The sequence below is a fragment of the Aestuariicoccus sp. MJ-SS9 genome (genome assembly GCF_032586235.1).
In the GTDB taxonomy this organism is placed as follows: Bacteria; Pseudomonadota; Alphaproteobacteria; order Rhodobacterales; family Rhodobacteraceae; genus Aestuariicoccus.
Genome location: NZ_JAWHTD010000006.1, coordinates 1 through 111,659 on the forward strand (window position 1 = coordinate 1; position 111,659 = coordinate 111,659).

Annotated in this window: 112 protein-coding genes (1 of these 112 running past the window's edge); 48 read left to right on the forward strand and 64 right to left on the reverse strand. The window is 65.0% G+C overall.

Annotation, left to right across the window (positions count from 1 at the left end; translation table 11 throughout):
- The first annotated feature begins 214 nt into the window (after positions 1-214).
- From RXV88_RS06040 to RXV88_RS06065, 6 genes are read left to right on the forward strand one after another with little or no spacing between them, the layout of a single operon-like run.
- The gene (locus RXV88_RS06040) at positions 215-1,174 is read left to right on the forward strand and encodes a phosphotransacetylase (RefSeq protein ID WP_316291209.1); all 960 of its coding nucleotides are present in this window, start codon (positions 215-217) and stop codon (positions 1,172-1,174) included.
- A gap of 47 nt (positions 1,175-1,221) precedes the next feature.
- Positions 1,222-4,050, forward strand: a complete 2,829-nt coding sequence (locus RXV88_RS06045) for a molybdopterin oxidoreductase family protein (RefSeq protein ID WP_316291210.1) — start codon at positions 1,222-1,224, stop codon at positions 4,048-4,050.
- On the forward strand, positions 4,047-4,262 hold the full coding sequence (locus RXV88_RS06050; RefSeq protein ID WP_316291211.1) for a hypothetical protein: 216 nt from the start codon (positions 4,047-4,049) through the stop codon (positions 4,260-4,262). The genes RXV88_RS06045 and RXV88_RS06050 overlap by 4 nt, the downstream gene beginning before the upstream one ends.
- Positions 4,259-5,008, forward strand: a complete 750-nt coding sequence (locus tag RXV88_RS06055) for a 4Fe-4S dicluster domain-containing protein (RefSeq protein ID WP_316291212.1) — start codon at positions 4,259-4,261, stop codon at positions 5,006-5,008. The genes RXV88_RS06050 and RXV88_RS06055 overlap by 4 nt, the downstream gene beginning before the upstream one ends.
- Positions 5,008-5,880, forward strand: coding sequence for a dimethyl sulfoxide reductase anchor subunit family protein (locus RXV88_RS06060; protein WP_316291213.1), 873 nt, complete (start codon positions 5,008-5,010; stop codon positions 5,878-5,880). Before RXV88_RS06055 ends, RXV88_RS06060 begins: the two co-directional genes overlap by 1 nt.
- A gap of 8 nt (positions 5,881-5,888) precedes the next feature.
- Positions 5,889-6,863, forward strand: coding sequence for an ester cyclase (locus tag RXV88_RS06065; RefSeq protein ID WP_316291450.1), 975 nt, complete (start codon positions 5,889-5,891; stop codon positions 6,861-6,863).
- A gap of 22 nt (positions 6,864-6,885) precedes the next feature.
- Here RXV88_RS06065 and RXV88_RS06070 read toward each other — a convergent pair whose 3' ends face one another.
- From RXV88_RS06070 to RXV88_RS06100, 7 genes are all read right to left on the reverse strand, one after another.
- A complete protein-coding gene (locus RXV88_RS06070) occupies positions 6,886-7,896 on the reverse strand; it encodes a LacI family DNA-binding transcriptional regulator (protein ID WP_316291214.1) in 1,011 nt (336 codons plus the stop codon).
- Positions 7,893-8,417: an ester cyclase gene (locus RXV88_RS06075; RefSeq protein ID WP_316291215.1), complete on the reverse strand. Its 525-nt coding sequence runs from the start codon at positions 8,415-8,417 to the stop codon at positions 7,893-7,895. The genes RXV88_RS06070 and RXV88_RS06075 overlap by 4 nt, the downstream gene beginning before the upstream one ends.
- A gap of 72 nt (positions 8,418-8,489) precedes the next feature.
- Positions 8,490-9,647 carry a carbohydrate ABC transporter permease gene (locus tag RXV88_RS06080; RefSeq protein WP_316291216.1) on the reverse strand — a complete coding sequence of 386 codons (1,158 nt, stop codon included), beginning with the start codon at positions 9,645-9,647 and terminating at the stop codon, positions 8,490-8,492.
- A gap of 4 nt (positions 9,648-9,651) precedes the next feature.
- Positions 9,652-10,671: a sugar ABC transporter permease gene (locus tag RXV88_RS06085; protein WP_316291217.1), complete on the reverse strand. Its 1,020-nt coding sequence runs from the start codon at positions 10,669-10,671 to the stop codon at positions 9,652-9,654.
- Positions 10,668-11,882, reverse strand: coding sequence for a GMC family oxidoreductase (locus RXV88_RS06090; protein WP_316291218.1), 1,215 nt, complete (start codon positions 11,880-11,882; stop codon positions 10,668-10,670). The genes RXV88_RS06085 and RXV88_RS06090 overlap by 4 nt, the downstream gene beginning before the upstream one ends.
- A gap of 42 nt (positions 11,883-11,924) precedes the next feature.
- The gene (locus RXV88_RS06095) at positions 11,925-13,145 is read right to left on the reverse strand and encodes an ABC transporter substrate-binding protein (RefSeq protein ID WP_316291219.1); all 1,221 of its coding nucleotides are present in this window, start codon (positions 13,143-13,145) and stop codon (positions 11,925-11,927) included.
- 47 nt (positions 13,146-13,192) lie between these two features.
- Positions 13,193-14,242, reverse strand: a complete 1,050-nt coding sequence (locus RXV88_RS06100) for an ABC transporter ATP-binding protein (protein WP_316291220.1) — start codon at positions 14,240-14,242, stop codon at positions 13,193-13,195.
- Between the two features lie 113 nt (positions 14,243-14,355).
- On the opposite strand from RXV88_RS06100, the gene RXV88_RS06105 reads away from it, so the two are divergent.
- Positions 14,356-15,300, forward strand: coding sequence for an ester cyclase (locus tag RXV88_RS06105; protein ID WP_316291221.1), 945 nt, complete (start codon positions 14,356-14,358; stop codon positions 15,298-15,300).
- Positions 15,301-15,522: 222 nt separating this feature from the next.
- Here RXV88_RS06105 and RXV88_RS06110 read toward each other — a convergent pair whose 3' ends face one another.
- The 10 genes from RXV88_RS06110 to RXV88_RS06155 all read right to left on the reverse strand — a co-directional run bounded on the left by RXV88_RS06110 (position 15,523) and on the right by RXV88_RS06155 (position 23,351).
- Positions 15,523-16,149, reverse strand: coding sequence for a DUF1523 family protein (locus RXV88_RS06110; RefSeq protein ID WP_316291222.1), 627 nt, complete (start codon positions 16,147-16,149; stop codon positions 15,523-15,525).
- 43 nt (positions 16,150-16,192) lie between these two features.
- Entirely contained in the window at positions 16,193-16,459 is a 267-nt protein-coding gene (locus tag RXV88_RS06115; RefSeq protein ID WP_316291223.1) for a hypothetical protein, read from the reverse strand.
- Between the two features lie 3 nt (positions 16,460-16,462).
- Positions 16,463-17,800 carry a DUF6638 family protein gene (locus tag RXV88_RS06120; protein ID WP_316291224.1) on the reverse strand — a complete coding sequence of 446 codons (1,338 nt, stop codon included), beginning with the start codon at positions 17,798-17,800 and terminating at the stop codon, positions 16,463-16,465.
- A complete protein-coding gene (locus tag RXV88_RS06125; protein WP_316291225.1) occupies positions 17,797-17,934 on the reverse strand; it encodes a hypothetical protein in 138 nt (45 codons plus the stop codon). Before RXV88_RS06125 ends, RXV88_RS06120 begins: the two co-directional genes overlap by 4 nt.
- The gene (locus RXV88_RS06130) at positions 17,931-18,338 is read right to left on the reverse strand and encodes a hypothetical protein (RefSeq protein WP_316291226.1); all 408 of its coding nucleotides are present in this window, start codon (positions 18,336-18,338) and stop codon (positions 17,931-17,933) included. The genes RXV88_RS06125 and RXV88_RS06130 overlap by 4 nt, the downstream gene beginning before the upstream one ends.
- Positions 18,338-20,275, reverse strand: coding sequence for an ATP-binding protein (locus RXV88_RS06135; RefSeq protein ID WP_316291227.1), 1,938 nt, complete (start codon positions 20,273-20,275; stop codon positions 18,338-18,340). The genes RXV88_RS06130 and RXV88_RS06135 overlap by 1 nt, the downstream gene beginning before the upstream one ends.
- Before the next feature lie 65 nt (positions 20,276-20,340).
- Positions 20,341-21,459, reverse strand: a complete 1,119-nt coding sequence (locus RXV88_RS06140) for a hypothetical protein (protein WP_316291228.1) — start codon at positions 21,457-21,459, stop codon at positions 20,341-20,343.
- Entirely contained in the window at positions 21,452-21,706 is a 255-nt protein-coding gene (locus RXV88_RS06145; RefSeq protein WP_316291229.1) for a hypothetical protein, read from the reverse strand. The genes RXV88_RS06140 and RXV88_RS06145 overlap by 8 nt, the downstream gene beginning before the upstream one ends.
- A 5-nt stretch (positions 21,707-21,711) precedes the next feature.
- Complete coding sequence (locus RXV88_RS06150; RefSeq protein WP_316291230.1) at positions 21,712-22,788, reverse strand: hypothetical protein; 1,077 nt, start codon at positions 22,786-22,788, stop codon at positions 21,712-21,714.
- A gap of 119 nt (positions 22,789-22,907) precedes the next feature.
- A complete protein-coding gene (locus RXV88_RS06155) occupies positions 22,908-23,351 on the reverse strand; it encodes a MarR family winged helix-turn-helix transcriptional regulator (RefSeq protein ID WP_316291231.1) in 444 nt (147 codons plus the stop codon).
- 106 nt (positions 23,352-23,457) lie between these two features.
- On the opposite strand from RXV88_RS06155, the gene RXV88_RS06160 reads away from it, so the two are divergent.
- Positions 23,458-23,886, forward strand: a complete 429-nt coding sequence (locus RXV88_RS06160) for an organic hydroperoxide resistance protein (protein ID WP_316291232.1) — start codon at positions 23,458-23,460, stop codon at positions 23,884-23,886.
- 111 nt (positions 23,887-23,997) lie between these two features.
- Positions 23,998-24,810: a cyclase family protein gene (locus RXV88_RS06165; RefSeq protein ID WP_316291233.1), complete on the forward strand. Its 813-nt coding sequence runs from the start codon at positions 23,998-24,000 to the stop codon at positions 24,808-24,810.
- An 85-nt stretch (positions 24,811-24,895) separates the two neighbouring features.
- Here RXV88_RS06165 and RXV88_RS06170 read toward each other — a convergent pair whose 3' ends face one another.
- Together RXV88_RS06170 and RXV88_RS06175 are read right to left on the reverse strand one after the other, a co-directional pair.
- Positions 24,896-25,450, reverse strand: coding sequence for an ActR/PrrA/RegA family redox response regulator transcription factor (locus tag RXV88_RS06170; RefSeq protein ID WP_316291234.1), 555 nt, complete (start codon positions 25,448-25,450; stop codon positions 24,896-24,898).
- Between the two features lie 84 nt (positions 25,451-25,534).
- Complete coding sequence (locus tag RXV88_RS06175; RefSeq protein ID WP_316291235.1) at positions 25,535-26,155, reverse strand: SCO family protein; 621 nt, start codon at positions 26,153-26,155, stop codon at positions 25,535-25,537.
- A gap of 88 nt (positions 26,156-26,243) precedes the next feature.
- Between RXV88_RS06175 and regB the strand changes: the two genes are divergently transcribed.
- The 8 genes from regB to trxA all read left to right on the forward strand — a co-directional run bounded on the left by regB (position 26,244) and on the right by trxA (position 38,099).
- Complete coding sequence (regB, locus tag RXV88_RS06180) at positions 26,244-27,641, forward strand: sensor histidine kinase RegB (RefSeq protein WP_316291236.1); 1,398 nt, start codon at positions 26,244-26,246, stop codon at positions 27,639-27,641.
- Positions 27,642-27,741: 100 nt separating this feature from the next.
- Positions 27,742-29,253, forward strand: a complete 1,512-nt coding sequence (locus tag RXV88_RS06185) for a PAS-domain containing protein (protein ID WP_316291237.1) — start codon at positions 27,742-27,744, stop codon at positions 29,251-29,253.
- Between the two features lie 40 nt (positions 29,254-29,293).
- Entirely contained in the window at positions 29,294-29,767 is a 474-nt protein-coding gene (tsaE, locus tag RXV88_RS06190; protein WP_316291238.1) for a tRNA (adenosine(37)-N6)-threonylcarbamoyltransferase complex ATPase subunit type 1 TsaE, read from the forward strand.
- Entirely contained in the window at positions 29,764-30,726 is a 963-nt protein-coding gene (locus RXV88_RS06195) for an aminoglycoside phosphotransferase family protein (RefSeq protein ID WP_316291239.1), read from the forward strand. Before tsaE ends, RXV88_RS06195 begins: the two co-directional genes overlap by 4 nt.
- Positions 30,723-31,400, forward strand: a complete 678-nt coding sequence (locus RXV88_RS06200; protein WP_316291240.1) for a nucleotidyltransferase family protein — start codon at positions 30,723-30,725, stop codon at positions 31,398-31,400. Before RXV88_RS06195 ends, RXV88_RS06200 begins: the two co-directional genes overlap by 4 nt.
- On the forward strand, positions 31,393-34,326 hold the full coding sequence (gene addB, locus RXV88_RS06205) for a double-strand break repair protein AddB (protein WP_316291241.1): 2,934 nt from the start codon (positions 31,393-31,395) through the stop codon (positions 34,324-34,326). The genes RXV88_RS06200 and addB overlap by 8 nt, the downstream gene beginning before the upstream one ends.
- Positions 34,323-37,709 carry a double-strand break repair helicase AddA gene (gene addA / locus RXV88_RS06210; RefSeq protein ID WP_316291242.1) on the forward strand — a complete coding sequence of 1,129 codons (3,387 nt, stop codon included), beginning with the start codon at positions 34,323-34,325 and terminating at the stop codon, positions 37,707-37,709. Before addB ends, addA begins: the two co-directional genes overlap by 4 nt.
- A gap of 69 nt (positions 37,710-37,778) precedes the next feature.
- Positions 37,779-38,099, forward strand: coding sequence for a thioredoxin (gene trxA / locus RXV88_RS06215; RefSeq protein WP_316291243.1), 321 nt, complete (start codon positions 37,779-37,781; stop codon positions 38,097-38,099).
- Positions 38,100-38,149: 50 nt separating this feature from the next.
- Here the strand turns inward: trxA and RXV88_RS06220 are convergent, their stop codons facing one another.
- Positions 38,150-39,127: a phosphotransferase family protein gene (locus tag RXV88_RS06220; RefSeq protein ID WP_316291244.1), complete on the reverse strand. Its 978-nt coding sequence runs from the start codon at positions 39,125-39,127 to the stop codon at positions 38,150-38,152.
- Positions 39,128-39,223: 96 nt separating this feature from the next.
- Here RXV88_RS06220 and hslV point away from each other — a divergent pair, with 96 nt between their 5' ends.
- Together hslV and hslU are read left to right on the forward strand one after the other, a co-directional pair.
- Positions 39,224-39,781, forward strand: coding sequence for an ATP-dependent protease subunit HslV (gene hslV / locus RXV88_RS06225; protein WP_316291245.1), 558 nt, complete (start codon positions 39,224-39,226; stop codon positions 39,779-39,781).
- A 61-nt stretch (positions 39,782-39,842) separates the two neighbouring features.
- Positions 39,843-41,147 carry an ATP-dependent protease ATPase subunit HslU gene (gene hslU, locus RXV88_RS06230; RefSeq protein WP_316291246.1) on the forward strand — a complete coding sequence of 435 codons (1,305 nt, stop codon included), beginning with the start codon at positions 39,843-39,845 and terminating at the stop codon, positions 41,145-41,147.
- A gap of 244 nt (positions 41,148-41,391) precedes the next feature.
- Here the strand turns inward: hslU and RXV88_RS06235 are convergent, their stop codons facing one another.
- The 5 genes from RXV88_RS06235 to pip all read right to left on the reverse strand — a co-directional run bounded on the left by RXV88_RS06235 (position 41,392) and on the right by pip (position 47,896).
- On the reverse strand, positions 41,392-42,945 hold the full coding sequence (locus tag RXV88_RS06235) for an ABC transporter substrate-binding protein (protein ID WP_316291247.1): 1,554 nt from the start codon (positions 42,943-42,945) through the stop codon (positions 41,392-41,394).
- Between the two features lie 73 nt (positions 42,946-43,018).
- A complete protein-coding gene (locus RXV88_RS06240; protein WP_316291248.1) occupies positions 43,019-44,665 on the reverse strand; it encodes an ABC transporter ATP-binding protein in 1,647 nt (548 codons plus the stop codon).
- On the reverse strand, positions 44,662-45,867 hold the full coding sequence (locus tag RXV88_RS06245) for an ABC transporter permease (protein ID WP_316291249.1): 1,206 nt from the start codon (positions 45,865-45,867) through the stop codon (positions 44,662-44,664). Before RXV88_RS06245 ends, RXV88_RS06240 begins: the two co-directional genes overlap by 4 nt.
- Positions 45,864-46,859: an ABC transporter permease gene (locus RXV88_RS06250; RefSeq protein WP_316291250.1), complete on the reverse strand. Its 996-nt coding sequence runs from the start codon at positions 46,857-46,859 to the stop codon at positions 45,864-45,866. Before RXV88_RS06250 ends, RXV88_RS06245 begins: the two co-directional genes overlap by 4 nt.
- A gap of 65 nt (positions 46,860-46,924) precedes the next feature.
- Positions 46,925-47,896 carry a prolyl aminopeptidase gene (pip, locus tag RXV88_RS06255; protein WP_316291251.1) on the reverse strand — a complete coding sequence of 324 codons (972 nt, stop codon included), beginning with the start codon at positions 47,894-47,896 and terminating at the stop codon, positions 46,925-46,927.
- Between the two features lie 50 nt (positions 47,897-47,946).
- On the opposite strand from pip, the gene ubiG reads away from it, so the two are divergent.
- On the forward strand, positions 47,947-48,684 hold the full coding sequence (gene ubiG / locus RXV88_RS06260) for a bifunctional 2-polyprenyl-6-hydroxyphenol methylase/3-demethylubiquinol 3-O-methyltransferase UbiG (RefSeq protein ID WP_316291252.1): 738 nt from the start codon (positions 47,947-47,949) through the stop codon (positions 48,682-48,684).
- 3 nt (positions 48,685-48,687) lie between these two features.
- Here ubiG and RXV88_RS06265 read toward each other — a convergent pair whose 3' ends face one another.
- Genes RXV88_RS06265 through RXV88_RS06280 form a run of 4 tightly spaced genes read right to left on the reverse strand, consistent with a single transcriptional unit; the run spans position 48,688 to position 50,965 of the window.
- On the reverse strand, positions 48,688-49,125 hold the full coding sequence (locus RXV88_RS06265) for a MarR family winged helix-turn-helix transcriptional regulator (RefSeq protein WP_316291253.1): 438 nt from the start codon (positions 49,123-49,125) through the stop codon (positions 48,688-48,690).
- Positions 49,122-49,955: a carbon-nitrogen hydrolase family protein gene (locus RXV88_RS06270; RefSeq protein ID WP_316291254.1), complete on the reverse strand. Its 834-nt coding sequence runs from the start codon at positions 49,953-49,955 to the stop codon at positions 49,122-49,124. Before RXV88_RS06270 ends, RXV88_RS06265 begins: the two co-directional genes overlap by 4 nt.
- Entirely contained in the window at positions 49,955-50,212 is a 258-nt protein-coding gene (grxC, locus tag RXV88_RS06275) for a glutaredoxin 3 (protein WP_316291255.1), read from the reverse strand. The genes RXV88_RS06270 and grxC overlap by 1 nt, the downstream gene beginning before the upstream one ends.
- 39 nt (positions 50,213-50,251) lie before the next feature.
- Positions 50,252-50,965 carry a double zinc ribbon domain-containing protein gene (locus RXV88_RS06280; protein WP_316291256.1) on the reverse strand — a complete coding sequence of 238 codons (714 nt, stop codon included), beginning with the start codon at positions 50,963-50,965 and terminating at the stop codon, positions 50,252-50,254.
- 29 nt (positions 50,966-50,994) lie between these two features.
- Between RXV88_RS06280 and RXV88_RS06285 the strand changes: the two genes are divergently transcribed.
- Both RXV88_RS06285 and hemH read left to right on the forward strand, forming a co-directional pair.
- Complete coding sequence (locus tag RXV88_RS06285; RefSeq protein WP_316291257.1) at positions 50,995-51,813, forward strand: SAM-dependent methyltransferase; 819 nt, start codon at positions 50,995-50,997, stop codon at positions 51,811-51,813.
- A gap of 54 nt (positions 51,814-51,867) precedes the next feature.
- The gene (hemH, locus tag RXV88_RS06290) at positions 51,868-52,932 is read left to right on the forward strand and encodes a ferrochelatase (RefSeq protein WP_316291258.1); all 1,065 of its coding nucleotides are present in this window, start codon (positions 51,868-51,870) and stop codon (positions 52,930-52,932) included.
- Positions 52,933-53,004: 72 nt separating this feature from the next.
- Here hemH and RXV88_RS06295 read toward each other — a convergent pair whose 3' ends face one another.
- Positions 53,005-53,604 (reverse strand): L,D-transpeptidase, encoded by a 600-nt coding sequence (locus RXV88_RS06295; protein WP_316291259.1) that lies wholly within the window; start codon positions 53,602-53,604, stop codon positions 53,005-53,007.
- 165 nt (positions 53,605-53,769) lie between these two features.
- Here RXV88_RS06295 and RXV88_RS06300 point away from each other — a divergent pair, with 165 nt between their 5' ends.
- Positions 53,770-54,342: a CAP domain-containing protein gene (locus tag RXV88_RS06300; protein WP_410468803.1), complete on the forward strand. Its 573-nt coding sequence runs from the start codon at positions 53,770-53,772 to the stop codon at positions 54,340-54,342.
- A 12-nt stretch (positions 54,343-54,354) separates the two neighbouring features.
- On the opposite strand, the gene RXV88_RS06305 is transcribed toward RXV88_RS06300, so the two are convergent.
- The 9 genes from RXV88_RS06305 to RXV88_RS06345 form a co-directional block, all read right to left on the reverse strand.
- Positions 54,355-54,873, reverse strand: a complete 519-nt coding sequence (locus tag RXV88_RS06305; RefSeq protein ID WP_316291260.1) for a murein L,D-transpeptidase family protein — start codon at positions 54,871-54,873, stop codon at positions 54,355-54,357.
- 79 nt (positions 54,874-54,952) lie between these two features.
- Positions 54,953-55,735 (reverse strand): ion transporter, encoded by a 783-nt coding sequence (locus RXV88_RS06310; protein ID WP_316291261.1) that lies wholly within the window; start codon positions 55,733-55,735, stop codon positions 54,953-54,955.
- A 3-nt stretch (positions 55,736-55,738) separates the two neighbouring features.
- Complete coding sequence (locus tag RXV88_RS06315) at positions 55,739-56,956, reverse strand: class I SAM-dependent RNA methyltransferase (RefSeq protein ID WP_316291262.1); 1,218 nt, start codon at positions 56,954-56,956, stop codon at positions 55,739-55,741.
- Between the two features lie 46 nt (positions 56,957-57,002).
- The gene (locus RXV88_RS06320; protein ID WP_316291263.1) at positions 57,003-58,835 is read right to left on the reverse strand and encodes an ABC transporter ATP-binding protein; all 1,833 of its coding nucleotides are present in this window, start codon (positions 58,833-58,835) and stop codon (positions 57,003-57,005) included.
- Positions 58,832-60,676: an ABC transporter ATP-binding protein gene (locus RXV88_RS06325; protein WP_316291264.1), complete on the reverse strand. Its 1,845-nt coding sequence runs from the start codon at positions 60,674-60,676 to the stop codon at positions 58,832-58,834. The genes RXV88_RS06320 and RXV88_RS06325 overlap by 4 nt, the downstream gene beginning before the upstream one ends.
- Before the next feature lie 42 nt (positions 60,677-60,718).
- A complete protein-coding gene (locus tag RXV88_RS06330) occupies positions 60,719-61,300 on the reverse strand; it encodes a LysE family translocator (protein ID WP_316291265.1) in 582 nt (193 codons plus the stop codon).
- A complete protein-coding gene (locus tag RXV88_RS06335; protein ID WP_316291266.1) occupies positions 61,290-62,453 on the reverse strand; it encodes a CCA tRNA nucleotidyltransferase in 1,164 nt (387 codons plus the stop codon). Before RXV88_RS06335 ends, RXV88_RS06330 begins: the two co-directional genes overlap by 11 nt.
- Positions 62,450-63,055, reverse strand: a complete 606-nt coding sequence (locus RXV88_RS06340) for a CoA pyrophosphatase (RefSeq protein WP_316291267.1) — start codon at positions 63,053-63,055, stop codon at positions 62,450-62,452. Before RXV88_RS06340 ends, RXV88_RS06335 begins: the two co-directional genes overlap by 4 nt.
- Positions 63,039-64,025, reverse strand: coding sequence for an Hsp33 family molecular chaperone HslO (locus RXV88_RS06345; protein WP_316291268.1), 987 nt, complete (start codon positions 64,023-64,025; stop codon positions 63,039-63,041). The genes RXV88_RS06340 and RXV88_RS06345 overlap by 17 nt, the downstream gene beginning before the upstream one ends.
- A gap of 167 nt (positions 64,026-64,192) precedes the next feature.
- Here RXV88_RS06345 and RXV88_RS06350 point away from each other — a divergent pair, with 167 nt between their 5' ends.
- Positions 64,193-64,540 (forward strand): NUDIX hydrolase, encoded by a 348-nt coding sequence (locus RXV88_RS06350; RefSeq protein ID WP_316291269.1) that lies wholly within the window; start codon positions 64,193-64,195, stop codon positions 64,538-64,540.
- Here RXV88_RS06350 and RXV88_RS06355 read toward each other — a convergent pair.
- Complete coding sequence (locus tag RXV88_RS06355) at positions 64,528-65,817, reverse strand: fused response regulator/phosphatase (RefSeq protein WP_316291270.1); 1,290 nt, start codon at positions 65,815-65,817, stop codon at positions 64,528-64,530. The two genes, RXV88_RS06350 and RXV88_RS06355, sit on opposite strands and share 13 nt — an antisense overlap.
- 150 nt (positions 65,818-65,967) lie before the next feature.
- Here RXV88_RS06355 and RXV88_RS06360 point away from each other — a divergent pair, with 150 nt between their 5' ends.
- On the forward strand, positions 65,968-66,300 hold the full coding sequence (locus RXV88_RS06360; RefSeq protein ID WP_316291271.1) for an Hpt domain-containing protein: 333 nt from the start codon (positions 65,968-65,970) through the stop codon (positions 66,298-66,300).
- On the opposite strand, the gene RXV88_RS06365 is transcribed toward RXV88_RS06360, so the two are convergent.
- Genes RXV88_RS06365 through RXV88_RS06375 form a run of 3 tightly spaced genes read right to left on the reverse strand, consistent with a single transcriptional unit; the run spans position 66,297 to position 69,132 of the window.
- A complete protein-coding gene (locus RXV88_RS06365) occupies positions 66,297-67,112 on the reverse strand; it encodes an SDR family oxidoreductase (RefSeq protein ID WP_316291272.1) in 816 nt (271 codons plus the stop codon). The two genes, RXV88_RS06360 and RXV88_RS06365, sit on opposite strands and share 4 nt — an antisense overlap.
- A complete protein-coding gene (gene ilvA / locus RXV88_RS06370; protein WP_316291273.1) occupies positions 67,112-68,338 on the reverse strand; it encodes a threonine ammonia-lyase IlvA in 1,227 nt (408 codons plus the stop codon). The genes RXV88_RS06365 and ilvA overlap by 1 nt, the downstream gene beginning before the upstream one ends.
- Before the next feature lie 38 nt (positions 68,339-68,376).
- Positions 68,377-69,132, reverse strand: coding sequence for a hypothetical protein (locus RXV88_RS06375; RefSeq protein WP_316291274.1), 756 nt, complete (start codon positions 69,130-69,132; stop codon positions 68,377-68,379).
- Between the two features lie 134 nt (positions 69,133-69,266).
- On the opposite strand from RXV88_RS06375, the gene RXV88_RS06380 reads away from it, so the two are divergent.
- From RXV88_RS06380 to RXV88_RS06390, 3 genes are read left to right on the forward strand one after another with little or no spacing between them, the layout of a single operon-like run.
- Positions 69,267-70,493 (forward strand): argininosuccinate synthase, encoded by a 1,227-nt coding sequence (locus RXV88_RS06380; RefSeq protein WP_316291275.1) that lies wholly within the window; start codon positions 69,267-69,269, stop codon positions 70,491-70,493.
- A 4-nt stretch (positions 70,494-70,497) separates the two neighbouring features.
- Positions 70,498-70,953 (forward strand): hypothetical protein, encoded by a 456-nt coding sequence (locus RXV88_RS06385; RefSeq protein WP_316291276.1) that lies wholly within the window; start codon positions 70,498-70,500, stop codon positions 70,951-70,953.
- A gap of 26 nt (positions 70,954-70,979) precedes the next feature.
- Positions 70,980-71,393 carry a DUF1810 domain-containing protein gene (locus tag RXV88_RS06390; RefSeq protein WP_316291277.1) on the forward strand — a complete coding sequence of 138 codons (414 nt, stop codon included), beginning with the start codon at positions 70,980-70,982 and terminating at the stop codon, positions 71,391-71,393.
- Here the strand turns inward: RXV88_RS06390 and RXV88_RS06395 are convergent.
- Positions 71,390-72,106, reverse strand: a complete 717-nt coding sequence (locus RXV88_RS06395; protein WP_316291278.1) for an HAD family hydrolase — start codon at positions 72,104-72,106, stop codon at positions 71,390-71,392. The two genes, RXV88_RS06390 and RXV88_RS06395, sit on opposite strands and share 4 nt — an antisense overlap.
- Positions 72,106-73,002 carry a D-amino acid aminotransferase gene (locus RXV88_RS06400; RefSeq protein WP_316291279.1) on the reverse strand — a complete coding sequence of 299 codons (897 nt, stop codon included), beginning with the start codon at positions 73,000-73,002 and terminating at the stop codon, positions 72,106-72,108. The genes RXV88_RS06395 and RXV88_RS06400 overlap by 1 nt, the downstream gene beginning before the upstream one ends.
- A gap of 116 nt (positions 73,003-73,118) precedes the next feature.
- Between RXV88_RS06400 and msrA the strand changes: the two genes are divergently transcribed.
- Positions 73,119-73,781 (forward strand): peptide-methionine (S)-S-oxide reductase MsrA, encoded by a 663-nt coding sequence (msrA, locus tag RXV88_RS06405; protein WP_316291280.1) that lies wholly within the window; start codon positions 73,119-73,121, stop codon positions 73,779-73,781.
- Here the strand turns inward: msrA and RXV88_RS06410 are convergent.
- Positions 73,778-74,650, reverse strand: a complete 873-nt coding sequence (locus tag RXV88_RS06410; protein WP_316291281.1) for a ribokinase — start codon at positions 74,648-74,650, stop codon at positions 73,778-73,780. The genes msrA and RXV88_RS06410 overlap by 4 nt on opposite strands.
- Before the next feature lie 2 nt (positions 74,651-74,652).
- Positions 74,653-76,908 carry an NADP-dependent malic enzyme gene (locus RXV88_RS06415; RefSeq protein WP_316291283.1) on the reverse strand — a complete coding sequence of 752 codons (2,256 nt, stop codon included), beginning with the start codon at positions 76,906-76,908 and terminating at the stop codon, positions 74,653-74,655.
- Between the two features lie 118 nt (positions 76,909-77,026).
- Here RXV88_RS06415 and mutS point away from each other — a divergent pair, with 118 nt between their 5' ends.
- The gene (gene mutS / locus RXV88_RS06420; RefSeq protein WP_316291453.1) at positions 77,027-79,645 is read left to right on the forward strand and encodes a DNA mismatch repair protein MutS; all 2,619 of its coding nucleotides are present in this window, start codon (positions 77,027-77,029) and stop codon (positions 79,643-79,645) included.
- Between the two features lie 12 nt (positions 79,646-79,657).
- On the opposite strand, the gene RXV88_RS06425 is transcribed toward mutS, so the two are convergent.
- Both RXV88_RS06425 and hrcA read right to left on the reverse strand, forming a co-directional pair.
- A complete protein-coding gene (locus RXV88_RS06425) occupies positions 79,658-80,224 on the reverse strand; it encodes a nucleotide exchange factor GrpE (RefSeq protein ID WP_316291284.1) in 567 nt (188 codons plus the stop codon).
- 8 nt (positions 80,225-80,232) lie between these two features.
- Positions 80,233-81,297, reverse strand: coding sequence for a heat-inducible transcriptional repressor HrcA (gene hrcA, locus RXV88_RS06430; RefSeq protein ID WP_316291454.1), 1,065 nt, complete (start codon positions 81,295-81,297; stop codon positions 80,233-80,235).
- Positions 81,298-81,408: 111 nt separating this feature from the next.
- Between hrcA and rph the strand changes: the two genes are divergently transcribed.
- From rph to hemW, 3 genes are read left to right on the forward strand one after another with little or no spacing between them, the layout of a single operon-like run.
- Positions 81,409-82,122 carry a ribonuclease PH gene (gene rph / locus RXV88_RS06435; RefSeq protein WP_316291286.1) on the forward strand — a complete coding sequence of 238 codons (714 nt, stop codon included), beginning with the start codon at positions 81,409-81,411 and terminating at the stop codon, positions 82,120-82,122.
- A complete protein-coding gene (gene rdgB, locus RXV88_RS06440; protein ID WP_316291288.1) occupies positions 82,119-82,730 on the forward strand; it encodes an RdgB/HAM1 family non-canonical purine NTP pyrophosphatase in 612 nt (203 codons plus the stop codon). The genes rph and rdgB overlap by 4 nt, the downstream gene beginning before the upstream one ends.
- Complete coding sequence (gene hemW / locus RXV88_RS06445) at positions 82,723-83,880, forward strand: radical SAM family heme chaperone HemW (protein WP_316291291.1); 1,158 nt, start codon at positions 82,723-82,725, stop codon at positions 83,878-83,880. The genes rdgB and hemW overlap by 8 nt, the downstream gene beginning before the upstream one ends.
- Here hemW and RXV88_RS06450 read toward each other — a convergent pair.
- Genes RXV88_RS06450 through rho form a run of 6 tightly spaced genes read right to left on the reverse strand, consistent with a single transcriptional unit; the run spans position 83,877 to position 90,687 of the window.
- A complete protein-coding gene (locus RXV88_RS06450) occupies positions 83,877-84,788 on the reverse strand; it encodes a ParB/RepB/Spo0J family partition protein (RefSeq protein ID WP_316291293.1) in 912 nt (303 codons plus the stop codon). The two genes, hemW and RXV88_RS06450, sit on opposite strands and share 4 nt — an antisense overlap.
- 24 nt (positions 84,789-84,812) lie before the next feature.
- Positions 84,813-85,622 (reverse strand): ParA family protein, encoded by an 810-nt coding sequence (locus RXV88_RS06455; RefSeq protein ID WP_316291294.1) that lies wholly within the window; start codon positions 85,620-85,622, stop codon positions 84,813-84,815.
- Entirely contained in the window at positions 85,615-86,238 is a 624-nt protein-coding gene (gene rsmG / locus RXV88_RS06460; protein WP_316291295.1) for a 16S rRNA (guanine(527)-N(7))-methyltransferase RsmG, read from the reverse strand. Before rsmG ends, RXV88_RS06455 begins: the two co-directional genes overlap by 8 nt.
- The gene (mnmG, locus tag RXV88_RS06465) at positions 86,235-88,103 is read right to left on the reverse strand and encodes a tRNA uridine-5-carboxymethylaminomethyl(34) synthesis enzyme MnmG (RefSeq protein WP_316291296.1); all 1,869 of its coding nucleotides are present in this window, start codon (positions 88,101-88,103) and stop codon (positions 86,235-86,237) included. Before mnmG ends, rsmG begins: the two co-directional genes overlap by 4 nt.
- A 12-nt stretch (positions 88,104-88,115) precedes the next feature.
- Complete coding sequence (mnmE, locus tag RXV88_RS06470) at positions 88,116-89,399, reverse strand: tRNA uridine-5-carboxymethylaminomethyl(34) synthesis GTPase MnmE (RefSeq protein ID WP_316291298.1); 1,284 nt, start codon at positions 89,397-89,399, stop codon at positions 88,116-88,118.
- A gap of 16 nt (positions 89,400-89,415) precedes the next feature.
- Entirely contained in the window at positions 89,416-90,687 is a 1,272-nt protein-coding gene (gene rho / locus RXV88_RS06475; RefSeq protein WP_316291299.1) for a transcription termination factor Rho, read from the reverse strand.
- 45 nt (positions 90,688-90,732) lie between these two features.
- Here rho and RXV88_RS06480 point away from each other — a divergent pair, with 45 nt between their 5' ends.
- From RXV88_RS06480 to dnaQ, 5 genes are all read left to right on the forward strand, one after another.
- Complete coding sequence (locus tag RXV88_RS06480) at positions 90,733-91,029, forward strand: hypothetical protein (RefSeq protein ID WP_316291301.1); 297 nt, start codon at positions 90,733-90,735, stop codon at positions 91,027-91,029.
- A 173-nt stretch (positions 91,030-91,202) separates the two neighbouring features.
- Positions 91,203-91,802 carry a nucleoside triphosphate pyrophosphatase gene (locus RXV88_RS06485; protein ID WP_316291303.1) on the forward strand — a complete coding sequence of 200 codons (600 nt, stop codon included), beginning with the start codon at positions 91,203-91,205 and terminating at the stop codon, positions 91,800-91,802.
- Positions 91,799-92,632: a shikimate dehydrogenase gene (locus RXV88_RS06490; protein ID WP_316291305.1), complete on the forward strand. Its 834-nt coding sequence runs from the start codon at positions 91,799-91,801 to the stop codon at positions 92,630-92,632. The genes RXV88_RS06485 and RXV88_RS06490 overlap by 4 nt, the downstream gene beginning before the upstream one ends.
- Entirely contained in the window at positions 92,629-93,222 is a 594-nt protein-coding gene (gene coaE, locus RXV88_RS06495; protein ID WP_316291306.1) for a dephospho-CoA kinase, read from the forward strand. The genes RXV88_RS06490 and coaE overlap by 4 nt, the downstream gene beginning before the upstream one ends.
- Positions 93,215-93,901, forward strand: a complete 687-nt coding sequence (gene dnaQ, locus RXV88_RS06500) for a DNA polymerase III subunit epsilon (RefSeq protein ID WP_316291307.1) — start codon at positions 93,215-93,217, stop codon at positions 93,899-93,901. The genes coaE and dnaQ overlap by 8 nt, the downstream gene beginning before the upstream one ends.
- A gap of 4 nt (positions 93,902-93,905) precedes the next feature.
- Here dnaQ and secB read toward each other — a convergent pair whose 3' ends face one another.
- Positions 93,906-94,415: a protein-export chaperone SecB gene (gene secB, locus RXV88_RS06505; RefSeq protein ID WP_316291308.1), complete on the reverse strand. Its 510-nt coding sequence runs from the start codon at positions 94,413-94,415 to the stop codon at positions 93,906-93,908.
- 57 nt (positions 94,416-94,472) lie between these two features.
- The gene (locus RXV88_RS06510) at positions 94,473-94,964 is read right to left on the reverse strand and encodes an FxsA family protein (RefSeq protein ID WP_316291309.1); all 492 of its coding nucleotides are present in this window, start codon (positions 94,962-94,964) and stop codon (positions 94,473-94,475) included.
- Positions 94,965-95,067: 103 nt separating this feature from the next.
- On the opposite strand from RXV88_RS06510, the gene RXV88_RS06515 reads away from it, so the two are divergent.
- The 3 genes from RXV88_RS06515 to RXV88_RS06525 are packed head-to-tail and all read left to right on the forward strand — an operon-like array spanning position 95,068 to position 97,366.
- Complete coding sequence (locus RXV88_RS06515; protein WP_316291310.1) at positions 95,068-95,727, forward strand: Tim44/TimA family putative adaptor protein; 660 nt, start codon at positions 95,068-95,070, stop codon at positions 95,725-95,727.
- A complete protein-coding gene (locus RXV88_RS06520; RefSeq protein ID WP_316291311.1) occupies positions 95,724-96,770 on the forward strand; it encodes a murein transglycosylase A in 1,047 nt (348 codons plus the stop codon). Before RXV88_RS06515 ends, RXV88_RS06520 begins: the two co-directional genes overlap by 4 nt.
- Positions 96,767-97,366, forward strand: a complete 600-nt coding sequence (locus RXV88_RS06525) for a Smr/MutS family protein (protein WP_316291313.1) — start codon at positions 96,767-96,769, stop codon at positions 97,364-97,366. Before RXV88_RS06520 ends, RXV88_RS06525 begins: the two co-directional genes overlap by 4 nt.
- Here the strand turns inward: RXV88_RS06525 and RXV88_RS06530 are convergent.
- Positions 97,363-98,577, reverse strand: coding sequence for an MFS transporter (locus RXV88_RS06530; protein WP_316291314.1), 1,215 nt, complete (start codon positions 98,575-98,577; stop codon positions 97,363-97,365). The two genes, RXV88_RS06525 and RXV88_RS06530, sit on opposite strands and share 4 nt — an antisense overlap.
- Positions 98,578-98,927: 350 nt before the next feature.
- Here RXV88_RS06530 and RXV88_RS06535 point away from each other — a divergent pair, with 350 nt between their 5' ends.
- Together RXV88_RS06535 and RXV88_RS06540 are read left to right on the forward strand one after the other, a co-directional pair.
- Positions 98,928-99,386: a hypothetical protein gene (locus RXV88_RS06535; protein ID WP_316291316.1), complete on the forward strand. Its 459-nt coding sequence runs from the start codon at positions 98,928-98,930 to the stop codon at positions 99,384-99,386.
- A 189-nt stretch (positions 99,387-99,575) separates the two neighbouring features.
- Complete coding sequence (locus RXV88_RS06540; RefSeq protein ID WP_316291317.1) at positions 99,576-99,977, forward strand: cytochrome c family protein; 402 nt, start codon at positions 99,576-99,578, stop codon at positions 99,975-99,977.
- Between the two features lie 198 nt (positions 99,978-100,175).
- Here the strand turns inward: RXV88_RS06540 and bchO are convergent, their stop codons facing one another.
- From bchO to crtA, 4 genes are read right to left on the reverse strand one after another with little or no spacing between them, the layout of a single operon-like run.
- The gene (bchO, locus tag RXV88_RS06545; protein WP_316291320.1) at positions 100,176-101,033 is read right to left on the reverse strand and encodes an alpha/beta fold hydrolase BchO; all 858 of its coding nucleotides are present in this window, start codon (positions 101,031-101,033) and stop codon (positions 100,176-100,178) included.
- 3 nt (positions 101,034-101,036) lie between these two features.
- Complete coding sequence (locus tag RXV88_RS06550) at positions 101,037-102,716, reverse strand: magnesium chelatase subunit D (protein WP_316291321.1); 1,680 nt, start codon at positions 102,714-102,716, stop codon at positions 101,037-101,039.
- Positions 102,713-103,717, reverse strand: a complete 1,005-nt coding sequence (gene bchI, locus RXV88_RS06555) for a magnesium chelatase ATPase subunit I (RefSeq protein ID WP_316291323.1) — start codon at positions 103,715-103,717, stop codon at positions 102,713-102,715. Before bchI ends, RXV88_RS06550 begins: the two co-directional genes overlap by 4 nt.
- Positions 103,714-104,439: a spheroidene monooxygenase gene (gene crtA, locus RXV88_RS06560; RefSeq protein ID WP_316291325.1), complete on the reverse strand. Its 726-nt coding sequence runs from the start codon at positions 104,437-104,439 to the stop codon at positions 103,714-103,716. Before crtA ends, bchI begins: the two co-directional genes overlap by 4 nt.
- 123 nt (positions 104,440-104,562) lie before the next feature.
- Here crtA and RXV88_RS06565 point away from each other — a divergent pair, with 123 nt between their 5' ends.
- From RXV88_RS06565 to tspO, 3 genes are read left to right on the forward strand one after another with little or no spacing between them, the layout of a single operon-like run.
- Positions 104,563-106,128: a phytoene desaturase gene (locus RXV88_RS06565; RefSeq protein ID WP_316291327.1), complete on the forward strand. Its 1,566-nt coding sequence runs from the start codon at positions 104,563-104,565 to the stop codon at positions 106,126-106,128.
- On the forward strand, positions 106,125-107,165 hold the full coding sequence (gene crtB / locus RXV88_RS06570; RefSeq protein WP_316291329.1) for a 15-cis-phytoene synthase: 1,041 nt from the start codon (positions 106,125-106,127) through the stop codon (positions 107,163-107,165). The genes RXV88_RS06565 and crtB overlap by 4 nt, the downstream gene beginning before the upstream one ends.
- A gap of 5 nt (positions 107,166-107,170) precedes the next feature.
- A complete protein-coding gene (gene tspO, locus RXV88_RS06575; RefSeq protein WP_316291332.1) occupies positions 107,171-107,632 on the forward strand; it encodes a tryptophan-rich sensory protein TspO in 462 nt (153 codons plus the stop codon).
- A 3-nt stretch (positions 107,633-107,635) separates the two neighbouring features.
- Here tspO and crtC read toward each other — a convergent pair whose 3' ends face one another.
- Both crtC and crtD read right to left on the reverse strand, forming a co-directional pair.
- Positions 107,636-108,511 (reverse strand): carotenoid 1,2-hydratase, encoded by an 876-nt coding sequence (gene crtC, locus RXV88_RS06580; RefSeq protein ID WP_316291456.1) that lies wholly within the window; start codon positions 108,509-108,511, stop codon positions 107,636-107,638.
- Positions 108,466-110,064 (reverse strand): 1-hydroxycarotenoid 3,4-desaturase CrtD, encoded by a 1,599-nt coding sequence (gene crtD, locus RXV88_RS06585; protein WP_316291334.1) that lies wholly within the window; start codon positions 110,062-110,064, stop codon positions 108,466-108,468. The genes crtC and crtD overlap by 46 nt, the downstream gene beginning before the upstream one ends.
- Before the next feature lie 92 nt (positions 110,065-110,156).
- Between crtD and RXV88_RS06590 the strand changes: the two genes are divergently transcribed.
- Both RXV88_RS06590 and RXV88_RS06595 read left to right on the forward strand, forming a co-directional pair.
- The gene (locus RXV88_RS06590; RefSeq protein ID WP_316291335.1) at positions 110,157-111,029 is read left to right on the forward strand and encodes a polyprenyl synthetase family protein; all 873 of its coding nucleotides are present in this window, start codon (positions 110,157-110,159) and stop codon (positions 111,027-111,029) included.
- Positions 111,030-111,039: 10 nt separating this feature from the next.
- Positions 111,040-111,659, forward strand: partial view of a methyltransferase gene (locus RXV88_RS06595; RefSeq protein WP_316291457.1) — the 5' portion only. It continues 508 nt past the right edge of the window; only the first 620 of its 1,128 coding nucleotides appear in the window; the start codon lies at positions 111,040-111,042; its stop codon lies beyond the right edge, outside the window.

Consider the following 111,659-nt stretch of genomic DNA (forward strand, 5'->3'; position numbering starts at 1 on the left):
ACTCGGCGAACCCTTCCGCCGCGACGCCATGAAAAAACCCGTCCACGTCGCAGGCATCGACGCCGCCGACATGGCGGCCGAATAGGGCGGTGGCGGTCGCGGATCGCAATCGCTGGCGGCACGTGCCCGACACAGAATGCGCGAAGGCGGGCATGGCCCGCCTTCGGCGCTTGTCCGGCGTGACCCGCGTTGGAATAGCTTGGAGGGTGCCGGCATGAGTGCGTTCCGCGACGATCTGCGGGCGCGGGCGCGCGCGGCGCAACACCACATCGTCTTGCCCGAGGGCGACGACCCCCGTGTGCAGGAGGCAGCGGCCCGCGCAACTGCCGAGGGGCTTGCCCGGATCACCCTGATCGCCAGCGGCCCGGTCCCCGAGGGCATCGCACGCTTCGACCCCGACGCGGCCCAGCGCGAGACGCTGATCGAGGCCTTCCTTAAGGCGCGCCGCAAGAAGAACCCGACCCGCGCCGATGCCGAGGCTGCGCTGAGCGATCCGCTGGTCGCCGCCGCGCTGATGGTGCGCGCCGGGCTGGCCGATGGTACGCTCGGCGGCGCGGTCGCCACCACGGCGACCACCGTGCGAGTCGCCCTGCAGATGATTGGCACCGCGCCGGACGCACCGCTGGTCAGCAGCTTTTTCCTGATGATCCTGCCCGATCACCACCCCACCCGCCCCGGCGCGCCGCTGATCTTTTCCGATTGCGGTCTGGTCGTCGATCCCGACGCCACGCAGCTGGCGGCAATCGCGCAGCAGGCGGCGGCATCCTTTGAGCAATTCGTCAAGCGCGAGGCGGCGGTGGCGATGCTGTCCTTCTCGACCCGTGGCAGCGCCGCGCATCCCTTCGTCGACAAGGTGACCGAAGCGGCCGAGCAGGCGCGGGCCAAGGGCCTGAACGTGGACGGCGAGCTGCAGTTCGACGCGGCCTTCGTCCCCGAGATCGGCGCCAGCAAGGCCCCCGGCAGCAAAGTCGCCGGGCATGCGGACGTGTTCATCTTCCCCGACCTCGACGCGGGCAACATCGGCTACAAGATCGCCCAGCGGATCGGCGGGGCCACAGCGCTTGGCCCGATCCTGCAGGGGCTGGCAAAACCGGCCAATGATCTCAGCCGGGGTTGTACTTCGGATGACATTCTCGACATGATCGCGGTAACCTCGGCGCAGGTCAGACCTTGACCCGCCCCGCGACGGCGCATGAAGCAGCGAAAGTGTAAGGCCCGACAATGCCCAAGGACCAGCCAGACCTGAACCTCAGCCCGCGCGTCAGCGACGAGATCCGCAAGACCACATGTTACATGTGCGCCTGCCGCTGCGGGATCAACGTACACCTCAAGGACGGCAAGGTCGCCTATATCGAGGGCAACCGCGATCACCCGGTGAACAAGGGCGTGCTCTGCGCCAAGGGCAGCGCGGGGATCATGCAGCACAACGCGCCCTCGCGTCTGCGCGCGCCGATGCGCCGCGTCGGGCCGCGCGGATCGGGCGAGTTCGAGGAAATCAGCTGGGACGAGGCGCTGGAAACCGCGGTGTCCTGGATGAAGCCGCTGCGCGACACCGCGCCGGAAAAGCTGGCCTTCTTCACCGGGCGCGACCAGTCGCAAAGCTTTACCGGCCTCTGGGCGCAGCACTTCGGCACCCCGAACTTTGCCGCCCACGGCGGGTTCTGCAGCGTCAACATGGCGACCGCCGGCATCTACACGATGGGCGGGGCGTTCTGGGAATTCGGGTCACCCGACTGGGAGCAGACCAAGCTCTTCATGATCTTCGGCGTGGCCGAGGATCACGACAGCAACCCCATCAAGATGGGCATCGGCCGTATCAAGGAACGCGGGGCCAAGGTGATCGGGGTGAACCCGATCCGTTCGGGCTATAACGCGGTGGCCGATGAATGGGTCGGGATCACGCCGGGCACCGACGGGCTCTTCATCCTGGCGCTGGTGCACGAACTGCTCAAGGCCGGGCGCATCGACCTCGATTACCTCGCGCGGTTCACCAATGCGCCGGTGCTGGTGAACGGCGATCCGAAATCGCCCGAGCACGGGCTTTTCCTGCGCGACGACGACGGCAAGCCGCTGGTCATGGATCGCGCCACCGGCAAGCTGACGCCCTTCGACCGGCCCGGCGTCAAGCCCGACCTCGCGGCCAGCCACCGCAAGGCAGGGATCACGCACCGCACGGTCATGCAGCTTATGGTCGAACGCTACCTTCAGCCGGAATACGCCCCCGAGGCTGTGGCCGAGCGCTGCGGAATCGAGGCCCACAGGATCAAGCGCCTCGCGGCCGAACTGGCCCGCGTCGCATTCGACGAGGCGATCGAGCTGGACCACAGCTGGACCGACTTCCGCGGCGACACCCACGACAAGATGATCGGCCGCCCGGTCAGTTTTCACGCTATGCGCGGCATCAGCGCCCATTCCAACGGGTTCCAGACCTGCCGGGCGCTGCACATGCTACAAATCCTGCTCGGCGCGGTCGAGACACCAGGCGGCATGCGCTTCAAACCGCCCTACCCCAAACCGTCCCAGGCCCATCCCAAGCCCCACGGCAAGGTCACGCCGGGCGCGCCGCTCGACGGCCCGCATTTGGGCTTCGTGCATGGCCCCGACGACCTGATGCTGAAAGAGGACGGCAGCCCGATCCGCATCGACAAGGCCTTCACCTGGGAAAACCCGATGTCGGCCCACGGGCTGATGCATATGGTGATCTCGAACGCCCATGCCGGCGATCCCTACCGGATCGACACGCTGTTCCTCTACATGGCGAACATGTCATGGAATTCGTCGATGAACACGCGCGGCGTGATGGAGATGCTGACCGACAAGACCCCGGACGGCGACTACGTCATTCCACGCATCATCTATTCGGATGCCTATTCATCCGAGATGGTCGCCTATGCCGACCTGATCCTGCCCGACACGACCTATCTGGAACGGCACGATTGTATCTCGCTGCTGGACCGCCCGATCTGCGAACCCGACGCCGCCGCCGACGCGATCCGCTGGCCGGTCGTGGAACCCGACCGCGACGTACGCGGCTTCCAGTCGGTGCTCTGCGATCTCGGCGCGCGGCTGGGCCTGCCCGCCTTCGTCAACGAGGACGGCAGCGCGAAATACAAGGATTACGCCGACTACATCACCAACCACCAGCGCAAGCCCGGCATCGGGCCGCTGGCCGGATGGCGCATGGGCGAGAACGGCCTGACTCACGGGCGCGGCGGCCCCAACGAAGGCCAGATCGACAGCTACATCGCCAACGGTGGCTTCTTCGTCGCCCATGTCCCGGACGAGGCCGCCTATTACAAACCCTGGAACAGCGCCTATCAGGACTGGGCGGTCGAGATGGGCTTTTACGACACGCCGCAGCCCTACCTCTTCCAGCTCTACGTCGAACCCCTGCGCAAGTTCCAACTCGCCGCCGAGGGCCACGGCGACCGCCAGCCGCCCGACCATCTGCGCGAACGCATCAAGGCCACGCTCGACCCTCTGCCGATCTGGTATGCGCCGCTGTCGGACGGCCGCGAGGACCCGGTCGAATTCCCGGTCCACGCCCTGACCCAGCGCCCGATGGCAATGTATCACAGCTGGGGCAGCCAGAACGCCTGGCTGCGCCAGATCCACGGGCGCAACCCGCTCTACCTGCCGACCTACTGGATGGAAAAGCTCGGCTTGCGCGACGGCGACTGGGTCCGCGTCATCTCGAGCCACGGCGAGATCACCGTGCCCTGCGCGCATATGGCCGCGCTCAACAAGGACACGATCTGGACCTGGAACGCCATCGGCAAACGCAAGGGCGCCTGGGCCCTCGACAAACACGCGCCCGAGGCGACCAAAGGCTTCCTGCTCAACCACCTGATCCACGAACTTCTGCCACCCAAGGGCGACGGTCTCCGCTGGGCCAATTCCGACCCGGTCACCGGGCAGGCGGCGTGGTTCGACCTGCGCGTCCGGCTGGAAAAATCCGCCGCCCCCGAGGAAAGCCAGCCCGCCTTCGCACCACAGAAATCGCCCGTCGGCAAGGGCCCGCGTGAACTGCGCTGGAAGAGCAAGTCATGACCCGCGCCGTCCGCATCACCCTGCTGACCATCGCCGCGGCGCTGGCCTTCATGGTCGGCACCTTCGTGTGGTTCGTCGTCACCTGGGACGCCGAGGCCGAGAAAAGCCTGACCCAAAACGACGCGCCCCTGCTTCTTCTTGGCGAAAATACTCCGGGGTCCGGGGCAGCGCCCCGGTCCGCCGCCGGACCAATGACGGAAGGCCAGACATGACGCAGCTCCCCGAAACCACCGACCGCAAGCTCGGCCTTGTGATCGACCTCGACACCTGTGTGGGCTGCCACGCCTGCGTGGTCAGCTGCAAAGGCTGGAACACCGAAAACTACGGCGCCCCGCTCAGCGATCAGGACCCCTACGGCGCCGATCCGTCGGGCACCTTCCTCAACCGCGTGCACAGCTACGAGGTCCAGCCCGAAGCGGGGCCTGCGCAGCTGATCCACTTCCCGAAATCCTGCCTGCATTGCGAGGACGCGCCCTGCGTCACCGTCTGCCCCACCGGCGCCAGCTACAAGCGCACCGAAGACGGGATCGTTCTGGTGAACGAGACCGACTGCATCGGCTGCGGGCTCTGCGCCTGGGCCTGCCCCTACGGCGCGCGCGAGCTCGATCAGGCCGAGGGTGTGATGAAGAAATGCACGCTCTGCGTCGACCGCATCTACAACGAGAACCTCCCCGAAGAGGACCGCGTGCCCGCCTGCGTGCGCACCTGCCCCTCCGGCGCCCGGCATTTTGGCGATCTGGGCGATCCCGACAGCGAGGTCAGCCAGCTGGTGGCCGAGCGTGGCGGCAAGGATTTGATGCCGGAGCAGGGCACCAAGCCGGTCAACAAGTACCTGCCGCCCCGGCCCAAGGACGCGTGGGTCGGCGAAACCGATGTGCTGGCCCCCTTCCTCGAACCCGTCGCCGAAGAACCGCGCGGGTTCCTCGGCTGGCTCGACAAGACGCTGGAGAAACTCTGATGCATCCGGCCCCGTCCATCATCGCCTTCACCACCTTTTCGGGCCTTGGCCTCGGGCTGTTGTTCTGGCTGGGCGTCGACCCGACCCCGCCCACCGGCTGGATCGGCTTTGCCTTCTTCGCCATCGCCTTTGCGCTTGCCGTCGGCGGGCTGGCGGCCTCGACCTTTCACCTGGGCCGGCCGGAACGCGCCGCCAAGGCGTTTACGCAATGGCGGACCAGCTGGCTCAGCCGCGAGGCATGGGCCGCCACGGCGACGCTGCTGGTGATGGGGCTGCACGGGTTCCTGCTGGTCTTTTTCGGCAAGGCGATCCTGCCGCTGGGCTGGCTGGGCGCGATCCTGGCGCTGACCACGGTCTACACCACGTCGATGATCTATGCCCAGCTGCGCACGGTCCCGCGCTGGCACCACTGGAGCACTTCGCTGCTTTTTCTGGCGCTGGCGCTGGCGGGCGGCGCGCTGCTGTCGGGGCGCATCACCGTGGCGCTGATCCTGATCCTGGCCGCGGGCGGGGTGCAATCCTGGTGGTGGCGCACCGGTGATACGCGCCTGGCCGCCAGCGGCAGCGACATGGCCAGCGCCACGGGGCTGGGCAACATCGGCAAGGTCACCGCGTTCGAGCCGCCGCATACCGGCAGCAATTATCTGCTGCGCGAAATGGTCCATGTGGTGGGGCGCAAGCACGCAGCCAAGCTGCGGCTCGCGGCGCTGGGGCTGATGATGGTTGTGCCCATCGTGCTGTTGCTGCTGCCCTTTGGGCATTTTCTGGCGCTGCTGGCGGTGGTCAGCCATGTGGCGGGCGTGCTGGTCGCGCGGTGGCTCTTCTTCGCCGAAGCCGAGCATGTGGTGGGGCTCTATTACGGCAAGCGCTGATGGCGTTTCTGCCTGGGTTCGACGACCGCTGGCGCGACGCGCCGGATTATGTCCTGGGGATCACCCGCGACATCTGGGAGGACCGGCGGATCGACAGCCTGCTGGGTTATTATGGCCCGGATCTGGTGGTGCGCTCGCCTGCGTCTGTGGTGGTGGGCAACGCCGGGATCATCGCCGCGACTGAGGCCACGCTGGCCGAATTTCCAGACCGCGAGTTGCTGGGCGAAGATGTGATCTGGTGCCCGACCGGGGACGATTCCTTTCTGTCGTCGCACCGGCTGATCTGCACCGCCACGCACAGCGGGCCAGGCATGTACGGCGCGCCCACCGGGCGGCGGCTGAGATACCGGATCCTCGCGGATTGCTGGTGCCGCGCCAATGCCGTGCAGGACGAATGGCTGGTTCGCGATCAGGGCGCCATCGTGCGGCAGATGGGGCAGGACCTCGTCGAATGGACCCGCGATCTGATCGCGCGCGAAGGCGGACCCGAGGCCTGCGTCAAACCGCTGACACCCGCGACGGATGTGGCGGGGCCCTATGACGGAAGGGGCAACGACAGCGAGTACGGGCAGGCGCTCGCCGATCTGTTGCAGCGCATCATGTCGGGCGCGTTTTCCGCCATCGCCGCTGGCTACGACCGCGCCGCCGAGTTGGCCTATCCCGGCCACGTCACCGGCGCGGGACATGCAGATGCGGACCGGTTCTGGCTGTCGCTGAGATCGGCCTTCCCCTCGGCCCTTTTCGCGGTCGATCATGTCATCGGAATGACCGATCCTCTGTCGCCGCCGCGCGCGGCGGTGCGCTGGTCGCTGACCGGGCGGCACGACGGCTGGGGCGCGTTCGGGGCACCGACCGGGGCGGAGGTCTATGTGATGGGTATCACCCATGCGGAATTCGGGCCACGCGGGCTGCGCCGCGAATGGACGCTGATCGACGAGACCGCCATCTGGAAACAGATATTGCTGGCCACCGGGGCGGCGTGAGCGCTCGTCATGCCCTTGCGGGCTATCCTCGCGGCGGACGCGTCGAGCGGCGGACGATCAGGTCGACCGGCAGCGGGGCGGAGGGCGGTTCGGCGGCGCCCGAGATGCCGTCCATCAGCGCGGTCACGGTGGCCGCGACCATCGCCGCGCTGTCCTGCCGGATCGTGGTCAGGGAATAGGCGTCAAAGCTGGCGGTCGGCACGTCGTCGAACCCGACGACGGCCACATCGCCGGGGATGTCGAGCCCCAGCTCGGTGCGCAGCACGTCCATCACCATGAAGGCCATGTAGTCGTTTGCCACAAAGACCGCATCCGGCGGATCGGGGCGGGCGAACATGCGGCGGGCGGCGGCGCGGGCCTCTTCGGGGTCGAAATTACCGACCTCGCGGGCATGGAGCCGCATGCCGTGCCGGGCCAGTTCGTCCATCATCCCGGCCTCGCGGTCGACCTGGGTGCTGGCACCCTCAAAGCCCGCGATATGGCCGATCTTGCGCGCGCCGCCTTCGATCAGATGGCGGGTGGCAAGACGGCCGCCTCGGGCATTGTCGGACACCACGGCGATTTCCGACGCCTCGCCCTGCCGCCGATTGAAGAGCACCACCGGCACGCCCAGCGCGCGGCAGCGGTCGGCCAGGTCCGAGCTGAGCGCGACGGAGGCGAGGATCAGACCGTCAACCTGGTAGTCGAGGATTTCCTGCACGGTGTCGTCGACCCCGTCCGCGGACGGCTGGGCCATGAAGACCAGCACGTTATAGCCCTCGCGTTCCAGCGCGGCGGAGAGCTGTTCGAGCACGGTGGGGTAGAAATGGTTGTCGAGATAGGCAACCACCAGCCCGATGATATGGCTGCGCCCGGTCAGCATGGCGCGGGCCAGCACGTTGGGCCGGTAGCCGAGCTTTTCGGCCGCTTCGCGGACCTTTGCGGCGGTGGCCGGGCTGACGCTGGCGCCGGGGGTGAACACCCGGCTGACCGCCGAGCGGGACACCCCCGCCAGCGCCGCCACGTCGAGCGATGTGACCCGTCCTGTCGTCATGGGGCCGGCGGCGTTCTGGCGCCGGTGTCGAACGCCTCCCACCCCTGGCCGTCGAAGACATCGCGGCCGAGCTGGGCGAGCACATGGGGGAAATCGACCATGACCCAATTGTCGACGATCTTGCCGCCCTCCACCTTCCAGAAATCCATGTAGCGGATCTCGACCCGCTTTCCGGTCGGCGCGATGCCCATGAAGGTGCCGGCATGTGTCGCCTCTTGCCGTCCGAAGGCGGCGGCCCATTCGCCCATGTAGAGCCGCGCCTCGTCGATGCAGACCTTGTCGGAGAACGCGGCCTGGAAAGGCTTTTGCCAATTGTCCTGGAATTCGCGCAGGCCGGTTTTGGTGCCGCAGCCCCGGTTGCCCCTCCAGCTGAAGGTTTCGGAGAAGAATTCTCCGATGTCGGCGATGCGGTGATCGTTAAGTCCATCCACCATGGTCTCGATCACCGCGCGGGTTTCATCGGTTTTCGACATATCCGTATCGCGGGACAGGACGGCCTGTTCGGGGCGGGTGCCTTTCATGTCATGCCTTTGCGCCTGGGCCGGCGGAGGAGCCTCCGGCGGGAGTATTTGTGCCAAGAAGAAGCAGGGGTGTCATCCCTTGACCGCGCCGGCGGTGAGGCCCGAGACGATCTGTCTCTGGAATACCATGACCAGCAGGAAGAGCGGCGCGGTGATGGAGACGGCGGCGGCGACGGCCTCGACCTGATCCGTTGTCGTGGTTTCACGGTTGAAATAGCCCGCGATGGCGGGGACCATGGTCTGGTTCTGGGCGTCAAGCAAAAGGCTGGTGACCAGGAAGTCGTTATAGGCCAGCAGGAAGGAAAAGAGCCCGGTGGTGATGACGCCGGGCCACATGACCGGCATGATCACCCAGCGGAAGGCCTGGAAATGGGTGCAGCCGTCGACGCGGGCGGCCTCGTCGAGATCGGTGGGGATGTTCTGGAAGAAGCTCCGCAGCATCCAGATCGTGAACGGCTGGTTGATGCTGACCAGCACGGCGATCACCGCCCAGGGCTGGCCGTAGAGCGTGGGCGCCGAGGCGCCGAAGATCGGCTCGAGGATCTCGGCGGAATTGATGAACCACGGCAGGTAGCCCGCCACCAGCACCGAATGCGGCAGGGCGCGGAAGATCAGCGCCAGGATCAGCAGCCAGAACGCCAGGTTCGAGCCGGACCGCGCCAGGCCGTAGCCCGCGAGCGTGCCGACCGTCAGCGATATGGTGACGACCCCGAAGGTGACGATCATCGAGTTGACGAAGTTCTGCCAGAAGGCGTTTTCGACCCAGACGGCCTGGTAATGCTCGGCCGTGAGGCCGAGGATCGGCGTGCCCAGCGGGCCGAGTATGCCGTTCAGCGGGCCCAGGATCATCGGCAGGAGGCCGAAGAACAGCGTCACGAAGGCCAGACCATAGGCCAGCGCCGCGGCGATCCATGCCGGTACGATCCAGGCCGGGCTGGCCAGAGCGTTCACCCAGCGGGGCAGGCGTGTCAGGGCGGTCTGGATGGCGATCCAGAGCACCGCGATCCCCGCCGCAATGTCGAGCAGCGACAGACCCTTGCCGCGGGCCAAAGTCTCGGGGCCGGTGATGACATCCCAGGCTGAGGGGGCGAAGGCGTCGACCGGCGACTTGAAGCTCATGACCGCGATCCAGACGATCGGGAAGGCGGCCAGCAGGCACCAGAAGGTCAGGAAAGCGGCCGATCCGGCGCGCAGGGCCAGCGGCTGTCGGAGGGCGCGGGGGGTGCTCATGTACTCACGTTCCCTTGTGGTCGCGCCAGGTGCGGCGCAGCGGCAGGATCAGCAGGATCACGATCCCGATCATGGTCAGCATGGCGCTGGCCGAGGCCCGGCTGATCGCGCGATTGCCCGCGTCGTCGGGCTGCAGCAGATCGTAGGTCAGCCATTGCAGCGACTGCACATGGGCCTGCGCACGGAAGCCGACGATCTCTTCGAAGACGCGGTAGCTGTCCATCAGGTGAATGATGGTGACGAAGATAATGAGCGGCATGATATGCGGCACGATCACGTAACGCAGCCTCTCGAACCGGCTGGCCCCGTCGATGATCGCGGATTCCAGCGTGTCCTGGTTCACGGTCTGCAGCCCGGCATAGAAGATCACGAAGGCGAAGGGCGCCACGTGCCAGACGCGGTAGAAATACATCAGGATCTCGATCGTCCAGCCTTGTGCGAAAAGCGCGAGGTCGCGGTCGAGCCAGGCTTCGAGCCAGCTGGTCACGATCCCGTCGCCGACAAAGAGCCAGTAGATCGACAGCGACCCGATCACCGGGGTGATGATGAAGGGCAGCAGCGACACGAAGATGATCGGCCCCTTGAGCGCCTTGGCCGCGTTGTTGACCGCCAGCGCGATGGCCAGACCGGTGCCCAGCACCAAGGGCAGCGTAACGATGGTGAACATCAGCGTGAACCGCAGCGCCGCCCAGAAGTCGATCTGCAGGATGTCGCCCAGCCGCCCCTCGGACCAGGCGGCGCGCATGGCGTCCAGCCCCAGCACGTTGGCATAGCTGTTCCAGCCGACCCAGCGGGTTTCGGTCAGGATCCGGCCCGCGTCGTCCAGCTGGGGGACGGTCTTGATTTCGGTCGTGCAGGTCTGGGTCAGGAAACCGGGGGTGCAGGTCTCGACCTCTTGGGTGATGACGATGGGCTGGGTGACCTGAAAGCTCTGGATCAGCACGCTGATCAAGGGCGCCGCGATGAAGAGCAGCATCAGAAAGACCGAAGGCCCGACGAACATGGCGAAAGTGCGGAACTTCATGCGGCGTGCTCCTGCGTTGCGGCGCGGGCGATCATGGCGCCTGCGCGCCAACCGATCATCATCGAGGGCGCGTTGGTGTTGGCGCTGGTGAGCGCGGGCATGACGCTGGCGTCGGCGACCCAAAGGTTGGCCATGCCGCGCAGTGCCAGATCGGGCGTCACCGGGGCGTCGGGCGCGGTGCCCATGCGCAGGGTGCCGACCGGGTGATAGGCGGTGCCCATGCGGTGGCGGATGTCGTCAATTAGCGCGTCGCCGGTCACGTGCCGCCCGGGGTGGCGTTCCTCGGCGCGGGCCGCGCCGAAGGGGGCGTCGTCCAGCAATTGGCGCAGCCGCGTTACCGCTCTAGCCAGCAGCGTCACATCGTCTGGATCGGCGCCGAGGCCCAGGTCGATCTCGGGCCGGTGATCCGCCTTCAAGCTCAGCCGCCCGCGAGATTTGGGGCGGCAGAGGCAGACATCGGCGTAATAGCCCGATCCCCAGGTGATCGCCCGCCCTTTCCAGCCCATGTGGAACGGGATGAAATGGACCTGCGCCTCGGGCGGGCCGTCGCCGTCGCTGACTCGTAAAAAGGCCCCCACCTCGACCGTGTTCGAGGCCAGGCGGCCCTTGCCCTGCATGAGGTAGCGCAGCGGGGCCAGTGCCCATCCGGGCAGTTGCCTCGCCGTCAGACCGTAACCCGAGCGCGGCCCGGCGTGGTGAAGGCCGACGGCGGGGTGATCCTGAAGGTTCTCGCCGATCCCGGGCATGTCGCGCTGAACGGCGATACCCCGGTCACGCAGATGCGCCGCCGGGCCGAGGCCCGAGCGCATCAAGAGCGCCGGGCTCTCGATCGCCCCGGCCGACAGCGTCACGCCATCGCGTGCGACGATGCGCTGCCCGTCGTCGAGTTCGATCCCGGTGGCGACCGCGCCGTCGATCAGGACGCGGCGCACCTCGGCCCCGGTCAAAAGCTGCACCCGCCCACTGGCCAATGCGGGCCGGAGGCAGGCGTCGGCAGCGGACCAGCGGCGCGCGCCGCGCATGTTCACCTGAAAGACCCCGGCGCTTTCGCGTTCCGGCGTGGGCGGCGCTTCGCCATTCGACCGATGCCGGTCGGACGGTCCCGCCTCGACCACGGCGATCCGCCAATCGGTCAGCGCCGCCAGCCGCCCGGCCAGCGCGCAGCCAGCGGACCCGGCCCCGACGACGATATGATCGAAAGCGTGCTCCATCCCGGCAGGCCAGCCGCGCGGGGCGGCTGGCCCTTGTCCGCGTTACTTCAGCAGGCCGGCTTCTTTGGCCGCCGTGGTATAGGCCGCCTCGATCGCCGCCAGCGTCGCCGCCGCGTCCCGCTCGCCGGTGAAGAACGACGGCAGTTCGTTGCCCAGCGCGGTGTGCATCAGGCCCATCTGGCTGGTCGAGGGATAGGGCGCAGGCGCGGGCGACGCGGTCGCCGTGGCAATCGCGCCCTGCGCCATCTTGCCGGGCTGATAGCCCGACACCAGCCAGATCGCGTCGTCGTTATGCGCGGTGACCATTTCCTCATCCAGCCCTTCCATCATCAGGCGGAAGGCGGCGTCGGCCTCTTCGTCGGTGATGTTGGCGGCGACAACCATGCCGTCCCACCAGAGCGTCGTGGCGGGCGCACCGCCCTCCATCGCCAACGGCGCCGCCGCCGTGGCGACCTTGCCGACCACCTGGCTTTCCTCTTCGTTGTCCATCGCGCCGGCGCGGCTGGCCCAGAGGTTCGCCATGGCGATCTTGCCCTGCTGGAACTGCTGCTGGACGTAGGTGGAATCGCTGACCAGGTATTCCGGATCGAGATAGGCGCTTAGCGCCTTCATCGTCTCGAGCGCCTTCATCCCGGCCTCGGAATCGACGGCGGGCGTGCTGTCGGCGTTCACGAAGCTGCCGCCGTAGCCGTTGAACATGTTGACGAAATCCTGCGCCAGGTTCCATCCGGACTTCATCGTCGCGCCAAGCGGGTAGTCGACCACGCCCGCCTCGGCGATCTTGGCCGAGGCGTCCAGCACGCCGTCCCAGTCGGTGGGAACGTCGAGGCCCAGATCGGCAAAGATGTCTTCACGGTACATCAGGTGCTGGGTGTTCACCATCATGGCGATGGCCATGACCTTGCCGTCGATCCGGATCAGCTGGTTCGGCGTCAGGTTCTGGCCGTACTTTTCGACCAGATCGTCGAGCGGGCGAATGGTGCCTTCGTTCAGCAGCGGCGTGACCGTGCCATTCGACACCCCGCCGATGTGATAGAGCGAAAGTTTCGCCGCAAAGGCGGCGGGCTGCTTGGTGCGGAATTCCTGGTCGAGCTCGGCCTCGAAATTCCCGCATTCGGCCATGGCGTCAGTGACGGATTTCCAGGCCTCGAACCCGGCCGAGAGCGACTTGATCGGCACCGTGTTCTCATAAGAACACGCCGCGCTGGCCGTGGTGCCCATCAGCGCGACAGCGCCGGCCATCAGAAGGTGTTTCATCATCATTTTGCGGTCTCCCTGTGTGTTTGTCGCGGCATGGGTGCCGCTTTCGTTCAATCGACGCGCGCCCCGGAGGTCGCGTCGAAAAAGTGGCAGATGGCGGTGGGCACGGCGATGGCGACGGGATCGCCGATCTCGGCCCGGTATTCCTTGCCTGCCTTGACCGACACCAGCGCACCGCCGATGCGCACGGTGATCATGGTCGCGTCGCCCAAGAGCTCGATGGTATAGACCTTGGCCTCGATCTGCGCGTCGCCGCCCTCGGCCAGATGCGCGTCCTCGGCGCGGAAGCCCAGCGTCACCGGCCCGTCCAGGGCCGGGGTGCCGCTGACGCTTATTCCTTCGGCGCTGAAGGTGCCGCCCTGGGCTGTGCCCTCGATCAGGTTCATTGCCGGAGAGCCGATGAACCCCGCGACAAAGGTGTTGGCGGGCTTGTCGTAGATATCCGTCGGCGTGCCGACCTGCTGCACGACGCCCTGCTTCATCACCACGACGCGGTCGGCCAGGGTCATCGCCTCGATCTGGTCGTGGGTGACGTAGATCGTCGTGACCTTGAGCTCGTGGCTGAGGTTCTTGATCTGCGCCCGGGTGCTGACCCGCAGCTTGGCGTCGAGGTTCGACAGCGGCTCGTCCATCAGAAAGACGTTCGGTTCCCGCACGATGGCGCGGGCCAGCGCCACGCGCTGGCGCTGGCCGCCCGACAGTTCGGCCGGCTTGCGGTGCAGGAACGGTTCCAGCTCGACCATCCGGGCGGCGCGCATCACGCGGTCGTCATGGCTGGCCGGATCGACCCGTCGCACCTTCAAAGGAAAGCGAATATTGTCGTAGACGTTCATGTTCGGATAGAGCCCGTAGGACTGGAACACCATGCTGATGTCGCGGTCCTTTGGGTCGAGGTCGTTGACCCGCTTGCCGTCGATCAGGATGTCGCCGCCGGTCGCCTCTTCCAACCCTGCGATCATCCGCATGGTGGTCGTCTTTCCGCAGCCCGACGGCCCGAGGAGAACCAGGAACTCCTGGTCGGCGATCGTAAGGTCGAAATTATCGACGCCGACGAAGCTTCCCCACCGTTTCGAGACATTGCGCAACTGGATTTCGGCCATCCGCCGCTTCCTTTTCTGTGGTCGCAGGATTTTTGCACACGTTTGCAAAAAGGCTAGACGCAATGCCTGCAATTTGCCAAGACTTTTTCACACCCCTTCAAAGGAAGAGAAAAATGACGGATTTTCGGGCAGAAACGCGGGTTGGTCTGGCCAGGCTCTGGTCCGACGGGGACCGGGCGATTCTTCATCCCGAGGCTTTGGCCGATCTGGCCTGGCCGCTGAATCGGCTGACCGGCACGTCCGAGATCATCGAGCGGTTCATCGCCCCGCTGCGCGCCGCGATCACCGGGTTGCACCGCCGGGACCTGCTGTTCATCGGCGGCCAGAACGTGCGCGAGGCGGGCGGCACATGGTGCGCCTGCGTCACCCATTACGTCGGCACATTCAACGCGCCGCTTTGGGGAATCGCCCCGTCACGGCATCTGGTGTTCCTGCGCGCGGGCGAGTTCTTTCGCATCGAGAACGGACAGATCACCGAGATGAAGATGATCTTCGATCTGCCCGATTTGCTGCGCCAGTGCGGGCGGATGCCCTTCCCCGAGCTGGGAACCGAGATCACCTTTCCCGCCCCGGCGACCCAGGATGGGCTGATCCCCCGGACCGGCGATGGGACCGCGACTCTGGACCGGGTGCAGGCGATGCTGGCCGATCTGCATGTCTTCGACCCCGAGACGGGCACCTCGAAGGGTCAGACCGGCGAGGATGGATACTGGCACCGCGACATGTTCTGGTACGGCCCCGCCGGGATCGGGTCGAACTTCCGCTGGGACGGCTTCGTGCAGGACCACCGCGCGTCGTTCCTACATGCGTTCCCCGACCGCAAGGGCGGCAACCATTACTGCCGCATCGGCGACGGGCAATACGCGGCGGTGTCGGGCTGGCCGTCGATGACGATGACCTGGCAGGGCGATTACCTGGGCCTGAAGGCGGACGGCCGCGCGCTGACCCTGCGGGTGATGGATTTCTATCGGCTGTCAGGCAACCAGATCATGGAGAACTGGGTGACCCTCGATTACGGCGATCTCTATGCGCAGATGGGCGGCACGCTGATCGGGTGAGCGCGGTCGTGATGCGCCTGAGGACTGGGAAGGAAGCGACCAGCGCCTGTCCGTGGGATGTCGTTGCTGCGTTTCGTCTACGCGCTTTATCCCCGCCAAGTCATTGCTACGAATGATCGGTGCGCCTACGTCGACAAAGCGCCAGCCCGCCGGGACGGGCAGGCGCTGGTCGCGGCGGGCTTCGCCCCTGATTCCGCGACTTTTCGGTAAGCTGAAGTCGACTCAGCCCTTGCCGCCGAAAAGCCGCCGCAACCGGCTGCCGCCCGCATCGAGGCTGTCACCCACATCCTCGAGCATCGGGTCGATGCGGTTCATGCGGAACCGCCGCCAGCGGACCCAGATCGCCCAGATCAGCCCCGCCAGGGTCACCAGGATCACCACGTTCACCCAGTTCACGCCCTTCTGGTAATCCGGCCCCGGAACGGCCCGCACCGAAATGGCGTTGGGATAGATCGACAGGAATTCATTGCGCCAGCCGTAATGGGTGATCAGCGCCCATTGCGCCGCGCCGCCGGTGGACTTGGATTCCAGATCCGACGCCTCGGCCTGCAGGTTCGACGTGTCGAACTTGAAGTACGGCGGCCAGCCCCAGCCGGTGTCCTCGTTGCGGTAGATCATCGGCCGGTTGTCGGTCCGGAACGCCTGGATGAAAAAGACATCCCGGTTCACCGGGTTCGGATTGTCGCCCGTCGCCGGATGCGCCCAGAAGATCGAGTTCTCGCCGAAGTCGATCCGCTCGACATAGGTGTCGGTGATCCGCGCGATATCCCTTTGCGGCAGCGTATAATGCAGCACCATCGCCACCAGCGCCCAGAAGATCAGGATGAAAGTCCATTTGACGTAGACCATCGCGGGCCCCCTCAGGTTTTGTCGATCCGCCGCACGGGCGGCCTTAGTAAAAGTTCGTCAGGTATATGACGAGTGTGATCAAACACAAGGGTATCACATAGACCCCAAGGATCAGCTTGCGGCGCAGTGACCCGTCATAATCCTCCAGCCCTTCGCGCACAAAGGCATCCTTGTCGCCGGTCATGCCTTCCTCGTCCCATTGCGCCTCGAGCTTGCCGCGCCGGACCGACCGCGAATAAAGCGACAGGACCACGTAGACGATCGTCAGAACGATGAAGCCGACGATGAAAAGCCGCGCCAGTGCGAACATCCGCTACCTCCTTACCGCGCCCCAGGGACCGACCCGCGCCACCAGATCCTCGGTGACGGCCGGTTCCTCCATCGGGGCGTCATGGCCAAAGAGTGCCGCCCGCGCCCCCGCCTTGTCCACCTGATATTCGCGTTTCAGGAAATCCACGACATAGGTCTTCTTGGTGTGGGGCCAGCCTTTGTAGAGCTTGTAGAAAAGCTGCTTGTGACAGATGAAGAGCTGGCGGATGTCCATCGGGCAAAGCTCTGCCAGCAGCATGTTGACCAGATCGCGGTCGGCGTGGTTGGCGCTGCGCAGGGTGTAGAAATAGGCCGGATGGTTCGACGACAGATGCGGCCAGGGCCCCGCGCCCTCGGCCCATTGCACCAGCTGGTTCAGCCCGTGCCAGGCCTCGGGCAGCCTGTCCCCGTGCCGCCGCGCCAGGTTGCGGATGTCGCGCCGGGTCGCCCCGGTCAGGTCGAGCCCCGCATCCTGCGCCGCGTCCACGACGATGAAATCCATCTTCTGCCGCAGGATCGCCGCCGAATCCACGCCCCGCGCCTTGACGATGGGCTCAACCAGCCCGTTGACCTCGAAGAAGATGGCGATGCGGTTCCGGTCGGTCGTGTTGATCACGTATTCGATGGGCAGCTTGCCCGGCGCGGCCCAGTCGCCGCCCATGATCACCGCCGGTTCATCCGCCTCGCGAAAGATGTACATGCCGCCGAAATGGCTGGTCCAGAAGTTCTTCTGCTCGAACTCCATCTGTTTCAGCCTGACCGGGTTGCGCACCACATCGCCGGTTTTCTTCGCCAGCCCGATCATGTCGCCGATCAGCACGTCGTCATACCAGGCGTCGTCCTCGGCCATGAAACGGTCGATCATCTGGCCCAGCTTTTCGGCGTCGCGCACCGTGCCGCCGGTCGTATCCGCCTCGACCTTGATCTTGTGAATGTCGAAGAGCCGCACAGGGTCGCTGACGTCATAGACCGAATTCACCAGCTCGCCGGCCACCGCATCCCGGGCCGTCAGCGCGAAAAGCTGCGCCTCGTTGGCCTCGATAAACTGCCTCAGGATCCCGCGGCTGGTAGAGAATTTCGCATTGAGCAGCGGCGCGGTCTTCTGCTGGATGGTCAGCAGAATGAACTGCCGGTTCACGCCGTTCTGGTTAAGGTACAGATGATCCTTCAGCTCATGCCCGACCTCGGGGGAATAGCCCGAGATATCGACATAGAAATCGGTGAGTTGGGTGGTCTTTCCGGTGAGATGCTTGAGCGCCCGGTTGTACCGCTCGACCAGCGCGGGGCTGTCGATATGGACCAGGTTGCCGAACATGAGACCGGATTGGATGAGGCGTTTCACGCTGAAGCAATCCTATCCAAAATACCATTTTCTAGTCGTGTTAAAATACGACGACTGACCGCAATGAATCTTTCATTTGGATTACCTTGATCTTGAGCCGTTTTACCCGAGAACATGGAAAGCTCTCGTTTCATTGCAGTGCCAGCTTTGAAAATTCAGGGTCATCAGACGGCACACGAAGCTCGATCTGCACCATGAACTCAATTATCTCTCGGGTGACTTTGGCAACTTCCTCACGGGGAAGGTGGTTCTTTATGCCAGAAGATAAGCCACTTTTGATATCAAACTGAGCCGCAAAATTTGTGATTTCAAATTTTGCCATGATTTCTCTGAGCTCTCGCAAATTTTCCTTTTCAGAGTTCGCGATCCATAATTTTCTTTGCTGCTCTCGGTCCAGCCTTTGAGCCTTCAAATTCCATATGGTGGTTATCAGCGAGACTATGCCAGCTGCGATAGCAGTAAGTATTGGAATACCCACTGCTACTGTAAGGGCCTGATTATCTGATAAAAAACTATTCCACTGTTCCCACCACGTCATCACCCCTTACCCTCCAAATACCTCTTCTTCGCCTCTTCCTGACGGCCGAAGTCGCGGACCATGGCCTCGATCGCCGCTTCGTCCGACTTGTCGGCGTAACGGAATTCGCTGTCAGCGTAGCGGTTGATTTCCTGGATCACCATCTCGACCGTGATGGGGCGGCGCAGGTCCTCGATCATCGCGGATTTCTCTTCATAGGGTTTGAACAGAAACAGCTCCGGGTTTTCCATCCATTCGTCGGGCAGCTCAAAGTCCATCGCGCGAACCTTGACCGCGTCGGTGATGTTCTTGATCGCGCGGCCGGTAAACCTGTCGTCTGCCTCCTGGATGGCCTTGAGGTACGTGCCCAGCTTGGCGATGGTGTCGAGCGCGCCGATCCGGTCGTGAACGCGGTCGAAGACCTTCAGCAGCCCCTCTTCATGCGGGCGGTTGTGGCTTTCGAAGGACGCGGCGACCGCCTTCTGGATCGCCTGCGCCTCGTATAGGTCGTGATCGCCCAGCGGGATGTCGTGCTTCTTGCCCATCAACAGCGCCAGAATGTCGATGTAATCCTCGCGCGTCTGTGGCCCGTCCACCAGGAACCGCGCGCCCGCCCGCTGGCGCAGGGCGTCGTCGACGTTTTCGGGATAGTTGGAGAACATGCCAAAGGTGCAGTTGCCGCGCACGACGGTGTTGGCGCCCGCAAAGCTCTCCATCAGCACGGCGGTGATCTCGAGCTGGCCCGCGCTGGATTGCCGGTCGCCGCGCTTGCCCGCCAGCTGGTCGATGTCGTCGATGGTGCCGAAGCCGATCGCATGCGGGTCGATGATGTTGTTGATGAAAGCCTTGGCGTTCTGGCCCGACTTGCCCTGGTAGCTGTCGATATTCTCGGTGCTGAGGTTCTGATAGCGGAAGGGATAGCCCGCCACCTGGCAATATTCGTGAATCAGCCCCGCCATCATCTGGATCAGCGTCGTCTTGCCGGTGCCGGGCTTGCCGTCACCCATGAAGGTGAAGATGAAGCCCCCCAGTTCGGCAAAGGGGTTGAGCTTGCGCTCGAAATCATAGGCCATCAGCATCTTGGCGAGCCGCATGGCCTGGTACTTGGCGATGTGGTTGCCGACCACCTGATGCGGTTTCTTGAATTGCATGGTGATCGTGGTGCCGCGGGCGCGGGTGGCGGGGGTGAAGCCGTCGATGGTCAGATCGTCGGCCTCGACATGCCAGCTGGCGCCCGTGAAGGCCGCGAGATGCGGCGCGCTCTGGGCACGAAGGGCCACCTTGTCCATCAGCTGCTCGGCAAAGGCGGTAAGGGTAGCGATCAGGTGGGTGTCATCGGGGGCGAAGGTTTCGATCTTCTTGTCGAGCTCCCACAAGAGGCCGTGTAGGGCGAGGCTGGCGTTTTCCGTCAGCAGTTCCTCGACCTCGCCCACCTCGACCTGGGTCTCGCCCAGATGCGGGGCCAGCAGATAGGCCAGCGCGTTGCCGAAGACATGCGCGACCGCCAATGCCTCGGCCGCCAGAAGGGATGAAAATTCGCTCTCGCGCGCCTCGGGCAGGGCACCCGACAGGTTGGCGCGCTTCAGATCGGCCAGCGGGGTCGCGTCGGAATATGTCTCACCAATCGCCAGCGCGATGGCAAGCGCGCGGCGCAGGGCATTTGTCGCGGTGGCCTGCAAGGGCGAGGTCAGCGGGTCGTCGTCGTCCGCCGCCGCGATCCGCGCGATCAGCTGAACGCCCTCGGTGCGCAGCGTCCGCCGCGCCGCCAGCCCCGGCGTCGTGCTGCGGAACCGCCGCCCCGTCGGGATGCCGGGCGACCGCTCCTCCGCCCGATTGGGCGTCTTCGCTGTGGCGATGCGCGGCGCGTGATCGAACCCCTCCAGCAAGGCGACGGCGGCGAGGTAATGCTTGCGAATATCCTCTTCGCGCAATTCCATCTGGTCCGACGTCTGGCTCATCGCGCAATCCCCTGCTTCTTCTTGGCAAAAATACTCAAATCCAACCTTTCCACCCGCGCCACACATCAGTACCGCAAGACGCGGCCCCCCGGGCTGACCACGAATTTCCGCACACCGGCGAACCCCGGCGGGTTCTTTTCGCTCAGCACCTGGAACGGGCGCTCGGGCAGGATGATCATCCGTTCCATCCGGGTCGCCCCGGTCTCGACCCCGCGCCCCGAGAACGGATCGAGCGCGAAGACCTCGCGTTCGACGGTGCCGAACCAGCCAGTCCGCTCGGTCTCGACCCGTTCGCTTTCCAGGTCCTCGAAGGTGGCGGCGAGCGTCCAGTCCTGACCCGGCGGGGCCTTCGCCTCGGCCAGAACCTCGCGGAGCGGGCCGGATTGCCGCGTATAGCTGTGCGAATACATCGGGCCGAGATGGATGCGGCGCAGGCGTTTGGGGTGCAGATCGTCAAAGCTTTGGTCAAAGCCCCTGGCAATGGTTAGCAGCTTCAGCCCGCCGAGCGATTGCCCCATCAGATGCGCCTGCACCTCGGGCCAGCGGCGGGTGTCCTTGGGCAGTGCTGTGGCGCCGGTGTCCTCCAGCTCCATCAGATAGATCGTGGGCAGGTTGACCTGGCTGTCGTAGACCGCCCAGTGCAGCCGGAACGTGGTGCGGGGAAAGGCCCCGCCCTGCCATTCGGCCACCGGATCGTTGCGCACCCAAAAGAGGTTGCCGCGCTGCAATTCCTCGTAATAAAGCCGCTGGCTCAGTGCGAATTGCAGGCGGGTCGGCACCTCTTGCGCGCCGACGATCTGTTCGATCATCTGCCGCTTGAGATCGGCCACCGAGGGCATTCCCTCCAGATGACGTTCGGCCTGCTGGGCGTCGTTGGCCATGACCATCAGCTCGGAGGCCGCCGGAAACCCGCTTTCGTGGTTGTCCATGGTCAGCGAGCCGAAGAACTGCCCGGTATCCCGTCCGGCCAGCAGGTACTTCATCGACAAAGCGCGAAAGGTGAACGCCAGGCTCAGCACATACCGCGCGAGGATCCGGACCTCGTTCGAATTGAGCGCGCCTTCGGTTTCCAAGACCGCCGCGACGCGGCCCAGATGCCGGGTGATCGCCTCGAATTTCTGGAAATAGCGGCGGCTGGCGAAGGTGTCGGACAGCCCGACGTGGTCGTGGTTCGGGTCAGTCACCGCCGCCGTCTCCGCCGCCATCGTTTTTCGAGGTCCAGCCGAAATAGGGCGTGTCGCCTGTGCTGCGGCCGACCGGGCCGGATCGGTTGCCCGACGTCGCCCGGATCAGCAAAAGCCCTGCGGCAACGAGCGTCAGGACACCCGCCAGGATCAACCACTGTATCCCAAAGCGCGCCCCGAAGATCGTGACCGCCCCGCCGATGAAAGCAAGGAACACGCCGGGCACCGGATTTTTCCGCCCGCTCATCGCGCTCAGCCGCCGTAGAGGTTCTTGTCGTGCTTTTCGACGATCTGGGCAAAGCGGCGGGCAAAGCGTTCGTCGGCCTTGGCCTTGGCTTCCAGCACGTCGCGGGCAAAGACCATGTGTTCCTCATGCGCCTCCAGCATGTCAGCCATCCGCTGGTTCGTTGCCGTGCCGATCGAGGCCATGGCGGTCTGCGCCTCCTGGTCGGTCTGCACGCCGATCTCGTTGATGCGGTGGGCGACGTCCTGCTGCTGCGCGGTCTTCAGCGATTTGGTGAGCGCATCGTAGAGAACCACGCGCTGCTTGGTGTCCGTCTGCAGCTTGTTGATCAGCACCATCTGCGTCGCCGCCTGGTTCTGCAACGAGTCGATCCAGGTCTTGCCCTTTTCGATATACCGTTCGAGTGTCTGCGATTTCGCCAGCTTGACCTGCTCGTCCTGCACCAGCGCGTTGTAGCGGGTGTTAAGATCGGCAAGCTCGGTTTCCAGTTTGGTCCGCGCAGCGGCGTCCTGTTCCATGCTGATGCGGTTTTCCAACTCGATGATCCTGGGATCCATCGCCACGATCTCGGCCTTCACCGATTCCAGCTCGCCCACGGTCAGCTCGCGGTCGTCCAGCGTGTCGGTCAGGTTCGCCTCGACCTTTTCGCGCTGCTCGTTCAGCAGGTTCAGCTGGCCTTGCAGCAACTTCACGATGATGTCGGATTTCGAGATCAGATCCTGCAGCTTGTCGTCGATGCTTGCGGTCTTGATCCGCTCTTGCCGCATCTGGTCGGCGCGGTTCTGCGAAAAGATGCCGACAAAGCTTTCCCACCCGGTTTTCGAACGCATCTCGTCGAAATCCTTGGAGAACGCCGCCGTCACGTCATCGAGCCCCATGATCAGCTCGGCGATATTGGCGTTCATGACATCCGTATGGGCGTGGACATCCTCAAGAGTGGCGTTCTCGATGTCGATACTGATGTCGTCACCCGCCTTCATCTTGCTGCGGGCGGTTTCGATGCGGCCGGTCAATTCGGCGATCTTGGCCTGGGCCTCGGCCACCTGGTTCTGGGACTCGCGCACCTGCGTTTCGAAATCGGCCATAAAATCGCTCCCTTATGTCAACGGCTTGTGGTCTATATGGGTAATGTTACGACGATTTACATCGGCGCATCATCCGTTTTTCAAAAGAGTGTGGCAAAAGCCGTGTCCAAAAGAAAGCCTTAGCCGCCGTTCAAGGCAGAGGTCAGACGGCGCAAACGATCCTGCAGATCCTGAAGCTCCCTTGTGTCCAGCCCCGTCGCCCGCCCGACGCAGGCCGGAACATGCGCGGCGCGCGCCTGCATATCGCGCCCTGCATCGGTGAGGGTGACAACGACCCGCCGCTCGTCGTCGCGCGCCCGCCGACGCTGGATCAGCCCCGCTTGTTCCATCCGTTTCAGCAGCGGCGTCAGGGTGTTCGTTTCCAGCCCGACCCGCCGGCCGATCTGCCCCACGCTCAGCGGGGACTGCGCCCAGAGCGTCGTCATCACCAGATATTGCGGATAGGTCAGCCCCAAGGGATCGAGCAGCGGCTTGTAGACCCGCCCGAACGCCTGATGCGCGGCATAGAGGTCGAAGCACAGGAACCGCTCGAGGCTCGTTGCGTTGTCATTGTCAAGGGTCATGCCAACGAGATATATCGCACACGATCTTATCGCAAGACTTGACACTTCCAACGGATGGCTTTTATATCGCACACGATTAAAGCGAACACGATGTAATGGAGGTACCATGCCCACCAAGATCGCCTATTCCACCAGCGCAACCGCCACCGGCGGCGGCCGCAACGGCACATCCTCGGTCGACGACGGCAGCTTTACCGCCGCTCTTGTCCCCCCGAAAGAACTGGGCGGGCCGGAAGGCGACGCGCTCAATCCCGAAAAGCTGTTCGCGACCGGCTATGCCGGCTGTTTCCTGGGCGCGATGCGCTTCTACGCGCAGCAGAACGGCCTGACCGTGCCTGACGACGCCACGGTAACCGTAGAGGTCGGCATCGGCCCTCGCGAGGACCTGGGCTTTGGCCTGGACGTCAAGATCAAGGCCAGCCTGCCGGGCGTCGACGACGAGACCGCCAAGCAGATCATCGCGGGCGGGCACGGGGTCTGCCCCTATTCCAACGCGGTGACCAAGGGCCTGACGGTGACGCCGGAACTGGCCTGACACACCCGTCACCCTGCCTGACAGAAAAGAAAACGCGCGCCTCTGCCGGGGGCGCGCGTTTTTCGTGCTACGCTGGCCCACGTTTTCAAGCACGACTCAGGGAGATTCATTATGTGTGACGCATGTGTTATGAACGCGGTGAAGGACCGAATGCTGTCCCGCCGCAACTTCTTCAAGACAAGCGCCGCTGCCGGGGCAGCGACCGCTCTGGCCGCCACCGGCCAGCCGGTTCTGGCGGCGGCCCATGGCGGGGTCGAGGATCTGACCCACGAGCTTTATCCCGAATTCCCCACCTTCTTCGGCGAGCCGGGCTTTGCCATGGACCAGCTGTTTGAATTCAGCCAGCACGGGTTCAACCTGATGAACCTGACGATCAACGAACACACCGGCACCCATATCGACGCACCGCTGCACTTTTCGGGCGACGGCGCGGCGGTGAACGAAATCCCCGTAAGCCAGCTGGTCGCCCCGCTCTGCGTGGTCGACATCGCGGCCAAGGCGGCCGACGATCCCGATGCCCAGGTTACGCCGGACGACCTCAAGGCCTGGATCGCCGCCAATGGCGACATTCCCGACAACGCCTGCGTCGCGATGCATTCCGGATGGGCCGGCAAGGTCGACACCGAGGGTTTCCGCAATTTCGACGGCACCGTGATGCATTTCCCCGGCTTCCACGTCGAGGCCGCCATGATGCTGATGGAGGAAACCGGCGCGCAATCCATGGCCGTGGACACGCTGTCGCTCGATCACGGGCCATCGGCGGATTTCGCCACCCATTACGTCTGGCTGCCCACCGGCCGTTTCGGGATCGAGAATATCGCCGGGCTCGACCGCGTCCCGGCGGCCGGTGCGACCATCGTCGTGGGCGCGCCCAAGCATCGCGGGGGCAGCGGCGGCCCGTGCCGCATCTTCGCAATGGTCTGAAAAGCGTATTGCGCCAGCCACCACAGACCAGAAACCAGCCACGCGCCCCATGGGGCGCGTGTCCTTTTGACAGGAACTCCTGGTCTCAGCGGGGTGAGCGTTTGGCCAGGATGCGCTGCAAGGTCCGGCGATGCATGTTCAGCCGGCGCGCGGTCTCGGACACGTTGCGGTCGCACAATTCATAGACCCGCTGGATATGCTCCCACCGCACACGGTCGGCGCTCATCGGGTTTTCCGGCGGCGGCGGCAGATCGTCGGTCTTGGCCAGCAGCGCGTTGGTGATGTCGGTGGCGTCGGCGGGTTTCGACAGATAATCCGTCGCGCCGATCTTCACCGCGGCGACGGCTGTCGCGATCGCGCCGTAGCCCGTCAGCACCACCACCCGGCAATCCGGCCGCTTTTCCCGCAGCACCTCGACCACGTCGAGCCCGTTGCCGTCCTCCAGCCGCAGATCGACCACCGAATAGGCCGGCGGACGGGCCGTGGCGATGGCCGATCCGGCGGCGACCGACCCCGCGGTCTCCACCTCGAAACCGCGCTTTTCCATGGCCTTGGCCAAGCGCCTCAGAAACGGTTCGTCATCATCAACCAGCAAGAGCGTCCGATCGGGACCCAACTCTTCGATACTGCGTTCGGCCACCGGCGTTCCTCCCCAAACTGCATTGCAGGCGAAACTAGCCCGCGCCAGCGGTACGGTCAAACGATGGTATGCAATTGTATGGAATCAGACCTTGTCCAGAAAACAGGCCATCCGATCCGCCAGTTCCTCGGCCGGCAATTCTCGGCGGAAGTATTCCACGAACCCATGTTCGGGCAGCACGAAATAAGTGAAGGTCGAATGATCGACGAGGTAGAACTCATCCTCTGCGGGCTGGGCGCGGTAATAGGTGCGGTAGGCCTGGCTGGCCGCCTTGACCTGCGCGTCGTTACCGGTCAGCCCGATCATGCGCGGATGCATGTTGGCGGCGTAATCGGCCATTACATCGGGCGTGTCCCGCGCCGGGTCGATCGAGATGAAGACCGGCGTCACCATGTACCCCCGATCCTCCAGCAGATCGACCGCATCGGCATTGCGCACATTGTCCAGCGGACAGATATCCGGACAGAACGTGTAGCCGAAATAGATCAGCGTCGGGCCGGTGATCACATCCGCATCTGTCACGGTTTCGCCCTGCCCGTTCACCAGCTCGAACGGCCCGCCGATGGCCGCATCGCCTCCGGCCACGCGGGTGGTGCGGCAGTCGGCAAACACATCGCCGCCGCCGCGCGGCGCGGTCACGTACCAGATGCCGCCCACCAAGGCGGCAATCGCCACCGTCGCCGAAACCGCGGCAAGCTTGTTCATGACGTATATCCTTTGCGACACCGTTGATTACTGACCGCGTCAGACCTAAGACTTGGCGATCCGATCACAAGAGGACGAAAGCGCGCGGATGGCCGATATCGATCTTGGGCTGATCACCGAACATCAGCGCAGCAGCTGGATCCGCCTGCGGACGATGATCCTTCTGCGCTGGTTCGCGATCATCGGCCAGTTGACGGCGCTGACCGTGGCCCAGCAGCTCTACGATCTGCAGCTGGAACTGGGGCTGTGTTATCTGGCCGTCGGCGTGTCGGTGATCGGCAACCTGGTCGCCATCTTCGTCTTCCCGGAAAACAAGCGGCTGTCCGAGACGGAAAACCTCATGATGGTCATGTTCGACATGCTCCAGCTGGGGTTTCTGCTGTATCTCACCGGCGGGCTGCACAACCCGTTTTCTCTGCTGGTACTGGGGCCGGTCACGGTGTCGGCGGCGGTGCTGACCCTGCGGTCGACCATCCTGTTAGGGGTCACCGCCTTTCTGATGGTGTCCGCGCTGGTGTTCTACCACCTGCCCCTGCGCACCGAACAAGGGTTCATCCTGCGCATCGCGGATATCTTCGTTTACGGCCAATGGGCCGCGATCACCATCGCGCTGATCTTCATTTCCATCTATGCCCGCCGGATCACCCGCGAAATGCATTCGATGAGCGACGCGCTGGCGGCCACGCAGATGGCGCTGGCCCGGGCGCAAAAGCTGAACGATCTGGGCGGCGTCGTGGCTGCCGCGGCGCATGAGCTCGGCACGCCGCTGGCGACGATCAAGCTGACCTCGTCCGAACTGGCCGAAGAACTGGAAGACAATCCCGAGCTACAGGAAGACGCGCGTCTGATCCGCGATCAGGCCGACCGCTGCCGCGATATCCTGCGGTCGATGGGGCGCGCGGGCAAGGACGACCTGCACATGCGTAACGCCCCGCTGGTCGAGGTGATCCGCGAGGCCGCCGAGCCGCATGAAGGCCGCGGCAAGGACATCATCATCGAGGACGGCCCGGGCCCGGGGGGCGACTTTGCCCAGCCGCAGATCCTGCGTCGCCCCGAGGTGATCCACGGTCTGCGCAACCTCGTGCAGAACGCCGTCGACTTCGCCCGTTCCAAGATCTGGATCGAGGCGATGTGGACCGACGATGTCGTCTCGATCCGCATTCTCGACGACGGGCAGGGCTTCCCGCCGCATCTGATCGGGCGGATCGGCGACCCCTTCGTGCGCAAACGCCGAAGCGAGACCGACCGCAAGGTGCGGCCCGAATACGAAGGCATGGGGCTGGGGCTTTTCATCGCCAAGACCCTGTTGGAACGCTCGGGCGCCGAGCTCAGCTTTGCCAACGGGTCCGATCCGTTCCATCGTCTGAGCGGGACCAACGAACGCCGGGGCGCCATCGTCGAGGTCATCTGGCCCCGCGCCAAGATCGTGCCCGAGCCGCTCCCGCCCGGAACGCTGATCGGGGAAAACCAGCCTTTCGAGACGTGAACCCCCGGATTTTGCCGCAACATCCGGAGACCTTAATGCAGTGTTAACCTTCCCGGGCGACGCTGGGGGCTTGGATCCGGCCGCAAGAAGGAGACGCCCGTTGGAACATCTTTTGGCGCTTGGCATCGGGTCCGGCGCCGGACTTGCGGCGGTTGCGGCGCTGGTCCTTTTCAGCGGACAGCTTCGCCTTGGCCGCGCCACGCCGCTCCGGTCGCCCGATCGGATCGAATTCTTCTTGCAGGACGGCGTCGTCGTGGATCTGACGCCAGACGCCCGGCAATTGTCCGAGACCGCCCGCCAAACCGTCGAGACGTGGGACGACCTCTGCGCGCTCTTCGCGCAACGCTTTCCCGACATGCCCGCGGCGCCGCCCGACACCCAGATACTGTGCCGGGCGCTTGACGATCCCGGCACGTTCCTGCGGATCGCGCCCGCGCGCGGCATGACCCGGGTGGCGCTGGAATGCACCCCGCCCAAGGCCGGCGATCTGCACATCCGGTCCTTGCGCAGCACCGAACTGCAATTGCTGCGCTCGGCCATGGTCGCCGCGCCCAGCCCGATCTGGCAATCGGATCGCGCGGGCACGGTCTTTTGGCACAACGCGGCCTACCGCACACTTTGCGCCCGGCTGCACCGCGATCCGGACGACAGTTCGCCGTTCGACGTAACGCTTCCTGAAAACGGCGAAACCCATACCATGCGTATCAGCGTCGAGGACGACGCCGGCAACAAGCTCTGGTTCGAGGTCACGACCAAGCGGAACAAAGATCGCTGGCTGCATTTCGCCGTCGACATCGACGCCATCGTCACCGCTGAAATCGCGCAACGCAACTTTCTGCAGACCCTGACCAAGACCTTTGCGCATCTGCCCACCGGCCTTGCGGTATTCGACCGCGACCGACGGCTGGTGCTGTTCAACCCGGCTCTGATCGACCTGACCGCGCTGCCCGCCGATTTCCTCAGCAACCGCCCCAACCTGGCCAGCTTTTTCGACCACATGCGCGAAAACCGGATGATGCCCGAGCCGAAGGATTACAAATCCTGGCGCGAACATATGGCCGACCTGACCGACGCCGCCCGGCACGACCGCTACAGCGAAACCTGGAACCTGCCCTCGGGCCTGACCTACAAGATCACCGGCCGTCCGCATCCCGACGGTGCGGTCGCCTTCCTGCTCGAGGACATCAGCGCCGAGATTTCGCTGACACGCCGCTTCCGGTCGGAACTGGAACTAAGCCAATCCGTGCTCGACGCCTTCGACGACGCGGTCGCGGTCTTTTCGCAGCTTGGCGTGCTGACCTTTTGCAACGCCGCCTATCGCGATCTGTGGGGATGCGACCCCGACAGCGCCTTTGCCGAGATGAGCATTCTGGACACCACCCGGCAATGGCAGCAACGCTGCGAACCCAGCCCGGTCTGGCCCGACCTGCGCGAATTCGTGCTGAACATTCGCGACCGCGCCGGGTGGGAGGCGGAATTGCAGATGCGGGACGGCACCGACCTGACCTGCTTTGTGGAACCGGTCATCGCCGGGGCCACGATGGTCCGCTTTCAGCACAACGCGCGCAGTACGCGCCCGGCGCAATTGATGATCGCCGACGCGGGCGAATGATCGCGCTTGCGGCCGCCGTTCGGGGCAGTATCCTTGCCGAATGTCGTCCTCCTCGCATGTGCTTCTTTCCCGGTCACCCGATGACACCGCGCGGCACGCGCGCCGGATCGGGGCAGCGCTGCGTGCGGGCGATGTGATCCTGCTGACCGGCAGCATCGGCGCTGGCAAGACCCATTTCGCCCGCGCCCTGATCCAGTCGCTGCTGGACCCGCCCGAGGACGTTCCCTCGCCGACCTTCACGCTCGTCCAGACCTACGACACGCCGAAGGGCGAGCTTTGGCATGCCGACCTCTACCGCCTGGGCGATCCGGATCAATGCGTGGAGCTTGGGCTGACGGAGGCGTTCGAAACCGCCATCTGCCTTGTGGAATGGCCCGAAATCCTCGGCGACATGGTGCCCGCCCGCGCCCTGCGGATCGGCTTTGACACCGGACCCGACGAAGACACCCGCCGCCTGACCTTCACCTGGACCGATCCGCGCTGGGACGGCGTTCTGGCCGGGCTTGCCGCATGAACGACTTTCTGCAGAGCATCGGTTGGGCCAAGGCCAGGCGCGCGCCGCTCGCCGGGGACGCCTCTTCAAGGCGCTACTGGCGACTGTCGCAGGAGGGGCAGAGCGCCATTCTGATGGCCGATCCCGACGGCGACATCCCCCGGTTTGCCCACCTCGCCAGACACCTGCGCGACCTCGGGCTCAGCGCGCCCGACATCCTGGCCGAGGCGCCGGGATATCTGCTGCTCGAGGATCTGGGCGACGAACTTTTCGCGGCGCTCTGCGACACCGACCCGACGCTGGAACGCAGCCTCTACATCGCCGCGACGGACGTGCTGATCGCTCTGCACCGTCACCCGGCCCCCGAAGGTCTGTCTGTCGCCGACCCGCCGCAATTGGCCCGGATGACCGACCTTGCCTTCGACTGGTATCTGACCGGCGCAACCGGCCAAGCCGACGACCGCGCCAAGCACGCCGCCATCTCGATATTCGACACTGTTCTGGCCCAGCACACGCCAATTGCCGATGTCATGATCCTGCGCGACTACCACGCCGAGAACCTGATCTGGCTACCGAACCGGCCCGCTCCGGCGAACGTGGGGCTGCTGGATTTTCAGGATGCGATGCGCGGTCACCGGGCCTATGACCTCGTCTCGCTTCTGCGCGACGCGCGGCGCGACGTGACCGACGACACCGCGTCGGCGGTCGTCGCGCATTACCTCCGCGCCACTGGAGCTGACGAAATGGCGTTCGGCGCGGCCTTCGCCGCGCTTGGGGTGCAGCGCAACCTGCGGATCCTCGGTGTCTTTGCACGGCTCTCCCGGCAAAGCGGCAAGCCCCGGTATATCGACCTGATCCCGCGCGTCTGGGGGCATCTGCAGCGCGACCTTGCGCATCCGGCGCTGTCCCCTTTACAGGATATTCTGGCTGTCCTCCCGGCCCCGACCGCGGACATCCTGAACCGGCTGAGGGCGGCATGACCCGCGCCGTAATGCTCTTTGGCGCGGGGTTCGGCACGCGCATGGGGACCCTGACCAAGGACCGGCCCAAACCACTGATCGAGGTCGCCGGCAAGCCGCTGCTCGACCACGCGCTCGACCTTGCCGCGCACATTCCCCGCCGCGTCGTGAACGCGCATTACCACGCCGACCAGATCGTCGCGCATCTGGCGGGCACCTCCACCCGCGTCTCGGTCGAGACGCCCGACATCCTCGACACCGGCGGCGGGCTGCGGGCTGCGCTGCCGCTTCTGGACACCGATCCGGTAATGACCCTGAACACGGACGCGATCTGGCGCGGGCCGAACGCCCTGCGCCTGCTCGAAAGCCTTTGGGAGCCCGATCGGATGGACGCGCTGCTGCTCTGCGTGCCGCTTGGCCGGGCGCGGGGGCGCACGGGCGGTGGGGACTTTGCGCTGAAGGCTGACGGCCAGCTGAAGCGCGGCGGCGATCTGGTCTATACCGGCGCGCAGATCCTCAAGACCGACCGTGTCGCGCGCATCCAAGACCGTGTTTTCAGCCTGAATAGGGTCTGGAATGACATAGCCGCCGACAACCGTCTCTTCGGCGCGATTTACCCGGGCCATTGGTGCGACGTCGGGCATCCGGGCGGCATTGCCGAGGCCGAAAGCCTGCTGGGGGACCGCGATGTTTGAACCGTCGGACAAGGCCCGCGTCTTTGCCCTCCCGCCCGGGGTCGATTTCCCTCAGGCGCTGGTCGACGGCCTGCGCGCCCGCCTCGCCGGCGCACCGCACGAGGCGATGGCCCGGGTCGAGCTGATCGTGAACACCCGCCGCATGGCGCGGCGCATCGAGGATATCTTTCACGCCGGCCCGCCGACCCTTCTGCCACGTATCCGGCTGGTCACCGACCTTGCCGACCCGGCGGATCCCGAAACGCCGCCCCCGCCCGTATCCGATCTGCGGCGGCGGCTGGAGCTGACGGATCTCGTTGCCAAGCTGATCGAGGCACAGCCGGACCTTGCGCCCAGCGCCGCGCTCTTCGATCTGTCCGACAGTCTGGCGACACTGATGGACGAAATGCAGATCGAGGGCGTGCTGCCCGAGGCGATCCGCACCCTCGACGTCAGCGACGAGTCCGGCCATTGGCTGCGCGCGCTCGAATTCGTCAAGATCGCGCAAAGCTATTTCGACGGCAGCACGACCCACCCAGACAGCGCCACGGTCCAGCGTCTGGCAACCGAACGGCGGTTGGCGCTGTGGGCCAAGGCCCCGCCCGCGCACCCCGTCATCCTCGCCGGGTCGACCGGGTCGCGCGGCACCACGCTGGCGCTGATGCAGGCCGCCGCGCGGCTGCCGCAGGGGGCGCTGGTGCTGCCGGGGTTCGACTTTGACATGCCCGCAAGGATCTGGACCTCGCTGACCGAGGCCCTGACGGGCGAGGATCACCCGCAGTTCCGCTTTGCCCGGCTGATGCGGGACCTGTCTCTGGACCCCGGCGATATCGGACGGTGGTCCGGCGCCGAGGCACCCAGCCCGGCGCGCAACCGGCTGCTGTCGCTCGCGCTGCGGCCCGCGCCGGTGACGCATCAATGGCTCGACGAAGGGCCCGGTCTGGGCCCGCTTTCCGCCGGAACAGAGACTGTTTCGCTGATCGAGGCCCCCTCGCCGCGTGACGAGGCGCTGGCCATAGCGCTGCGGCTGCGGCAAGCGGCCGAGGACGGCCAGCGCGCGGCGCTGATCACCCCGGACCGGATGCTGACGCGTCAGGTCAGCGCCGCGCTCGACCGATGGAACATTCTGCCCGACGACAGCGCCGGCATTCCCGCGCAGCTGACCCCGCCCGGGCGGTTTCTGCGCCATGTCGCGGCGCTTTTCGGTCAGGAGCTGACGGCAGAGGCGCTTTTGACCCTACTGAAACACCCTCTGACCCATCGCGGCGCGGACCGTGGCCAGCACCTGCTGAACACCCGCGATCTGGAGCTGCACATCAGGCGCAAGGCCTGGCCTTATCCCAAACCCGACGCGATCGCCGATTGGGCCACCGCGCGCGATCAGGCCGCCTGGGGCCAGTGGATCGCCGACAGCTTTTGCCAGCCGCCCGTCACCGGCAAACGTCCGCTGGCCGATTGGGTCGCGCAGCACATCGCGCGTGCCGAAGGCATCGTCGCCGGTTCCGGGTCTGCCGATGCGTCGGAACTCTGGGCGGAGAATGCCGGTCGCGAAGTGCAGAAAATCGTCACCGAACTGACCCAAGAGGCCGGTTTCGGCACCGATCTGGATGCCCGCGACTACGACGCGCTCTTTGCCGCGATCCTGTCGCGCGGTGAGGTGCGCAACCCCGATACGCCGCATCCCGATATCCTGATCTGGGGCACGCTCGAGGCGCGGGTGATGGGCGCCGATCTGCTGATCCTCGGTGGGCTCAACGAAGGCAGCTGGCCCGAGGCCCCCGCCGCCGACCCCTGGCTGAACCGCCGGATGCGCGATCAGGCGGGTCTTTTGCTGCCCGAACGGCGGATCGGCCTGTCGGCGCACGATTTCCAGCAGGCCGCCTCTGCGCCCGAGGTCTGGCTGACCCGCGCGGTGAAATCCGACGATGCCGAGACCGTGCCCTCGCGCTGGCTAAACCGGCTGATGAACCTGATGCGCGGCCTGCCCGATCAGGGCGGGGCCGAAGCGCTGGAAGCGATGCGCGCACGAGGCGACCTCTGGCTGCGCCTTGCACAAGAGCTGGAGCGCCCCGAACCCGCGCTGGCGGCCACCCGTCCTTCGCCCGCGCCCCCGGCCGAGGCGCGCCCGCGCCGGATGTCGGTGACCGAGGTCAAGCGGCTGGTGCGCGATCCCTTTGCGATCTACGCCAAACACGTTCTGCGGCTGCGCCCGCTGGACCCTTTGCAACGCCCGCCCGACGCCCTATTGCGGGGCATTCTGGTGCACCGGATCCTCGACAGCTTTGTGCGCGAAACAGTCTCTGATCCGGCGCAACTGCGCCCTGATGCCTTGCTGACAGAGGCACGCAACGTTCTGGGCGATCCCGACACCGTCCCTTTCCCGACCATCCGGCATCTCTGGCTGGCCCGGCTCGCGCGGGCGGCCGAATGGTTCGTGGATACCGAAAGGACCCGGCAAGCGCTGGCCACACCCGCGCATTTCGAAACATCCGGCAAGGCGGTCCTGCCCGCATCGGGCTTTACCCTGACCGGCACCGCCGACCGGATCGACATTGACGACCGCGGCGGCGCCTATGTCTACGATTACAAAACCGGCCCGGCGCCGTCCGAGGCGCAGCAAAGGAATTTCGACAAGCAATTGCTGCTCGAGGCGGCGATGATCGAACAGGGCGCGTTCGAAAACCTGCGCCCGTCGCATGTGGAACGGGCCGTGTTCGTGTCGGTCGGCGCATCGCGGGCCGAGGTTGCGGCACCGCTGGACGAGTCCCCGCCCCAGCAGACCTGGCAGGAATTCGAGGCGCTGGTCACCGCCTATCTCGACCCCGATCAGGGCTTCACCGCCCGGCGGGCGATGTTCAAGGACGAGGACGTTTCCGACTATGACCATCTGGCGCGGTTCGGCGAATGGGACGGGGCGGACAAGGCCAGGAAGGTGCGCCTGAAATGATCCCGAACGACGCCACCCTGCGGCAGATCCAGGCCGCGCGGCCCGATGCTTCGACCTGGCTGTCGGCCAATGCCGGGTCGGGCAAGACGCGGGTGCTGACCGACCGTGTCGCGCGGCTCTTGCTGGAGGGCGTGCGGCCCGAGCATATCCTCTGCCTGACCTACACCAAGGCCGCCGCCTCCGAGATGCAGAACCGGTTGTTCAAGCGGCTCGGCAGCTGGGCGATGCTGGGTGAAGAGGCTCTGCGCAAGGAGCTGGACGATCTTGGCGTCGGCGGCGCCGACCTGGGCCCCGACGCTTTGCGCGCCGCGCGCACGCTCTTTGCCCGCGCGATCGAGGCGCCGGGGGGGCTGCGGATCCAGACGATCCATTCGTTCTGCGCGGCCCTGCTGCGGCGCTTCCCGCTCGAGGCGCAGGTCAGCCCGCAGTTCCAGGAGATGGAGGACCGCGCCGCCGAACTCTTGCGCGCCGATATCCTCGACCGGATGGCCGAGGGGCCGCTGGCGCATCTGGTCGAGGGGATCGCCGAGCATCTGACCAACGACACGCCCGACCGGTTCCTCGCCGACATCACCCGGCTGCGCGACGCCTTCGGCGCGATGGACGAGGGGTCGATCCGCAGCGGTTATGGGCTCCAACCCGGGGAGGACGCCGACAGTCTTCTGGCGTGCGTGTTCCTCGGGGGTGAGCTGGACATGCTTGCCGGCATGGTGCCCGATCTGCGCGCATCAGGTGCCAATGACAACAAGCTGGCCGATGCGATCCAGGCGCTGAAAGGCCCCGATCTGGCCGCGTTAGAGACGCTTGAGGGCGTGTTCCTGACCGGAAAGAGCGCCAAGGAGCCGTTCACCGCCAAGCTCGGGTCGGTGCCGACGAAGGGCCTGCAAAACGGCGCGCTGGCCGCCGTCATGCCGCGCTTTGAGGACCTGATGCGCCGCGTCGAGGCCGCCCGCGACACCCGGCTGGCCCTGGCCGCCGCCGAGCGCGACATCGCGCTCTGGCGGTTCGCCCATACCTTCCTGCCGCTCTATGAGGCCGAGAAACTGGGGCGCGGCTGGCTCGACTTCGACGACCTGATCGCCAAGGCGCGCGACCTGCTCAGCGACAGCGCGGTGGCGGAATGGGTGCTTTACCGGCTGGACGGCGGCATCGACCATATTCTCGTGGACGAGGCGCAGGACACCAGCCCCGTGCAATGGCAGGTGATCGAACGGCTGGCGCATGAATTCACCAGCGGCAGCGGCGCGCGGTCGGACGTGAGGCGGACGATCTTTGTCGTGGGCGACAAGAAACAGTCGATCTATTCCTTCCAAGGCGCCGATCCCACCGAATTCGACCGCATGTGCGCCGATTTCCGCGACCGACTGAAAGACACCGACGCGCCGCTGTCGCAGCTGACGCTGGAATACAGCTTTCGCTCGGCCGAGCCGATCCTGCGGGCGGTCGACAACACCTTCGAGGGGCGGGTCGAGGCCGGTTTTGCGCAGGATCAGAAACATTATGCCTTTCAGGCCGAGATGCCCGGCCGCGTCGATCTCTGGCCCGTGGTCGAGACCGTCAGGGACGACGCGGACGGGCCCTGGTACGAACCGGTGGACCGCGTCGGCGCGCAGCATCATACCGTCACGCTGGCCAACCGCATCGCGCAATTCATCCGCGACACCATCGGCACGCCCCTGCCCGGCGAGCGGGCCGAGACCGGAGGCTATGCCGCGCGGCCCGTCCATGCGGGCGATTTCCTGATCCTCGTGCGGACGCGCTCGCGGCTTTTCCAGGAGATCATCCGCGCCTGCAAGCAGCACGAATTGCCCATCGCCGGGGCGGACCGGCTGCGCGTCATGGCCGAACTGGCGGTGCGCGACATCGGCGCGCTGCTGGCATTCCTCGCCACGCCCGAGGACGACCTGTCGCTGGCCACCGCGCTGCGCTCGCCGCTCTTCGGGCTGGACGAACAGACGCTCTTCGATCTGGCGCACCGCCGGCCCGAGAAACGCTTTCTCTGGGAAGAGTTGCGCCTGCGTAGAGACGAATTTCCCGCCGTTCTGGCCGTGCTCGACGATCTGCGCGACCAGACCGATTTCCTGCGCCCCTACGACCTGATCGAACGCATCCTGACGCGCCATCGCGGACGGCGGCTGTTGCTCGGGCGGCTCGGGGACGAGGCGGAGGACGGGATCAACGCCCTGCTCGCCCAGGCCCTGGCCTATGAACAGACCGAGGTGCCGTCGCTGACCGGCTTCCTGCACTGGATGCAGACCGACGATCTGCAGATCAAGCGCGCACCGGATGCCGCCGGGCACCGGGTTCGGGTGATGACCGTTCACGGCGCCAAGGGGCTCGAAGCGCCCATCGTAATCCTGCCCGATTGCGCCAAGCGCAACGACACCGTCCGGGGCGACCTTCTGACAGATCGCGATGGCGTGCTCTGGCGGCAAAGGACCGAGGATCAGCCCGCCCGCCAGCGTCAGGCCATCGCCGACGCCCGCACAAAGCGTCAGCAAGAGGACGACCGTCTGCTCTACGTGGCGATGACGCGGGCCGAAAAATGGCTGATTGTCGCCGCGGCGGGCAATCTGGACACCAGGAATGGCGAGGATTGGTACAGCCGCGTTGCGGACGGCGTGCTGACCTCGGGCGGCCAGCCGCATCCTTTCGATTTCGCCGATCTGGGGCGGGGCGAGGGGCTGCGGCTGTCCTCTGGCTGGCCCGCGCAGGTCGATGCCGCGGCCCCGCCCTTTTCCCCCGACGCCGTCACCCTGCCCGCGCAGTTCCTTGAGCCCGTCACACCTCCTGTAGAGGCCCCGCCGGTCCTGACGCCCTCGGACCTCGGCGGCGCAAAGGCGCTGCCTGGCCCCGATAACGAGGACACGCCCGAGGCGATGCGGCGCGGCACGCTGATCCACCACTTGCTGGAACACCTGCCCCGCCTGCCCTTCGGCGACCGGGTCGCCCGCGCCCCCGCCATTCTGGCCGCCGCAGAGCCTGATGCCACGGACGCCCCCGCCCTGATCGCCGAGGCGCTGGCCGTGCTCGATGCCGCCCCCTGCGCGCGGTTCTTTCAGCCCGGCACGCTGGCCGAGGTGCCGCTTAGCGCCGCCATCGGGGCGGATGGCCAGCGCGTTTATGGAATTGTCGACCGCCTGATCGTGACGCCCGACAAGATCACCGCGGTCGATTTCAAGACCAACCGGACAATTCCCGAAACCGCCGCGCAGGTGCCGGAGGGCTTTCTGCGCCAGATGGGCGCCTATGCGCTTGCCCTGTCGCAGATCTATCCCGGGCGCGAGATCGAAACCGGCATTCTCTGGACCCGATCCGCCAGCTACATGCCGTTACCTCAGGATCTTGTGACAGCGGCCCTTGGTCGGCGGGCCACATCTTGACGCTGGCCGCCCCGGTCCATACCTTCCCTGCTAAGACCGAGTCCCATTCTCATTCCAGGAGACCGAAATATGGCCACCGTTGCCGCCACCGATGCCACCTTTGACGCCGAAGTCAAAAACGCCGACGTTCCCGTCGTCGTCGATTTCTGGGCTGAATGGTGTGGCCCCTGTAAACAGATCGGCCCCGCGCTCGAAGAGCTGTCGAACGAATACGACGGCAAGATCAAGGTCGTGAAGGTCGATGTCGACCAGAACCCCAACACCGCCGCCGCCCTGGGCGTGCGCGGCATTCCCGCGCTCTTCATGTTCAAGGACGGCGAGGTGATCTCGAACCGCACCGGCGCGGCCCCCAAGGCGGCGCTGCAAAGCTGGATCAACGACGCGATCTGAGCCCGGCTCTTTTGCCTTTCAGGACGCCGCCTCGACCGGGGCGGCGTTTTTCATTGCGCCGCCAGGGGGTCGGCGAAGACACGGGCCACGAGCGATTTCAGACCGGCCCAGCGGCGCTCCTGCGCGGCGCTGCGCATATGCGGCAGCCCCCACCAATCCGCCAGAACCCGGTGACGCAGCAGCAGGCGCACCGAAGGGTCCGCCGGGCCGACGAGGGTATAGCCCTCGAAAAACGCCTCGGACGCGGCGGGCGGCAGAACCTCGCCCGCAGGGATATCGGCATGACGGGTGCGGAGCGTGGCGTAATCGACCAGCAGCCGCGCCAGATCGTGCCCCACCGGCACCACGTTTCCGCCGGCAAAATCGATGCCCCAGACGCCGCCCTCGCCGACAAGCACGTTGCGCATGTGCAGGTCGCCATGGGTCTGCGCGGTCACCGTGTGCTGCCCTTCGAAATCGGCCTGCCTGTCGCAGAGGTAGGCGGCGCAGCGCAGAAAGGCCTCCGGCTCCGGCACCATCCGTTCGCCGCGCTGAAGCTCTCCAACGATGCGGCGCAGGTAATCGAGGGTGAATTTCGGCTGGAAAACGCGCCCCTCTCCAAGCCCGCTGCGATGGAACCCGGCGGCCCAGGCGCCGACGGCGCGCAGGATGGCGCCGTGATTGGCGCCTTCCGGTTCCAGACGTACCGACAGGGGCTCGGCGTCGACCATGGCCATCACGCAGCTTTGCGCGCGCACGTCGAAGGTGAAAAGCTCTGGCACGCCGTCGGGGTAGCCGTCATGCGCGGCAAGATGCGCGGCCATCGCCTGCATGAATGCCTCGGGCCGCTTTGGGCGCGCTTCGTGTTTCAGCACCAATTGACGCCCGTCCTTATGCCTCATCCGCATGACGATCCGTGCAACCCGGAAATCTTCACGCCGGGCCATCGGGTCGGAGCGCCAGTCGCTGGCGCGCAACCCTGCCTCGACCGCAAGCGCGGGCCAATGTCGCATGGCCGCGTCCGCCAGAGGATCGCGCAGCATTTTCATCCTTTGCTCCTTGCGCTATGCCTGCCCTGCAATGCGACCGCCTTGCGCGACCAATGTCCAGCCCCCATATGCGGCCATAGGAAAAAGGACGTAAATATGAGCGAGAAAGACTTTCCCGGCTGGCACGGCACGACCATCATAGGCGTTCGCAAGAGCGGTCGAGTCGTTATCGCCGGCGACGGTCAGGTCAGCCTGGGGCAAACCGTGATCAAGGGAACCGCGCGCAAGGTGCGCCGAATCTCGCCCGGAGGCTACGACGTGGTGGCGGGATTTGCCGGCTCCACCGCCGACGCCTTCACCCTGCTGGAACGGCTGGAAGCCAAGCTGGAGGCCACCCCCGGTCAGTTGCAGCGCGCAAGCGTCGAACTGGCGAAGGATTGGCGCACGGACAAATATCTGCAAAAGCTGGAGGCCATGCTGATCGTCTCCGACGGCGCCGAGCTTTACGTCATCACCGGGGCCGGAGACGTGCTTGAACCCGAACATGACGTGACCGCCATCGGATCGGGTGGCAATTATGCCCTTGCCGCAGGACGTGCACTGATGGACAGCGATCTGGACGCCGAAACCATCGCGCGCCGCGCCATGGCCATCGCCGCCGACATTTGCGTCTACACCAACGGAAACCTGACCGTCGAATCCATCGGCGGCTAAGAATTTTTCGAAAATTCTTGTCAAAAATCTTGGAAGATTTTTGCGACCGGAGACAATCGACATGACCGACCTCACCCCCCGCGAGATCGTATCCGAGCTTGACCGATTCATCATCGGCCAGAAAGACGCGAAGCGGGCTGTCGCAGTTGCGCTGCGTAACCGCTGGCGGCGCAGGCAGCTCAGCGACGATCTGCGCGATGAGGTGTATCCCAAGAACATCCTGATGATTGGCCCGACCGGCGTCGGCAAAACCGAGATCAGCCGTCGCCTCGCCAGACTGGCGCGCGCGCCTTTCATCAAGGTCGAAGCCACCAAGTTCACCGAGGTCGGATATGTCGGCCGCGATGTAGAGCAGATCGTCCGCGACCTCGTGGATGCCGCGATCGTTCAGACCCGCGAGCACATGCGTGAGGACGTAAAAGCCGCGGCCTACAAGGCTGCCGAGGATCGCGTGATCGCCGCCATTGCCGGAGAAGACGCACGCGAAGGCACGCGCGAGATGTTCCGCAAGAAACTCAAGGCGGGCGATCTGGACGACACGATCATCGAACTGGACGTGGCCGATAACGCCAGCCCTTTCCCTCAGATGGACATCCCCGGCCAGCCCGGCCAGATGGGGATGATGAACCTCGGCGACATTTTCGGCAAAGCCTTCGGCGGTCGGACCGCGCGCAAGAAAATGACCGTGGCCGAAAGCTACGACATCCTGATCTCGGAAGAGGCGGACAAGCTTCTGGACGACGAAGTGGTCAAGCAAACCGCCCTGGACACTGTCGAACAGAACGGGATTGTCTTTCTCGACGAAATCGACAAGGTGACCGCCCGTTCCGATGCGCGCGGCGCCGATGTCAGCCGCGAAGGGGTCCAGCGCGACTTGCTGCCGCTGATCGAAGGCACCACCGTCAGCACCAAGCACGGGCCGGTCAAGACCGACCATATCCTCTTCATCGCTTCGGGCGCGTTTCACATCGCCAAGCCGTCCGACCTGCTGCCGGAATTGCAGGGCCGCCTGCCCATCCGGGTGAACCTGCGCGCCCTGACCGAAGAGGATTTCGTGCGTATCCTGACCGAAACCGACAACGCCCTGACCCGGCAATACACGGCGTTGATGGCCACCGAAGAGGTGACCGTCACCTTTACCGAAGACGGCATCGCCGCTCTGGCCAAGATCGCCGCGGATGTGAACCAATCGGTCGAGAACATCGGCGCACGGCGTCTTTACACGGTGATGGAACGCGTTTTCGAAGAGCTGAGCTTTACCGCGCCCGACAAGGCCGGCGATCATGTGACCGTCGATGCCGCCTTCGTCGAAACGCACCTTGGCGAGCTGACCCGCTCTGCCGATCTGAGCCGCTACGTGCTGTAACGTGCGTCCGTGGGGCCAGGCCCCACACGCTGGTTCAAGTGGGGGCCAGCCCCCACGCCCCCGGAGTATTTCCGCCAAGAAGAAGCAGAAAGACGCCCCTGTCTTCTTCTTGGTGAAAATACTCCCGCCGGAGGCTTCCGACGGCGGCGTTCGCGATACCGTTTGCGAATAGGCGAGTGGTGCTCAGATGCAAAACGCCCCGCCTTTTGAGCGGGGCGCTTCGTTTCCGGACTCTGAGCGAGGCTTATGCCATCCACCACCGTTCGGCCATGCGGCCGTTGTCCATCTGCCAGAGGTTGCCGACCGTTTCGGGGTTGGACACCTTGTTGCTGACCGCCTGCACGTAGTTGGCGAACATCGGGAGCACGACGCCGCCCTCGTCGCGCAGGATCATCTGCATCTCGGTGTAGATCTCGCTGCGCTTGGCGCTGTCCAGTTCCTTACGGCCCAACAGCAGCAATTCCTGGAATCGGGCGCTGTCCTCGCTGTCCCATTGCGTGTCGTTCCACGGCACGCCTTCCTCGTAGGCGGTGGCGAACATCCAGTCCTCGGTCGCCCGGCCTGACCAGTAGCAGGCGCACCAGGGCTTTTTCAGCCAGACGTTGGACCAGTAACCATCCGCCGGTTCCTGAACGACGTTGATGTTGATGCCGCAGGCCTTGGCCGAAGCCTGGTAGAGCTGCGCCGCGTCCACGGCCCCTTCGAAGGCGGCGTTCGACGCCGAAAGGTCGATGTCGAGCGACGACAGACCTGCCTCTTTCAGGTAGAACTTGGCCTTGTCCGGATCATAGGTCGTTTGCTCGAGCTCGTCGGCGAAATACTGATTGGCCGGCCCGATCGGCGTGTCGTTACCGACCCGTCCATGACCCAGCAGGATCTTGTCGACCATTTCCTGCCGGTTGACCGCGTATTTCAGCGCCTTGCGCACGTTCACATCGTTGAACGGGGCAACGTTGGTCAGCATCGGGAAGGTGTATTGCTGGTTGCCCGTCACTTCCTGGATGCGGATCATCGGGTTGGCGCGCAGGAGCGCTTCGGTCTTGAAGTCGATCCGGTTGATCGCATCCACCTGACCGGTCATCAGCGCGTTCATACGGGCGGTGTTGTCATTGATCGCGATATATTCGACCTCGTCGAACCAGCCGGCCTCACCGTCCTTGTAGTGGCTGTCGACGCGGGTGGCGACCATGCGCACGCCGGGCTCGAAGCTCGAGACCTTGTACATGCCGGTGCCGATGCCATTGGCGATGGCCTCTTCGATCTGGCCCGCCGGGTACATCAGGATATGGTAATCCGACATCAGATAGGGGAAGTCGGCGTTGCCGGCCTCGAGCGTGAACTGCACCTGATGATCGGTGACCTTCTTCATCTCGGTGATGGCCGAGACGATGGGCTGGGCGGCGGATTTCGCGCCCTCGGCCACGTGCATCTGCAGCGACGCGATCACGTCGTCGGCGCCGAAGGCTTTGCCGTTGTGGAAGGTCACGCCCTGACGCAGGTTGAAGGTCCAGGTCTTGGCGTCCGGCGTGGCCTCCCAGTCGGTGGCCAGCTCGCCGCGCAGGCTGCCGTCGGCGGCAACCTCGGTCAGGCTGTCGAACACCGTGCCCTGGGCACTGGCGATCATGAAGAGGTCGGAATGCGTGCGCCCGTCCCAGCTGTCGGATGTGTTGGCGCCCGAAAGGCCCGCCCGCAGGCGGCCGCCGCGCTTGGCCTGCGCGCGCAGCGGCAGGCCGCTGGCGGCCAGAACACCGGCGGCGGCGCCGGTCTTGAGCAGTCCGCGTCTGCTGATATGTCTCATGGTCATTCTCCCTGATTTGTCTATGTGCAGGCTGATCCTGCGTTCTTGTCCCCCGGCCCGGGCCGGGTGATTCTCATCCCATCTTATCAACGGCGGCGTCGCCGATGTTATCAACTCCGCGTTCCGTCAGAAGATTTGTCAGCCAGTCCGGATCCATCTCGGGTACCGAGCTGAGCAGCAGGTCGGTATAGGGGTGGTGCGGCGGCTTGAACATGTCCACCTTGGGCCCCTGTTCCACCACTTCGCCATCCTTCATCACGACCACCTCGTCGGCGATGGATTTCACCGTCGCCAGGTCGTGCGTGATGAACATGTAGCTGAGCTTCAATTCGTCCTGCAGCCGGGCCAGCAGGCGGAGGATTCCCTCGGCCACCAGCTGGTCGAGCGCCGAGGTGACCTCGTCGCAGATGATGAACCGCGGCTCGGCGGCCAACGCGCGGGCGATGCCGATGCGCTGTTTCTGCCCGCCCGAAAGCTCGGACGGCAGACGGTCGATATACTGGCTGGCCGGAAGCTCGATCTCTTCCAGCAGCTCTTCGACCCGCTTTCGTTTCTCCTTGCCGGTCAGGCCCATGTAGAATTGCACCGGCCGGCCGATGAGTTCGCCGATGGTCTTGCGCGGGTTCAGCGCGGTGTCGGCCATCTGATAGATCATCTGCGCCTGCCGCAGCTGCATCTTGTTGCGCTTGCGGTAATCGAGCGGCAGGGCCACGCCGTCGAATTCGATCACCCCCTTGCGCGGCGGCAAGAGCCCGGTGATGCAGCGCGCGGTGGTGGATTTGCCCGACCCGGATTCGCCCACCACGGCGACGGTGCGGCCTTCGTGGATGTCAAAGCTGACGTCGTGCAGCACGTCGACTTTGCCATAGGCGGCGGTGACGTTCTGCACCGATACGACGGGCGTCGCCCCGGTATGCACCGCCGGCTTCTGCGGGCGTTTGAATTCGCGCACGGCCCAGAGGCTTTTGGTGTAATCCTCTTTCGGATGGGCGAGCATCTCGCGGGTGTCGGCCTCTTCGACCTCGTCGCCCTTGAGCAACACCTTGATGCGGTCGGCCATCTGCGCCACGACCGCCAGGTCGTGGGTGATGTAGATCGCGGCGGTGTCGTATTCCTCGACGATGTCGCGGATGCTGGCCAGCACCTCGATCTGGGTGGTCACATCCAGCGCCGTGGTCGGTTCGTCAAAGATGATCAGATCGGGACGACAGGACATGGCCATCGCCGTCATCGCGCGCTGCAGCTGACCGCCCGACACCTGGTGCGGATAGCGAAAGCCGATCTCGTCGGGATTGGGCAGGCGCAGCTTACGGTACAGCTCGATCCCGTCCGCCTCGCTTTCGGCGCGGCTCATGACGCCGTGCTGCACCGGGCCTTCGGTGTGCTGGTCGATCAGCTTGTGCGCCGGGTTAAAGCTGGCGGCGGCGGATTGCGCCACATAGGCGATGCGCTTGCCCAGAAGGCCGCGCTTGACCTCGGCGCTGGCGGCCAGCAGGTCGATCCCGTCGAATTCCACGCTGCCGCTGGAAATGCGCACGCCGTCGCGGCAGAACCCCATCGAGGCCAGCCCCAGCGTGGACTTGCCCGCGCCGGATTCGCCGATCAGGCCCAGCACCTCGCCCTTGTCGAGATGCAGATCGACGCCCTTGATGATCGGGGACCAGACCTCGTCGGACCGGCCCTCGATATGGACGTCCTTCATTGTCAGAAGACGGCTCATTCCTTTAGCCCCGAACTGCGGTGCAGCATCCAGTCGACCACGAAATTCACCCCCACGGTCAAGAGCGCGATGGCCCCCGCCGCCAGCAGCGGCGCGGCGGCGACCTGCGGCGCGAAGGCCGCGAAGTTGATGAACTGCGCCAGGTCGCGCACCATGGTGCCCCAGTCGGCCAGCGGCGGCTGGATGCCCACGCCGAGGAACGACAGCGATGCGATGGTCAGGAACACGAAGCAGAAGCGCAGCCCGAATTCCGCCAGCAGCGGGGCGGTGGCGTTGGGCAGGATTTCTTTGAAGATCAGGTAATTCAGCCCCTCGCCGCGCAGCTTGGCGGCCTCGATGTAATCCATCACGACGATGTTCAGCCCCACCGCGCGGGCCAGACGGAAGACGCGGGTCGAATCGATCACCGCGATGATGAGCACCATGTAGATCGTCAGCAGCCAGCGCTCCGACCCTGCCCAGGCGCTGGCGATGGTCATCAGCAGCAGCGCAAAGATCAGCGACGGGATCGCCATCAGCACATCCACCGCGCGGGAAAGAACCTGATCCAGCCAGCCCTGCAGCGTCGCCGCCAAGAGCCCCAGCGACCCGCCGATGAAGAACGCAAGACAGGTCGTGGCAAAGGCGATGCCCACGGTGTTCTGCGCGCCGTAGATCAGGCGGGACAGGATATCGCGGCCGATCTGGTCGGTGCCCAGCGGGAAATCCGGGTTGCCGCCCATCGCCGGATCGCCGCCCGGCGGAATATTGGCGGCGACACCGGGGATGATCTGTTCCTGCCCGTAAGGCGCGAGCACACCGGCAAAGATCGACACGAAGGCATAGGCAAGGATCACCAGCAGCCCGAAGCTGGCGGTCAGCGGCATCTGCCGGAAGAGCTTGCGCGTCAGGGGTGTGCCCACCGACCGGCCGGCCTGACGAAACAGCCATGCGACGATGGAAAAGAGGATGAAGCCCTCGATCGCGATGCGGAAGAAGAAGTACTTGTTGGCGTCGGGCTGCGGCAGCGTCCGGGCCAGGATGTAGGTGTAGACGACCCAGAACAGGATCGCCGCGCCGAAGACATAGCCGAAGGCGACGCCGAACGGCATGTCGCGGAAGAAGGGCTTGTTCCCGGTGGCCTGCTGCCCCGCCTTGCGGAACAGCCAGCCGCCCAGCAGCGACCCGCCGATGACCAGTACGAGGATCGTCCAAACGCTCATTTCGGGTGCCTCAGACGCGGGTTGGACAGGATCGACAGGATATCGGCCATCAGGTTCAGCAGGATATAGGCGGCGGCGAAGATCAGGCAGCAGGCCTGCACCACCGGAATGTCACGGATTTTCACGCTGTCTACGAAGAGCTGCCCGATCCCGGGATAGACAAAGACCACCTCGACCACGACCACGCCGGTGATCAGATACGCCAGATTCAGCGCGATCACGTTAATGATCGGGGCCAGCGCGTTGGGCAGGGCGTGATGCACGATCACCCGCATCGGATTGATCCCCTTGAGGCGCGCCATCTCGATATAGGGGCTGGCCAGCAGGTTGATGATCGCCGCGCGGGTCATGCGCATCATGTGCGCCGTCACCACCAGCGTCAGCGTCAATGCCGGCAGCAGCGTCTTTTCCAATCGCTCGCCAAAGGACATACCCTCGAAGATGTTACTGAGCGACGGCAGCCAGGGGTTCAGCACCGCCAGGAACAGGATCAGGATGTAGGCCAGGAAAAACTCCGGCGACGAGATCGAGCTGAGCGTGAAGATATTGGTCGCCCGGTCGAACACCGTGTTGCGGTAGAGCGCGGCCAGCACCCCCAGCGCGACCGAGAACGGCACCGCGATCGCCGCGGTGACCCCGGCCAGGAACATCGTATTGGCAAAGCGTGGCGCGATCTGCGCGGCCACCGTGGTCCGCGTACCTGACTCCGACCCCACAAAGCTCGCAAAGTTGGCCTGCGCAAAGGAATTCCCCAGATCGCCCTGCAACGCGCCGCCGAGCCATTGCAGATATCGCGTCACCGGCGGCTGATCGAGGCCGAGGTCCCGGCGGATCGCTTCGACCGCTTCGGGTGTGGCGCCCTGCCCCAGAATGGCCTGCGCAAAGTCACCCGGCAGCATGTTCACCGCGGTGAAGATCACGATGGAAACGATAAAGAGCGTCAATAGCCCGAGCGCGAGCCGTTGAAGGATGATTCTCAGAACGGATGACACTGGGTTCTATCGGGTCCTTTGCAAACGATGCTGGCAGGTTAACGTTCCAGACCGGTCTGTAAACCCTATTGCTCGGCAATCTGGTCCATCACGCGCACGAGCTCGGCGCTGATACCCGGTTCCGACAGGGCGTGACCGGCGTTCCGGATCATCCGCAGATCGGCATTGGGCCAGGCGCGGGCCAGCTCCCACGCGCGCTGCGGCGGGCAGATCATGTCGTACCGGCCCTGCACGATCACGCCGGGAATATCCCGCAGAACACCCGCGTTCTTGAGGATCCAGCCGTCCTCGTCCAGGAACCCCGAATGGGTGAAATAGTGGTTCTCGAGCCGCGCGAAGGCGCGCGCGTACTCGCCCGGCGCCTCGCCGCCCTGCCCGCTGGAATAGACCGAGGCCAGGGCATTTTCCCACGAAGACCAGGCGCGCGCGAATTTCGTCTCGATCCGCAGATCGCCGCTGAAAAGCCGCCGGTGATAGGCCGCGATCAGATCGCCGCGCTCGTCCTCGGGGATCAGATCGACGAACCGCGCCCAGGGTTCGGGCCAGAACTGCCCCGCGCCGCCGCCATAGAACCAGTCGAGCTCGACCTGGGTCATCATGAAGACCCCGCGCAGCACCAGCTGCGCGGCACGGTCGGGATGGCTGATGGCATAGATCAGCGACAGCGTCGCGCCCCAGCTGCCGCCGAAGACGATGAACCGCTCGATGCCCAGCGCCTCGCGGATCGCCTCGATGTCGCGCACCAGGTGCCAGGTGGTGTTGTCCTTGACGCTGGCATGGGGCCGCGACCGCCCGCAGCCGCGCTGGTCGAACAGCACGACGCGGTAAACCTTGGGGTCGAAGTAGCGCCGCATCGCCGGGCTGCACCCGCCCCCGGGGCCGCCATGCAGCACGATCACCGGGATGCCCTCGGGGTTGCCGCATTGCTCGACATAGATCGAGTGCCCGTCGCCCACGTCCATCATACGCTGGTCGAAAGGGTCGATGGGAGGATAGAGATACTGCACTGCGCGCTTTTGGCTCGGGTATTTGTCCATATCCTCTCTATATTGGGTCTTGCGCGTCAATGACCATGAGAAATTGAGCCATGAGCACAACAACCGTCGACCCCGGCGAAGTCGCCAAATTCGAGGCCATGGCCGCTGAGGTCTGGGATCCCGAGGGCAAGTTCAAGCCGCTGCACATGCTCAACCCCTGCCGGCTGGATTACATCACCACGCAGATCGCCGGTGAATTCGACCGCGATTTGCGGCAGACGATGCCGTTCGAGGGGCTGCGCATTCTCGATATCGGCTGCGGTGGCGGGCTCTTGTGCGAACCTATGGCACGGCTCGGGGCCACCGTGGTGGGCGTCGACGCCGCCGAGGGCAACATTGCCGTCGCCCGTGCCCATGCCGCGCAATCCGGCCTGACCATCGACTACCGTCACAGCACCGCCGAGGCCCTGGCCGACACGGGCGAGAATTTCGACGTGGTGCTGAACATGGAGGTGATCGAGCATGTCGCCGATCCGCTGGCCTTCCTCAGCGCCTGCCAAAGGCTGCTGAAACCGGGTGGGCTGCACCTGTGTTCGACGGTCAACCGCACGCCGCAAAGCTTTGCCGCCGTGATCGTCGGGGCGGAATACGTGATGCGCTGGCTGCCCAGAGGCACGCACGACTGGAAGAAATTCATCACCCCGGACGAGCTTTACGATCTGCTGACCCGCGCGGGCATGACTCCGGTCGACCGCAAAGGATTTCAGTTCAATCCTATCACCTGGGACTGGCGCATCTCCACCCGCGATCTGAGCGTCAATTACGTCACCGCCGCGCTGAACCCGTAACGCTCAGCCTTCGTCCAGCTTGACCCGCAGTTCGCGCAGCACCGGCAGCGCGGCGCGGATCTTGGCCTCGCCCAGATCGTCGACCATCTCGGTGATCAGCGGCGTGATCGCGGCAAGCGCCGCCTCGTGGGCGCGCGCGCCGGCGGGGCTGATCGACACCAGCTTGCGCCTTGCATCGTCCCAATCCGGGCGGATGTGGACATAACCCGCGGTCTCGAGCTTGGCCAAGGTATTGGTCATCGCCCCGCGAGTGACGTGAAAGCTGCGCGCCAATTGGGCCGGGGTCCGTTCCGCCCCGGCGCGCGACAACTGGTTCAGCACCGAGAAATGCGAGATTTCCATCCGGTTGGGCATCGCCTTGGTCAGCCGCGCGCGCATCAGCTGGTCGGCTGTCAGAAGCTCGCTGAAAAGCGATATGGCGAGGGAATTGCTGTCGCTCATGCCGGGCCGTCGAATGTTCGGTCGTGGGTCAGCGACGGGATCTTGCGGCGCGCCTCGGCCACCTTCGAGGTGTCGATATCGAAAAAGGATGTGCCCCACCCGCGCCCGCCGTCGCAAAGCACCTCGCCCCAGGGCGACACCGCCAGCGAGTGGCCGTAGGTCGTGCGGCTCTTGCCCATGACCGCCGGATGTTGACCGGTCTGCGCCGGGGCCAGAACATAGCTGCCGGTTTCGATCGCCCGCGCCCTTAGCAGCGGCTCCCAATGCATCGGGCCGGTGGCGGGTGAGAACGCCGAGGGCACGGTCATGATCTCCGCGCCCGCCTGCGCCAGGGCACGGTAGAGGTAAGGGAAACGGACGTCGTAACAGACCGTCATGCCGATCCGGCCGAAGGGCGTGTCGGCGATCACCGCCTGGCTGCCCGGCGCATACCCGGCCGATTCGCGGTAGGTTTCGGCCTCCGATACCGACACGTCGAACATATGCATCTTGTCATAGCGCGCGGCGATCTCGCCATCCGGCCCGATCAGGAACGACCGGTTCACGAAACGCGTCTCGGGCGGATCGGCCAAAAGCGCCAGCGACCCCGCCAGCACCCAGATGCCCAGCCGCGCCGCGTCGTCGCGCAGCCCGGCCAGCACGATGTCGTCCGCTTCGGTCTGCAACACCGCCTCTTGCCGCTTGCGGCTCTGCGACACGCAGTTGGTCACCTCGGGCGTCAGGACGAATCCCGCGCCCTCGGATTTCGCGTGCCGCAACATTTCCGACACGACCCGGAGGTTCTTGCCCGGGTCATCGGACGAGGTCAGTTGAAGCAGCGCGGCGCGCATCAGCCCTGCAACAGCGGGTCAAGCTTGCCCGACCGTTCAAGCGCATAAAGCTCGTCGCAGCCGCCGACATGGGTTTCGCCGACAAAGATCTGCGGAACCGTGCGGCGGCCATTGGCGCGCTGCAGCATCTCGGGCTTTTTCGCCGGATCGGCCAGAACGTCGAACTCGGCAAAGCTGACGCCCTTCTGGGTGAGCAGACGCTTGGCCGCGTGGCAGAACCCGCAGAGGGGCGATGTGTAGATTTCGACAGTTTGCATTCCGGGTGTCCTTTACGGCCTTGTCGCCTTTTCCCGAATTTAAGCATCCTTTGCAACGCGTGCCATTGCCGCAACGGATACCCGCGTTGCACCGGCTGCATGACAGGCCTCGGCCGCGGCCGCAAAGGTCGCGCCGGTGGTCATCACATCATCGACCAACAGCACCTCGCGCCCGCGCAGAACGCCGCCGCGCCGGGGATGCGGGCGCAGGACGCCGTCCAGCATGGCAAAGCGGTCGTCCCGCGACCGACCGTCGAGCTTTGGCGTATGCGCCGTGCGCACAAGCGCATCGGCCGACCATTCCAGCCCCTCGGACACGGCCAGCGCCCGCGCCAGCAGCGCCGATTGGTTATAGCGCCGGGCCACCAGCCGCCGCAGGTGCAAAGGGATGGGCACCACGATCATCTCCGGGCGCAGGATCGGGCGGGCCGCCATCGCCATCCAGCGCACCGCGGGCGCCACGATATCCTGCCGGTCGCCATGCTTCAGCGCCAGCACCATGCGCCGCGCCGTACCCTCATAAAGCAGCGCCGCGCGCCCCTGCGCCCAGGGCCGTGCGATGCGCAGGCATTCGTCGCAATGTTCCGCCCGGTCCGACGCGCCCGGCAGCGGCGTGCCGCAGAGGTCACAGACCAGCCCCGCGATGAACGGCGTCTCACGCCAACATTCGGCGCAGAGGCCAAAGTCGCTGTCCACCAGCCCGCCACAGGCCAGACATCGCGGCGGGTAGACAAGCTGAACCGCCGTTTGCAACCGCTGTGCCCACAAACTATGTCCACCTCATGGCTGAGACCCCGCTTCTGACCGACCGCACGGCGCTTGCGCTGCACCGGGCCCGCGCCGCGCGCGACCCCGCGCTCTTCCTGCACGAAATTGCGCGGGACGATGCGCAGGATCGGCTCTCGATGGTTAACAGGGCCTTTACGGCGCCCGCCGTCGTGACGCCTTTCCCCCAGGTCTGGGCGGATGTCCTGCCTGGCGTGACGCTTGTTGCCGATGACGACGTGCTGGCGCTGTCCGAGGGGGCGCATGATCTGGTGATCCATGCGCTTGGCCTGCATTGGGCCAACGATCCGGTGGGCCAGCTGATCCAGTGCCGACGGGCGCTGCAGCCCGACGGGCTGCTGCTGACCATCGCCTTCGGCGGCCAGACCTTGCACGAATTGCGCGCGGCCCTGGGCCAGGCCGAGATCGAGGTTACGGGCGGGCTGTCGCCGCGTGTCGCGCCCATGGGCGAGATCCGCGATCTGGGCGCTTTGCTGCAACGGGCCGGGCTGGCGCTGCCGGTGGCGGATGCGCAAAGCCTGACCGCCAGCTACGACAGCGCGCTGCACCTGATGCGCGACCTGCGCGCCATGGGCGAGACCAACGCGCTGTCCCAGCGGCTGCGGCACCCGACGCGGCGCGCGGTTCTGCTGCGCGCGGCCGAGCTTTATGCCCAAAGCTTCGGGCAGGACGGGCGCATCCCCGCGACCTTCGAAATCATCACCCTGACCGGCTGGGCCCCCGCCGCCGGGCAACCCCAGCCGCTGCGCCCCGGGTCGGCCACGGCGCGGCTGGCCGACGCGCTCGGGGCCCGCGAAACCAAGCTCAAAGATTGACCGGGGCGTCTGAGGCGTTACTTACCCCAGAAATCGAATCCCAAGGACATGCCCATGCTGGACGCTACGAAATCCGCCGTCAGGCCCGCGCACGCGCCCACCGACCACCCCAAGGTCCCCGCCGCCAAGATCGGTATCCTGCTGGCCAACCTCGGCACGCCGGACAATTACGACTATTGGTCGATGCGCCGCTATCTGAACGAATTCCTGTCGGACCGCCGCGTCATCGACTATTCGCCCTGGCTCTGGCAGCCGCTGCTGCAGCTGGTGATCCTGACCAAACGCCCCTTCAGCTCGGGCGAGGCGTACAAGTCGATCTGGAACGAGGATCAGGGCGAAAGCCCGCTGATGACCATCACCAAGGCGCAAACCGCCAAGGTCGCCCAGACCATGCAGCAGGAACACGGCGACCGGGTGATGGTGGATTTCTGCATGCGCTACGGCAATCCGTCGACCAAATCCAAGGTGCGGGAAATGGTCGAGGCGGGTTGCCGCAAGATCCTCTTCTTCCCGCTTTACCCGCATTACGCCGGGGCCACCTCGGCCACCGCGAACGACCAGTTCTTTCGCGCGCTGATGGACGAGAAATGGCAGCCGACGGTCCGCACCGTCGATCCCTATTACGAACATCCGCTTTATATCGAGGCGCTGGCCCAGTCGATCGAGACCGCCTATGCCAAGATGGAAACCCGCCCTGACATCCTGGTCTGTTCCTACCACGGCGTGCCGAAACGCTATCTGATGGAGGGCGATCCCTACCATTGCCAGTGCCAGAAGACGACGCGCCTGCTGAAGGAACGGCTGGGCTGGGACGACACCGAGATCTGCACCACCTTCCAGTCCCGCTTTGGCCCCGAGGAATGGCTGAAGCCCTATACGGTGGAAGAGGTCGCGCGGCTGGCCGAGGAAGAAGGCAAGAAGAACATCGCCGTCTGCGCGCCCGCCTTCTCGGCCGATTGCATCGAGACGCTGGAAGAGATCAACGAAGAGATCAAGGAAAGCTTTGAAGAGGCCGGGGGCGAGCATTTCACCTATATCCCCTGCCTCAACGACGACGATGCGCATATCAAGGCGCTCTGCGCGGTGATCGACGAGAACCTCGAAGGCTGGATGGGCTGACGCTCTCACCCTCTCCGGAATCAAAAAAGGCGGTGCCGCGGCACCGCCTTTTTCATGTCCATTAACCAAAGGTCAGATCAGAAGCACCTGCGTGCCGATCTTGGCCATGCCGAACAGCTGCGCGATGTGTTCGTTGTAAAGACCGATGCATCCGTTCGACGACCGCCGCCCGATCTTGCGCGTGTCGTGGGTGCCGTGGATGCGGTAGTAGGTCCAGCTGAGATAGAGCGCATGGCTGCCCAGCGGATTGTCCGGCCCCGGGCCTACGAACTCCGGCCATTCGGGATTGCGCTTGCGCATCGCCGGGGTCGGGCGCCAGCTGGGCCCTTCGACCTTTCGGATCACCCTGGTGCGGCCGCGGCGCGTCAGATCCTCGGTCAGCGGCACAGACGAGGGGTAAAGGAAATACCGCCCATCCTCGTTCCAGAAGTGCAGCGCGCGCGAGTCGATATCGACCAGGATCGCCCCGTTTCTCAGGTTGCTGAAATACGGCTGCCAGTCGAGCGACCGGAAGCTCGAGATGTTGCGCTTGACCACGCGGCTCAGGTCGCGCTCGACCTCGGTGGTGCCCTCTCCATCGATGGCCTGCGCGATCGACGGTGTTCCAAGCAGCGCGGCCGATCCGGCCAGGAAGGCCCGGCGGCCGAAACGGTTACGGTTCTGGGTACTCATGGCAACGCTCCTTACGGAATCACGATTTAGCTAACATAATATGGCTCGAATGCCGCAGTCGCAAATCAAACCCCCGTGGATTGGCAGGCTCACGCCGATGTGGGTTTGATAAGCCACGTCAGGCAAGGTAAGTCAGACCAGTCTCTAATGCACTGGCAAATTACCATGACCCGCCTCTCGTTCATTTTCGCCCTGATTTCCGTTGTTCTCATGGGCTGTACGACCGCTTCGTATAACGGAGGCGGGCAGTCGCGCGTCGGTGGGTATCGAATTGGCTCCGAAGACACCGGGCGGATCCAGTTTCGGATGCTGGACGCGATCAATGCGCTGCGCAGCGCCGCCGGGGCGCCCGCCCTGTCGCTCGATGCCAAGCTAAACGCCGCTGCCGCGACTCATTCGCGCGATATGTCGGTGCAGAACCGCCCGTGGCACTTCGGGTCGGACGGATCGTCGCCCATCGACCGGGTGCAGCGCGTCGGATACGAGGGCCGTCTGGTCAGCGAGGCGATATCGGAAACCTACGAGACCGAGCTCGAGACCCTGGCCGCATGGATGGAGGACCCGACAACCCGGGCCGTCGTTCTGGACAGCAAGGCAAAGGAAATGGGCTTTGCGTGGTATCAGGAACCCAACGGCAAGATCTGGTGGACCCTGGTCACCGGCACGCCCGATCGCGCGCCGATCTCGTCCTCGGTCGCGGATGTCGCGGCAAACGCCATCGAATCGAGCAACCTTTAGGTCACGCCGCTGTCAGCGGTAGATGCTGATCGGCGTTCCGGTTTCCACCATCGCGTAAATCTCGCGCATGTGCCTATCGGTCACCGCGATGCAGCCCCAGGTCCAGTCGCGCCCGCCGTCGGAATATTCCTTGGGCCGCCCGTGGATAAAGATGTCGCCCCCCGGATCCCGGCCCAGCGCCCGCGCCTCGGCAATGTCCCTGGCGTTGGGATAGGAAATCCCGAGGCTGAGGTAATAGCGGCTGTTGGGATTGCGGCGGTTGATGATGTAGTGCCCCTCGGGCGTCTTGCCGTCGCCCCGCACCTTCTTGTCACCCTCGGGGGCAAAGCCCAGACCGATGTTGTACTGCCGCAGGACATTCTTGCCGTTCAGCAGATAGAGCCGCCGCCGGTCCTTCATGACGACGACCCGCGTCACCTTGGGCCCGCGATAGCCCGACGATTTGGTCGACGGGATCGGAACCGACTGCGCCGCGCAGCCCGAAACGGCGACCGACAGCGCCGACAGAACAATCCACCGTTTCGTGTACATGATCACTGCCCAACCACGTTTGCTCTTGTTTTGGGCGGCTCATATCATTTTTTCAGCGGTTCGCATACAAGGCGCCGCGTCATTTCCGGGCAGAGTTGCATTCCAGCCGCTTTTCGATTGCCTCCAGCCGGGCCAGCACCTCGTCGCGGTAGCTTCCGGTGGCGGCGTTGGCCTCTTCGGCATGGGCGTCCTGCATCGAGTTCACGATCAGACCGACCAGCAGGTTCACCACCGCAAAGGTCGTGACCATGATGAACGGCACGAAGAAGGCCCAGGCGTAGGGGAAGGCCTCCATCACCGGGCGGACGATGCCCATGGACCAGGATTCCAGCGTCATGATCTGAAACAGCGTATAGGCCGAGGTGCCCAGATCGCCGAACCAGTCCGGGAAGGCGTCGCCGAATAGCTTGGTCGCCATGACCGCCCCGATGTAAAAGATCAGCGCCATCAGCAGGAACACGCTGCCCATGCCCGGCAACGCTGTGACAAAGCCCTCGACCACCCTTTGCAGGCGCGGCGTGGCCGACACCAGCCGCAGCACCCGCAGGATGCGCAACGCCCGCAGCACCGCAAAGCCCTGACCGGCGGGCACCAACGCGATCCCGACGATCACGAAATCGAAGATGTTCCAGCCATTGCGGAAGAACCCCGCTCCGCGCGCCACCAGCTTGGCGGCGATCTCGGCCACGAAGACCGCAAGGCACAGGCTGTCCAGCAGCAGGATCAGCGGGCCGACCGCCTGCATCACCTGGTCCGATGTCTCGAGCCCCAACAGAACGGCGTTGAAGATGATCACTCCGATGATCGTGTTGCGCACGATGTTGCGGTCGAGAAACCGGTCGAGTTTTTGGCGAAACGGCATGGACTATCCTTTGAAACGCAGCGCGGCGACCAGTTCCACATGGGTGGACCAGCGGAATTGGTCAACCACTTGCACCCACTCCAGCGCGTACCCGCCCGCGACCAGCGCCGCGCTGTCGCGGGCGAAGGTCACCGGGTTGCAGGACACATGGGCGACCCGTGGCACGCGGGCCTCGGCGATCTGCGCCACCTGCGCCGCCGCCCCGGCGCGTGGCGGGTCTATCACCACGGCGTCGAAGGCTTTCAGTTCATCCGGCAAAAGCGGATTGCGGAACAGGTCGCGCGCCTCATGCGTGACCTGTTTCAGGCCGGTGGCGTTGCGCCACCCGTGATCCAGCGCCGCCAGCATGGCCGCGTCGCCTTCCACCGCATGCACCGGGGCGGTTTCGGCCAGCGGCAGCGAAAAGGTCCCGCATCCGGCGAAAAGATCGGCGATGCGCGTGGCGCCGTCCAGCGCCTCTTCGACGCCGCTCAGCAACGCGGCCTCGCCCTCGGAGGTGGCCTGCAGGAAAGCGCCGGGCGGCGGCGTGACCTGCGCCCGGCCCATCCGCTGCGCAGGCGCGCGGCGCAAGAGCGACTCTCCGTCCCAGCTCAGCCGCGCGAGGTCATACTCGCGCGCCAGATCGGCCAGCGCCGAGCGCAGCGCGGCGTCGATGGGCTTGCCCCCCGTCACCGACACGTCGAGCCCCGCAAGGCTGTCGGTCACCAGCGCCGAAATCTCGCCCTTGCGGCTGGCCCCGGCCACCGCCAGCGCCTCGACCAGCGGCAGCGCGGCGGCGATCGCAGGGCGCACCAGCTGGCACTCAGGCACCGCGACGATCACGTCCGAGCGTTTCATGTGGAAACCGGCCAACGCGCCCTTTTTGGTGCGCCGCGCCGAAAAGACCGCGCGGCGGCGCGAGCGCGGCGGCGAGGTCACGATGCCCCGCAGCGGCGCCTCCAGCCCATGCGCGGCCAGCGCCTGCTGCACCACCTCGGTCTTCCAGTCGGCGGTGAACGCCTGGGTCGCGTGCTGCAACTGGCAGCCGCCGCAGGACCGCGCGTGGCTGCACGGCGGGCGCACCCGCTGATCCGACGGCGTGACGATCCGCGGCGCGGCCATGACGCCGTCAACCGTCTCGCCCTCGACCTCCTCGCCCGGCAGCGCGCCGGGGACATAGACGGGGCCCGGCGCGATCCCGTCGCCCCGATGCCCCAGACGTTCAATGTAAAGACGTTCCATGCCGTGCCTTTTGCCCCGAGCAGGCCCGCGCGTCGAGAGGGCCCGGCTATTCCGCCGCTTCCTGCGCGTTCAGGAATCCGCCCGACTGCCGTTCCCAGTAGCGTGCGTAAAGCCCGCCGCGCGCCAGAAGGTCCTCATGCGTGCCGGTCTCGGCCACATGCCCCTTATCCAGAACGACGATCCGGTCCATGCTCGACAGGGTCGACAGACGGTGCGCGATGGCCAGCACGGTCTTGCCCTCCATCACCCGGTCCAGCGCCTGCTGGATCGAGGCCTCGACCTCGGAATCGAGCGCGCTTGTCGCCTCGTCCAGCACAAGGATCGGCGCGTCCTTCAGGATCGCGCGGGCCAGCGCGATGCGCTGACGCTGACCGCCCGACAGCTTGACCCCCCGTTCGCCCAGATGCGCCGCATAGCCTTCGCGCCCCATGTGGTCGCGCAGGCCGATGATGAATTCATGCGCCTCGGCCTTGCGGGCGGCGGCAAAGACCTCTTCCTCGGTCGCGTCGGGACGGCCATAGCGGATGTTGTCCATGGCCGAGCGGTTGAACATGGCGGTTTCCTGCGTGACCATGCCGATCTGGCGGCGCAGGCTTTCCTGGGTGACATGGGCGATGTCCTGCCCGTCGATCAGAATGCGCCCCTTTTCGGTGTCGTAGAGCCGCAAAAGCAACGCCACCAGCGTCGATTTCCCCGCGCCCGAGGCCCCGACGATCCCCAGTTTTTCGCCCGGCGCGATGGTCATGTCGATATGCTCGACCCCGCCGGTCCGGCGGCCATAGGCAAAGCCCACGTCCTGCAAGGCGATCTCGCCCCGGGGCACCGACAGTTCGGTCGCGTCGTCCTTGTCGACCAGCCGGTGCGGTGGCGTCAGGGTGCGCATGCCATCCTCGACCTCGCCCACATTGGCGTAAAGCGCCATCAGCGTGAAGCTGACCCAGCCGGTCATTTGCGCCAGCCGCAGGCTGACCGCGCCCGTCGCCGCGATATCCCCCGCCGAGATCAGCCCAAGCGACCAGTACCAAAGCGCGCCGCCCACCAGAAGCACCGGCAGAACCCCCGCAAGCGCCATCAGCGAAAAGCGGAAGAGCACCGACACCTCGCCATAGGCCAGCGCCTTGGCGCGCAGATCGCCCATGGCGTTCAGCGCCGCCTTGTCCTCGTGATCCGCATGGGCGAACAGCTTGACCGTCTTGATGTTGGTCGCCGTATCCACGATCTGCCCGGTCACCATGGCCCTTGCCCCGGCCCGCGCCTTGGACCGTTTGCGGATGCGCGGCATGAAAAAGCGGATCATCCAAAGGTAAAACACCATCCAGACCACGAGCCCCAGCGCGATCCGCACGTCCACCGTGCCAAGCAGCAGGACCGCCCCGGCCACCGACGCCAGCGCGAAGAGCACCGTCTGCAGGATCTCAACCGTGGCGTCCGTCAGCGCCCGCGCCGTCTGCATTTCCTTCTGCGCGATGCGCCCCGCGAAATCGTCGTCAAAGAAGGTGACCGACTGGCCCAGCGTATGCCGGTGCAGCCGTTGCAGCACCAGATTATAAAGGTTCGGCCCCACCACGAGGTTCTGCATCAGCGCATTCGTGCCAAAGAACAGTGGCCGTAGGACCATGAAAAAGATCAGCGAAAAGAGCAGAATGCCCGTCTGGTCGCTGAACACCTCGCCCGCCGGGGCGGTCAGCGCGGCGTCCACTACGCGGCCCAGCAGCAAGGCGGCCATCACCTCGACCACTCCGGCCAGAACCGACACGATCCCCGCCGCGGCCAGCGCCGTTCCGCTGCCGCGCAGCGCCCAGCCGATGAACGGCATCAGCCGGCGCGGCGGCGCGCCGCGCGCGGGCGCTAAGGGATCGATCCAGTTGCTCGGCTTCATTCGGCGGCCTTCGTGTCGATATCGAGGAACCCGCCGGATTGACGCGCCCAGAACTGGGCATATAGCCCGCCGTGTTCCAAAAGCGCGTCGTGGCGGCCCTCTTCGACAACGCGGCCCTGATCCAGCACCAGAATGCGGTCCATATGGGCGATGGTGGACAGACGATGCGCGATGGCGATCACCGTCTTGCCCTCCATCATGTCGTAAAGCGTGTCCTGAATCGCCGCCTCGACCTCGGAATCGAGCGCGCTTGTCGCCTCGTCCAGCAACAGGATCGGGGCGTTCTTCAGGATCACCCGCGCCAGCGTCACCCGCTGCCGCTGCCCACCCGACAGTTTGACCCCCCGCTCGCCCACTTGCGCGTCATACCCCGTCCGCCCCTGCGGATCGACGAGATCGAGGATGAACTCATGCGCCTGCGCCTGTTTCGCGGCGGCGATCATCTGATCCTCGGTGGCGTCGGGGCGGCCGTAGAGGATGTTGTCGCGCACCGACCGGTGCAGCAGCGCGCTGTCTTGCTGCACCATCCCGATATTCAGCCGCAGGCTGTCCTGGGTGACATGGCCGATATCCTGCCCGTCGATCAGAATGCGGCCCTGCTCGACGTCGTAAAACCGCAAGAGCAACTTGACGAGGGTCGATTTCCCGGCCCCCGACCGGCCCACCAGCCCCACCTTCTCGCCCGGCGCGATTGTGACCGAGATATTGTCGAGCCCGCCCGCCTCGCGCCCGTAATGATGCGACAGGTCCTCGACCCGGATCTCGCCCTTGTCCATCTCCAGCGGTCTGGCGTCCGGCGCATCGACCAGCGCGATCGGCTGCGAGATCGTCTCCATCCCCTCGGCCACGACGCCGAGCTGGCGAAAGAACGTGGTCAGCGCCCACATGATCCAGCCGGTCATCGCATTAAGCCGCAGCGTCAGCGCGGTCGCCGCCGCGACGGCACCGACGCTCGCCTGTCCCTGCATCCAGAGGTACACGGCCCAGCCCACGACCGACACGATGAGCAACCCGTTCAGCGCGACCAGCGATACGTCCATGATGGTATAGAGCCGCATTTCCACCTGAAACGTCTCGCGCGTGCGCTCGATCGCGTCCTTGGCATAGTCCAGCTCACGGTCGTGATGGGCGAACATCTTGACCGAATGGATGTTGGTATAGGCGTCGACCACGCGGCCCGTGACCTCGCTTCGGGCGTCCGAAGCGGCCTTGGACGCAGGCCCGACGCGCAGGATCACCCAGCGGATCAGCAGCGCATAGCCCGCCAGCCAGAGGATCAGCGGCGCCATCAGCCGCGGATCGGCCTGCCCCAGCAGCACCAGGGCCCCCGCCGCATAGGCCAGCGCAAAGGTGATTGCGTCGAACACCTGGAACACCGCCTCACCGGCGGCGGGGGGCGTCTGCATGATGCGGTTGGCAACGCGGCCAGCGAAGTCGTTTTCGAACCAGCCCACCGATTGCCGCAACACCTGCGCATGGGCGCGCCAGCGTATCAGCGTGCCGAAATTCGGCATGATCGCGTTGTTCAGAACCAGCACATCCAGCGCCTGCAAGAGCGGACGCAGGATCAGGATGAAAAGCGCCAGCCCGATCAGCGCCGTGCCGTGCTGCTCCCAGACCTGGGCCGGGTCGCCCGCCAGAATGTCGACCACCCAACCCATCGCCGCGATCAGCCCGACCTCGACCGACGCCACCACCACCGACAGCAGCGCCGCCCATATGAAGACGCGGCGGAAAGGCTGCGAATAGTCGCGCAGGAACGGCCACAGCCGCGTCGGCGGTGTGTCCGTGGCCTCATAGGGCGCATAGGGATCGACGAGTCGTTCGAAATACCGGAACACGGTACGGGCTCCTGCGGATTTGGGCGCAGTCTTTCCGATTCCCTAGAGGAAGACCATGACGGAAAACCCGGCCAGGGCGACGGCCATCGCCCGGTTGAACACGCGCCACGCAAGCGGCGTCGTCAACAGATAGGCAAGAAGCGCGCCCGCGCCAGTCCAGAAGAGGCAAACGCCCAGATTGATGCCCAAAAAGGCCGAGGCCAGCCGCAGCGCCTCGGACAGTGGCCCCTGCCCGCCGGGATAGGCCGAGGCGGCGGTCAGCGCGACCGCCCAGACCTTGGGGTTGACCCATTGGAACAGCACCGCCTCGACAAAGGTCATGGGGCGCGCCTCGGCTTCGGCGGTCTTGCGGCGCGCGTTCCACAGCCCCCAGGCCATCCACAGAATCCAGCCGCTGGCGAGAATGCTCAGCGTCAGTTTCAGCGCCGGATAGGCCAGGAGGATCGCCCCGATCCCCAGCCCGGTCAGACCCGAGGTAACGCCGACCCCGGCCGCGACCCCCAGCAGATGCGGCACCGTGGCGCGGAACCCGAACCGTGCGCCCGAAGACGTCAGCAAGATGACGTTCGGGCCGGGGGAAAAGAGACCCAGAAAGACAAAGAGGTAAAGCGGATCAACGCTCATCTTCGGACGCCAGAAGCGCCTCGCGCGTCAGCGTAAAGCCCGAGGCGATCCACCGCGTTTCCAGCTCTTGCAGGCGGGCACCGAGGGCGGGCCCCTGATACTCTGGCATCAGATCGCGCGCCTTGACCGGCAGTCGCGCGTTTTCGGCGGCTTTCAGCGCGACCGTGTCGGGCGCAGTCAGTGGAGTTTCGAGCATAGCGCTTCGCAGCGCGAGCGTCGAAAGCGCTGTCTGGATATCGTGGCGATAGGCGATCTCTGCCAGCGTCTCGGTGCCCGAAATCAGGCTCTGGTAAAGCGCAACTCGCCTTTGCCGGTCCTTCGACAGGCGCAGCCCGACCGGATCGACCTGACCCAGCGATACCAGCCGCCGCACCGGATCGGCGGTCAGGCCCAGCGCCGCCTCGGCGGCAACCAGAGGACCCAAAGCGCGCGAATCGGCCCTCGGCATGATCCGCGTCAGGACGCCGGTCCGCGCCATGATCGCCACCGCCTGCGCCGGATCGGGCGCGCCCAGAAGGCGCATCACCTCGCCGCCGATCCGTTCGCGCGACAGCGTCTCCAGCCCGTCCAGCGTGTCTGCAATTGCGGCCAGCGCATCGGCGTCGAACCCGGTCTCGGGGTCGGCGTACCAGGCGGTGAACCGGAAAAAGCGCAGCGTTCTCAGATAATCCTCGCGGATGCGAGTGGTTGCGTCCTCGATAAAGCGAACCTTGCGCGCCTCGAGGTCGGGCAGGCCGCCCAGCGGGTCGATCACCGTCCCGTCAGCGCGCGCGTAAAGCGCGTTCATGGTGAAGTCGCGGCGCAGCGCGTCATCCTCGATCCGGGTCGAATAATGCACCACCGCGCGGCGGCCGTCGGTTTCCACGTCCTTGCGGAAGGTCGTGACCTCCAGCCCCTCGCCTTCGGTCACCACGGTCACGGTGCCGTGGTCGATCCCTGTGGGCACCGGTTTCAGACCTGCGGCCTCGGCCAGCGCAATGACCCGTTCGGGCACCGCATCCGTCGCGATATCCACATCCGACACCGGCACGCCCAGCAACGCATTGCGCACGCAGCCGCCGACGACCAGCGCCTGATGCCCGGCGTCCGTCAGCAGGTTCAGAACCCGCTGCGTGGCCGGGGCCGTCAGCCAATCGCCGGTGACGCGGGTCATGGCGCCATCCGGTCAGCCAGCCCGCGCAGGATCCGCGCGGTCGCGCCCCAGATGTAGTACGGCCCGAAGGGCACCGCATAGTAATGCCGCCGCTGCCCGCGCCAGCGGCGCGATTGCACCGTGTAACGCGCGGGGTCCATGACATGCGCCAGCGGCACAGCGAACACCTCGGCCACCTCGCCGGGTTCGGGGCGAGGATCGAAGGGCGCGGTGACGCGGCCGATCACAGGCGTGATCATGAAGCCGGTCACGGTCTCATGCGGGGGCAAGGCCCCGAGGATGTCGACCGACGCAGACGGCAAGCCGATCTCTTCCTCGGCTTCGCGCAGGGCGGCGGCGGTCGCGTCGGCGTCGGTGTCGTCCTGCTTGCCGCCCGGAAACGCCACCTGCCCCGGATGATGCCGCAGCGCCGAGGAACGTTTGGTCAGCCAGACATCCAGCCCGCCGGTCCGCTCCTCTACCGCCATCAGAACCCCGGCGGCGCGCAGTTTGCGGCCTTCGGGCAGCACCACGCCCGGATTCAGATCGAAGTCCGACGACGCCGCGCTGCCCTGCGCAAGCGCGCGCCGAAGCGCCTCGATCTGATCACTTGCCGTCGTCATCGGCCTCGAACCCCACGGTGGCGGGGTCCAGCTCGTAATGGGCGCCGCAGAACTGGCAATCGGCGGTGACGATGCCGTCGTCCGTGGTCATCTTTTCGATGTCGCTGGCCGAATAGATCGACAGCGACTGGCGCACCCGATCCTCCGAACAGGTGCAGCCGAAACGCACCGTTTGCGCATCGAAAACGCGCGGGCCTTCCTCGTGGAACAGGCGCACCAGCAGGTCCGTCGGCGGCAGCGTCGGGCCGATCAGCTCGATATCGTCGACCGTATCGAGATGGAAATTCACCCGGTTCCAGTTCTCGCTGTCGTCGTCGTGCACGATGTCGCGCGCGGCCAGCAGGCCGCCCTCGCCCGATCCGCCGTCCTTCGCGAAGGGCGAGGCCTTGGGCATGTGCTGCACCATGATCCCGCCGGCGCGCCAATGCTCGGCGATGCCCGGCTCGGTCGATTTGCCGAACGACAGCGAAAACCGCGTGGGCAGCTGTTCGGACTGGGCGAAATAGGCCTCGGCGCATTCGCGCAGGCTGCCGCCGGCGATGGGGGTGATGCCCTGATAGGGCGTCGTGCCCTTGCCCTGGTCGATCAGGATGGCGAAATAGCCCTCGCCAAGCTGCGCGAACGGCGCGGCGCCGGTCACGCGGCCAGCGTCGAAACTGGCGTAGGCGCGAATGCGGGCCGAATCGCCCTCTTTCTCGGGGCCGTAGTAATCCGTGGCGATCATCCGCACCGCGCCCTTGGTCTGAACCTGCAAGGACAGCTTCCAGCGCAGCTTGATCGTCTGGCCGATCAGCGCGGTCAGCAGGGCCATTTCCGCCACCAGCGCCTCGACCGGGGCGGGGTAATCGTGCTGCTTCAGGATCCCGTCAAGCACGCCATCCAGCCGCGCCACGCGGCCGCGGATGTCGGATTGATCGAGCTGAAACGGCAGGACTGTATCGTCCCAGGCGATTTTTGTGCCTAAGGTCATGGGGTTTCCTTATGGGCCGGGGGTTGGCATACCGCGACCATATAGGCGACCACAAGGCAGGGACCAAGGGGCAAGCTATGATCCCACGGTATGGCAGACCGCCGGAGAACGGCAGGAAATATATCCGCAGACCCGGGGTTTACGCGATTCTGCCGCGCGGAGCGTCGTTGCTGGTCACCCATCAGGAGCGGCCCTGGTCCGAATTTCAGCTGCCCGGCGGCGGGGTCGATCCGGGCGAATCGCCCCTGACGGCGCTTTATCGCGAGGTGTTCGAGGAAACCGGCTGGCACATCGCGCGGCCGCGCCGTATCGGGGCCTTTCGCCGTTTCACCTACATGCCGGAATACGATCTTTGGGCCGAAAAGCTCTGCACGATCTACATGGCCCAGCCGATCCGCGCGCATGGTCCCGCGCAAGAGGACAACCACCTGGCGCTCTGGATGCCGCACGAACGCGCCCGCCGCGAGCTGGGCAATCCCGGCGACCGGGCCTTTGTCGCGCGTTATTGCGGCTGAGCGCCGCCGAGCATATCGAATTCGACCAGCGTTGCAGACACATCGTCCTGCAGGCTCTGTTCATGGTCCATCCGCTTGCTCAGCCGCCAAAAGAGATCGTCGAGAAATTCCGGGCCCTCTCCATGCCCGTCGCAATCGGCGACGATGTCCAGCAAGCCGTCTTCACCCAGCATCCCGCCATTGCTTAGCTCCGCCTCGGTGAAGCCATCGGAATAGATCAGCAGGCGGTCGCCCGGCGCCATCACGAAATCGACGGGGTCATAGCACACCTCGTCCACAAGCCCGATCGGCAGACCGCCGTCGCCCAGAAAGCGCGTACCGCCATCCGCCTTCAGCAGCAGCGGCGGCGGATGGCCGGCCTGCACCAGTCGGGTCCGCCCTGTTCGCAGATCGACCTTGGCAAAGGCCATCGTCATGTATTCGGCGACGCCGGGATCTGCCGACAGACGCTCGTTCAACAGCTGCGCGACGTGTTCGGGCCGGCGCATGCTGGAAAAACCGGCGCAATCGCGGTCGAAGGCGAGGTTCTGTTCGGGAAACAGACTGGACAGATAGCCCGCCACGCGCGCGGTCACCAGCGCCGAGGTGATCCCGTGCCCGGACACGTCGATGCCATAGGCGCCGATCTGCGCGTAATCCGATGCGAAGGCCCCCACCAGATCGCCGCCGACATGGCCGCAGGGCTTGAGCAGCATGCTTACCCGCGACGTCCCGAAAACCCGGCTGCGATCCGGGACAAGCGCCTGCTGGATCGTCCGCGCCTGCTGCAGATCGCGGTCGATCTCGTCGTAGACAGCCTGCAGACGGTCCAGCGTTTCGGTGATCATCCGGTTCTGCGAACACAGTTGCTGCTGCATCGCGATGACCCTTGCACCGGCATTGATCCGGGCGCGCAATTCGTCGGAATTGACCGGTTTGGTCAGGAAATCGTCCGCCCCGGCATCGAGCCCGCGCGCGATCTCGCCTTTTTCGGATTTCGAGGTGAGCAGGATGAAATAGCCATAGCCCTGGCGCGGCATGTCGCGGAAATGGCGGCAGAACTCCAACCCGTCCATACCCGGCATCATCCAGTCCGACAGCACCAGATCGGGCGGGGTCCGGCGGCAGATTTCCAGCGCCTCCTGCCCGGAACTGGCCTGCATCACCTCGAACCCCAGCCGATCGAGAATACCGGTGATGATCCGTAATTGTAGCCGGCTGTCGTCGACCACCAGCACGCGGCGGAGCGTCGAATCGGCGGCCGAAAATTCGGCATCTGAAATCTTGGCCGTGTGCACCAGGCTCTCCCGCGTCTTACTCGAACGAAAATCTGATTAGCATCCGTCGGCTTAACGCCATCTAAATGTTAAAATGCTTTGGAATTCCCATTCGCGCCTAAACGTCTTGTTCAGGTTTGCCGCCAATACCACCCCAAGGAGGTGGTTTGGATGATCGACTGGGACCGCGCCCTGGAGCTGCGCGAAGAAATGGGCGAGGATGGGTTTGACGAGGTGATCGAGCTCTTCCTGACCGAGGTTGAAGAGGCGCTCGATCGGCTGGGCGACGACGCGGGCAACCCCGCCGCAATGGAATCAGCGCTGCATTTCCTGAAAGGGGCCGCGTTGAACCTGGGTTTCAAGGGGTTCGCCGCGCTCTGCGCCAAGGGCGAATCCGAGGCGTCGGCAGGCGATGTCTCGGCCATAGAAACAGACGGGGTCCGTGCGCTCTATCATGCCTCGAAAACCGATTTCCTGACCGGTCTGCACGCCCGCGTGGCCTAAATCCTGCGGTGAAGATCGCGCAGGTCGGGGTTTTCGTCGTCCCAGACACGCGCGCGCAATTTGCGCATCCCCTCGATCCAGCGGTCCATGTCAGCCATGCGGCCCCGGGCCAGATCGGCGGCCTCGGGGTGCGGCAGGATCAGAAAGCGCCCCGCCCTCAGCCCCTCGACCAGCGCTTGGGCCACATCGTCGGGCAGGATCACCCGGTCGTGCGGGCGATCCTCGGCGCGGTCATCGTCATAGCCCAGCAGCGGGGTGGCGACGTAAAGCGGGCAAACGACCGACACGTTGATCCCCTGGTCACCATGGCTGATCGCCAGCGATTGCGCCAGGCTGACGGCGGCGTGTTTCGTCGCCGAATAGGCCGCGTCGCCGATCTGCGACAACAGCCCCGCGGCCGAGGCCACGTTCAACAGCCAGCCTTCGCCGCGCGCGATCATGTCGGGCAGGATCAGGCGGCAGGCGCGCACATGGGCCATCACGTGCACATCCCAGCTGTCCTGCCATTGCGCATCATCCGCCGAAACCGCCATGTCGCCGTCGCCACGCGCAAACCCGGCGTTCGAGCACCACAGGTCGATCTGGCCAAGCACCCGGTTGGCATGGGTCACCAGATCCGCGATCTGCCGAGGGTCGCGCACATCGCAGGCCAGGCTGTGACCGCCGATCTCTTCCGCGACCCTTGCCGCCGCCGCGCCATCCAGATCCGACACCAGCACCCGCATCCCCTGCGCCGTCAGCGCGTGGGCGATGGCGCGCCCGATCCCCTGCCCCGCACCGGTGACGACCGCGCTGCGCCCGGCGAACCGCATCAGATCACGAATTGCGCCAGGACCTCATCGTCGGTGATGTCCTGATAGGCGAAGCCATGCGCGTCGAGCTTTTCGAACAGCGTCTCAAAACCCTGCGGATCCTCGGTCTCGATACCGATCAGGACCGACCCGAAGTTGCGCGCCGATTTCTTCAGATACTCGAACCGGGCGATATCGTCCTTGGGGCCAAGAAAGTTCAGGAAATCCCTGAGCGCCCCGGGCCGCTGCGGCATCCTCAGGATAAAGTACTTCTTCACCCCGGAATAGCGCAGCGCGCGTTCCTTGACCTCGGGCAGACGCTCGAAATCGAAATTGCCGCCGGTGGTCACGCAGACCACGGTGCGCCCGGCGATGGATTGCCCCAGGTCTTTCAGCGCATCGACAGACAGCGCCCCCGCCGGTTCCAGAACGATCCCTTCGACATTCAGCATCTCGAGGATCGTGGTACACAGCCGGTCCTCGGGGATGGTCAGCGTATTGGCAAGGCCGACGCCGCTGAGACGGGCAAAGGTGCGCGCGCCAATCTGACCCACCGCCGCGCCATCGGCAAAGGTGTTCACCTGATCGAGCTTGACCGGACGCCCGGCCTGCAGCGCCGCCCGCAGGCAGGCCCCACCCGCCGGTTCGACAAAGGTATACTGACATTCCGTTCCGAAATAGCTCAGCATCCCGGCGCTAAGCCCGCCGCCACCCACGGGCAGCACCAGATGGTCGGGGGCGTGACCCAGCTGCGCCTCGATCTCGACCGCGACGCTGGCCTGGCCCTCGATCACGTCGTCATCGTCGAACGGCGACAGGAAATGCCCACCGGCCTCGGCGCAGAATTCCTGCGCGGCTTTCAGCGTGTCGTCGAAATAATCGCCGATCAACCGGATCTCGATCGCGTCGCCGCCGAACATGCCGGTTTTCTGGATCTTCTGCTGCGGCGTCGTCACCGGCATGAAGATCACACCCTTCTTGCCGAAATGCCGGCACATGAAGGCGACGCCCTGCGCGTGGTTGCCCGCACTTGCGCAGACAAAAAGCGGCACGTCGGGATGTTTGCGCATGGCGTTGAACGCCCCGCGCAGCTTGTAGCTGCGCACCGGGCTCAGATCCTCGCGCTTGAGCCAGAGGTCGCAGCCGTAGCGCTCCGACAGATGGGCATTGCGCAAAAGCGGCGTGGCGGGAAAGACCTCGCGCATGGCCTGTTCGGCCAGGCGGGCGTTCTGCTTAAACTCGTCCATGCGTCACTCGTGGCCCATGCCCGGCGTCAAGGCAAGCCTTAGTCGATGGATCGGCCTTCGACGAAATGGCCGTAAAGCGTGGTCAGAACCGATATCCCGATGACCGTGGCGAACCAGCTCACCACCAGGCCGTAGATCAGGTTGATGACCGAGGTCGGATCGCCGTTCAGCCAGCTTGGCAACTGGATCACCACGCTGGCCCCGATGACGATCAGCGCGAGCGTCAGAATGGTGCCCGACTCGCCCTTTGTCGCGTCCCATGCCTCGCCGAGCGTCAGCTTGCGGCCCAGCGCCGCGGCGGGCAGCATCACCCCCAGCCGGAAGAACACATAAGCCGCAAGCCCCACGATCCCCAGCGACACCGCCGCGCCAAGCGGCGCAAGCCCGGCCGCGATCAGCCCGGCCGGGACAGAGGCGACGATCACCGCCAGTACCACCATCAGCGCGATCAGGATCGACCGCCCCAGATAGGCCATCATATAGGATCCGTGCCATTGCGGCAGCCAGCCGGTCGGATATTCTTCGGCCAGCACAAAGCGGTGCCACGCCACCGCGATCCAGAGGCTCGCAACGACCGCCAGCAAGCCAAGGATCAGGTTCACGACCATCGCGCCCGGATCCATCATCGGCATTTCCATCCCGCCACCGAGATCGGTCATCACGGGCGGGTTGGCGAAGACATACAGCTGGTTGGCCACCTGCACGAGGTAGAGCACCAGAGACACCCGCAGCGCGGCCCCGAGGTTGTTCAAAACCAAACGGACGGAATGGGTGAAGATGTGCCAGCCTTTCATCGGAACGATCCTTACGCAAAACACGGTCCGACCACGCCTATCACGCTTTCAAGGCAGGTCAACGCGGGCAATCTTGCCCCGGGGTCGAAAACACGTTACCCCGCGCGGCAAATCCTGACAGAGGAACACAGCCAATGACCGCGCCCAAGAAAGTCGTGCTTGCCTATTCCGGGGGCCTCGACACCTCGATCATCCTGAAATGGCTGCAAACCGAATACGGTTGCGAGGTGGTGACCTTCACCGCCGATCTGGGCCAGGGCGAAGAGCTGGAACCGGCGCGCGAGAAAGCGCAACTGTTGGGGATCGCGCCCGAGAACATCTATATCGAGGACGTGCGCGAGGAATTCGTGCGCGACTTCGTCTTCCCGATGTTCCGCGCCAATGCGCTTTACGAGGGTCTCTACCTGCTGGGCACCTCCATCGCGCGGCCGCTGATTTCCAAGCGGCTGGTCGAGATCGCCGCCGAAACCGGGGCCGATGCCGTGGCGCACGGGGCCACTGGCAAGGGCAACGACCAAGTGCGGTTCGAACTGGCGGCCTATGCGCTCAACCCCGACATCAAGGTCATCGCGCCGTGGCGCGAATGGGATCTGACCAGCCGGACCAAGCTGATCGACTTCGCCGAAAAGAACCAGATCCCCATCGCCAAGGACAAGCGCGGCGAGGCGCCGTTCTCGGTCGACGCCAACCTTCTGCACACCTCGTCCGAGGGCAAGGTGCTGGAGGATCCCGCGCAAGAGGCCCCCGATTACGTCTACCAGCGCACGAACCACCCCGAGGACGCGCCCGACACCCCCGAATATATCGAGATCGGCTTTGAAAAAGGCGATGCGGTGTCGATCAACGGCGAGGCCCTGTCGCCCGCCACGATCCTGACCCGGCTCAACGAATACGGCCGCGTGCACGGCATCGGCCGTCTCGATCTGGTCGAGGGTCGCTTTGTCGGCATGAAGTCGCGCGGCATCTACGAAACGCCCGGCGGCACCATCCTGCTTGAGGCGCATCGCGGGATCGAACAGATCACGCTCGACCGCGGCGCTGCGCATCTGAAAGACCAGATCATGCCGCAATACGCCGAGCTGATCTACAACGGCTTCTGGTACAGCCCCGAACGCGAGATGCTGCAGGCGCTGATCGACCGCAGCCAGGAACACGTCACCGGCACCGTCCGGCTGAAGCTCTACAAGGGTCTCGCCCGCACCGTCGGCCGCTGGTCGGACCATTCGCTTTACTCCGAGGCCCATGTGACCTTCGAGGACGACGCCGGCGCCTACGACCAGAAAGACGCCGCCGGGTTCATCCAGCTGAACGCCCTGCGCCTGAAACTGCTGGCGGCGCGTGATCGCCGGCTGAAGGGCTAAGACCATGTCGCGGGTTGGCCGGTTCCGAGTGGATTGGCCGACCTTCGCGGGCGCCATGATGTTCATCCTCTTCGGCGCCGGTTTCGGCGGCTTCGGCCTTTGGCAGCTGGTCACGACCTTCAGCTTTCTGAGAAATGCGGTGCCCATTGAGGCGCTGCTGGTCGCATCCAATCGCTCCTGCGATGACGACGGCTGTACCTACTGGCCCGAATTCTCGTTCCAGTCCCCGGACGGCATCCCTCATAGCCTGCAAACCCAATTCGGCTCTTCGGCCTATGGCTGGGCCGAGGACAGCACGCAGACGATCCTCTACAATGCCGGTTACGGCTATGTCCGGATACCGGGTGCCGACGACCTTTGGCTGCTGGGCGGCGGGTGCTTTGCGCTGGGCGGATTGGTGTTCTGCCTCGGCTTCTGGATCCTGTTTCGGATGACGTTTTCGCGGGTTAAGCCGAGATAGAGACTGATTTTCGACGGAACTAACCCATGGCCGATCTTTCCGAATTCGTCGCTGCCCAGGACAAGGTCTGGGATCAGGTGGTGGCAGAAGTGACCGCCGGGCGGAAGACAACGCACTGGATCTGGTGGGTGTTTCCGCAGCTCGCCAGCCTTGGCCGGTCCCTGCGCGCCCGGCATTTCGGGTTGTCCGGTCTCGATGACGCGACGGCCTATCTGGCGCATCCCGTTCTGGGCCCGCGGCTGGTCGAGGTGTCTAACTTGCTTTTGTCCCACGCGGGCACGCCGCCCGAGGATATTCTTGGCCAAGTCGATGCACTCAATGTGCGGTCCTGCATGACCCTTTTCGAAGCGGTGCCAGATGCGCCGCCGGTCCTTGCGAACGTGCTGAACAGACTCTATTCCGGCGCAAGATGCCCGATCACGCAGGACGAGATCGGCTAGGCCGTCAGCCTGACCGCCGAAAGCCGGTCGTAGAACGGCATGACCTCGGCCACCATCTCTTCGAACCCCGTCGTGTCCGGCAGCGCCCCCTCTGCCCCGGCAAAGCCCGTGGACCGGTGCACCGCGCCGTACCAATGCGCGGCCCAGACCCCGTCCGCCGGATGACCGCCCAGGGGCCAGGACAGCATCGCCGGATCCCAGTCGAGCCCCACCGCATCGCAAAGCTGGCGCAGCATCGCCTCGGGGTTTTCGCGGATATCGGCGCTGTCGATCACCACCGGGGTCTGGCCCAGCGCGCAGGCATGATCGTAAAGCTCTGCCTGCAGGCGGAAACCCAGATCCTCGGCCGTCGTCTCGGGATAGCCCTTTAGGAACGACGCCGCCACGCGCGCCGGGTGACGGATCAGAAAGACGTTGACGCACTCGGCCATGAACCCGCGCGGAATGCCCGGGACTATGTGCTGGCACATATGCTTGTGATAGGCATGCGGTTTGCCGCCCGGGATCGGGCCGATCAGGCTCTGTTCCACCTCGAACGTGCCTTCCGGGCGGCTTTTGACGATAGCATCTCGCATCGGGTGATCGAGGCCGGTGGCGCGCAGGTAAGGGCCATAGAACGGCTCGTCTACCACGTGGACATCCGCGCGCTGGCCAAAGGCGTACATCATCGCCGTCGACAGATTGCGCGGCCCGCTCCACATCGCGATGCGCATCAGGCCCCCACCAGCTCCTTGTAAAGCTGCCGAAGACGCGCCGTCACCGGCCCCATCTGCCCGTCGCCGATCTGCCGCCCGTCGATGGACGACACAGGCGTCTGCGCGCCGAAGGTTCCCGTAAGAAACGCCTCGTCCGCGCCATAGGCATCGACCAGCGAATAATTCCGCTCGAACACCGGAATCCCGTTGGCGCGGCAGAGGTCGATCACCTTTTGCCGCGTGATCCCGTTCATGCAGTAATCGCCCGTACTGGTCCAAACCTCGCCCTTGCGGACGATGAAGAAGTTGCAGGCATTCGTGGTGTTCACGAAGCCATGCACATCCAGCATCAGCGCCTCGTCCGCGCCAGCCTTTTCGGCGGCGATACAGGCCAGAACGCAATTCAGCTTGGAATGGGAATTCAGCTTGGGATCCTGGGTCATCGGCAGGCCGCGGATTTGCGGGACGGTGGCGAGGCGAATAGGGCGCGGAATGGAAGGGCGGGAATGTTCCATGATGATGACCATCGTCGGACCTGACCGCGACAGCGACGGGTGCTGAAACGGCCGCACCTTCACCCCGCGCGTGACCATCAGGCGCGCGTGGGCGTCCGTCTCCATCCCGTTGGCCTGTCGCGTCTGCTCCAGCGCGGCGATCACGCTGGCGCGGTCCATCCCGATGTCCAGATCGATGGCCTTGGCAGCCTCGAACAGCCGGTCGAGATGTTCGTCCAGAAACGACCAGCGCCCATGATAGAGCCGCAATCCCTCCCACACCCCGTCGCCCAGCATAAAGCCGGAATCGAAGACGCTGACCGTCGCCTCGGCGCGCGGTTTCAGCTGGCCATCGACCCAGATGAGGATGTTTTCATTGCGCGCATCGTCCTGCGCCTGATGTGTGGTGACCTGATCCATGCCGCCACGCTAGGCCCGCCGTTCGGGTCACGCAAGCTCACCTTCCGGTGAAATCGTGTTGCGGCCCTTGCGGGATGTGCCGCTCGGGCGCAGCCTGTATGAGAGAGGAGACCACAATGCCCCACCTGATGACCGCTCGCCCCTGGCTATTGTCGCTGATGATCCTTGCAGGACTGGCAATCAACGCCCACCGCGCCCATGCCGGAGAGCTGCGCCATATCGTCGTCGCGGGCGGCTGTTTCTGGTGCGTCGAGGCGGATTTCGAGAAGGTCAAAGGGGTGACAGAGGCCGTGTCGGGCTATACCGGCGGCACCACCGAGAACCCTACCTACAAGCAAGTCACGCGCGGCGGCACCGGCCATTACGAGGCGGTGCGCATTGACTACGACAGCGGCGTCGTGACCCGCGATGAGCTTTATCACCTCTTCTTCCGCTCGGTCGATCCGACCGATGCGGGCGGGCAGTTCTGCGATCGGGGCGACAGCTATCGCACGGCGATATTCGTCTCTAACCCGGCGGAAAAGGCAGCGGCGACACGGGCGAAGGCTGAAGCCGAAAAGGCGCTGGGGCGCAAGATCGTGACGCCGATCCTTGAGGCCGGACTGTTCTACAAGGCCGAGGCCTATCATCAGGATTACTACAAGGGCACCAAGCGCGTGCTGACCCGGTTCGGCGCGATCCGGCAGGCGGATGCCTACAAGCGGTATCGCAAGGGCTGCAAACGCGACGCGCGGATCGAAAAGCTGTGGGGCAAGGACGCGCCCTTTATCAGTGGCTAAAGCCGGGCGTCCTGCACATCCTTCAGATCTGGGATCACGTCGGCCGTCCCGGCCCGTGTCACCATGATCGCCGCCGCCTGCGTGGCAAGACCGATGGCCTGCGCCATTGGCATCCCCCGATCCAACCCGGCGATAAGATAGCCGGTAAAGGTGTCGCCCGCGCCTGTGGTGTCGACTGGCGTCACCGGAATGGCGGCAAAGGCCCGATCGGTGCCGTCATCGGTGTTGTACCAGCGGCAGCCCTCGGCCCCCAGCGTCACGACGACATCCCGCACCGGCAGCTTATCGGGCGACAGACCCGTGGCCGCCTGAAGCTGCGCCGCTTCGATCTCGTTCAGCACCAGCAGATCGAGCAACGGCAACACTGCCTGCACCGCCCGGGCATCGAAGGGTGCCGCGGCATAGGCCACGCGCATTCCCTTGGCAGACGCCATGCGCGCGCCTTCGGCTTGCGCGTTGGTTTCGTTCTGAAAGAGGAACGTGTCCTCGGGGACTGCGGGTTCCAGCGCGAGGGCGATTTCAGTCTCTGACAAGGTCCAATTCGCGCCGCGATGCAGGATGATCGAGTTCTCGCCCCCCGCGTCGACCAGGATGATCGCATGGCCGGTATCCTCGGCCGCGGTGGCGATGTGGCGGGTGTCGACGCCGTATTCGGTCAGACGTTCAACCGCCCAGCGCCCATCCGCGCCGACCGCGCCGATATGCACCACATGCGCCGCCGCCCGCGCCACGGCGACGGACATGTTCGCACCCTTGCCGCCCAAGCCCCGGGTCAGCGTGTCAGAGGCCAGAGTCTCGCCCGGCCCCGGCAGATGCGGAAGCTGGTAGAAGAGATCGGCGTTGATGGAGCCAAGGTTGTAGATCGTCATCCTCAGCCCACCTTGCACGCCGCAAGAACCGCCATGTTCAGAATGTCGTTCGCGGTCATGTTGGTCGAACAGATCTGGATCGACTTGTCGACACCGGCCAGGATCGGCCCGATCACCGTCGCACCGGCCATCTCTTGCATCAATTTGACGCTGATCGAGGCGGAATGCCGCGCGGGCACAACGAGGATATTCGCCGGGCCGGTCAGGCGCTGGAAGGGATAGGCCTCTTGCGCGTGGGAATTGAGCGCGACATCGACGGTCATCTCGCCCTCGTATTCAAAGCTGACGCCGCGCTTTGCCAACACATCCGGGGCCAGGTGCATCTTTTCCGCGCGTTCCGACACCGGATAGCCGAATGTCGAAAAGCTGACGAAGGCCACGCGTGGTTCCAGACCCAGATGCCGGGCCACCCCGGCAGCGCGTTCGGCGATATTGGCCAGGTCGTGCTCGTCGGGCCATTCGTGCACCAGCGTGTCGGCGATCATCACGATCCGCCCCTTGTGCAGCAGGGTCGTCACCCCGGCGGCGCCGTGCTGGGCGTCGGCGTCAAAGACGTGGTTGATCAGCTCCATCACATGGGCCGATTTCCGCGTCGCCCCGGTGACCAGCCCATCGCCATGCCCATGCGCCAGCATCAGCGCGGCAAAGACATGCCGGTCGCGCGCCGCCATGCGGTGAATATCGGTCCGGTCAAAGCCCTTGCGCTGAAGCCGCTGGTAGAGAAATGCCTTGTACGTCTCGAGATAGCGGGTGTTCGCGGCGTTCACGACCTCGATCTCGCGCACGGCGTCGCCCAGCCCGGCGGCCTCCAGCTTGGCCTTCACATCCGGCTCGCGGCCCACGACCAACGCCTTGCCCAGACCCGACCTCTGATACATCACCGCCGCGCGCAGCACGCGGGGGTCGTCGCCCTCGGCAAAGATCATGCGAGCCTGCGCCGCACGGGCCCGGGCGTTGATGCCGCGCAGGATGCTGGCGGTCGGGTCCATCCGCCCGCGCAGACCGACCTCATAGGCCTCCATGTCGATGATCGGACGCCGCGCAGCGCCGGTGTCCATCCCCGCCTTGGCGACAGCGGGCGGAATGCGGTGGATGAGGCGCGGATCAAAGGGCGTCGGGATGATGTAATCCCGCCCGAAGGTCAGGTTCTTGCCATAGGCCAGCGCCACCTCGTCGGGCACATCCTCACGCGCCAGCGCCGCCAGCGCCTCGGCGCAGGCGATCTTCATTTCGTCGTTGATGGCGCGGGAGTGGATATCCAGCGCCCCGCGGAAGAGGTAGGGAAAGCCCAGAACGTTGTTCACCTGGTTCGGATAGTCGCTGCGCCCGGTGGCGACGATGGCATCGGCGCGCACCGCATGGGCGTCTTCGGGCGTGATCTCGGGGTCGGGGTTCGCCATGGCGAAGATCACCGGATCGTCCGCCATGCTGGCGACCATGTCGGGTGTGACGGCCCCCTTGGCGCTGACCCCCAGGAACACGTCCGCGCCTTTCATCGCCTCCTCGAGGCTGCGCGCCTCGGTCTTGACCGCATGGGCGGATTTCCACTGGTTCATGCCCTCGGTGCGGCCCTGATAGATGACGCCCTTGGTGTCGCAGACGATGCAATTGTCATGCCTGGCGCCCATCGACTTGAGCAGCTCTATGCAGGCGATCCCCGCCGCCCCCGCACCGTTCAGCACGATCTTGACGTCGCCGATATCCTTGCCGCTGAGATGCAGCGCGTTGATCAGCCCCGCGGCGCAGATCACCGCCGTGCCGTGCTGGTCGTCGTGGAACACCGGGATATCCAGCTGCTCTTTCAGCGTCTGCTCGATGATGAAGCATTCAGGCGCCTTGATGTCCTCGAGGTTGATGCCCCCAAAGGTCGGCGCCATCAGCCGCACGGCCTTGATGAATTCGTCCGGGTCCTCGGTATCCAGCTCGATGTCGATGGAATTCACGTCGGCGAAGCGTTTGAAGAGCACCGACTTGCCCTCCATCACCGGCTTCGACCCAAGCGCGCCGAGGTTCCCCAGCCCCAGCACCGCCGTCCCGTTCGAGATAACGGCCACCAGGTTGCCCTTGTTGGTATAGTCATAAGCCAGCTCGGGGTTTTCGGCGATATCCTCGCAGGGCACCGCGACACCGGGGGAATAGGCCAGGCTCAGATCCCGCTGCGTGGTCATCGGGACGGTCGCGTTGACCTCCCATTTGCCGGGGGTGGGTTCCAAGTGAAAGGCCAGCGCCTCTTCGCGGGTGAATTTCAGTTTCGACATGTCCGTTCCCAATGCTGCGGCGGGAATATCGGGTTTCGCCGCCGTGTTGCAGGCCTTAATGTCACGACAAAGCAGCAGGGGGTAGTCTGTGAGCGCTAACAGCAGCAGTGTAACGCCAATGATGGCGCAATATCTCGAGATCAAGGCGCAATACCCCGATGCGCTCTTGTTCTACCGGATGGGCGATTTCTACGAGATGTTCTTCGACGATGCTGCCGCCGCGGCCGAGGCGCTGGACATTGCGCTGACCAAGCGGGGCAAGCACGCGGGCGACGACATCCCCATGTGCGGCGTGCCGGTGCATTCCGCCGACGGCTATCTGCAGACCCTGATCCGCAAGGGCTTTCGCGTGGCGGTCTGCGAACAGATGGAGAGCCCTGCCGAGGCGAAGAAGCGCGGGTCGAAATCCGTGGTCAAGCGCGACGTGATACGGCTGGTCACCCCCGGCACCCTGACCGAGGAATCGCTGCTTGAAGCGCGGCGGCACAATTATCTGGCGGCGTTGTGCCGGGTCAGAGACGAATTTGCCCTGTCCTGGGCCGATATCTCGACCGGCGCGTTTCACGTCATGCCCCTGACCCAGGCCCGGATCGGCGCAGAGCTGGCGCGCCTTGCCCCAAGCGAGGTTCTGGTGTCGGAAAGCGTCGAGGAAACTCTGCGCGCCGTGCTGTCGGATCTGGGGATCCTGCCCACGGTGCTTGCCCCCGCGTCCTTCGACAGCACCGGGGCCGAGGCGCGGCTGTGCGCGCTCTTCGGGGTGCAGACTTTGGCCGGGTTCGGCAATTTCGCGCGGCCCGAACTGTCGGCCATGGGGGCGCTTGTCGATTACCTCGACATCACGCAGAAAGGCCGCCTGCCGCTGCTGCGCCCTCCGCAGAAGGACGCCATCGGTCGGCTGATGCAGATCGACTCGGCTACGCGGCGCAACCTGGAACTGACGCATTCCATGAACGGCGGGCGTTCAGGGTCGCTCTTGTCGGTCATCGACCGGACGGTCACGGCAGGCGGTGCGCGGTTGTTGGAGCGGCGGATCACCTCGCCCTCGCGCGACCTTGCGATCGTGCACGATCGGCTGGCGGCCATCGACTGGGCGATCGAGGCGGATCAGGCTCTATCCCTGCGCGATATGCTGCGGAAGGTGCCCGATCTGGACCGCGCGTTGTCGCGGCTCGGGCTGGATCGCGGCGGCCCGCGCGATCTGGCGGCGGTCCGCAACGCGCTGACCCAGGCATCCGATATTGCCGAGACGCTGGCGAGTGCCGAACTGCCCGATCTTCTGGCCGAGGCGCGCAGCGCGCTGACCGGCCACGACCCGCTGATCGACCTGCTGGATGCCGCGCTGGTCGCTGAACCCCCTCTGCTGGCCCGCGACGGCGGTTTCATCGCGCCCGGATACGACGACGCGCTCGACGAGGCCCGCAAACTGCGCGACGAAGGGCGCGGCGTGATTGCGGGTATGCAAGCGGATTATGCGGCGCAGACCGGGGTCGGGTCGCTCAAGATCAAGCACAACAACGTGCTGGGCTATTTCATCGAAACCACGGCGACCCATGCCGAAAAGATGCAGTCGCCGCCGCTGTCGGATACGTTCATTCACCGCCAGACCACCGCCAACCAGGTGCGCTTTACCACGGTCGAGCTGTCAGAGCTGGAAACCCGCATCCTCAACGCCGGCGGCGAAGCGCTGGAGATCGAAAAGCGGCTCTATGACACCCTGAAAGCGGCTATTCTCGAGGTCGCACCGGCGATCTCGGAAACCTCGCTGGGGCTGGCCGAGATCGACCTGGCGCTGGCACTGGCTGATCTGGCGCGCGCGCAGGACTGGTGCAAGCCACATGTTGACGACAGCCGCGCCTTTGCCATCGAGGGCGGTCGTCACCCGGTGGTGGAACGCGCGCTGCAACAGGCGGGCGAGACCTTCATCGCCAACGATTGCGACCTCAGCGCTGATGGCGAGGCCGCATCGGTCACGCTTTTGACCGGGCCGAACATGGCCGGTAAATCGACCTTCCTGCGGCAGAACGCGCTGATCGCGCTCTTGGCGCAGATCGGAAGCTATGTTCCCGCGCGCAACGCGCATATCGGGCTGGTCAGCCAGATTTTCAGCCGTGTCGGCGCGTCTGACGATCTGGCGCGCGGGCGCTCGACCTTCATGGTCGAGATGGTCGAAACCGCCGCGATCCTCAATCAGGCCGACGACCGCGCGCTTGTGATCCTCGACGAGATCGGGCGCGGCACGGCGACCTATGACGGGCTTTCCATCGCCTGGGCCACGCTGGAACATCTGCACGCCGGGAACCGGGTGCGCGGGCTGTTCGCCACACATTACCACGAGTTGACCGCGCTTGCGGGCAAGCTCGACGGGGTGCGCAACGCCACCGTGGCAGTCAAGGAATGGAACGGCGAGGTGATTTTTTTGCACGAGGTCCGCGACGGCGCCGCCGACCGCAGCTACGGCGTGCAGGTGGCGCAGCTGGCCGGTCTGCCCAAGCCGGTGATCGAACGGGCCCGCACGGTTCTGGATGCGCTGGAAAAGGGCGAGCGGGACAAGACATCGCCCAAGGCGCTGATCGACAATCTGCCACTCTTTTCCGCCGTCAGCGCAACGCCGCCGCCCGCACCCAAGTCAGGCCCGTCCCCCGTAGAGGACAGGCTGAAGGACATACATCCGGATGAAATGACCCCGCGCGAGGCCTTGCAGGCGCTTTACGACCTCAAGGCGCTGGCGCGAGATTAGACCCGCATTGACCTATGACGCAGGGGTCGAGCTGACGCCGACCTGTGCGGGACGCAGCAGCCGGTCGTACAGCATGAAGCCCTCGGTCGACACCTGGATGATGTCACCCGCCTTGGTACCGGGCACCGGCGCCTCGAACATGGCTTCATGCGTCTTGGGGTCGAATTTTTCGCCGACCTCGGGGGTGATGCGCGTCACGCCGTGGCGTTCGAATACCTTCATCAGCTCGCGCAGCGTCAGTTCCACACCCTCGACGATGGGGCTTGCCGGGCCATCGCCCTGCTCTTCCTTCGCAGCGGCCAATGCGCGGTGCAGGTTGTCGTAGACCGGCAGCAGATCGCGTGCGATTCGCGTGCCGCCGTATTGCTGCGCCTCGCGACGGTCCCGGTCCGCACGTTTGCGCGCATTGTCGGCGTCGGCCAGCGCGCGCATGAAACGGTCCTTCAGTTCGTCCCGCTCGGCGCGCAGACTGTCCAGTTCCATCGCCTCATCGTCAATCTCGGCCATATCGTCAGCATAAGCCTCGGCCTCGGCCGTTTCGATATCGTCGAGAAAATCTTCTTTCTTCGGATCTGCCATTCGTACCTCTAGCTCCGGTCGGAGATAAGCTTGCCCACCAGCTGCGCCGTGTAGTCCACAATCGGGACAATCCGGCCATAGTTCAGACGCGTGGGGCCGATTACGCCCACCGCGCCAATGATCTTACGGTCAGCGTTCATATAAGGAGACACCACCAGAGAGGAACCCGAAAGTGAGAAAAGTTTATTCTCCGACCCGATAAAAATGCGCACACCCTCGCCGTCCTCGGCCAGTTCGAGGAATTCGGCGATGTCCTGTTTGCGCTCGAGGTCGTCGAACAGACTGCGGATGCGCTCCAGCTCTTCGGCCTGCCCGTCCTGCCCCAGCAGATTCGCCCGGCCTCGCACGATCAGACGCCCGGAATTGTCTGACTCGCTATCCCAGATCGCCATCCCCGATTCGACCATATCCGCCGCCAGCGAATCGAGCTCTTGCCGCCGCTTGGCGATTTCCAGCGTCATCACCCGCCGCAGCTCGGACAGGGTGCGCCCCTCGATCAGGGCATTAAGGAAATTCGCCGCCTCGCGCATCGAGCTGGGCGTCTGCCCGGGTGGCGGCGTGAACAGCCGGTTTTCCACATGGCCGTCGGCAAAGACCAGAACCACCAGCGCGCGGTCGTGGCCGAGGCTGACGAACTCAATGTGCTTCATCGGCGCTTCGTGCTTGGGCGTCAGCACCAAAGACGCGCCATGGGTCACGCCAGACAAGGCCGACCCGACCCGGTCCAGCAGACCGCTGACATTGTCGGCGTTCGACGACATTGTCGCGTCCAGCTTGACGCGGTCGTCATTGTCGAGCTCGCGCACCTCCAGCAGCCCGTCCACGAACATCCGCAGCCCCAGCTGCGTCGGAATGCGGCCGGCGCTGACATGGGGGCTGTCGAGAAGGCCCAGGAATTCCAGATCCTGCATGACGTTGCGGATCGTCGCGGCAGACACCTTTTCGCTAAGCGTGCGCGTCAGCGTGCGCGACCCGACCGGCTCACCAGTGTCAAGATACCCCTCGACCACCCGGCGAAACACCTCGCGCGAGCGGTCGTTCATCTGTTCCAGAAGATGTGCGGCGTCCTGCATCGTCATTCCAATCCACCCCGGTCATTAAAGACGGCCTGACCCAAAGGTCAATCAGGGTTGCAAGCAACGGTCGGCGACCATATCCCCAAGCAAAGCTTTGGAGAGGATCTCATGAGACCGTCTGGACGGAATTTAAGCGAAATGCGCGCCGTTTCAATCGAAACGGATGTCACGAAACACGCCGAAGGGTCGTGTCTGATTCGAATGGGCGATACCCATGTGCTCTGCACCGCCACCGTCGAGGACCGTGTGCCGCCCTTCATCAAGGGCAGCGGGCTTGGCTGGGTGACCGCGGAATACGGCATGTTGCCCCGCTCGACCACCAGCCGGATGCGGCGCGAGGCGACGGCGGGCAAGCAAGGCGGGCGCACGGTGGAAATCCAACGCCTGATCGGCCGCAGCCTGCGCGCCGGGATCGACCGCGTTGCGCTGGGTGAGAGACAGATCACTGTCGATTGCGACGTGATCCAGGCCGATGGTGGCACCCGCTGCGCCTCGATCACCGGTGGCTGGGTTGCGCTGCGGCTGGCCGTCAACAAGCTGATGAAGGCGCGCGAGGTGATCAGCGATCCGCTGATCTCGCCCGTCGCGGCGGTCAGCTGCGGGATTTACGCCGGGCAGGCCGTTCTCGACCTCGACTATCCCGAGGACAGCGAGGCCGGGGTCGACGGCAACTTCATCCTGCGCGGCGACGGCCAGCTGATCGAGGTGCAGATGTCCGCCGAGGGCGCGACCTTCTCGCGCGATCAGATGGCGCAGCTGATGGACCTGGCCGAGGCCGGCGTCGCCGATCTGGTCGAGGCGCAGCTGGCGGCCACCGCATGACCCGCAAGTTCAACGGCGACCGCCTGCTGGTCGCGACCCACAACAAGGGCAAGCTGGAAGAGATCGCCGATCTTCTGGCGCCCTTCGGGGTGACCGTCGTCGGCGCCGCCGAGATGAACCTGCCCGAACCGGTCGAGGACGGGACCAGCTTTGTGGAAAACGCCCGTATCAAGGCCCATGCCGCCGCCAAGGCCACCGGCCTGCCCGCGCTGTCCGACGACAGCGGGATCGAGATCGACGCGCTGGACAAGGCGCCCGGCATCTACACCGCCGATTGGGCCGAAACAGACTCCGGTCGCGACTTTGTCATGGCCATGACGCGCGCCCATGACGAACTGTTGGAACGCGGTGCGCCCGAACCGTGGACCGCGCGGTTCTGCTGCACCCTGGTGCTGGCCTGGCCCGATGGCCATGACGAGGTCTTCCCCGGCGTGATGGAAGGAAAGGTCGTCTGGCCCATGCGCGGCGATCAGGGGCACGGCTATGACCCTGTTTTTCAGCCCGAAGGATACGACATCACCTTCGGTGAAATGGACCGCTGGGAAAAGAACAAGATCAGCCACCGCGCCGACGCCTTCGCCAAGTTCGTGAAAGGCTGCTTTGACTGAGGATTGGCAGAACGGCGGGTTCGGGCTTTACGTCCATTGGCCGTTCTGCGAGGCCAAGTGCCCCTATTGCGACTTCAACAGCCATGTGGTCGCGCAGGTCGATCAGACCCGCTGGGCCGAGGCTCTGGCCCGCGAAATCCGCCTTCAGGGTGAAAAAACCGAAGGCCGCGCGCTGTCCTCGATCTTTTTCGGGGGCGGGACTCCGTCTCTGATGTTGCCCGAAACGGTCGAAACGGTGCTTCGCGCCAGCCGCGACCACTGGGCCTGGGCCAACGACATCGAGATCACGATGGAGGCCAACCCCCGCTCGGTCGAGGCCGCCCGGTTCGAAGGCTACGCCCGCGCCGGGGTGAACCGCGTGTCGATGGGCATCCAGGCGCTGAACGACCCCGATCTGCGCCGTCTGGGCCGGTTGCACAGTGCCGCCGAGGCGCAGGCTGCGTTTCAGATCGCGCGACAGACCTTCGGCCGGGTCAGTTTCGATCTGATCTATGCGCGGCAGAACCAGTCGCTGGACGACTGGCGCGCCGAGCTTTCCACCGCGCTCGACATGGCCGCCGATCATCTGTCGCTTTACCAGCTGACTATCGAGGAAGGCACCGCCTTTTGGGACCGCGCCCGCGCTGGCGGTTTGCGCGGGTTGCCGGATGACGACTTGGCGGCGGATATGTACGAGGTGACGCAAAAGCTTTGCACCGTCGCCGGAATGCCCGCCTACGAGGTCTCGAACCACGCCAAACCCGGTGCGGAATCGCGGCACAACCTGATCTATTGGCGTAACGGCGACTGGGCCGCAGTCGGCCCTGGTGCGCATGGACGTTTGACGATTAACGGCCAGCGCCACGCTTTCGATGCGTTGAAGATGCCCAAGGCTTGGCTCGACGCCGCCGAGGGCGGTGCCACGACCTCAACATGGGGGCCGCTGAGCCTACAAGATCATGTGGGTGAAGCCATCATGATGGGGCTACGGGTCAGAGAAGGGATAGATGTCGACCGCGTGCGCCGCCTGTCCGATCACGCCCTGCCCCAGGACGCGGTTCAGGACCTTGTCCAGCTTGGAATGCTCTGGTCGAAAGAAGGACGGGTCGGCGCGACGCTGCGAGGGCGCATGGTGCTCAACAGCGTGATCGAACGGCTGTTGCCGGATTAATCGCCCCTGCTCAGGATCATGCAGAGCGAATCCAGTTGTTCGAGCGTGTCGTAGCTGATCGTCACCCGGCCCGACTCCCCGCCCGGCTTATGATCGACATAGACCTTCATCCCGAGCGCCGCGGACAGATCGCCCTCCAGCGCCTTGGTGTCCGCGTCCTTTTCGACACCAACACCGCTTGATCCGGGCTTCTTGGACGCCTCCCCCTTGTCACTCCCGGCCTTCGCCAGCTTTTCCGCCTCGCGCACCGAAAGCCCCTTGGTCGCAATCCTCTGCGCAAGCTCTTCCGGTTTCTCTGCGGTCACCAGGGTCCGCGCGTGACCAGCGGACAAGACCCCATCCATTACCATTTTCTGCACACTATCCGGCAGGTTCAGCAACCGAAGCAGGTTTGCGATGTGGCTGCGACTTTTGCCCAGGGCCTCGGCCATCTGTTCCTGCGTATGACCAAAGCGCGACATCAGCTGCTTGTAGCCCGCCGCTTCTTCAATCGGGTTCAGATCGGCCCGCTGGATATTCTCGATGATCGCAACCTCGAGAACCTCTGTATCGGTGAATTCGCGCACCAGAACCGGCAGCTCGTGCAGTTGCGCCCGCTGCGCCGCGCGCCAGCGGCGTTCCCCGGCGACAATCTGATACGTGTCCTCCGACCCCGGCTTGCGCCGGACGATCAGCGGCTGAAGAACGCCTTTGGCACGGATCGATTCGGACAATTCCGCCAGCCGGTCCTCGTCAAAACTGCGGCGCGGCTGATCGAGGTTCGGCTCCAGCCCCTCGATCGGGATGCGCGTCACACCGCCCTGGCCGGCCGAACCCTGCGCTGGCGATGCGGTCTGAGGATCGACATCGGCCATCAAAGCCGACAATCCGCGCCCCAAACCGCGACGTGCTTCTTTCCTGTCCGCCATCTTACTGCTCCTTCAGTTGGCGACCTAAGCCGCGAGTTTCGCGTTTTTCCGCAGCACTTCGACCGCCAAATCCCGATAGGCTCGCGCGCCCTTGGACGCGGTGTCGTAATTCAGAACAGGCATGGCAAAGGACGGCGCCTCGCTGACGCGGACGTTTCGGGGGATGACGGTTTGAAAGACCAGCTCGCCCAGATTGGCGCGCGCATCCGCTTCGACCTGTTGCGACAGGTTGTTGCGCGCGTCGTACATGGTCAGAACGACGCCCTCGATCCGCAGATCGTTGTTCGCCGTCTGCCGCACCTCGCGGATTGTCAACATCAGCTGCGACAACCCTTCCAGCGCGAAAAATTCGCTCTGCAACGGGATCAGCACGGAATGCGCGGCGACCATCGCGTTGACCGTCAAAAGGTTGAGAGACGGCGGGCAGTCGATCAGCACGAAGTCGAACGTGTAGGTATCCATCCCATGCTGACGCAGCGCGTCATGCAGCAGGAAACTGCGTTTTTCTGACGACATCAGCTCCATATCCGCCGAGCTTAGATCGACGGTTGCCGGGATGATGGACAGGTTTTCGATGCCTGTGTCCAGAATGATGTCAGCCAAAGGCGCATCGTCCAGCAGAAAATCGTAGGTCGTGTAATCGCGCCGCTCTGGATCAATGCCCAACCCGGTCGAGGCGTTGCCCTGCGGATCAAGATCGACGACCAATACGCTCAAGCCCTGTTCCGCCAGCGCGGCACCCAGATTGACGGTGGTCGTCGTCTTGCCAACGCCCCCTTTCTGGTTCGCCACCGCGACGATCTTGGGGCCCTGCGGGCGGGACAGGTCAGACATGCGAAAGCTCGTGAATTGCCAGGATTACTGCGTTTTTCTTGGTTATACTTGCGTGCGCCTCATAGCGAAAGCGCCATTTTGCCTGTGCAGCAAGAACTTCGTTCTGCCAGCTTTCGCCTTTTGAAAAAAGCGCGAGCCCGTCGGGTTTCAGGTGCAAATCCGTAATATCCAGCAGGCTGGTTAGATCGGCCACGGCCCGGGCGCTGATCACATCGCTTTGTACCGGAGCGAGCTTTTCGATACGCTTTGACAGGACAGTGACCCCAAGGTCTGTTTCACGTGAAACACTCCGCAGGAACGCGCATTTCCGCTGATCGCTTTCAACAAGCGTGATTTCAAGTTTGGGCAACAGTTCTTTCGCAAGCGCTGCAACCACCAAACCGGGGAACCCCGCACCGCTGCCGACATCGAGATAGGACCGGGCGCCCTCGGGGATCAAACGGAACAACTGCGCGCTGTCCAGGACGTGTCGCTGCCATGCATCTGCCAACGTCCCGGGTGCGACGAGATTGATCTTGGGCGACCACTTCTTCAACAAAACAACGTGGTGCTCGAGCCGCTCGATTGTTTCACGTGAAACAGGATGGCCTACGACGCTGTCCAGATCAGCGGTCATGCTGAGCGTTTGCGCATATTCTGACGCAGCTTCGACAACACCAGTGTCAGGCCCGCAGGCGTCATCCCATCAATCCGGGCGGCTTGGCCGATGCTTTCCGGCCGCGCCTTGGTCAGTTTACCGCGCAATTCTGCGGACAGGCCTTGGACCTCCTCAAAATCGAAATCCACGGGGATCGCCAAGGCCTCATCCCGTCTAAGCGCTTCGACGTCTTTTTGCTGCCGCTCGACATAATTCGCATAGAGCGCGTCTGTTTCCAGCTGCTGGCGGGTCTTGGCAGTGATCTCATCCACGTTCGGCACCAGGGGTGAAATATCCTCAAAACCGATCTCGGGGAAAGCCAGCACTTGGAAGAGGTTACGCTTTTGCCCATCTTGTTTCACCGGCAGACCCCCTGCCCGCAGTTCCGAGGGAGTCAAAACGCTAGATTCAAGAAGCTCCCTGGCGGAGTCCAGTGCATTCTGCTTTTCCAGAAAGGCTTTGCGACGCTCTTCCGACACAATACCCAGCACGATGGCGAGAGGCGTGAGCCGCTGATCCGCGTTATCGGCGCGCAACGAAAGACGGAATTCAGCGCGCGAGGTGAACATGCGGTAGGGTTCCGACACGCCGCGCGTGGTAAGATCGTCGATCATGACGCCGATATAGCTGTCCGCGCGGCTGAAGGTGACCCGCTCGCCCGCAAAGGCGTGACGCGCCGCGTTCAGTCCAGCCACCATGCCCTGCGCGGCGGCCTCCTCATATCCGGTGGTGCCGTTGATCTGCCCGGCGAGGTAAAGCCCCTTCAACCCATTCACCGCCAGCGTAGCATCCAGCGCGCGTGGATCCACGTAATCGTATTCAATGGCGTAGCCAGGCTGGAGGATCACCGCCTCTTCAAGCCCGACGATGCTGTGCACATAGTCGCGCTGCACATCCTCGGGCAGCGACGTCGAAATGCCGTTCGGATAGATGGTGTCGTCGCTCAGCCCCTCGGGTTCGAGAAAAATCTGATGCGAGGTTTTGTCCGCAAACCGGACAATCTTGTCCTCGATCGAGGGGCAATAGCGCGGGCCCACGCCATCGATGTGACCGCCGTACATGGCCGAGCGGGACAGGTTCTTTTCGATGATCTCATGTGTGTGCGCGTTTGTGTGCGTAATCCCGCAGGGCACCTGCCGCGCGGAAACCCTTTTCGACAGAAAGGAAAAGAGCACGGGATCATCGTCGCCTGGCTGCGTCTCCAGCACATCCCAACGGATCGTCCGCCCGTCCAGACGCGGGGGCGTTCCCGTTTTCAGCCGGCCGAGCGGAAGCCCGAAATCGTCGATCCTCTCTGCCAGCCGGACGGAAGGCTTGTCGCCCATCCGCCCCCCAGGCCGCGCCACATCGCCAATATGGATGACGCCGCGCAAAAATGTACCCGTGGTCAAAATAACGGCTGCAGCGCGAATATCGCTACCGTCCGCCAGCCGGATGCCAGCGATCTTGTCTTGCTCGAGGATGAAATCGGTCACCTCGCCAGAAACGACGCTAAGGTTCGGCGTCCCCTTGATCTCGGCCAGCATCGCGGACTTGTAGAGCTGCCGGTCGATTTGCGCGCGGGGCCCCTGAACCGCAGGTCCCTTCCGACGGTTCAAAAGCCGGAACTGGATGCCCGAAATATCCGCGGTGCGGCCCATGACGCCGTCCAGCGCGTCTATCTCGCGCACCAAGTGGCCTTTGCCCAGACCGCCAATCGCCGGATTGCAGGACATGACGCCGATGTTGTCCTCGGACAGGGTGACCAAAAACGTCTTCGCACCCATGCGCGCAGAGGCCGCCGCGGCCTCGACCCCCGCATGACCGCCGCCGATTACGATTACATCCGCGTCATTGTGTTTCACGTGAAACACTCCTCACTTGCCGAGACAGAAGCTCGCAAAGATTTCGTCCAACAGGTGCTCGACGTCGACGTGGCCCACCAGTGCGGACAGTTTCTGCGCTGCGACGCGCACCTCTTCCGCCGCAATATCATATTGCTCGGGTCCGTGTTCAAGAATTTCGAGCGCCTGCGCGATGTTCTCGCGGCCGTGGATCATCGCCACCCTGTGACGTTCCCGCGACGCAAGGCCGGCCTTGCGGACGCGATGAACCAACCGGTCCTTTATCTCCGCGATCAGCTCTGACACGCCCTGCCCGGACTTGGCCGAAATCCCCTTGGGGTCGCCGGTCATGTCGGCCTTGGTGGTCCGGACAAGATCGTCCGGCGACGGATCGACCGGCAGATCGGTCCCCTCGTCGATCAGAAAGATGCGGAGGTCCGCCGATTGCGCCCGCTCCAGCGCGCGTTTGACGCCCATCGCCTCGATCACGTCGTCGGTGTCGCGCATCCCTGCCGTGTCGAGGATCGTAACAGGGAGGCCGTCAAGGTCCATACGGACCTCGATCACGTCGCGGGTCGTTCCGGCGATGTCAGAGGTGATTGCGGCCTCTCGCCCCGCCAGCGCGTTCAACAAGGTCGATTTCCCGACATTGGGCGCGCCGACAATGGCGACCTCGAAGCCCGTGCGGACGCGTTCGGAAATGAAAGACCCGGCGATCTGCTGCTCCAGATCCGCATCGGTTTTCTGCAGCAGCTCCCGAACCTCGTCCGACACATCAACCGGCACATCCTCATCGGCGAAGTCGATCGTCGCCTCGAGCAAAGCGGCGGCGCGGATCAGATCGCGGCGCCAGACAGCCACCTTGTCACCGAACGCGCCTTCATGCACCGCCAAGGCCTGTTGCCGCTGCAATTCGGTTTCGGATTCGATCAGGTCGGCCAGCGCCTCGACCTGGATCAGGTCGAGCCGCCCGTTCTCCATCGCGCGGCGGGTGAATTCGCCCGGTTCCGCCTGGCGCAACCCGTCCAGCGCACCCAGTTCGCGCAGGACGGCGCGAACCACGGCAATGCTGCCGTGCAGGTGAAGCTCTGCGCTTTGTTCGCCCGTAAAGCTCGCCCCTTGCTCGAAGCACAGAACCAGTGGATCGTCCAGAAACGACCCATCCGCCGCCCTCAGGCGGCGCAGCCCGGCCATTCGCGGCGCCGGCAAGGACCCGCAAAGGCGTTCGACCGCCGCCCAGGACGCCGGCCCGGAAATGCGAATGATCGCAACGCCCGATTTTCCCTCGGCCGTTGCGAGCGCAAAGATCGTATCCATGTAACCCCCGGCGGGATCAGCTGTTCATCGAGTCGAAGAACTCGGCGTTGGATTTGGTCTGCTTGAGCTTCGAGATCAGGAACTCGATCGCATCCGTGGTCCCCATCGGGTTCAGGATGCGGCGCAGGACAAAGGTTTTTTGCAGATCGATCTTGTCGACCAGCAGATCCTCTTTCCGGGTGCCGGATTTGAGGATGTCCATCGCCGGGAAGACGCGCTTGTCGGCGACCTTGCGGTCGAGCACAATTTCCGAGTTACCGGTGCCTTTGAATTCCTCGAAGATGACCTCGTCCATGCGGCTGCCGGTGTCGATCAGCGCGGTGGCGATGATGGTCAACGACCCACCTTCCTCGATATTCCGCGCGGCACCGAAGAACCGCTTGGGCCGCTGCAGCGCGTTAGCGTCCACACCACCGGTCAGAACCTTACCCGAGGACGGCACAACGGTGTTGAACGCCCTACCAAGTCTTGTGATCGAGTCAAGAAGGATAACAACATCTCGTTTATGCTCGACCAGACGCTTGGCCTTTTCGATCACCATCTCGGACACAGCCACGTGCCGCGTTGCCGGTTCGTCGAAGGTCGAGGACACGACCTCCCCTTTCACAGACCGCTGCATGTCGGTCACCTCTTCCGGGCGTTCGTCGATCAGCAGGACGATCAGATAGCACTCGGGGTGATTGGTTTCGATCGAATGCGCCACGTTCTGCAGCAGCACCGTCTTACCGGTGCGCGGCGGCGCGGTGATCAGACAGCGCTGCCCCTTGCCGATGGGCGCCACCAGGTCGATGATCCGGGCCGAACGATCCTTGATGGTGGGATCCTCGATCTCCATCTTCAGGCGTTCGTCGGGATAGAGCGGCGTCAGGTTCTCAAAGCTCACCTTGTGGCGTGCACGCTCGGGCTCTTCAAAGTTGATCTGCGAGACATTGATCAGCGCAAAGTACCGCTCGTTATCCTCGGGCGCGCGAATGGCGCCGTCAATCGTGTCGCCGGTGCGCAACGAGTATTTGCGGATCATCTCGGGCGAGACATAGATGTCATCCGGGCCCGGCAGATAGTTCGCCTCGGGCGAGCGCAGAAATCCGAAACCGTCCTGCAAGACCTCAAGCACGCCGTCGCCAAAGATTTCCCAGCCTTCATCCGCCCGCTCACGCAGGATCTGGAACATCATTTCGCCTTTGCGCATGGTCGAGGCGTTCTCGATCTCAAGCTCTTCGGCCATGGACAGCAGATCCTTGGGGCTATGCGCCTTCAGATCCGCAAGGTTGAGTTTCTCGGTGCTCATGTACAACCTTCTGGCGCGGGAAACCGCGCAGTTCGTAGCTATGGAATGGAAGTCATCGCCCGGACGGGCACGATGGAGGTATCCTGCACTGCTCTCAGAGTCAATCGAGACCGGTACAAGGCATTCTTAAAAAGAAATAAAGAAAGAAAAGATGATGATGTCTTAGGGAAGCCGATTTCTTGGGATAACTTATTTGCCCGCAGGCTTTTCAACAGGGTGATTTTTGTGCGCCTGACGTTTCCCAAATCTGTGGAGAACCCCATCCACGGTCTGGAAATCCGTTTCAGCACAAATGATTATCCGACCTTCGGGTTTCAACCCCAGCTGGGACAAATGCAGTAGGTTCCGTGGAAAGACCGCTTTGCCCACGGGATCCGATTTATCCTTATCCCTTCCGGAAAAAAGCGCTGATCCACCGGTGGTTTCGCCGATTTGTCCCCGGCTTGCATTGTCCGGGCTTTTTCCGCAGAAACATGCGCAGCGTCGTCACCAGGGTTCTCTACCGAACTATCCACATGTCATTCGAGCTTGTCCTTGCCTCCGGGTCGTCGATCCGGGCCCAAATGCTGGAATCGGCCGGTGTGCCCTTCCGGACCGAGGTGGCGCGAATCGACGAGGCCGCGGTGCGGGATGCGCTGGTCGCAGAGGAGGCCAGCCCCCGCGACATCGCCGATGCCCTGGCCGAGATGAAGGCGCGCCGCGTCAGCGCCAAGGATCCGGGCGCGCTGGTCCTGGGCTGCGATCAGGTTCTGGCGCACAAGAACGATATTCTTGGCAAACCCGAAACCCGCGAAGAGGCCGCCGCACAGCTGAGACGCCTGTGCAACGACCGGCATATGCTGCTGTCCGCTGCCGTACTTTACGAAAACGGCGAACCGACCTGGCGGCATGTGGGCCAGGCGCGGCTTTACATGCGCGATCTGTCGGATGGCTTCATCGAAGACTATCTTGACCGCAACTGGGAGTCTGTGCGCCACTCGGTCGGCGGGTATAAGCTTGAGGAAGAAGGCGTGCGGCTTTTCACGCGGATCGAGGGCGATCACTTCACCATCCTCGGTCTGCCGCTGCTGGAATTGCTGAACCATCTGGTTCTGAGAGGGGATTTGGCGACATGAGCGATATCAAGATACCGCTGGCCGGCGTGATCGGTTCGCCTATCGCGCATTCCCGCTCGCCCCGGCTGCACGGGCACTGGCTGAGGAAATACGGGCTGCCGGGGTTCTATGTGCCGATGGACATCGCCTCAGAGGATCTTGAGGTCAGTTTGCGGCAGATGCCCAGGATGGGGTTTGTCGGGGTCAACATCACCATTCCCTATAAGGAAAGTGTGATGGCGATTGCCGATCAGGTCAGTGACCGGGCCACGCTGATCGGGGCGGCCAATACTCTGATCTTCCGCAAGGACGGACGCATTCATGCGGACAACACCGACGGTTATGGGTTCATCGAGAACCTGCGCCAATCCGCGCCGAACTGGGATCCGACTGCTGGGCCCGCCGTGGTCTTCGGCGCGGGCGGTGCGGCGCGGGCCATCGTGGCGTCGCTGCTGGATGTGGGCGTGCCCGAGATCCGGATCACCAACCGCACCCGCCTGCGGGCCGAAAAGCTGCGCGAGGATTTCGGCAACCGTTTGACGGTGGTGGAATGGGTCAAGGCAGGCAATGTGCTGGACGACGCGGCGACGGTCGTGAACACCACCTCGCTCGGCATGGTGGGCAAGCCGGAATTTCGCGTGCCGCTTGACGGGCTTCGGCCCGGCACGGTGGTCAACGATCTGGTCTACACCCCTTTGGAAACGCGCTTTTTGCGGGTCGCGGCGGAACAGGGGTGCCAGGTGGTCGACGGGTTGGGCATGTTGCTGCATCAGGCGGTGCCGGGTTTCGAACGCTGGTTCGGTTTCCGGCCGGAGGTAGACGAGGCCACCCGCGCCGCCGTTCTGCGATGAGGTTCAAGCTTGGCCTGACAGGCTCGATCGGCATGGGCAAATCCACGACCGCGGGTTTGTTTGCCGATCTGGGTTGTGTCGTCTGGGATGCGGATGCGGCGGTGCATCGGCTTTACGCCCCGGGGGGCGCGGCGGTTGCGCCGATGCGCGCGGCCTTTCCGTCGGCGGTGACAGATCAAGGCGTGTCGCGCGACGCGCTGCGGCAGATCATCCAGGACGACCCGGGGGCGCTGCAAAGGATCGAAGAGATCGTGCATCCTTTGGTGCGGCAAGACCGCGACGATTTCGCCAAGGCCCATGCCGACAGCATCTGCGTCTTCGACATCCCCCTGCTGTTCGAGACTGGGGCCGAGGCTGAGATGGATGCGGTCACATGTGTCTCTGTTCCTGCGGAAGAGCAGCGAAAACGGGTGTTGGAGCGCGGTACGATGAGCGCAGAACAGCTCGATCAGATCCTGGCGCGGCAAATGCCCAATGAGCAGAAGTGCGCCCGGGCGGATTTTGTGATCACAACAGACACGCTTGAGCATGCGGCCGCACAGGTGCAGGATGTCGTCCAAGCGATACAGGAGCGGATCGGCGATGCGTGAACTCGTTCTCGACACCGAAACCACAGGCTTTGACCCCGAGCAGGGCGACCGGATCGTCGAGATCGGCGCGGTCGAGCTTTATAACCATGTGCCCACCGGCAAGACCTATCACCAATACATCAATCCCGAACGCGCGATGCCGCAAGAGGCGTTTGAGGTGCATGGGCTGGGTGACGACTTTCTGCGGGACAAGCCGGTTTTCGCGCAGATCGTGGACGAGTTCATCGCCTTTGCCGGCGATGCCAAGCTGGTGATCCACAACGCCGCCTTCGACATGAAGTTTCTCAATGCCGAACTGGCCTGGGTCAAGCGCCCGTCGATACCGTGGGAGCGCGCCGTCGATACGCTGGCCATCGCCCGCAAGAAATTCCCGGGCTCGCCCGCGTCGCTCGATGCGCTATGCCGTCGGTTCAACATCGACAATTCCAGCCGGACCCTGCACGGCGCGCTTCTGGACAGTGAGATTCTGGCCGAGGTCTATCTGGAACTGATCGGCGGCAAGCAGCCGGATTTCGGCCTGTCGCACTCGCATTCGTCCGGCCAGGGGACCGGCGGGCAGGAAGACTGGCGGCCGATGCCGCGGCCGACGACCCTGCCCTCGCGGCTGAGCGAAGAAGAAAAGGCGGCTCACGCCGCCTTTGTCGAGAAGCTGGGCGATAACGCCCTCTGGTCGCGCTAGGCGATCAGGCGTCGGCCTTGGTTTCGCCCGCCGCCTGCGCCGCCTGACGGCGCGCGATTTCCTGACGGTAGAGCGCGAGGAAATCGATGGTTTCCAGGTTCAGCGGCGGGAAGCCGCCGTCGCGCGTGACGTCCGACACGATCCGGCGCACGAACGGGAACAGCATCCGCGGGCATTCGATCAGCAGGAAGGGGTGCAGCTGCTCTTCCGGGACATTCTCGATGTTGAAGACGCCGGAATATTCCAGCTCGAGCAGGAACAGGCGATCCTCGCTGCCTTTGTTCTTGCTGTCGATCTTGAGCTTGATCACGACCTCGTACTGGTTTTCCGTGGTCCGCTTCTTGGCATCGAGGTTGACCTGGACCTGAACGTCCGGCTTAACCTCGCCGCCCGAACCCTTCTGGGCAAGGATGTTTTCGAACGACATGTCGCGGATGAATTGCGCCAGAACGTTCATCTTGATCTGCGGTGCGGCGGCGGCTTGTGCGCCGTTCGGTGCTGCTTCTTCGGCCATAAGTTTTCTCCAATCCGAAATTCTTTGATGAATGGTTAGCAGGAGCCGGTCAAAGGCTCAATGCTTGGTCCATTGTGATCCTGGATGATTGGGGCGCTTTGGCGGGTGGGGCTCTTCGGGGGGCTGCACCTCGGAATACTCGGTCTCGATGACGTCCTCGCGCGCGGGGCGCTGCGGCCCCTGCCCCATTTCAAAGCGGTGCACCTGCACACGGGCGCGCAGATATTTGAAGAGCGCCACCCGCACCGGCGGCGTCAGCAGCGCAAAGCCTACGGCATCGGTGAAGAATCCCGGCGTCAGCAGCAGCGCGCCCGCAATTAGGATCATCGCACCATGCGCCAGCGGTTCGGTCGGATCGTCCAGCCGCTCGAACGTGCCGCGCAGCCGGTTGATCGCCATCAGACCCTGCGAGCGCACCAGCCATGTCCCCAGAATGGCCGTCAAAACCACGATCGCGAGCGTCGGCCAGAGGCCGATCAGACCCCCGACCTGAATGAACAGCGCGATCTCGATCAGCGGGACGGCCAGAAAAGCCACGAAAAGCCACATATGCACAGTTCCTTTCCATAGGGCGTGCGGTGGACTTGCCTGCACGCCTCACCTACATAAGAAGCCAACGTTGAACTTTCCATCCACGCCCAAAGAGGTGCCGATGAATTCCCCGATTATCCAGTTGCTGGTTCTGGCCGGCATCGCCATCTTTCTGATCCTGCGGCTCAAGCGGGTTCTGGGCACACGCGACGGTTTCGAAAAGCCGCCCGCGCAGGTGCAGTCCGAGCGCTCCAGCCCCCGCCGGGAATTCGAGGTGATCGAGGGCGGGCCGGATCGCGACATCACCGATCATGTGCCGGAAAACAGCAAGGCCGCCGATGCGCTGGCGCGGATGAAACGGGTTGAGCCGTCGTTCGGTGTGGCCGATTTCCTGTCGGGTGCGCGCGGCGCCTACGAGATGATCCTCATGAGCTTTGAACGCGGCGATCTGGCCGAGATCAAGCCGTTCCTTGCCGATGACGTCTACGAAACCTTTGCCGAGGTGGTCGAGGCGCGCAAGGCGCAGGGTCTGACCATCGATGCAGAGTTCATCGGGATTCGCGAATTGTCGCTCGCCGACGCGACCTTCGACGACGAAGAGGCGCTGGCCGAGATCACCGTGCGGTTTGTCGGCGAACTGACCTCTGCCGTGCGCGACAACAGCGGCGAAATCATCGAGGGCAGCACGACAGCGATCAAGCGTCAGAAAGACACCTGGACCTTCGCGCGCCGCATGGGCACCGACGATCCGAACTGGCTGCTTGTCGCCACGAGCGAATGAAGCGGACCGTCTGGGCGGCACTTTTCGCGGGGCTGGCGATGACCGGACCGACAGCAAAGGCCAGCGAGCCCCAGACGGAATACCAGGTTGTGTCGTTCGAGGATCTGAACGGCTGGGCCGACGACGATCACGCCGCGGCCCTTGCCGTGTTCCGCAACACCTGCCGCGATTTCGACGATCCCGACTGGCGCGCGCTCTGCGCGCTGGCCGACGACACCACCGATGCGCGTGGGTTCTTCGAGCTGTTTTTCCGCCCGGTGCGGATCACCGATGGGCAGGACGCGCTGTTTACCGGTTATTTCGAGCCTGAACTCGACGGATCGCCGGTGCCCACGCCGCGATACCGTCACCCGATCTACAAAATGCCGCCCGAGGCGCGTGGCGCCCAGCCCTGGCTGACGCGGCGCGAGATTCTGACAGGCGACGCGATGCCGGGTCGCGGGCTTGAAATCGCCTGGGTCGACGATCCGGTCGAGCTGTTCTTCCTGCAGGTTCAGGGTTCGGGCCGTGTGCGCTATCCGGATGGCCGGGTGATCCGTGTCGGCTATGCCGGTGCGAACGGCCATCCCTACCGGTCCGTCGGGCAAGAGCTGGTCCGGCGCGGCACCTACCGGCCGCATCAGGTGTCGGCGCAGGTGATCAAGAACTGGGTAAGGCGCAATCCCTTCGACGGTCAGGAATTGCTGTTCCACAATCCGTCTTACGTGTTCTTCCGCGAGGTCAGCGAGGTGCCCTCCGACAAGGGGCCGCTGGGGGCGATGAACCGGTCGATCACGCCGATGCGCAGTATCGCGGTCGATCCGGCCTTTACGCCGCTCGGCGCGCCGGTCTGGATCGAGAAAGAGGGCAACGCCCCGCTTCGTCGGTTGATGATCGCGCAGGACACCGGATCGGCGATCAAGGGCGCGCAGCGGGCGGACATCTTCATTGGCACCGGCGACCGTGCCGGTCGCATGGCGGGTCGGCTGAAGGATCCGGGCCGGATGATCGTGCTGATGCCGATTCAGCGCGCCTATGCCCTGTTGCCGGAAGCGGTCGAATGAGCAAGCGCCGCCTTAAACGGGACGAGCTGGATCTGTGGAACCGCGTGGCCAAGACCACCGAGCGGTTTCAGCCGCGCTCGCCCCTAGGCAACGTGGGTCGCACGACCGACCCCGCCAAGGACACCAAGCCAAATTCAAAACCCGGCCCTGCCCCGTTGCCCGCCTTCGAGATCGGTGGCAAGGCCACGCCGAAGCCCGAAACCCGCATCGGCCCGAAAACCACCTCGGCCCGGCTGGCCCGGGATCCGGTTTCGATGGACGCCAAGGCCTTTGGCCGCATGAAGCGCGGCAAGCTGGTGCCCGAAGCGCGGCTCGATCTGCATGGGATGACGCTCGATCAGGCGCATCCGCAGCTGACGCGATTTATCCTGACCTCGCAGGCGCGCGGTCTGCGGCTGGTTCTGGTGATCACCGGCAAGGGCGACCGCGAGGATCCCTACGATCCGATGCCGCGCCGCCGGGGTGTGCTGAAACAGCAGGTGCCGCTTTGGCTGCGCATGGCCCCGGTGGCACAGGCGGTGCTCCAGGTCAGCGAGGCGCATATCCGCCACGGCGGCGCCGGGGCCTATTACGTCTACCTGCGCCGCCAGCGCTAAAGCGACTTTGCTGCGGCCCTGACACCGATGGCCATCATCGTCGTGGTGAAGACGAAATAGGCCGCGATGCCCAGGAACTGCGTTTCGATCCCCAGGCCTGCATCGATCAGCACGCCGGTCATCCCCGGCCCGATGGCCGATCCCAGCACCATGACCGCCATCGCCATCGCCTTGATCGCGCCCAGGTGCCGGGTGCCAAAGAACTCGGCCCAGAAGGCGTTGGGCAGGGTCGAGTTGGCCCCGGTCGTGATCGCAAGGCAGACCAGCCCGGCAAAGGCCCAGAACAGGCTCTGTCCCAGCGCAAAACAGCCGAAAGCCGCAACCATCGGCAGCTGATACCAAGGCAATATCCGTGGCGTGCCCAGCCGGTCGAGCAGCCAGCCCGACCCCACCATCGCCGCAACCGCAATGGCGGTGTAGATCGGGAACAGGGCGACAAGCTGGATGTGATCCCAGCCTTTGACGGATGCGAAATGCACCTGCTGGAAGAAGAACGCGGTGTTGAAGGCCGAGGGCCCCAGCAACGCCGGCACCATGAACCAGAAAAGCCAATGGCGCAGCACGTCGGGCCGGGTCCAGTGGCGGTTCTCCATCCCGAGCGACTGATCGGTCTCGGCGTGGCTCTGCGGAGTGCGTTCCTCGCGCAGCAGCGCACGGAGCACCGGGATACCGGCCAGTGCGATCAGCGCGGCAACGATCCAGAGCCAGCGCCAGTCGAAGATCAGCATCAGTGACACGAAGGTCAGGGGCAGGATCGCCTCGCCCAGCGCAAAGCCCAGACCCGCGACCGACAGCGCCTTGCCCCGGGTGGCGACGAACCAGCGCGACATCGACACGATGGCCAGATGGCTGACCATGCCCTGACCGAAGAACCGCAGCCCGAGGATGACAAGCGGCAGTAGCCAGGCTGCCTGCGCCGTGGCCATGGCCAGGCAAGCCAGCGCAAGCCCGCCCAGCACCAAAACGCCCAGCGCGCGGGTGCGATACCGGTCGGTCAACGCCCCGGCCCAGAGCATCAAACCCGCCGACACCGTCGTCCCGAGGGTATAAATCCCGCCCCAGGCCCCGTGGCTTAGATCGAAGGCTTGCCGGATCTCGCCCGAAAAGACCGAGATAAAGAAGGTTTGCCCGAAACTGGACAGAAACGTCAGCAACACCCCGGCGGACAGCCAGCGCGCGTTGCCGCGCAGGAACGTCAGGATGTGTCCCATGCTCTGCCTTCTGCCGTCTCTCGTGCGGCTTTCGATGATTGCTGGTGTCCCGTGTCCCCGGGCCGGGGGCTCTGCGCCGCCGTGACCGGGTCATGCGTCGCAGTTATTCCGGAGAGCGGCGTTCTTTCAAGGCAAAATACCGTTTGCGCTAACGCTTGTTGTCCTCCCCCACCCCCGAAAGATGGAAAGGCTGAAAAAGGGCCGAATCCCGGAGCAACGCATTCGGCCGGTTTTGATCTTTTTCAATCGCCGACCGCCCGGCCGGGGTAGGATCCGATCCGGTGCGAGCCTTGTGCGCGCCGCGAACGGGGGGCTGGCGAATGAACAAAGCGTTAATGGCTGTGATGTTGATGGTTGCCTCATGCGGGGCGGCGACGGGCGGATTGGACGCCAGAACCTATGTGATCGAACTGACATCGTCGCAATTCGTCAGCGGATATGGCGGCGATCTGGTGCCGCCGCTGGTTTCCGCGCTGGGCCGCAAGGGAATGCGGGCGGTCGAAAACCAGGATGCCGAGGTCGTCGTCAATATCGTGACGGACATGGATGTCGGCCAGTGGATGTGGCGCGGCGACGAGCAGAAATGGATATACACGGTTCGGATCATGGTCGGCATCTCGCCCGTCGATTACGTGATACCGGAGGACGGCACGCCGGTCTTTGGCGTCCGCGTCCGGCTCGAGACGCCAAACCCCGACCGCGAAGACGAGCTGGGTTGCCTGATCCGGCTGGCCGCCCGGACGGCGGTCGAACAATACCGCCCCGCCGGAATGATCGAGCTCGACGGCCAGGAGTGCTTGCGCGCCTGACAGCGGCGTGGACATGTGGCCCTAGGCGTACCTTGGGTGCCAGGTCAACGTCGTGCTGGCGGCATCCCGGACAAGTGTGATCGCAGGCGGGTTACGATCAGTCGGATTTCTTCGTAGACTGGTGCGCGCGCGACCATGTCGAAGGGTATGCGGCGCGCCTGCCCTTAAAAACCGAATGAAAGGTACACCATGATTCGAACCGTTTTTGCAGCAGCTTGCTTCGCCTCTCTGCCCTTTGCCGCTCTGGCCGAAAGCCACATCACCGGTGACGCCGAGGCCGGTGAAAAGGTCTTCCGTAAATGCATGGCCTGCCACGCAGTCGGCGCGGATGCCAAGAACAAGGTCGGCCCAGTCCTCAACGGCGTGGTCGGCCGTGCGGTGGGCTCGATCGAGGACTTCCGCTATTCCGACGCGCTGCAACAGCTCAATGCAGACGGAGTCGTCTGGACCCCGGAAGAGCTGGCCGCATTCCTGGAAAAGCCGCGCGATTATGCCAAGGGCACAAAGATGGCCTTTGCCGGTCTGCGCAAGGAGGACGAGCGCCAGGACGTGATCGCCTACCTCGCGACCTTTGGCGCGGACGGGATGTAAGGCTACAAGAGTTCCGCGCGGCTCGTCAGAGAGGGGTCGCGCGGAAATCCGGCGGTTTTGTCGGAAATGGGAGCGATCCCAAGTCGCGATCAAACCGGGCCACGGCACGGTTCGCATTCCGGGCACCACCGTAGAAACCCGGTCGGTAACCTTTTCGATCCGGCAAACAAACGTAGGCGCGTACCCCGAATGGGGCTGTCAGCCCTGCCCTATCCAGTCGAGAATTCGTCGGGCGACCTTGTCCGGTGCTTCCTCGTGCATCAGGTGGCCCAGACCCTCAAAGCTTTCGACCCGCGCGTCCGGCATCCGATCCGCCGCCTCGACGGCGGTGACGGGCGGGACCGTGCGGTCGTTCGACCCGGTCAGGAAAAGGCACGGGGACCGCAGTTGCGGCAGATCCGCCAGCAGCCCGTCCAGCTTCCATTGCGACATCATCAAGAGCGTGCCGTCCACATGGTCGCGCCGGCGAAAGAGCTGGGCGTAAAGGTCCATACCCTTTGCGGACAATTCAGAGCCTGTGCCGCCGATCAGAGACACAACGCGCCCCGGTGAGGCCGCCGCGCGCACGGCGACGTCGACCATCATCGGCGTCATCGCGATGACCCGCGCGAAGACTGGGAACATGAACCCCGCCAGTCCGCGAAACGGCGACAGCGCCGGGTTGATCCCGACGATGCGCGGATTGCCGGGCAGCAGGGGCGCAAGCCGCAGCGCAATCGCGGCGCCGGCGGAATGGCCGACGATGCAGGCGGGCTCCCAGCCTTCTTGCGCGCAGAGCGTGGCGATGTCCTCGGCCATCGTGCCCAGCCCCGACCGGTGCCGCGTGCCGAGCCGGGTAAAGCCGTGGCCGGGCAGATCAACCGCCACGACCCGGCATTTTTGCGCCAAAAGCGGGATCAGATCGCGCCAGCTGTGGGTCGATCCTCCGGCCCCGTGCAGCAGAAGAACGGTCGGCCCCCGGCCGGTTTCCTGCACATGCCAAAGATGCGCGCGCGTCTCGATCTGGCGGGACAGGTCGCTGTGCGGCCAGTCCGGCGGAAGGACCGCAGGGGGCATGTGTCAGCCTCCAAGCGCGCCGGTGATCGCGCGGGACAGCCCGTGCGCATCGGCGCGCGGCAGGGGCACGTAATCCGCACCGAGAAGCCCGGCCAGGTGGCGCAGGTCGCGCTGCGGACGGACCGAGGTATCGACGACCGCGCCGGGCAGGTTCATGCCCCGCAGCACGCGCGCCATGGCCTGCGCATCCTCGGCGGCCGCGGCGCGGCCGGTGCGGCCGGGCAGGGGCACGTTCGCGCGCCCGTCGGTCATCAGCGCGACCGCCGGAGACAGCCCCTGGCCCAGCGCCTGCCGCGCCAGCTCTGCAGTGGCTTTCAGCCCGGCGGCCAGTGGCGTGCCGCCGCCGCCCGGCAGGCCGGCCAGCTGGCGCTTTGTCTGAACCAGCGAGCGGGTGGGCGGCAGGACGATCTGCGCGTCCTCACCCCGGAAGGCGATCAGCGCGACATGGTCGCGGCGGGCATAGGCCTCGGCCAGCATCAGCTCGACCGCGCCCTTGGCCTCGGCCAGCCGCGCCATCGCGGCAGAGCCCGAGGCGTCTACGGCGAAAATGATCAGCCGGTCCGACAGATCCTGAAACCGGCGGATGTGGATATCGGAGGGGCGGATCAGCAGACCCGAAGCGTCGGGCTGCGCCTTGCGGCGCAGCGGCTGCCAGGGGGCGGCGGCGCGCAAGGTGGCGATGATGTCGATCCGGTTGCTGCCGTCCGGCTTTCCGGGCCGTGAGGGCAGGGGCCGCCCGCGCCGGTTGCCACGCCGTTTCTGCCCCGCGCCGCCGCTGCCCTTGCCTTTGGTGCCGGTGACGGGACGCGAAAGCGCGTGCAGGATCTCGGGCGGGAGCAGCGCCTTGACCGCGTCGATCAGCATGTCGGGCGGCAGGTCGAGCGCGCTGTCGTCAGAGCTTTTGTCCTGCGGAGTGTCGTCCGGTTCGGGCTGGTCCTCGGGCCGGTCGTCGGCGTCCTGGGGCAGGCAGGTGGCGCGATGGGCATAGACCAACTGCGCGGCGATCTGCAGATCGTCCTCGCCGATGGTGTCACGCCCCGCCAGCGCGGCATGGGCCCGCGCGGCCCGCAGCGCCAGCAACGGCGCGCGCAGGCTGTCGATGCCGAAGCGCACGGCGGCGATCACAAGGCCGGTCATGGCCGCGTCCGGTATGGCGATGGACGAAAGCCTGCGGCGGGCGTCTTCGATATCGGTGGCGTCCAGCGCGATATCCGCCAGATCGGTCGCCCGCAGCCCGTCCAGACAGAGCGAAAACGCCAGCCGTTCGGTCAGCGTGTCGGGCGCGCGCTCGTCCGGTTCGGCCCCTTCGTCCAGCAGGATCAGCGCGTGACCCCGGCCTGCGTCGAGCGTCTGCGCCAGCCGCGCGGCGAGGTTGGCGGGGCAGCGTTCGGCCATCGTCAGGATCAGCGGCGCGGGATCGGCGAGCAGCCCACGCGAGGTGACGACCCTGGACGCGGCCAGTGTGGCGGCGATATCGATCCCGCCGAAAAGCTGGATATCGGTGATTGTCGGCGCGATGCGGCGGGCGCGGCGCAGCGGGTCCGGCAGATCAGCCAGAAAGGCGTCGCGCACCGGCCCGGCGCGCGACCGCAGGTGCAGCCCGCCCAGCCCGCCGGGATCCACCGCCAGAAGGGTCAGGGCCAGCTGGCCGGTGATCCATGCCTCTGACGGGTCGTCGATCATGCAAATACGTCGTCCACGGTGCGCATCACGCGGGTGGTCGACCCGGCCTCGTCCAGCGGATCGCGGCGCAGGCGGTGCGACAGGGCCATCGGCGCCACGTCGCGCAGATGCTGGCGGGTGACCGACTTGGCGCCGCGATAGGCGGCCAGCGCCTTGGCCGTGCGCAGCAGCGTCAGCTCGCCCCGGAGCCCGTCCGACCCCAGCGACACGCAAAGCTGCGCGCAGTCGCGCAGAACGGCGTTGGGTGCCTTGATCCGGGCCAGCGCCTCGCGCGCGGTCAGGATGGCCTTGCGCACCTTGGCATCCTCCTTGCCCCATTTCCTAAGGAACGGGTCGGGCGTGGCGTCAAAGGCGGCGCGGCGGCGGATCACCTCGATCCGCTCGTCGATATCGGTGGGCGAGCGCACCTCGACCGACAGCCCGAACCGGTCGAGCAGCTGCGGGCGCAGCTCGCCTTCCTCGGGGTTGCCTGAGCCGACGAGGACAAATCGCGCGTCATGGCGGATTGACAGGCCTTCGCGCTCGATCACGTTCTCGCCCGATTGCGCCACGTCGAGCAGCAGGTCGACGATGTGATCCTCCAGTAGGTTGACCTCGTCGACATAGAGGTATCCCCGATTGGCCCGCGCCAGCAGCCCCGGCTCGAACGCCTTTTCGCCCCGGGTCAGCGCCCGCTCGATGTCGAGCGCGCCGACGACCCGATCCTCGGTCGCGCCGAGCGGCAGGTCGACGACCGGGGTGGGGACGGTGTGCGACTTGTCCGGCAAGGGCGCAGCCCAGCCAGGGTGGTCCTGGATCGTGGCGGCGTTGGTCGGGCTGCCCGCGATCACCTCGATCGGCGGCAGTAAAGCGGCCAGCGCGCGGACGGCTGTGGATTTGCCGGTGCCCCGGTCGCCGAACACCAGCACGCCGCCAATACCGGGGTCGACCGCCGTCAGGACCATGGCCAGCTTCATGTCGGTCTGGCCGACGATGGCCGAGAAGGGGAAAGGCTGTTTCATGCGGGGATGTCCTCGATGGGGCGGGCCAGGGGGATGCGGGGGCTCTGCCCGTCCCAGGCGCCGGATTCGCCGCGGATGCGGAACCGGGCGTAAAGTTCTTCGCGAAACCATGCGCCGTCGCGGACGGCGCGGATGGCGCGGGCATGTGGGCCATCGCGGCGGGCGAAATTGGCCATGCTCTCGGCGTCGGGCCAGATCGAAAAGGTGACCTGGTGCAGCAAGGGCACCTCGCCGATGCCGATCTTGAAGAGCACGTTGGTGTCCGATCCGATCACGGCGCTGATGTCGGGGACCCGCCGCCAAAAACGCAGCGCCGTCGCGGGCTTGATCGTGGCGCGGGTCAGCGCGGCGATGGGGCCGTCGGCAGCGGTATCCTCGGGGACGAAGGGCGCAACCTGCGACCACGATCCCCGGGCCGAGATCGGCGACAGGAACAGCGTCCAATCCTCGGAGGCGCGGTTGCGGTAGCGTTGGTAGAGCCGCGCGCCAGAGGTCTGGTCGCGCGCCGTTTCCAGATCGGGCCAGGTGGCGAGAATCGCATAGACGGCGGTGTTGGGAATCGGGGTGAAGCCCTCGCCGGTGCCGGATCCGCAAAGCTTCCAAAAGCCGATTCCCGGGATGCGCGGCATGGAAAAACGTGCGGCACCCATCATCGAAAGCGCCCAAAGCCGGGCGGCGAGACCGTCGAAACGGAACAGGCTCAGCGTCACTGTCTGCGTCATTTGGCACCCCGTGTGTCAACTAAGTCTGACACACTCGCCCTTCAAATGAAAGCGTCAAGGATAGGTTGACACATGCGAAAGGCTTTCGTTGTCTAGTTTGATTGACAGTGCTAGTGTTGAGCCATGATGACAAAAGTCGACCCGCGTCTTTCCTATGCTCCCGATCATGCCCCGCATGCAATTGTCATCGGCGCAGGCCTGGGTGGCTTGGCCTCGGCGATGCGGCTGGGGGCCAAGGGTTACCGGGTAACGGTGATCGACCGGCTGGATGTGCCCGGCGGGCGCGGGTCCTGCATCCGCAAGGACGGGCATCGCTTCGATCTGGGTCCGACGATCGTGACCGTGCCGCAGGTCTTCAAGGAATTGTGGGCCGCCTGCGGGCGGGATTTTCACCGCGAGGTCGATCTGCGGTCGCTCGATCCGTTCTACGAGATTCGCTGGCCCGACGGCTCGACCTTCACCGCCCGGCAGGATACCGCGCGGATGCGCGAAGAGGTCCGGCGGCTGTCGCCCGGCGATCTTGCCGGGTACGACAAGTTCCTGGCCGACAGCGAGGCGCGGTATTGGTTCGGGTTCGAGGATCTGGGCCGCAGGCCGATGCACCGCCTTTGGGACCTGATCCAGGTGCTGCCCACCTTCGTCCGGATGCGGGCGGATCGGTCGGTCTATGCCCATGCGGCCAAGCGGGTGAAGGACGAACGCCTGCGCATGGCGCTGTCCTTTCATCCGCTCTTTATCGGCGGCGATCCGTTCAACGTGACGTCGATGTATATTCTGGTCAGCCACCTAGAGAAGGAATTCGGGGTTCATTACGCCATGGGCGGTGTCGCCGCGATGGCCAAGGCGATGGCCGATGTGATCTCTGATCAGGCCGGGATCCTGCGGATGCAGACCGAGGTCGACGAGATCCTGATCAAGGACCGCCGGGCGCGCGGGGTGCGGCTGGCCACGGGCGAGATTGTGACGGCGGATATCGTCGTGTCCAACGCGGATGCCGGGTTCACCTACGACACGCTGCTGCGCAACCACAACAAACGGCGCTGGACGCCCAAGCGCCTGCGCCGGTCGCGCTGGTCGATGGGGCTTTATGTCTGGTACTTCGGCACCAAGGGCACGCGGGGCATGTGGAAGGATGTAGGCCACCACACCATCCTGAACGGCCCGCGTTACAAGGGCCTGGTGCGCGACATCTTCATAAAGGGCAAAGTGACCGAGGACATGTCGCTTTATGTCCATCGCCCTACCATCACTGACCCAAGCGCCGCGCCCGAGGGGGACGATACCTTTTACGTGCTTAGCCCGGTGCCGCATCTGGGGCACGGCGACGACACCGATTGGGACGCGCTGCGTGAACCCTACCGCGAAAGGATAATCAAGGTGCTGGAGGATCAGCTGATCCCCGGTTTCGCCGACCGCCTGACCGCGCAGGAAACCTTTACCCCGAACGAATTCCGCGACCGCTACCTGTCGCCTTATGGATCGGGCTTTTCGATCGAGCCGCGCATCCTGCAAAGCGCCTGGTTCCGGCCGCATAATGTCAGCGAGGAGGTCTCGGGCCTTTACCTTTGCGGGGCGGGTACGCATCCGGGCGCTGGGCTACCGGGGGTGATTTCTTCGGCCGAGGTGTTGGCGAAGCTGGTGCCTGACGCGGACTATGTCAGGCAAACGGAAAAGGTCGCGGCGGAATGACCCGGGCCGATGCGGATATGCAGGCCTGCGCCGAGATGATCCGCCACGGATCGCTGTCCTTCCACGCCGCGTCGAAACTTTTGCCGGGCAATGTCCGCCAGCCCGCGCTGGCGCTTTATGCATTTTGCCGTCTGGCCGATGACGCGGTCGACCTGCAGGCCGAAAAGGCCGCCGCCGTGCTGCAATTGCAGGACAGGCTGGACCGCGTTTACGAGGGCCGGCCCCGCGACGCCGCGCCCGACCGCGCCTTCGCCGATGTGGTCGAGCGGTTCGATATGCCGCGCGCCCTGCCGGATGCCTTGCTGGAAGGGCTGGCCTGGGACGCGATGGGCCGGCGCTATGCCACCTTGTCCGACGTGATCGGCTATTCCGCCCGTGTCGCCGCCGCCGTGGGGGCGATGATGTGCGTGCTGATGCGCGTACGCGACCCGGATGCGCTGGCGCGGGCCTGCGATCTGGGCGTCGCGATGCAGCTGACAAACATCGCCCGCGATGTGGGCGAAGACGCGCTGGAACGCAGGCTCTACCTGCCGACCGACTGGCTGGATGAGGCGGGGCTGACGCCTGAGGCCTTCTTTGCCGACCCGCGCCCGACCAAGGCCATCCGCCAGATGACCCGCCGCCTGGTGATGGAGGCGAACCGGCTCTACTACCGCTCCGAGGCGGGGATCGCGGCGCTGCCGCGCGCCTGCCGCCCGGGCATTTTCGCCGCGCGGCATATCTATGCCGGGATCGGCGGGCAGGTGCAGCGCGCGGGCTACGATTCGATCACCACGCGGGCGCATACCTCGAAGCCGCAAAAGATCGGCTGGCTGATGCTGTCGGCAATGCAGGCAGGGGTCACCACGGTGATGCCACGCTCTGCCGTTCTTTACGCAAGACCGCTGGATGAAGTGCGCTTTCTGGTGGACGCGGCGGCGGACCGTTTGCCGGTCTGGGCGCGCCAAGACGGGCTGATCGACGTGATGGCCCGGCTGGCGGCCACCGACCGCGAAAGACGCGAGGCCTTGATCGAAGGACGCTCGCGGGCTACCTGACCGTCATGTTCTGGATTCTCTTCGGCATTTTCCTGGCCGCCTGCTTTGCCGCGGGTTCGACGGGCGGGCTCTTCCCGCCCGGAGCCTGGTATCGCGAGCTGAAGAAACCATCCTGGACTCCGCCCGACTGGGTGTTCCCGGTCACCTGGACCACGCTTTACATCTGTATGGCCACCGCCGGGGCGCGCGTGGCGCTGAGCGACGGCAACGCGATCGCCATGGCTTTGTGGTCTTTGCAGATTGCGCTCAACGGCCTTTGGACGCCGGTCTTCTTCGGTTTGCAGAATATCCGCCTGGGGATGATCGTACTGGCGTTGCTCTGGCTGTCGGTCGCGGCAACGCTGGTGGCGCTCTGGATGGTGGACTGGATCGCGGGGGCGCTCTTTGTACCTTACCTCGTCTGGGTGACGATTGCTGGGGGGCTGAATGCCTCGGTCTGGCGGCTGAACCCTGATATCGCGCGCTGAGGGCTAGCGCCCGAAGAGCCAGTTCGCCCGGCGCGGCACACGTACCGCCAGCATCGGCTTCAGCCAGGGCGAGCGAAAGCGGGTGAGGTCCAGCGCCTCGTGCACGCCGACGCTGGTCGTTCCGTCGAGGGTCGTTTCCACCATCGAGCGCGAATAGAACGGCGCGTCCAGCATGTTCATCACCTGGCGCGGTTTCGCCCCTGCATCGCCCCGCGTTTCCCGTTTGACGGCCCAGAACGAGCGGCGAAAGCCCAGCTTTTCGGGCAAAGCGATCTCCTGCGCCGTGCCGTCAGGGTCGAAATGGAACCCCGCGCCCAGTTCCGATCCGTCAAGCCGCGTGGCGTCGTAGAAACAGGTCGAGCCGCCCCGGTGCGGGAAGCGGCCCCAGGTCCAATAGGCGAAATCCTCTTCCAGCGCGCGGGTGCCGAAATTGGCGTCGAAATAGCCGTGCCCGGACCATTGCCAGCCCGGCGCCTCCAGATCGACCTCGATATCCGACACCGGCCCGAATGGCCGCCAGATATGCGCGCCGTCGGGGGTCAGCGGCAGTTCCACATGGGTCACCGCGCGCGGGGTCACGCGGATCTGTCCGCGCACACGGCCGATCAGCGGAGGGCCGGATATCTCGTTCACGTCGACGATCAGCTGACCGCTCTCCCACCGCATCGACGAAGGGCCCACGTCGAACCGCCGGGGGCTTTGCCGCAACGCGCTGCGGCCCCGGTCGGTCATGGTGAACCGCCCGCCGGGGCCATAGGTAGCGACGTTGATGCAGACGTGGTTTTCCGGGTCTTTGCGGCCCGACCAGCGATACCAGGGCGAAAAGACCGATCCTATGAACCCGATGACCGAGACGGCGCGGGTGCCACAATCGCTGATGCCGTCGATGTACCACCAGGCGTAGCCATTCGGCGGGATGTCGAGGTTGAAGTTCGGTCCCTCAGTATCGCCGCGGCCGCGTGCCGGCCGGAGATGGCCGCCATCGGCACACCCGCCCCCGGATGCGCCCCGCCCCCGCAGATCGCCAGCCCCGGCACCGGAGTCTGCGCCGTTGGACGGTCCAGCGCCGCCGTCATCCCGTGCGGGCTCTGCCCGTAGAGCGATCCTGCGCTGGCCGGAAAGAGCGCGTCGAATCCTTGCGGCGTCGTCAGCGCAGCTTTTTGAGGTTCCGGTGAGAACGTCGTTCCGAAGCGTTCCAGGGTTCGGAAAGTCCGTGTGTGGCATGTCTGGAAATCCTCGGGCTCGGGCAGTCGCCGGGTCAGGGGCGGCGCGTTCATGATGATCTCGAACCGCTCGGTTTCGGGGGCGGGGTCGGGCTGGCCACGATCTTCGGCACACAGGTAAAGCGTCGGGTCGTCGGGGATGCGCCCCTGGTCGAGATCGCGGAATTCGCGCGCGGGATCGGCGCAGAAGAAGACATTGTGATGCACGAGGCCGGGCCCCTTGGCCTGGGCGGCAAAGGCCCAGACATTGGCCGACAGGCTGCGCGGCTTGTGCGCGGTCTGCGGCGCGATGGCTGCCGCCCCGTCGCCCAGCTGCCCCAGCGCCAGCGCGCGGGGATCGCCATTGAACACCACATGCCGCGCCGGCAGGACCGATCCGTCCGACAGGGCCACGCCTGTCACGCCTTCGCTGTCGATCAGGATGCGGGTGGCATGGGAATTGTAGCGGAACAAGCCGCCGCGGGCCTCTATCAGCGCGGCGATGGCGCGGGCCAAGGCGTGCATCCCGCCTTTGACCACCCAGACCCCCGCCGCCTCGGCCTGCCAGATCAGCGACAAGAGCGCGGGCGACCGGTACGGCGATCCGCCGACATAGGTGGCGTAGCGCCCGAAAAGCTGGCGCAGGCGCGGGTCGCGGAACGACCGGTCCAGCAGCCCCGCCAGCGACGACATGGGCGCCATCGCCCGGATCAGATGCGGCTGCGCCAGAACGTGTTTCGACAGGGTCAGCAGATCGGCCTCGGGCGCCTCGATCACCGGGGCGCGAAAGCCGTCGAAAAGCGTTTGGGCGCGGGCGCTGAAGGCCTCGAACTCTTTGCGGGCGCGGGCACCGGCGAAATCGCCGATCGCCTCGGAGGACCGCGCGTGATCGGCATAAAGATCGAGCGGCCCGCTGTCGGGCCACCAATGCCGCGCCAGAATATCCTGCGGATAGAGCGTGACGTGCGAGGCCAGATCCTCGCCCGCCTCGGCGAAAAGCCTGTCGAAGACATGGCGCAGGGTCAGCACTGTCGGCCCGGCATCGACGCCACCTGCGGCGCTGGGCACCTGCCGCATCTTGCCGCCGGGCGCTGCGTGGCGATCCAGCACCGTGACGCGCGCACCGGCATGGGCCAACGGCAGCGCGGCGCACAGCCCGCCGATGCCGGCCCCGATCACGACGACAGGCCCGGTTCTGCGATGCTGTGGGGCAGGGACACGCGGTTTCATGTAACGATTGTTGACTCGCTTGGCGTATATGTCCAGTGTAGTTTACACTATGGTGTCCACTACAAGTGACACATTTGCGCGGGAGAGCGACAATGGAAATGCACGCACGCATCGACGCGGCCGTCACACGGGCCATTGCGGCGGGGCAGGGCGGGACCGCCCCCGCACAGCTTTCCGAGGCGTTGATGTATGCCTGCACGCCCGGCGGCGCGCGCATCCGTCCAACGATCCTGATGTCGGTGGCGATGGCCTGCGGCGACGACCGGCCCGAGCTGTCGGATGCCGCCGCCGCCGCGCTCGAGATCATCCATTGCGCCAGTCTGGTGCATGACGATCTGCCTGCTTTCGACAATGCCGATATCCGCCGGGGCAAGCCGTCGGTGCATCGGGCTTATTCCGAACCGCTGGCGGTTCTGACCGGGGATTCGCTGATCATCCTTGCGTTCGAAACATTGGCCCGTGCCGCGCCTCGGGCCCCGGATCGCGCCTTGCAGCTGATCCTGACGCTGACGCGTCAGAGCGGCATGCCGCACGGCATCTGCGCCGGGCAGGGCTGGGAGAGCGAGGAAAAGATCGACCTTTCGGCCTATCACCGCTCCAAGACCGGCGCGCTGTTCATCGCGGCGACCCAGATGGGCGCGCTGGCCGCCGGGCAGGAGGCCGAACCGTGGTACGAGCTGGGCGCGCGCATCGGCGAGGCGTTCCAGGTCGCCGACGACCTGCGCGATGCGCTTTACGATTCCGACACGCTTGGCAAACCGGTGGGGCAGGACGATCTGAACGGCCGTCCCAACGCCGTAGCCGTGCTGGGGGTGGACGGGGCCATCAAGCGGCTCAAGGACATTCTGTCCGGGGCAATCGCGTCGATCCCGTCCTGCCCTGGCGAGGCGCGGCTGGCCGAGATGGTGAACCTGCAGGCGGAACGTCTGACACCGGTGGTCGACCCAGTCCGCGCGCGGGTCTGAGCGCATGGCGATGGCCGCCGACGACCCCGGACCATCCGCCAGATCATCGCCCGGCTGGCGCACGCGGCTGGCCCGTATCGCCGCAAGGCCCGGGTTTCAGCGCTGGGCCGCCCGCTTCCCCATTGCCCGGCTGATCGCCAAGCGCGAGGGCGAAGAGCTGTTCGACCTGGTGCAGGGTTTCGTCAGCGCGCAGGTGCTTTTCGCCATTGTCGAGCTGAACCTGCTGCACCGGCTGATGGACGGGCCTTTGACGGCGGGCGAGCTGGCGCAGGGCACCGGGATCACCCCCGACCGGATGGGGCGGCTGGCGCAGGCCGGCGCGGCACTGGGCCTGTTGCGGCGCGACGGGGCGGACCGGTTCGGCATCACCCGCAAGGGCGCGGCGCTGGTCGGGGTTCCGGGGCTGGAACAGATGATCCGGCATCACGACGTGCTCTACCGCGATCTGGCCGACCCGGTGGCCTTTCTGAAGGGCGACACCGACCCGGAACTGGCGCGCTTCTGGCCTTATGTATTCGGCGCGCAGGGCGCGGTCGATCCGGCGACCACCGCCACCTATTCCGAGCTGATGGCGCAGTCGCAGGGGCTGGTGGCGCAGGACACTTTGGCCTGCGTGTCCTTGCAGGGCGT

Excerpts from the sequence above, each read along its gene's own strand:
- RXV88_RS06415 (WP_316291283.1), bottom strand. The coding sequence starts at position 76,908 with ATGTCGAAACTGAAATTCACCCGCGAAGAGGCGCTGGCCTTTCACTTG.
- RXV88_RS06590 (WP_316291335.1), top strand. The coding sequence starts at position 110,157 with ATGGAAATGCACGCACGCATCGACGCGGCCGTCACACGGGCCATTGCG.
- RXV88_RS06305 (WP_316291260.1), bottom strand. The coding sequence starts at position 54,873 with ATGTACACGAAACGGTGGATTGTTCTGTCGGCGCTGTCGGTCGCCGTT.
- coaE (WP_316291306.1), top strand. The coding sequence starts at position 92,629 with ATGAGGTTCAAGCTTGGCCTGACAGGCTCGATCGGCATGGGCAAATCC.
- RXV88_RS06450 (WP_316291293.1), bottom strand. The coding sequence starts at position 84,788 with ATGGCGGACAGGAAAGAAGCACGTCGCGGTTTGGGGCGCGGATTGTCG.
- dnaQ (WP_316291307.1), top strand. The coding sequence starts at position 93,215 with ATGCGTGAACTCGTTCTCGACACCGAAACCACAGGCTTTGACCCCGAG.
- RXV88_RS06385 (WP_316291276.1), top strand. The coding sequence starts at position 70,498 with ATGTCGCGGGTTGGCCGGTTCCGAGTGGATTGGCCGACCTTCGCGGGC.
- RXV88_RS06345 (WP_316291268.1), bottom strand. The coding sequence starts at position 64,025 with ATGACCTTAGGCACAAAAATCGCCTGGGACGATACAGTCCTGCCGTTT.
- ilvA (WP_316291273.1), bottom strand. The coding sequence starts at position 68,338 with ATGGACGAGTTTAAGCAGAACGCCCGCCTGGCCGAACAGGCCATGCGC.
- RXV88_RS06320 (WP_316291263.1), bottom strand. The coding sequence starts at position 58,835 with ATGAAGCCGAGCAACTGGATCGATCCCTTAGCGCCCGCGCGCGGCGCG.
- RXV88_RS06045 (WP_316291210.1), top strand. The coding sequence starts at position 1,222 with ATGCCCAAGGACCAGCCAGACCTGAACCTCAGCCCGCGCGTCAGCGAC.
- RXV88_RS06145 (WP_316291229.1), bottom strand. The coding sequence starts at position 21,706 with ATGAGCGGGCGGAAAAATCCGGTGCCCGGCGTGTTCCTTGCTTTCATC.
- RXV88_RS06150 (WP_316291230.1), bottom strand. The coding sequence starts at position 22,788 with ATGGCCGATTTCGAAACGCAGGTGCGCGAGTCCCAGAACCAGGTGGCC.
- RXV88_RS06265 (WP_316291253.1), bottom strand. The coding sequence starts at position 49,125 with ATGAGCGACAGCAATTCCCTCGCCATATCGCTTTTCAGCGAGCTTCTG.
- tsaE (WP_316291238.1), top strand. The coding sequence starts at position 29,294 with ATGTCGTCCTCCTCGCATGTGCTTCTTTCCCGGTCACCCGATGACACC.
- rdgB (WP_316291288.1), top strand. The coding sequence starts at position 82,119 with ATGACCCGCAAGTTCAACGGCGACCGCCTGCTGGTCGCGACCCACAAC.
- RXV88_RS06400 (WP_316291279.1), bottom strand. The coding sequence starts at position 73,002 with ATGGATCAGGTCACCACACATCAGGCGCAGGACGATGCGCGCAATGAA.
- RXV88_RS06220 (WP_316291244.1), bottom strand. The coding sequence starts at position 39,127 with ATGAAAATGCTGCGCGATCCTCTGGCGGACGCGGCCATGCGACATTGG.
- RXV88_RS06520 (WP_316291311.1), top strand. The coding sequence starts at position 95,724 with ATGAAGCGGACCGTCTGGGCGGCACTTTTCGCGGGGCTGGCGATGACC.
- RXV88_RS06390 (WP_316291277.1), top strand. The coding sequence starts at position 70,980 with ATGGCCGATCTTTCCGAATTCGTCGCTGCCCAGGACAAGGTCTGGGAT.
- RXV88_RS06565 (WP_316291327.1), top strand. The coding sequence starts at position 104,563 with ATGATGACAAAAGTCGACCCGCGTCTTTCCTATGCTCCCGATCATGCC.
- RXV88_RS06335 (WP_316291266.1), bottom strand. The coding sequence starts at position 62,453 with ATGACCCGCGTCACCGGCGATTGGCTGACGGCCCCGGCCACGCAGCGG.
- RXV88_RS06130 (WP_316291226.1), bottom strand. The coding sequence starts at position 18,338 with ATGACGTGGTGGGAACAGTGGAATAGTTTTTTATCAGATAATCAGGCC.
- RXV88_RS06515 (WP_316291310.1), top strand. The coding sequence starts at position 95,068 with ATGAATTCCCCGATTATCCAGTTGCTGGTTCTGGCCGGCATCGCCATC.
- RXV88_RS06125 (WP_316291225.1), bottom strand. The coding sequence starts at position 17,934 with ATGAAACGAGAGCTTTCCATGTTCTCGGGTAAAACGGCTCAAGATCAA.
- RXV88_RS06100 (WP_316291220.1), bottom strand. The coding sequence starts at position 14,242 with ATGGCCGAAATCCAGTTGCGCAATGTCTCGAAACGGTGGGGAAGCTTC.
- bchO (WP_316291320.1), bottom strand. The coding sequence starts at position 101,033 with ATGCCCCCTGCGGTCCTTCCGCCGGACTGGCCGCACAGCGACCTGTCC.
- mutS (WP_316291453.1), top strand. The coding sequence starts at position 77,027 with ATGATGGCGCAATATCTCGAGATCAAGGCGCAATACCCCGATGCGCTC.
- RXV88_RS06480 (WP_316291301.1), top strand. The coding sequence starts at position 90,733 with ATGGAAGTCATCGCCCGGACGGGCACGATGGAGGTATCCTGCACTGCT.
- RXV88_RS06070 (WP_316291214.1), bottom strand. The coding sequence starts at position 7,896 with ATGACGACAGGACGGGTCACATCGCTCGACGTGGCGGCGCTGGCGGGG.
- RXV88_RS06160 (WP_316291232.1), top strand. The coding sequence starts at position 23,458 with ATGCCCACCAAGATCGCCTATTCCACCAGCGCAACCGCCACCGGCGGC.
- RXV88_RS06510 (WP_316291309.1), bottom strand. The coding sequence starts at position 94,964 with ATGTGGCTTTTCGTGGCTTTTCTGGCCGTCCCGCTGATCGAGATCGCG.
- RXV88_RS06340 (WP_316291267.1), bottom strand. The coding sequence starts at position 63,055 with ATGACGACGGCAAGTGATCAGATCGAGGCGCTTCGGCGCGCGCTTGCG.
- RXV88_RS06365 (WP_316291272.1), bottom strand. The coding sequence starts at position 67,112 with ATGCGGTTCGCCGGGCGCAGCGCGGTCGTCACCGGTGCGGGGCAGGGG.
- hslV (WP_316291245.1), top strand. The coding sequence starts at position 39,224 with ATGAGCGAGAAAGACTTTCCCGGCTGGCACGGCACGACCATCATAGGC.
- RXV88_RS06295 (WP_316291259.1), bottom strand. The coding sequence starts at position 53,604 with ATGAGTACCCAGAACCGTAACCGTTTCGGCCGCCGGGCCTTCCTGGCC.
- trxA (WP_316291243.1), top strand. The coding sequence starts at position 37,779 with ATGGCCACCGTTGCCGCCACCGATGCCACCTTTGACGCCGAAGTCAAA.
- RXV88_RS06530 (WP_316291314.1), bottom strand. The coding sequence starts at position 98,577 with ATGGGACACATCCTGACGTTCCTGCGCGGCAACGCGCGCTGGCTGTCC.
- hemH (WP_316291258.1), top strand. The coding sequence starts at position 51,868 with ATGCTGGACGCTACGAAATCCGCCGTCAGGCCCGCGCACGCGCCCACC.
- RXV88_RS06535 (WP_316291316.1), top strand. The coding sequence starts at position 98,928 with ATGGTTGCCTCATGCGGGGCGGCGACGGGCGGATTGGACGCCAGAACC.
- RXV88_RS06300 (WP_410468803.1), top strand. The coding sequence starts at position 53,770 with ATGACCCGCCTCTCGTTCATTTTCGCCCTGATTTCCGTTGTTCTCATG.
- crtD (WP_316291334.1), bottom strand. The coding sequence starts at position 110,064 with ATGAAACCGCGTGTCCCTGCCCCACAGCATCGCAGAACCGGGCCTGTC.
- RXV88_RS06195 (WP_316291239.1), top strand. The coding sequence starts at position 29,764 with ATGAACGACTTTCTGCAGAGCATCGGTTGGGCCAAGGCCAGGCGCGCG.
- RXV88_RS06175 (WP_316291235.1), bottom strand. The coding sequence starts at position 26,155 with ATGAACAAGCTTGCCGCGGTTTCGGCGACGGTGGCGATTGCCGCCTTG.
- RXV88_RS06095 (WP_316291219.1), bottom strand. The coding sequence starts at position 13,145 with ATGATGATGAAACACCTTCTGATGGCCGGCGCTGTCGCGCTGATGGGC.
- hrcA (WP_316291454.1), bottom strand. The coding sequence starts at position 81,297 with ATGCAGGACGCCGCACATCTTCTGGAACAGATGAACGACCGCTCGCGC.
- RXV88_RS06525 (WP_316291313.1), top strand. The coding sequence starts at position 96,767 with ATGAGCAAGCGCCGCCTTAAACGGGACGAGCTGGATCTGTGGAACCGC.
- regB (WP_316291236.1), top strand. The coding sequence starts at position 26,244 with ATGGCCGATATCGATCTTGGGCTGATCACCGAACATCAGCGCAGCAGC.
- RXV88_RS06285 (WP_316291257.1), top strand. The coding sequence starts at position 50,995 with ATGGCTGAGACCCCGCTTCTGACCGACCGCACGGCGCTTGCGCTGCAC.
- RXV88_RS06040 (WP_316291209.1), top strand. The coding sequence starts at position 215 with ATGAGTGCGTTCCGCGACGATCTGCGGGCGCGGGCGCGCGCGGCGCAA.
- RXV88_RS06135 (WP_316291227.1), bottom strand. The coding sequence starts at position 20,275 with ATGAGCCAGACGTCGGACCAGATGGAATTGCGCGAAGAGGATATTCGC.
- crtB (WP_316291329.1), top strand. The coding sequence starts at position 106,125 with ATGACCCGGGCCGATGCGGATATGCAGGCCTGCGCCGAGATGATCCGC.
- RXV88_RS06490 (WP_316291305.1), top strand. The coding sequence starts at position 91,799 with ATGAGCGATATCAAGATACCGCTGGCCGGCGTGATCGGTTCGCCTATC.
- RXV88_RS06240 (WP_316291248.1), bottom strand. The coding sequence starts at position 44,665 with ATGAGCCGTCTTCTGACAATGAAGGACGTCCATATCGAGGGCCGGTCC.
- rph (WP_316291286.1), top strand. The coding sequence starts at position 81,409 with ATGAGACCGTCTGGACGGAATTTAAGCGAAATGCGCGCCGTTTCAATC.
- RXV88_RS06115 (WP_316291223.1), bottom strand. The coding sequence starts at position 16,459 with ATGTTCGCACTGGCGCGGCTTTTCATCGTCGGCTTCATCGTTCTGACG.
- msrA (WP_316291280.1), top strand. The coding sequence starts at position 73,119 with ATGCCCCACCTGATGACCGCTCGCCCCTGGCTATTGTCGCTGATGATC.
- RXV88_RS06330 (WP_316291265.1), bottom strand. The coding sequence starts at position 61,300 with ATGAGCGTTGATCCGCTTTACCTCTTTGTCTTTCTGGGTCTCTTTTCC.
- RXV88_RS06055 (WP_316291212.1), top strand. The coding sequence starts at position 4,259 with ATGACGCAGCTCCCCGAAACCACCGACCGCAAGCTCGGCCTTGTGATC.
- RXV88_RS06235 (WP_316291247.1), bottom strand. The coding sequence starts at position 42,945 with ATGAGACATATCAGCAGACGCGGACTGCTCAAGACCGGCGCCGCCGCC.
- RXV88_RS06270 (WP_316291254.1), bottom strand. The coding sequence starts at position 49,955 with ATGCGCGCCGCGCTGCTTCAACTGACCTCGTCCGATGACCCGGGCAAG.
- RXV88_RS06315 (WP_316291262.1), bottom strand. The coding sequence starts at position 56,956 with ATGGAACGTCTTTACATTGAACGTCTGGGGCATCGGGGCGACGGGATC.
- RXV88_RS06375 (WP_316291274.1), bottom strand. The coding sequence starts at position 69,132 with ATGAAAGGCTGGCACATCTTCACCCATTCCGTCCGTTTGGTTTTGAAC.
- tspO (WP_316291332.1), top strand. The coding sequence starts at position 107,171 with ATGTTCTGGATTCTCTTCGGCATTTTCCTGGCCGCCTGCTTTGCCGCG.
- bchI (WP_316291323.1), bottom strand. The coding sequence starts at position 103,717 with ATGAAACAGCCTTTCCCCTTCTCGGCCATCGTCGGCCAGACCGACATG.
- mnmE (WP_316291298.1), bottom strand. The coding sequence starts at position 89,399 with ATGGATACGATCTTTGCGCTCGCAACGGCCGAGGGAAAATCGGGCGTT.
- RXV88_RS06165 (WP_316291233.1), top strand. The coding sequence starts at position 23,998 with ATGTGTGACGCATGTGTTATGAACGCGGTGAAGGACCGAATGCTGTCC.
- RXV88_RS06380 (WP_316291275.1), top strand. The coding sequence starts at position 69,267 with ATGACCGCGCCCAAGAAAGTCGTGCTTGCCTATTCCGGGGGCCTCGAC.
- RXV88_RS06085 (WP_316291217.1), bottom strand. The coding sequence starts at position 10,671 with ATGAAGTTCCGCACTTTCGCCATGTTCGTCGGGCCTTCGGTCTTTCTG.
- secB (WP_316291308.1), bottom strand. The coding sequence starts at position 94,415 with ATGGCCGAAGAAGCAGCACCGAACGGCGCACAAGCCGCCGCCGCACCG.
- pip (WP_316291251.1), bottom strand. The coding sequence starts at position 47,896 with ATGGACAAATACCCGAGCCAAAAGCGCGCAGTGCAGTATCTCTATCCT.
- rho (WP_316291299.1), bottom strand. The coding sequence starts at position 90,687 with ATGAGCACCGAGAAACTCAACCTTGCGGATCTGAAGGCGCATAGCCCC.
- RXV88_RS06060 (WP_316291213.1), top strand. The coding sequence starts at position 5,008 with ATGCATCCGGCCCCGTCCATCATCGCCTTCACCACCTTTTCGGGCCTT.
- RXV88_RS06550 (WP_316291321.1), bottom strand. The coding sequence starts at position 102,716 with ATGATCGACGACCCGTCAGAGGCATGGATCACCGGCCAGCTGGCCCTG.
- RXV88_RS06080 (WP_316291216.1), bottom strand. The coding sequence starts at position 9,647 with ATGAGCACCCCCCGCGCCCTCCGACAGCCGCTGGCCCTGCGCGCCGGA.
- RXV88_RS06200 (WP_316291240.1), top strand. The coding sequence starts at position 30,723 with ATGACCCGCGCCGTAATGCTCTTTGGCGCGGGGTTCGGCACGCGCATG.
- hslU (WP_316291246.1), top strand. The coding sequence starts at position 39,843 with ATGACCGACCTCACCCCCCGCGAGATCGTATCCGAGCTTGACCGATTC.
- RXV88_RS06090 (WP_316291218.1), bottom strand. The coding sequence starts at position 11,882 with ATGGAGCACGCTTTCGATCATATCGTCGTCGGGGCCGGGTCCGCTGGC.
- crtA (WP_316291325.1), bottom strand. The coding sequence starts at position 104,439 with ATGACGCAGACAGTGACGCTGAGCCTGTTCCGTTTCGACGGTCTCGCC.
- addB (WP_316291241.1), top strand. The coding sequence starts at position 31,393 with ATGTTTGAACCGTCGGACAAGGCCCGCGTCTTTGCCCTCCCGCCCGGG.
- RXV88_RS06105 (WP_316291221.1), top strand. The coding sequence starts at position 14,356 with ATGACGGATTTTCGGGCAGAAACGCGGGTTGGTCTGGCCAGGCTCTGG.
- RXV88_RS06425 (WP_316291284.1), bottom strand. The coding sequence starts at position 80,224 with ATGGCAGATCCGAAGAAAGAAGATTTTCTCGACGATATCGAAACGGCC.
- RXV88_RS06050 (WP_316291211.1), top strand. The coding sequence starts at position 4,047 with ATGACCCGCGCCGTCCGCATCACCCTGCTGACCATCGCCGCGGCGCTG.
- RXV88_RS06110 (WP_316291222.1), bottom strand. The coding sequence starts at position 16,149 with ATGGTCTACGTCAAATGGACTTTCATCCTGATCTTCTGGGCGCTGGTG.
- RXV88_RS06540 (WP_316291317.1), top strand. The coding sequence starts at position 99,576 with ATGATTCGAACCGTTTTTGCAGCAGCTTGCTTCGCCTCTCTGCCCTTT.
- RXV88_RS06360 (WP_316291271.1), top strand. The coding sequence starts at position 65,968 with ATGATCGACTGGGACCGCGCCCTGGAGCTGCGCGAAGAAATGGGCGAG.
- RXV88_RS06455 (WP_316291294.1), bottom strand. The coding sequence starts at position 85,622 with ATGTCTGACCTGTCCCGCCCGCAGGGCCCCAAGATCGTCGCGGTGGCG.
- RXV88_RS06245 (WP_316291249.1), bottom strand. The coding sequence starts at position 45,867 with ATGAGCGTTTGGACGATCCTCGTACTGGTCATCGGCGGGTCGCTGCTG.
- RXV88_RS06485 (WP_316291303.1), top strand. The coding sequence starts at position 91,203 with ATGTCATTCGAGCTTGTCCTTGCCTCCGGGTCGTCGATCCGGGCCCAA.
- ubiG (WP_316291252.1), top strand. The coding sequence starts at position 47,947 with ATGAGCACAACAACCGTCGACCCCGGCGAAGTCGCCAAATTCGAGGCC.
- RXV88_RS06155 (WP_316291231.1), bottom strand. The coding sequence starts at position 23,351 with ATGACCCTTGACAATGACAACGCAACGAGCCTCGAGCGGTTCCTGTGC.
- RXV88_RS06410 (WP_316291281.1), bottom strand. The coding sequence starts at position 74,650 with ATGACGATCTACAACCTTGGCTCCATCAACGCCGATCTCTTCTACCAG.
- RXV88_RS06310 (WP_316291261.1), bottom strand. The coding sequence starts at position 55,735 with ATGCCGTTTCGCCAAAAACTCGACCGGTTTCTCGACCGCAACATCGTG.
- grxC (WP_316291255.1), bottom strand. The coding sequence starts at position 50,212 with ATGCAAACTGTCGAAATCTACACATCGCCCCTCTGCGGGTTCTGCCAC.
- addA (WP_316291242.1), top strand. The coding sequence starts at position 34,323 with ATGATCCCGAACGACGCCACCCTGCGGCAGATCCAGGCCGCGCGGCCC.
- RXV88_RS06075 (WP_316291215.1), bottom strand. The coding sequence starts at position 8,417 with ATGAAAGGCACCCGCCCCGAACAGGCCGTCCTGTCCCGCGATACGGAT.
- rsmG (WP_316291295.1), bottom strand. The coding sequence starts at position 86,238 with ATGACCGCTGATCTGGACAGCGTCGTAGGCCATCCTGTTTCACGTGAA.
- RXV88_RS06395 (WP_316291278.1), bottom strand. The coding sequence starts at position 72,106 with ATGCGCATCGCGATGTGGAGCGGGCCGCGCAATCTGTCGACGGCGATG.